Genomic DNA, 111,742 nt, shown 5'->3' with positions numbered 1-111,742 from the left:
CGCTCGACGCTCGAGATGGCATCTTCCAGGGATCGCTTCTGCGTGCTTATGGCTTCGGCGGCCAGCGGCGGCGAATACTCCGCAAGCTTCTTCGCCAGCATGGTACGAACGCTTTCATAGATCCGCGTACGCTTTTCGGGCGTTTCGTCGCCGTGCTTGTCGAGCGCCTTTTTCAGAATAGCAACGAAATCTGCCATGCTTCAGTCGACCTGTATTTTGTTTCCGCGCCGGCCCCGCAAATCGGCCGCGATGCCCGGAAAGGCTTCAGAAAACTAGTCTTGAAACGGATCGGTCACAAGTATCGTGTCGTCCCGTTCCGGGCTGGTGGAAAGGAGCGCGACGGGTGCCCCGATCAGCTCCTCGATGTAACGGACATATTTGACGGCCTGCGCCGGAAGGTCGTTCCAGCTGCGCGCGCCGGCTGTGGTGCCTTTCCAGCCTTCGAGCGTCTCGTAGACCGGCTCGACACGCGCCTGCGCGCCCTGGCTGGCCGGCAGATAGTCGATCGTTTCGCCGTCGAGACGGTAGCCGGTGCAGACCTTGATCTCATCCAGCCCGTCGAGCACGTCGAGTTTGGTCAGGGCGATGCCCTTGATACCGTTGACGGCGACGGCCTGGCGCACCAGCACGGCGTCGAACCAGCCGCAACGGCGTTTGCGCCCGGTGACGACGCCGAATTCGTGGCCACGCGTACCGAGAAATTCGCCGATCTCGTTCTTCTGCTCGGTCGGGAACGGGCCTTCGCCGACACGCGTCGTATAGGCCTTGGTGATGCCCAGGACATAGCCGATGGCGCCGGGGCCCACCCCCGAGCCGGCGGCTGCCTGGCCGGCAACGGTGTTGGACGAGGTGACGAACGGATAGGTGCCGTGGTCGATGTCGAGCAGCGTGCCTTGCGCGCCCTCGAACAGGATGCGTTCGCCGGCGCGGCGCTTGTCGTCGAGGATTTTCCAGACGCGGTCCATATAGGGCAGGATCTCATCGGCGACCGAGGTCAGCTCGGTCATGATCGCCTCATGCGTGACTTCGCCATGGCCAAGCCCGCGACGCAGCGCATTGTGATGCGTCAGCAGCCTGTCGACCTTGAGAGGCAGCGTTTCCAAATCCGCCAGATCCATCACCCGAACCGCGCGCCGGCCCACCTTGTCTTCATAGGCTGGGCCGATGCCACGACGCGTCGTGCCAATTTTCGTCCCGGAATTGGAGGCGGCGTCCTCGCGGAATCCGTCCAGCTCCCGGTGCAGCGACAGGATAAGCGCCGTGTTTTCGGCTATTTTCAGGCGGTCCGGCGTGACCTCGACGCCTTGCGCCTTGAGTTTTGCCACTTCCGCGACAAAGGCGTGCGGGTCGAAGACGACGCCATTGCCGATGATCGACAGCTTGCCTTGCCGCACCACGCCCGACGGCAGCAGCGACAGTTTGTAGACCTTGCCGTCGACGACCAGCGTATGGCCGGCATTGTGGCCGCCCTGGAAGCGCACGACCACGTCGGCGCGCTCCGACAACCAGTCGACGATCTTGCCCTTGCCTTCGTCGCCCCATTGCGAGCCGACGACCACCACATTGGCCATGTTTCTTTTCCCTTGAGATGCCGCCCTGGCGGCCTGGATATGGTTCGAAACGACAGGCCTCTATAGCGTCAAGACCTCGCAAGCGCGACCTTTCTTTGCCGCCGAAAATGCCCTGAGGCACAACAATTTTCGGCTTTGACATCGTTTACTTGCGTCGGCGGGGGCAATAGGCCGGCAAACACAACTCCCCAAGCGGCCGGAATCCCGCAATGCATCGACGCGCCTACCTGTTCCTGCTGCTGACCACCTTGTTGTGGGGCGGCAATTCCGTCGCCGGCAAGCTGGCGGTCGATCACGTCTCGCCGATGACGCTGGTCTTCCTGCGCTGGGTGCTGGCCGTCGCGATCCTGCTGCCGATCGGCTGGCGCACGATCAGGGAGGACTGGCCGGTGGTGCGCAAACACTGGTTCGTCCTGGCTGCACTTGGCGCCAGCGGCTTCACTCTGTTCAACACCATTTTCTACACCGCGCTCAACTACACGACGGCGATCAATGTCTCGATCGAACAGGCGGCGATGCCGGTCTTAATCATCATTGCCAATTTCTTCTTCTTCCGCCTGCGCGTGAGCTGGGCTCAGATTGCGGGCGTGGTGCTGACCATCTTCGGCGTCATCTTGACTGCCTGCCACGGCGATCCGCGCCGGCTGCTCACATTGGAACTCAATTTCGGCGACGCCATCATGCTGGTCGCGGTCGTCCTCTACAGCGGTTATTCGGTCGGGCTGCGGCTGAAGCCGGTGATGCGCTGGCAGAGCCTGATGTTGTCCCTGGCGATCGCTGCCCTCGTCACCTCGCTGCCGTTCTTCCTGTGGGAGGTCGCCGCCGGCAAGGTTATCGTCCCCGATATCAGCGGCTGGGTGGTCATCGTCTATACCGCGATCGGCGCTTCGGTCATTTCGCAGATCACTTACATCAGGGGCAACGAACTGATCGGCGCCAACCGTGCCGGGCTGTTCATCAATCTGGTGCCGATCTTCGGCACGCTGCTGTCAGTGCTGATCGTCGGCGAGACATTCCAGCTCTACCAGGCGCTGGCGCTCGTCCTGGTGCTGGGCGGCATTTCGCTCGCCGAATACAGCGGGCGCAAGATGGCGGCACCGAACCGCCGCGGATAACATTTGGCTGCTGCCGCGCTGCGCCGCCGTCGCGATAACTGCTGCCGCGCGCCGACCTGGAACATTTTACCTCTGGCGGAGTTTGCTTGCGTGGGAGGCAACAAGATGAGCCATAACCCTCGCAGCACGGCAAGCATTGCCGGTCACCCCATTCATCCAATGCTGATTCCGTTTCCGATCGCCTTCTTTGTCGGCACCTTCGTTTGCGATCTGATTTTCTGGCAAACAGCCGATCCCGGGTGGGTCACCGGATCGCTTTGGCTTCTCGGCGCCGGCCTGATCATGGGCGCCTTGGCCGCTCTTACCGGCCTGACGGACGTTCTCGGCGATGTTCAGATCCGCAATCTCACGACGGCATGGCTCCATGCCGGCGGCAACGTCCTCGTCGTGCTGATCGAGCTTTATAACTGGTACTCGCGTTATGTCGGTGGAGCGGCGGCTGTGATCCCGACCGGCTTTATCTTATCGCTGATCGTGGTTCTGGTCCTGCTGTTTACAGGCTGGAAGGGCTGGGAACTGGTCTATCGGCATCGCGTGGGCGTCTCCGACGGCTCAGACGAATTGACCTGAACCGGCCTCTGCGACGGCCGCCCCAACGATGGGGGGAGGACCGCCGCATCCGCCACGCCGTCAACTACATTGCGTTGATGTCGAACTGCAGCCGCTTGGCCGAGTCGATGGACTTGTGCGCCTTGACCTGTTCCAGCACTTTCTCCGGGAACGGCGCGTCGAGATAGAGCAGCGCGATCGCGTCGCCGCCCGGCCGGTTGCGGCCGAGCTGGAAGTTGGCGATGTTGACGCCGTTCTCGCCGCACACCGTGCCGAGCAGGCCGATAATGCCGGGCGCATCGGCATTGGTTGTGTAGAGCATGTGCTGGCCGACCTCGGCGTCGAGATTGATGCCCTTGATCTGGATGAAGCGCGGCTTGCCGTCGGAGAAGCAGGTGCCGGCGATCGAGCGCGTCATGTGCTCGGTCTTCACCGTCAGCTTGATGTAGCCGTCGAACACGCCCGACTTGTCGCGCTTGACCTCGGCGACGATGATGCCGCGCTCCTTCACCATGATCGGCGCCGACACCATATTGACGTCGGCGACCTGCGGCCGGATCAGTCCGGCAAGCGCGGCACTGATCAGGGCACGCGTGTTCATCGTCGCGGTCGAGCCGTCGAACAGGATCTCGACCTCGTTGATCGGGTCCTCGGTGACTTGGCCGACAAAGGCGCCGAGCACTTCGGCGAGCTTGACGAACGGCTTCAGCCGCGGTGCTTCCTCGGCCGTGATCGAGGGCATGTTGATGGCATTCGAAACCGCGCCCTTGATCAGATAGTCGGCCATCTGCTCGGCCACCTGGAGCGCGACATTTTCCTGCGCTTCCGCTGTCGAGGCGCCCAGATGCGGCGTTGCCACCACATTCTCCATGCCGAACAGCGCGTTGTTCTCCGCCGGTTCGACCTCGAACACATCGACGCCGGCGCCCGCCACCTTGCCGCTCTTCAGCGCCGCGACCAGGTCGGCTTCGACGATGAGCCCGCCACGCGCGCAATTGATGATGCGCACGCCGTTCTTCATTTTGGCGATCGCCGCCGCGTCGATGATGTTGCGCGTCTTGTCGGTCAGCGGCGTGTGCAGCGTGATGAAATCGGCGCGGGCGAAAAGCTCGTCCAGCTCGACCTTGTCGACGCCGAGTTCCTCGGCGCGCTTGTCCGACAGGAACGGATCGAAGGCAACGACATGCATCTTCAGGCCGACGCCGCGCGTGGCAACGATCGAGCCGATATTGCCGCAGCCGATGACGCCCAGCGTCTTGCCGGTGATCTCGACGCCCATGAAGCGGTTCTTTTCCCATTTGCCGGCATGGGTCGAGGCATTGGCCTCCGGGATCTGCCGGGCGAGTGCAAAGATCATCGCCACCGCATGTTCGGCCGTGGTGATCGAATTGCCGAAGGGCGTGTTCATCACGATGATGCCCTTGCGGCTCGCCGCGGGGATGTCGACATTGTCGACACCGATGCCGGCGCGGCCGACGACCTTGAGTCTTGTCGCTGCGTTGATCAGTTTTTCCGTGACCTTGGTCGCCGAGCGGATGGCAAGACCATCATACTGGTCGATGACTTCGAGCAGCTTTTCCTTGTCCTTGCCGAGATCGGGCAAATAGTCGACCTCGATGCCGCGGTCCTTGAATATCTGGACGGCGGTGGTGGAGAGTTTGTCAGAGACGAGAACGCGGGGCGCCATGGCGGCCTCCTTGAACTGGATTGTCGGGAAATGGCGGCCCGCAGGCCGCCACGAATTCTCAGGCTGCTGCCTTCACCGAAGCCTTCTGCGTGGCGAAGGCCCAGTCGAGCCAGGGCAGCAGCGCTTCGAGATCGGAGGTCTCGACGGTGGCGCCGCACCAGATGCGCAGACCGGGAGGTGCGTCACGATAGGAGCCGATGTCGTAGGCGACGCCTTCCTTGTCGAGCACAGAGACGATCGCCTTGGCGAAAGCCGCCTGCCCGTCGGCGTCGAGCGCCGCGACATCGGCGTCGGTGAAGGACAGACATACGGACGTGTTGGACCGTGTCGCCGCATCGACTGCGAGATGGCCGAGCCAGGACGACTTGTCGACAAACCCATCTAGCACGGCGGCATTGGCATCGGCTCTGGCAATCAACGCATCGAGACCGCCGATCGACTTCGCCCAATGAAGCGCATCGAGATAGTCCTCGACGCACAGCATCGACGGCGTGTTGATGGTCTCGCCCTTGAAGACGCCTTCGATCAGCTTGCCGCCCGAGGTCAGGCGGAAGATTTTCGGCAGCGGCCACGCCGGCTTGTAGGTTTCCAGTCGCTCGACGGCGCGAGGCGACAGGATCAGCATGCCGTGTGCGCCCTCGCCGCCCAGCACTTTCTGCCAGGAAAAGGTGACGACATCGAGCTTCTGGAAATCGAGCCTCTGCGCGAATGCGGCCGAGGTCGCGTCGCAGATGGTCAGGCCTTTGCGGTCGGCTGGAATGAAATCGCCATTCGGCACGCGCACGCCTGAGGTCGTGCCGTTCCAGGTGAAGACCACATCGCGGTCGAAATCGATCTTGGTGAGATCCGGCAGCTCGCCATAGCCTGCCTCGATCCTTCTGATATCGGCGAGCTTCAGCTGCTTGACCACATCGGTCACCCAGCCGGAGCCAAAGCTTTCCCATGCCACCATGTCGACACCGCGTTCACCGAGCAGCGACCACAGCGCCATCTCGACAGCACCCGTGTCCGACGCCGGCACGATGCCGATACGGTAATCCGCCGGAACCTGGAGAATTTCGCGCGTCAGCTCGATCGCCTGTTCGAGCTTGGTCTTGCCGATCTTGGCGCGGTGGGAACGGCCGAGCGCAGCATTCTTCAGTGCCTCGACCGACCAGCCGGGGCGTTTTGCGCAGGGACCTGAGGAGAAATTGGGGTTTGCCGGACGGAGTCCGGGCTTCGTATGCGTCGTCATCGTGGTCTATCCTTCCAGATAGTGGCCCCTCGTTGGGGAGGGGTGGCCCACGGACGGCGATATGCGTTCAACCCTCAGGCGTCAAGAGGAAAGTTTTTGTCGCTGACAAGATAGAAGCAGTCCGGGATCAGGATGTCGTGAGCCCAAACGCAAACGGCGGATCGAAGAGATCCGCCGTCGGGTTTCGTATCTGCAGCCAGCCTACCAGAGGTCGTAGCGCAGCCCGAGCTTGACCGTCTGATAATTGATGCCCTTGTGGATGTTGAAGGCGCCGCTGTCATAAGCGACGTATTTGGCGCCCGGCACCGAGAAATATTCGTAGCCAAGGTCAACCGACACGTTCTTGGCCACCTGATAGGAAAGACCGCCCCCGATCGAATAGGCAAGGTTGAATTTGCCCTCCTTATCCGTTGCACCCTCGTAACCGGCCGGATCATCACAAGAGAACCCGCCCGTGCCGGACGAATTGGGGGCCACTTCCACGCAATCCTTCGCCCCAATGCTCCTGTAATATTTATTGTATGCGACACCGACCCCTCCGCCAAGGTATGGAGTGATTCCAACATAGGTGCCGAGATCCACATAGCCATTGGCCATGACGCTGTAGCCTTTGTTGGAAGCATTGTCGGAAAGATCGCATGCCTGCGTAGCCGCGACGGAATTGATGGTGCCAAAACCGTCGTCCACAAGCGTATGGCCGTCGCAAGTGGCTGCCAACTTGGCGTGTTCCCCGAATTTGTCGGTCGGAAGAATCCCGCCGTTCAGTTCGACCCGAAGATAGTCGTTGACATGATACCCCATACCGAAACTGCCTGTGAAAAGGCTGCTCTCATCGGTAAAGCTGTTAAGCGGGCCGGTTGTCGCTTCCTCATGCTCGAAGGGATGGCTGAACGCGTAGCCGACATCCCCCCGCAGATACCAGCCCGAGCCGACCTCGACCGGTTGATAGTCCGGCGCCTGATCGACATAGATCGGCGGGTCGTAGTCCGCGGCTTGCGCCGGCGTCAGCAGCGCTAGCGCGAGTGCGGCAAGTGCCGGCGCTGTCAGCAATTTGAAATTCATGGGTCCCCGGCTCCTGAAATTGGCGCTCTTCATTTTGATCGCAAGCGCCGTTTCAGTGGGCATTGTTAACCATAGTGGTTAAGTGCGGGTTAAGGATAACGCGACGTTACCGATTTGATTTCGATAGGCTTTCTCCTCCGCACGCCGCGGCCTGGAAGTGCACCGCAATCGGCAAACAAAAACCGCCCGGCATGGCCGGGCGGTTCGCAAATTCCTGGATTTCGAAGCGACTACTTGGTGTAGACCGGCTCCGGTTCGGGAACGTAGGGCTCCGGCGGCGGGGCGCAGTCCGACCGGCCGAACTGGTAGCGCAGGCCGCCGCGCACTTCGTGCACGTTGATGCCGCGATCGAAGCCCGGGCCGACATCGCTGTCGGAGGCGTAGTTGAACATCTTGCCACCATTGATGTGGCTGTAGCGATAGCCGAGATCGAGCTTGACCCGGTCGGTCAGGCAGTAGGAGGCGCCGGCCATGAGGGCATAGGCAAAGCGCCAGCCCTTGCCGCCGCTGTGCTCGAAGGAGCCATCGAGATCGGTATTGTGCAGCGTATCCCACTTGACCCAGGCACCACCGATGCCGGCGCCGACATAGGGCGTCACGCCGCGCCAGGTGCCGATATCGACATAGGCATTGGCCAGGAGCAGCATCGCCGAATAGGACGATGTGTCGACGGAGGTACAAGCTATGCCGCCGCCGCAGAAACCATTGGTCGAGCCGCGGAAATTGGACTTGCCCATCCAGTCGAAGGTCAGATCGGTGCGGAAGTACCGGTTGACCTGGTAACCGACACCGGCGCCGGCCGAAAAGGAACTCTTCAACTTGCCGGAGGCGAACGAACCGGGGAGTTGGGGCGGTGCCGGGCTGTAGGTGGTGTAGTCACCACCGCGGAACTTCGACCAGTGATAGTCAATGTCGCCACGGATGTACCAGCCGCCGAAATCGGCCGGCTGCTCGTAGGCGATCGGCGCCGGCGCCTCTTCGACCACTGGCGGCTCCGCCAGATCGGCGGCGAATACTGGCCCGGCCACGCCTGCGAACAGCGCGGCAAGGAAAGCCATTTTTGCTGCATTGAACATGTTTGTCACCCCTGAGAACCCGTCGGAACTTTGAATCCGCTCGAATGTGTTTGACCTCAGTTGTGGATAATGAATTGCAAAAGTTAAAAGGCGTTTAACCCTGTCGATTAACCACGAATTCTCGACATTTTAGCAAACGGCCTCCGCCGGCATGACGCTGGGACCAACCCTGGCCGAAACAAAAAGCCCGCCTGCAGGCGGGCTTGAAGTCTTGAGCCGGCAGTTCGCCCCTGCCGTTGGAGGCAGCGCAATCAGGCGGCGCTGCGCGTTTCCGAAATGATGTCGACGATGTCGTTGACCACGGCCTCGACCAGCTGTGGGTCGTCGCCCTCGGCCATGACGCGGATCAGCGGCTCGGTGCCGGAGGGCCGTATGACCAGGCGGCCGGCCTTGCCAAGACGGTTGCGCGCATCTTCGATCGCCGCCTTGACCAAGGCTTCTTCAAGCGGCTTGCCGCCGGCGATGCGGACATTCTTCAACAGCTGCGGCACCGGCTCGAATTTCTTCGACAATTCGCTGACCGGCCGGTTCTGCCGCTTGATGCAGGCCAGCACCTGCAGCGCCGAGACCAGCCCGTCGCCAGTGGTCGAGAAATCGGACAGCACAATGTGGCCCGACTGCTCGCCGCCGACATTCAACCCATGCGCGCGCATATGCTCAACGACATAGCGGTCGCCGACCTTGGTGCGATGCAGCTGCAACTTCATGTCGCCAAGGAAGCGTTCGAGGCCGAGATTGGACATCACCGTCGAGACGACGCCGCCGCCGGCCAGTCGCCCGCTCTGGTGCCAGGACTCGGCGATCAGCGCCATGATCTGGTCACCGTCGACCATGGTGCCGTTCTCGTCGACGATGACGACACGGTCGGCATCACCGTCGAGTGCGATGCCGATATCGGCGCGCACTTCATGCACCTTCTTCTGCAGGCCGGCCGGATGGGTCGAGCCGCATTCCTTGTTGATGTTAAAACCGTTCGGATCGACATTGATGGCAATGACCTCGGCGCCCAGTTCCCAAAGTGCGGCAGGCGCCACCTTGTAGGCTGCGCCATTGGCGCAATCGACGACGATCCTGAGACCCGACAGCGACATCGAGCGCGGCAGCGTGCGCTTGGCGAATTCGATGTAGCGGTCATGCACGCCGTCGACGCGCTTGGCGCGGCCGAGCCCGTCGGAATCGGCGAGCGCCAGTTCGATATCCTTGTCGAGCATGCTCTCGATGCGCTCCTCGATCTCGTCGGAGAGCTTGTAGCCATCGGGACCGAACAGCTTGATGCCGTTGTCGTAATAAGGGTTGTGCGAGGCCGAGATCATGACGCCGATATCGGCGCGCAGCGAGCGCACCAGCATGGCGACCGCCGGTGTCGGGATCGGGCCGAGCAGGAACACATCCATGCCGGCCGCGCACAGGCCGGACACCATGGCGTTTTCGATCATGTAGCCGGACAGCCTGGTGTCCTTGCCGAGCACGACGCGGTGGCGATGGCTGCCGCGCTGGAACGACAGGCCGGCGGCCATGCCGACCCGCATCGCGATCTCAGCCGTCATCGGAAACTTGTTGGCGCGCCCGCGAATGCCGTCGGTGCCAAAATAACGTCCTGCCATGCTTGCCAGAATCCCCGTCGGTTTTCAGCCGGCTCGTAGTGCCACAATTGGTCCGAGCCCGACTATCACATTGTGTGATTGTATATTACCAATTCTTAGAAAATCATTGTAGCAGGCTGTTCGGAGCGTTGGCAGCGTATCATGACACGGTGTTGCCGCAATATAGCATTCACACTGGGCCACTGCGCAGATTGGGCCGGTAAGCCGGACTGTTGGAGGGGCAGATCGCAAGGGTCCATCACCTTATCGGGAGAACGCCGTTTAGCATCTGGCGCAGCCTAGCGTTGAGAGCTATTGATTGACACAGGTACAACCTATGGGCGCAGCAACGGGAGAACGCCATGCTCATCCACCGACTTGCAACTTTGACGGGTCTTGCCGTCGCAACCTTGTTCATGGCGGCGCCCGCCAGCGCGCTGACCATGGCCCAGTGTAGTACCAAGTATAATGCCGCCAAGGACGCCGGCACGCTGAACGGGCAGACCTGGAATCAGTATCGGAAGGCCGAGTGCGGCACCGACGCGGCGGCCACCACCGAGACCGCAAAGCCGGCGGCCAAGAAGGCCGCTGCGGCCAAGACGGACACGACCAAGGCCGCCGCTGCTGATGATGGCGCCAAGGGTCTGACGGCCAAGGAATGCAGCGCTAAGTACCAGGCTGCCAAGGCCGCCGGTACGCTCAATGGCGCAAAGTGGAACGACTTCCGCAAGACCGAATGCGCCGCCGGCGCATCCGCCGCGGCAGAACCGGCCACGACCAAGGCCGCAGCCACAACCGACGATGGCGCCAAGGGCCTGACGGCCAAGGAATGCAGCACCAAATACCAGGCGGCAAAGGCCGCCGGCACGCTGAACAGCGTGAAGTGGAACGACTTCCGCAAGGCCGAATGCGCCGCCGGGGCCTCGGCCGCGTCAGCACCCGCCAAGGCAACCACCAAGGCAGCTGCCGACAGCAGCGGCAAGGGCCTGAGCATGGCCGATTGCAGCGCCAAGTACCAGGCTGCCAAGTCTGCCAATACTCTGGGCGGCAAGAAGTGGAACGACTTCCGCAAGGCCGAATGCGGCGCAGGCGCAGATGACGACGACACCGTGCCCGCTCAGAGCGAGGCGACCTATACCAGCGAGCCCGAGAAGCCCTCGGTCACCGCTCCCAAGGGCGTGAAGTTCCCGGCCGCGATCTCGAAGAAATACGCCGGCGAGACGCCGGCCAAGGGCCGCATGCACACCTGCCTCGAGCTCTACTACGCCAATAAGGATGCCAACACGCTGAATGGCCTGCGCTGGATCCAGAAGGGCGGCGGCTTCTACAGCCTCTGCAATGCCAAGCTGAAGAGCTGATCGCGTAGCCATATTCTCCAGACAGAGGCCCGCGCATCGCAGCATGCGCGGGCCTTTTTATTGCGCTCGAACACACCCGGCGTTGATCGACGTCTACATATCGCGGAAGCTGTCGGCATCATCTATTCGCCCACACTGCCCACCCCAGACATATCGGTGGTTCGCAAAGATTCCAATTGAACATATGCAGAACAAATGGTACACAAAAAGACATCGAACTTTTGTCAACCAGGAGGGTCTTATGTCCAGATTGAAATTGGCGGCATTGGCTGTGACGGCATGGATTGCGTGGAGCGTCACCCCTGCAAGCGCACTGACAATGAAGGAATGCGGCGAGGCCTATCGCACAGCCAAGGAAGGCGGCACTGTGAACGGCATGGATTGGACCGCTTTCCGCACCGAGAAGTGTGCGACGTCAGCTGCGGAGAGTGCCAATGCGGATGCGGTCAAAACCGAGCCGCAGCCGCAGAAGGAAACCAGCGCGGCGGTCGCCCCCGCTGTAGCGCCGACGGGCGTGACATTCCCGACCACCCTCGCCGCCGAATTCAAGGCCGAGAAGCCCTCGAAGGCGCGGATGAAGACCTGCCTGCAGGGCTACCACGGCAACAAGGACGCGGGTACGTTGAACGGCCTTCGCTGGATCCAGAAGGGCGGCGGCTATTACAGCCTCTGCAACGCCAAGCTGAAGAGCTGATCGACCAGCAGCGTTTGAAGATCGAAGGCCCTCAACCGCAAGGTTGGCGGGCCTTCTCTTGGGTCTTGCCCCGTCAAGCGCCTTGTTACGAGAGCAGTGCGACCAGGCTTGTAAGATCGGCATTGGCCTGGCCGGCAGCCACCCCGCGCTTCATCAGGCTTTGCATCGGCAAGACGAGTTCGGTGCTGACATCAGCCGACCTGCTGGCATCGATGACATTGACGTAGGCATCAGCCTGCATGCCCAGGTTGGAAACGACATTGCTGGTGTGATCGCCACTGTCGATCTGTTCCGCCCATTTCGGCAGCAGGCCTTGCATCGACTGAAGCCAGGAGGCCAGCAGCGGCATGAACTCGCCGGCCGGGATCCCTGCTGCGCCCGTCAATGCCAACGCCTGCAGAACGCCCGCGAACATGCCGTACATGCCGGTCAGAAGCGAGATATCATAGAGCGGCGCGAGGCCTGGATCCTCACCGAGGAATTTGCTGGTGCCGAGCGCTCCGAGCTGCCCCGAACAGGCATCGAACGCCTGGCGCGAACCGCTGTAGAGAATCAAGGCGTGCGGCCCGCCGATCATCGGCGGCACCGCCATGATGCCGCCGTCGATATAGCTGGCGCCCTGGCTCACCGCCCAGCCCGACATCGCCCGCGCCTGCTCGGGGGTGCCGTTGGTGAGATTGACCAATGTGCGGCCCGACAGCGCGGCTCGGCTTGGGCCGAGCACCTCACCAACGGTGTCATAGACAAGCAGGCACGCCACGATCAGTGGACTCGATCTGACGGCTTCCTCGACACTCTTGGCCACAATGGCGCCCGTGGCTGCCAAAGCCTCAGCCCTTGCCGGAGAACGGTTCCACACCGTCACCGCATGTCCCTGGTTCAGAAAGGCTTCGGCAAGCGCCGTGCCCATGGCGCCGAGACCGATTACTGTTATATCGCTCATTCTGCTTCTCCTCGGTTTGTTGCGCGGTTACGCCGGTGTCGGGCTCAGGTCCTGGCCAAGGCCACCGTCCACGGTCAGCCGCGCGCCCGTGGTGAAGGTCGCGTCGAACGCCAGGAACAGCACTGCGCGCGCCACCTCCTCCATTGTGCCGTGGCGCTTCATCGGCGTGACCGCGTCGCCGATCGCCATGAAGGCGGCCCGCTCCTCGGCCGAGGCGTCGGCCACACCCATCGTCGGCGTATCGATGAAACCAGGGCTGACCACATTCACGCGGATCCGGCGCGGCAGAAGCTCGGCGGCCAGGACCTTGGCGAAGGCGCGCAGTGCCGCCTTCGATCCGGAATAGACGCTCATGCCGCCGGTGCCGGATACGTCGGTGATCGACGAGGTGAAGACTATCGCGCCACCATCCCTGATGAGGGGCAGCAGGCGCTGCGCGGTGAAGAAAGCGCCTTTGGTGTTGATGTCGAAGGTGCGATCGTAACTGTCCTCGGTGACCCGCTCCACGGGTTCGAGATTGGCCACCCCGGCATTGACGTGAAGGAAGTCGATGTGGCCAAGCTTCTGCCCCACTTCGGCACCGAGCGTGACGATATCGGCCATGTCTGAGATATCGGACCGCACGACATGAGCTCGCGAAAGCAGCTTGGCTCGCGCGGCCTCGATGTTGCGCTGGTCGCGGCCGGTGACCAGGACCTCGGCGCCGCTTTCGATCAGGGCTTCGGCAACGGCGAGCCCCATGCCGTGCGTCCCGCCGATGACAACGGCCTTCTTGTTTGCGTATCGTGTCATGATCCATCCCTTTTTGACAAAATCCGGCCGCCGACGGCCTTTGCAGGTCGAAGCGAGGTACCGATATGATGTTGTGGTGTTCGCGGATGCCGGCGAGCTGGTTTGAAGCTATGGACCGGCTTGGTTTTTCTCAAGTACCGACAAAAATGTAAGCTACCCACCGATTGCTCAGAATTGGATGAAACATGGGAAAGAAACAGCCAGATAGTTGCGGATTGGGGCCGGCGCTGGAGGTCATCAGCGGCAAATGGAAGGCGCTACTGCTCTGGCAGATTCACAAGGCGCCGGCACGATTCGGTGAGCTGAAGCGGCTGGTGCCTGACATCAGCGAAAAGATGCTGATCCAACAGCTGCGCGAAATGGAGGCCGACGGCATCGTCCATCGCGAAATCTTTCCCGAGGTGCCGCCGAGGGTCGAATACTCGATTACCGAATTCGGCATCGAGCTGGACAATGCCCTGATCCCGCTGGCCAGATGGGGCAAGCAACATGCTGGCCGGACTGACGGTGTGCGCCCCGGCAAAGCAAATGCATCCGTCCCGCATGCTCTTTGAGAGACCCTGAATAGCAAAACGCCGCGGATTGAGCCGCGGCGTTTTCTTGCATCAAGTGATGTCAGCTCAGCTCGACGGCTGAGGCTCCATGCCGCCTTCGGGCTCGGGACCCTTCTTGCGGCGGCCGGACTTCGGCACAGCCGAGCCGCGGCTTGTGGGGGTGTCATCCCCCAAATCTCGCGCGGGCTTCTGCCCGGCGATCAGCTGCTTGATCTCTTCGCCCGAAAGCGTCTCGTATTCGAGCAGGCCCTGCGCCAGAGCGATCCATTCCTTCTTCTTCTTGGTCAGAATGGACTTGGCCGTGACATAGGCCTCGTCGATCAGCCTGCGCACTTCGGCGTCGATGATCTGCGCGGTCTCTTCCGAGACGTTCTGCGTGCGCGCCACCGAATGGCCGAGGAAAACCTCTTCCTGGTTGTCGCCATAGGCGACATGGCCGAGCTTGTCGGAGAAGCCCCAGCGCGTGACCATGGCGCGCGCCAGTTTGGTCGCCTGCTCGATGTCCGAGGAGGCGCCCGAGGTGATGTTCTCCTTGCCGAACTTGAACTCCTCGGCGACGCGGCCACCCATCATGATGGCGAGCCGTGAGATCATGTATTTGTAGCTCATCGAATAGCGGTCGCCTTCCGGCAGTTGCATGACCATGCCGAGCGCGCGGCCGCGCGGGATGATGGTCGCCTTGTGCAGCGGATCGGCCGACGGCACGTTGAGCGCCAGGATGGCATGGCCGGCCTCGTGATAGGCCGTGAGCTCCTTTTCGGCCTGGGTCATGGCCGACGAGCGGCGCTCGGCGCCCATCATGATCTTGTCCTTGGCGTCCTCGAACTCGGCCATGGTGACAAGGCGCTTGTTGCGGCGCGCCGCCATCAGAGCGGATTCATTGACCAGGTTCATCAGGTCGGCGCCCGAGAAGCCCGGCGTGCCGCGTGCGATCACCTTGAGGTCGACATTCGGCGCCAGCGGCACGTTGCGCACATGCACCTTGAGGATCTTCTCACGACCGACGATGTCGGGGTTCGGCACCACCACCTGGCGGTCGAAACGGCCCGGACGCAGCAGCGCCGGGTCGAGCACGTCGGGCCGGTTGGTGGCGGCGATCAGAATGATGCTCTCGTTGGACTCGAAGCCGTCCATCTCGACCAGCAGCTGGTTCAGCGTCTGTTCGCGCTCGTCATTGCCACCGCCGAGGCCGGCGCCGCGATGGCGGCCGACAGCGTCGATTTCGTCGATGAAGATGATGCAGGGAGCATTCTTCTTGGCCTGGTCGAACATGTCGCGGACACGGCTTGCGCCGACGCCGACGAACATCTCGACGAAGTCGGAACCCGAAATGGTGAAGAACGGCACATTCGCTTCGCCGGCGACGGAGCGGGCGAGCAGCGTCTTGCCGGTGCCGGGAGGTCCGACCAGAAGCACGCCGCGCGGGATCTTGCCGCCGAGGCGCTGGAACTTCTGCGGATCGCGCAGGAACTCGACGATCTCCTCCAGATCTTCCTTGGCCTCGTCGACGCCGGCGACATCCTGGAAGGTAACGCGGCCATGCGCCTCTGTGAGAAGCTTGGCCTTCGACTTGCCGAAACCCATGGCGCGGCCAGAGCCGGACTGCATCTGGCGCATGAAGAATATCCACACGCCAAGGATCAGGATCATCGGCAGCCACGAGAGGAGCATGCTGATCAACCCGCCCGAGCCGTCGTTCTCAGCGCGCGCATTGATGGTGACGTTCTTGTCCTGCAGCCGCGAGACCAGCTGCGGATCGCCAGGCGAATACGTCTGGAAGCCGTTGGCGTTGTCGCTATAGGTGCCCGTGATGCGGGGTCCAGTGATGACCACCGTCTTGACCCGGCCCGCCGCGACCTCCTGCAGGAACTGCGAGTAGGGAACGTCGGTGGAGGCCCCACGCGTCTGTGGCGTCTGGAACAGATTGAAGAGAGCAATGAGCAGGACCGCTATGATCGCCCAGAGCGCGAGATTGCGATAATTCGGATTCATCAATTGTCCCGTTGGTGCCCGCTGGGACACGCGTCATGAGAGGAAACTTGCGCCTAACATAGGGAGAGCGCCCCCCCTTGCCAAGCATAACAGCACGTCTGGGTTAAGCTTTCGCGCCATGATCAACCGGCACTGTGGCGGCCAAAGGGCAAGCCGGGACAGGCGGTGCGCCGATCAACTCGGCGACGGCCTGCGCCAACACCAGATCGAAGCACGGCAGGAAACGGGCAAAGGGCGCAACGACCGGGCTGACGGCGATTGCCGGCGCCGCCGCTACGTCCCCTGCAAAACCACGGCATTCGCCGCCGCGCCACAGCGCCGGTTCCGCAGCCAGGGCGGCGCGCACAAGGCTTGGCGGCGCGCCATCCCCGGCAATCGGCGTTTTGGCGGCGGCAGCGGCGCCAAGCGGCGCGATCAACCATGCACCCGGACTGTCATCCAATGTGATCGCCCCGGCTTCGATGTCTGGCGTGATCCGCCGGCGACCGTCCCAGAGCAGAGTGCCAACTGCCGGCGCGGGACGCGGCAGGTCGCGCGATTCACGGCGCAGGAAGATGCCGTTTCGCCTGATATCGACGACCGCCCGCGACAATGTGGCGCAAAGCCGACCGGCCCGCATCTGCTCGAACAGCGCTTCGCCGCGCGCCTGGTCCGGCAACGAGGCGGTGCCGCCCGTCGCCGCCAGCAGGACACGCAGCGCATAGACCGCGGCTCGCGTGTCGTCAGCTTCGGCAAGACCGGGATCGAGACGGATGACACCCCTCGCCGGCCGGCTGGCAAATTCACCGATCAGGGCGGCGGCGCGGCGACCGAGTTGTTCGCGCTCGCCGGCGGCCCGCCTGGCCAGGCCGATCGCTTCGGCAAAACGCTGCCCGCTCCGGTCTTCGCCGAGCACGGCGCGGATGCGCGGGCGTTCGAAATTCGTGTCGATGTTGGTCGGATCCTCGACCCAGCCGACATGTTCGCGCTGCAGGAAGGCGTGCAACGCCGCGCGCCGAGCGCCGAGCAGCGGCCGCGCGATCCAGATCCGCCAGTCATAGAGGGTGGCAGGCGCCATGCCGGCGAGACCTCGGCCTGCAAGCTCTCGCCCGTCATTCCGCGCGGCTCGCATCAGGACGGTCTCGGCCTGGTCGTCGGCGGTGTGGCCGGTCACGATCACACCAATGCCTTGCGCCTGCGCTGCCTCGGCCAGCAGCCGGTAGCGCGCCTCGCGCGCCGCCGCGGGCAGGCCGGCCGACGGCTTGGCGCCGGACCAGTTGAGCGTCCGGTGCGCGATGCCGCGCTCGGCGCAAAGCTTTGCCACGCTGCGCGCTTCGGCTGCTGCTTCCGGACGCAGGCCGTGGTCGATCGTCACCGCCAGCAGCCGGGCTGTCGGGGCGCTGCGGTCGAGGTGAGCCTTGAGGAGAAGAAGGAGGGCGGTCGAGTCGCTGCCGCCGGACACGGCCGCAAGCGCGCCGTTGGTAAAGTCGATCTGCGAAAAATTCGAAAGGTCAGGCTCGGTATCGAGCATCAATGCATGTCGCGCAAAAGTGGCCCCGGTTCTGGGACAACACGGCAAATACTAGCACGCCGCCAGCGCCCTCTCCTGCTTGACGCGTTCCTTGAGCGCGGCCGAAATATCGGGATAGCGCTTGCCGATCTCGCCGAAGGTGGCGCAGGCAACATCCTTCTGCTTGAGGCCGACCAGCGACACGCCAAGCTTCAGGAGCATGTCAGGCGCCTTCTTGGCCTTCGGATAGTCCTTGCTGGCGGAGAGGAAAACCTCGGCAGCGTCATGATACTTCTGCTGGCCAAGCAGCGATTCGCCAAGCCAGTAATGCGCGTCCGCCGCCTTGGCGTCCTTCGGGAAGCGGGCGATGTGGTCGCGAAAACCCTGCTCGGCGGTGCTGTAGTCGCCCGACAGGATGAACTGGTAGGAGTTGCGGTAGATCTCTTCCGGGTTGTTGGTGGCAGGCAGCGCCGCCACCACCGTGCCGTCCGACTTGCCGGTCTTAGCCCCGGCAGCCGGCGCCTCGGCGGCGGGAGCCGCACCTTCCGCCGGCGCCGCTGCCTGCGTGTTGCCGCCGGCGTCGATTACATTGCCGTTCTTGTCGACGGTGATGGTGCCGAAGGTCTTGGGCGGCGTGCCGTTGATCACCTTGCCGGGATCGCCGGTCTGCGATTCGACGATGACCTCGCCGACGCTCTGGCCGCCATCCGGCTGCGCGCCGGCATCGGCCGGCGCCTGGTCTGCCGGGGCCTCGGCGACGCCGGTGCCCGCGCCACCGTCCTGCGGCGCGGCCTCCGATTTCTTCTGGGCCGGCGGCTGCCCGCTGGAGCCGCCTTCCAACTGCTGGAAGCGGAACTCGTTGTCTTCCTGCTGCTTGCGCATCTGCTCCTGCATCTGCAGGATCTGGAAGTTGAGTTCCTCGAGCTTGCCGTTCATCTGCCGGAGCTGATCTTCCAGCCCCGCGGCGGCGGTGCCGTCCTGCTGCTGCGCGATCTGTTGCTGCTCCGGCTTCTCCTTCTTGCCGAAAATGCCGAGCGTCGGCAGATGGAAGGAAAAGCCGCTATCCGCGGGTTGTCCGGTGCCGCTCGCAGAAGCCGCGAAGCCTGATACGAGCAGCAGCGCAAGCGTGCCGCTCAAGACCGATCTGAAATGCATGTGCCTCTCGCCGTGAATCGTGAGCCTGTTCGCGCCTTCCGATCACAGTGGGACCGGCACGACGCCCTCGGCTCATAGCAGGAGGCGAGACTTCGGCCAAATTTTGTTTCCGGCTTTGTTTCCGGGACCGAAACTGAAAAAGGCGGCCACAAGGCCGCCTTTCGCATGGAGGTGTTGCAATTATGCGACTAAGGCGCCGCCGTCTTGCGTATCAGGAGCCGGCGCCGGAGAGCGTGGTGACCGCGCGGCGGTTCTGCGACCAGCAGGAGATGTCGTCGCAGACCGCGACCGGACGTTCCTTGCCGTAGGAAATGGTCTTCAGGCGGCTCGCCGAAACGCCCCTGGCGACCAGGAAGTCGCGAGTGGCGGCGGCGCGGCGGGCGCCGAGAGCCAGATTGTATTCACGTGTGCCGCGTTCGTCAGCATGGCCTTCGACGACGATGGCGTACTGCTTGTACTGGTTGAGCCACTGTGCCTGCCGCGACAGCGTCGTCTGCGCATCGGCGCGGATCGCGGTCGAGTCCGTGTCGAAGAAGATGCGGTCGCCAATGTTGACGGTGAAGTCCTGCGCCGAGCCCGGCGTTGCCGCACCCGCGCCATTGAGACCGAGATCGGCAGCGTTGTTCGGGGTTTTCTTCGAGGCGCAACCGGTGATGGCGAGCATCGCGATCAGGGCGATCATCGCCGGGTTTCTGGTAAGTGCTGCGATACGGCCCATGCCGCCTCTCCTTCGTATTCGAGTGACTTCGTTGATCACCCAGTAACCACGTTTGGGTTAACCGGCATTCAAGAAACACGGTTAAAATTTGGTTTCAGCCGCCGTCCCCAGCCAAAATGACCTGATGCCACAATGGTCGCGGACCGTAGGCGGAAATGCGGCCAAAACGCGACTTTGGCGTGGAAAAAGCCCCAAAACGGGGCTTTTAAGGTAGTGTTGCCGAGTTGCAACGAAGCGAGCGGACCAGGCCGAAAGTTGGTTACTCCAGCAGCGGCGACCAAGCGGGGTCCGACGCGAAATTCGCGGTCGGGATCGACTGTTCGTTGCGGCCGGTGAGATCGACGGAGACCAGTTTTGGGCCGCCGGCGGAGTCGCGGAAGAACATCAGCACGCGGCCGTTGGGCGCCCAGGTCGGTCCCTCCTGCTGGAAGCCCGAGGAGAGGATGCGCTCGCCCGAACCGTCGGTCTTCATGACGCCGATCTGGAATTCGCCGCCGGTCTGCTTGGTGAAGGCCACGAGGTCGCCGCGCGGCGACCACACCGGCGTCGAATAGACGCCGTCGCCGAACGAAATGCGGGTCTGGCCCGAGCCGTCGGCGCCCATCACATAAATCTGCGCACGGCCGCCACGATCGGAAGTGAATACCACCTTGCTGCCGTCGGGCGAATAAGAGGGCGAGGTGTCGATGGCGGTCGAGTTGGTCAGCCGGGTGGTCGAGCGGCTTCGCAGGTCCATGGCGAAGATGTTGGAATTGCCGTCATCGCGCAGCAGGCTCATGATCACCTTCTGGCCGTCGGGCGAGAAGCGCGGCGCAAAGGTCATGCCGGGAAAGTTGCCGACCAGTTCGCGCTGTCCGGTCTCGATCTGCAGCAGATAGACCCGCGGCTGGCCACTTTCATACGACATGTAAGTGATTTCCTGCCGATTCGGCGAGAAACGCGGCGTCAGCACGATCGAGCGGCCATCGGAGAGATAGCGCACATTGGCGCCGTCCTGGTCCATGATGGCGAGCCGCTTCTTACGCGCATTCTTGGCGCCGGATTCGTCGATGAAGACGACGCGTGTGTCGAAATAGCCCTTCTCGCCGGTGAGCTTCTCATAGATCGCATCGGCGATGATGTGGGCGACACGGCGTTGATTTGCGTCGTTGGCGAAAAACTGCTCCCCGGCTATCTGCTGGTTGCCAAAAATATCCCATAGTCGGTACTGGGCGCGGATTCGGCCGTCCGCCTCCTTGCTCACGCTGCCGGTGACCAGCGCCTGCGCATTGATCACCTTCCAGTCGTCGAAACGGGGCTGCGCATCCGGATTGGCGATCTTCTCGATGAAGGCGTTCTTGTCTATCGGTGCGAAGAGACCGGAGCGCTTCAGGTCGGCGGTGACGATCTCGGAAATCTGCGCGCCGAGCCCTCCCTGGAAATCTGGGATGGCGATCGGCATCGGTTCGACATTGCCTTTGTTGACGTTGAGCTCGAGGGTTGCTCGAGCAGGCAAGGTGACGACGGCGTTCATGCCCATCGCCATCGCGGCGACCATCAGGAGCGGCTTGAGGATGGATTTCATGTCTTCTCGCTTCTCTTGCTGATTTCTGGGTGCTCAGGCTACAGGCCAAGCATCGCTCTGGGATCGAAGTTGACGCGAACGTCGGACCAAATGTCATGCTTTCCGGCGGGCACCTGCAGGCCGGCGACATCGCATTTCTGCACAGCGCGAACCGCGCTGCTGTCGAATTGGGGGTTGCCGCTGGACTTCTCGACGGTCGGACGGCCCTCCAGCTTGCCGGAGGCATCCAGGCTGAAACGGATCACCACGGTGAAATCCTCAGAACCCTCAAGCCCAACCGGGAGGGTCCAGCAGCCACCGAGTTGTTCTTCCAATGCCCCTTGCTCGGACTTCGACAGCTTCTGGCCTTGATCCTTGTCGCCGCCTAGCGATGCCTGTTGGGTCGAGCGCTTGGCGCCGCCGCCGGATGGCTTCTGCTTGTCGAGCAAAGCCTTGATGTCAGCCTCATTGAACTGCTTGTCATCCGACTTCGGCTTCGACGAGGCTTCCTTGACCGGCTTGTCGGTGTCCTTGCGGTCCGGAGCCTTCGCGCTTTCGGCCTGCGCCGGCTGCGGCTTCGGCCGTGCTTCGGGAGCAGGAGCGGAAGTCGGAAGCTGCGCTTCTTCCAGAGGCTGCTGATCCGATATGGCTTCGGCGACCGCATCGGGCTTCACGCGTGGCTTCGGCTCTATGGCGGCGGTCGTGTCCGGCTGCGGTGTTGGTGCAGGCTCCTTCACCGGGGTCGGCTTCGGTTCAACCTGCTTCACCGGCTCGGGCTTGACCTCTTCCTTCGGCTGCGGCTCCGGCGCCACCTCCGTCGCAGGTGTCGGCTTCGGCGCTTCCTTCGGCTTCGGCGTGTCCTCGGTCTTCGGCTTTTCGGTCGGGGTCGGCGCCGGAGCAGCCGTCGCTGTTTTCTCCACCGGCTTCGGCTTGGGCTCGTCCGTCACCGGCTTGTCGGTATCAACGCTGTTCTCGCCGATTTTCTGTGCATCTGGCACGATGTCGGGACGCTTGGTCGGCATCGGCGCCGGCTTTTCGTGCATCACCGCCTTCTTGTCGCCCTGCAGCGTCTGCGCAATGGCTTCCATGGGAACGATGTCGACCGCTATCGACTCCACATCCGTGGACGGCAGCGCGGCCGGCGCCGACAGGGTGAACAGGCCGAAAGCCAGTGCCACCGTATGCAGTATCACCGATGTGGTGAGGCCGGTCTTCATCGTGCGTCTACTGATCCTGTTGCTGCAGTGAAATCAGGCCGATATTCTTGTAGCCGGCGGCCTGGATGAGGGCCATGACCTCCATCGCGGCGCCATAGTTGGTCGCCTTGTCGCCGCGGATGAAGATGCGCTCTTCGTAGCCGGTCTTGGAAATCGCCTGCAGTTTGGCGACCAGCTCTTCCCTTGGGATTTCGGTCTCCTGCAGGAAAATCTTGCCAGCCGCGTCGATCGAAACGGTGATCGGCTGGGTGTCGGCGTTCATAGCCTTGGCCTTCGTCTCCGGCAGGTCGACCGGCACTCCGACCGTCAACATAGGTGCGGCGACCATGAAGATGATCAAGAGCACCAGCATCACGTCGACCATCGGCGTGACGTTGATTTCCGACATTAATGCATGGTGGCGGCCGCGCCGCCTGTGTCCGCGCCCGCCGCGTCCTGCCATGCCAACCGACATACCCATCTTCTTACCTCAGCCCTTAGGCGCTACTTACCTCAGCCCTTAGGCGCTACTTTTTCATCGATTTGGCGCGAGAGTATGGCGGAGAACTCATCCGAGAACCCTTCCATCCGCACCGCGATCTTGTTCGCGTCGGATGACAGCTTGTTGTAGGCGATAACCGCCGGTATGGCGGCGAGAAGACCGATGGCCGTCGCCAGCAGCGCTTCGGCAATGCCGGGTGCAACAACCGCGAGACTGGTGTTCTTCGAACCGGCAATCGCCTGGAACGAGGTCATGATGCCGATGACGGTGCCGAACAGGCCGATGAAGGGTGCAGCCGAACCGGTGGTGGCGAGAAAGCCGAGACGGCCCTCCAGCTTCTCCATCTCGCGCGTCAACGCCAGGTCCATCGCCTTGTCGATGCGGGTCTGCAGGCCGAGCGGCGATTTGGCCCCCTTCTCGAAGCTCTTCTTCCATTCGCGCATGGCGGCGACGAAGATCGCACCCATGCCCGTGGTCTTCCGGTCGGCAAGCGTGCGATAGAGCTCTTCCAGCGACTGCCCCGACCAGAACACCTGTTCGAAGCGATTGAGCGACAGACGCATGCGGGCATAGCTGACCAGCTTGTCGACGATGATCGCCCAGGTCCAGACCGAGGCGCAGAGCAGACCGATCATGACCAGCTTGACCACCCAGCTGGCCTGTGTGAACAGCGCCCAAATCGACAATTGCGCTGCCGGATCGGCGAGTGCGGTAGTTTCCATGCTTCAGTCCTTAAGATTTTCCGGGCATCGCTGGCGGCTGGCCCATGGGCATCCCTTGTGGTCCGTTCGCGCTTGGCTTCCGGATTAACCCCAAAATGCACCGTTGGCGGCCTTTTCAGGGCAAATATTGGTGAAAGGAAGGCGCGCGGATTCTTCCAATCTTCACCGATCTCTTCATGAACCGTTATGGTTAAGGATGGGTTAGGAAATATGGCGCGGCGCATTGCCGCGCCCAGCGACGCCGCAGGCCGTCCATCCACAATCGAATGCGCTGCCGATTGGCCGCTCGTTGCCGGCCGCCAGACCTTGATATCAGCTTGCTCTCGGTAGAAAGGCCGCGATCCATTCTTTCGGAAAGCGTTTCGGCCTGCCGTTCTCGCCGATGATCGCTGCCTCGACCTTTGCCTCGACCAGCACCTCTGTCCCGCGTTTCAATTGCTGCGCCATGACGATGCGGGCGCCGGAAATATCCTGCGTTGATGTGTCGATGGTCAGGATATCGTCCATGCGGGCAGGTGCACGGAAGTCGATCTCCATGCGCCGCACCACCCAGACGATCCTCTCGCCGTGCTTACCTTGGTGAAGTTCGGTGTGGTGGACGCCGGCCAGCCTGAGATAGTCCGAGCGGCCGCGCTCGAAGAATTCCAGATAGCGGGCGTGATAGACCACGCCGGAGAAATCGGTGTCGGCATAATAGACCCGCGCCATCAGCCGATGGCCGAATTCCATCAGCGCGCCCGAAAGCCCGGCAGCGAGTGCCGCCGATTCACCATGATCGTCCATCGCGCTTTCCTTTTTGCCCCCGGCGGGGCACCTGTCTTGCCAAAATCACCAGCGCAGCAAACCGGATGGCACTGTTGACGGCGATGATCAAGACCGTGATGGCAGCGCTGCTGGTGCTGGCGGCGTCTGCGCTGCCCGGCCATGCCGCGAGCTTTTCGATCAAGCGCGGCCTCAACCTCGACCAGTGGACGACCTGGGTCGGGGAAGACAAATGGAACGACCGACAAGCCATCCTGCCCTATCCGGAATGGCGCAAGTTTCTCCACGAGGATGACCTCAAGGCGCTGAAGGCCGCCGGTTTCGACTTCCTGCGCATGCCAGTCGATCCCTCGCCGTTCATGTCGGACCAGACGCTGGCGCTGCGCGACGATCTTTACGCCAGCGTGCGGGACTCGGCCCGCATGATCAACCGCGCCGGTCTGAAAGTGATCGTCGACATGCACCTGATCCCCGCCGGCGGCGGCCGCGAGATCGGCATGGGCCAGGTCATGGACGATCCCGCCACCTTCGACGCCTATGTCGAGGTCATCCGCAAAATTGCGCGCACGCTGGCCTCCGAGGACCCGGCGCAGGTCGCCTTCGAGCCGATGAACGAGCCGATCGTCGACTGCGACAGCGATGGCACCAGCCTCTGGCCGGAGCGTCAGCAGAAGCTGTTCGCGGCCGCGCGCGCCTCGGCTACCAGGCTGACGCTGATCCTGACCGGCGCCTGCTATTCCAACGCGGCCTCGCTGGTCAGGATCGATCCGAAGACCATCCCCGACGACAACATCATCTGGACCTTCCACTCCTACGACCCGTTCGTGCTGACCCATCAGGGCGCGACCTGGGCCGGCGATTTCATTCCCTATGTCACCGGCCTGCCCTATCCGCTGACCGCGGTGCCGCGCGCCGAGCTCGATGCGACGCTGGATGCGATCCGCGCCAAGATAAAAGCCGAGGCGCCGTGGACCAGACGGAACGGCCTGCTCGCCTATCTCGATGAACAAGTCGCCAGCATGGACACGGGCGAAAAGCTGCTCGGCGTCATGGATGCGCCGTTCGAAAAGGTCGAGGCCTGGGCGAAGGCCAACGCCATCAAGCCGGAAAACATCACACTTGGCGAGTTCGGCATGGTCCGCCAGGAGTATGGCAATGCCTATGTGATGCCGCCCAAATACCGCGCCGCCTATGTCAAGGACATGATCGCGCGCGCCGAGGCGCATGGTTTCTCATGGTCGGTGTGGAGTTTTGGCGGCGCCTTCGGCATCGTCGACGCTTTCAACGGCGAAAAGGCCGAACCCGCCGTGATGGATGCGATCCGCTCGCTCCATTAGCCCTAGGGCATGTCGAGATTCAGGTCAGGCCGAGTCGAAAATGAGGGGTCCGAAAACCGGAACGGAGCGGACTTTGGTCCGTGACTACCGGAAGCGCAGGAACACCTCATTTGCAGGCCGGCATCACCTGAATACCGGCATGCTCTAACCGAGGTCGATCTGTAGTATTTCCGGCCGCATGCCGAAGCGCACCGGTGCGATGCTGAAGCCGAGCCCGCCTGACACGATCAAATTGCGGTCATTCTCGACGACATGGCCATAGGCGAAACGGTTGCCGAAGCGGGACGGAACCACCGGTGAATAGCCGAACAGCCTGACCTGCCCGCCATGTGTGTGGCCCGACAGCGTCAGCGAAACCCGCCCCGGCACTTTCGGGAAAATATCCGGCTCATGCGCGAGCAGGATGACGGGCGCCTGGTCGATGATCTTGGCCAGCGTGCCGTCGAGATCGTCCAGGCCTTCAAATCTGTCGCGGCCTGCGGCCTTGTTCGGTAACAGGGCCAGCTGGTCGGCGAGTCCGGCGATCCAGAAGCCGTATCCATTCTTTTCCAGACGCACAGCGTCGTTCTCCAGAACCGAGATGCCGGCCCTTGCGCGCCACAGTCGGCCCCGCTCCGGCCTGCTGCGCGAAAGGATCGTGCCACCAATCGTGATTGCCGAGGATCGACAGGACACCAAGCGGCGCCTTCAGTCCTGACAAGGCCGTCGCCCATTCATGGGCTTCCATCCGGTGCATCAGCAGGGACATGCCTGAGATATAGTCGCCGAGCAGTACGATCAGATCGGGCTGCAGCACGTTCGCACCCTCGACGAGCGAAGCGATCCGCTCAGGCGTCATCCAGGGGCGGCAGGCGTGAATATCGGCAAGTGCTACAACGCGCAGCTTCAAGCCCGCCGGCCAATGCGGCGGCGTCAGCTGGTAGCGCTTCACATGCGTCAACAGCATCGGCTCTATGCCGACCGCATAGGCACTGAGCGACGCCAGCGAGAGGAACGAACCCCCGACGAATTTCAGGAACCCGCGTCTGGTGATCACTTTTCTGGCTCCGACCTTGATCGGAGCAGTTCGCGCCGACATTGCGACGCCCGATACAATCGAGGAATGCGCCTTCACGCTGGCAGGTTTGAGGAGATTCTGCACAGAAATCCGTTCCGAAGAACAAATGTCCGTTACTCTTCCTGGAACAGGTTGATCTGCTGCTGTGCCAGATCCTTTGGCGCGTCGAGGCCGAGATGGCGCCAGGCATTGGCGGTCAGCACGCGGCCGCGTGGCGTGCGTTGGATGAAACCCTGCTGGATCAGATAGGGCTCGATAATGTCCTCGATGGCGTCGCGCGGCTCGGACAGGCCGGCGGCGATGGTTTCGATGCCGACCGGCCCACCACCGAAATTGCGCGCGATCATCGAGAGATAGCGGCGGTCGAGCGCGTCGAGGCCGAGCGCGTCGACCTCCAGCCGCGTCAGGGCTTCGTCGGCAACCTGCTTGTCGACGTGACCGTCGCCGGCAACGGAGGCAAAGTCGCGCACCCGGCGCAGCAGCCGGCCGGCGATGCGCGGCGTGCCGCGGGCGCGACGTGCGATCTCCAGCGCGCCATCGTCGCCAAGCGGCATTTGCAGGATGCGGGCGCCGCGCCGCACGATCTGCTCCAGTTCCTCGACAGAATAGAAATTGAGCCGCACCGGAATGCCGAAACGGTCGCGCAGCGGGTTGGTCAAAAGGCCGAGCCTGGTGGTGGCGGCGACGAGCGTGAAGCGGGCAAGATCGATCTTGACCGAGCGTGCCGCCGGACCTTCGCCGATGATCAGGTCGAGCTGGAAATCCTCCATCGCCGGATAGAGGATTTCCTCGACTGCCGGATTGAGCCGGTGGATCTCGTCGATGAACAGTACATCGCGGTCTTCCAGATTGGTGAGAAGTGCGGCGAGATCGCCGGCCTTGGCGATCACCGGACCGGAGGTCGAGCGGAAATTGACGCCGAGCTCGCGCGCCATGATCTGCGCCAGCGTTGTCTTGCCAAGCCCCGGCGGCCCGACGAACAGCACATGGTCAAGCGCCTCGCTGCGGCCCTTGGCGGCCTCGATGAAGATTTTGAGGTTGGCCCGCACCGCGGCTTGGCCGACGAAATCGGCGAGCGTCTGCGGCCGCAAGGTCTGCTCAGCATCCTCGCCGCGCTTTTCCGGGGCAATGAGGCGGGGTGAAAGGCTCATGCGGCCTTCCTCGCACAGGGCAAAGGACCGGACAAGCAATCACTCACCGCGCCAGTTCCTTCAGCCCGAAACGAATGAGCTTCGAGGCATCGGCGTCCTCGCCGGCCGTCTTCAGCGCCGCCGCGACAGCATTGGCTGCTGTGTCGCGCGAATAGCCGAGATTGACCAGCGCCGAGACGGCGTCGGTAATGGGCGCCGGCGCCACGCCTTCGCCGAGCTCCTGCTTAAGGCCGATGGTGCCGGAGGCGGTTCCGGCATAGGCCGGCGCCTTGTTCTTCAACTCGGTGACGATGCGCTCGGCCACCTTCTTGCCGACGCCGGGCGCGCGGCTGACCATGGCGATGTCGCGCAGCGCGATCGCATTGGCGAGGTCTGCCGGCGCCAGCGTCGACAGGATGGCCAGCGCCACCTTGGCGCCGACGCCTTGCACATTGCTCATCAACAGCCGGAACCATTCGCGCTCAAGCACCGACTGGAAACCGTAGAGCCGGATCATGTCCTCGCGCACATAGGTCTCGATGAACAGCACCACCGCCTCGCCGGGCGAAGGCAGCGCGGCCAGCGTGCGCGCCGAGCAATAGGCGACATAGCCGACGCCGTGCACATCGACGAGGCAGAAATCCTCCTCGATCTCGTCCAGCGTGCCTTTCAATTTGCCGATCATGCGTGATCCCTCATGCCAGCGCCATCCTGTAGGCGACGCTTTGCCGGTGATGCGCGTGGCAGATGGCGATAGCCAACGCGTCTGCGGCATGTTCGGTGTCGAAAACGGCTTTCGGCAACAGCACCTTTACCATCATGTGGATCTGCTTCTTGTCGCCATGGCCAACGCCGATCACCGCCTTTTTGACGGCATTGGGGGCATATTCGGCCACAACAAGGCCGGCGCGCGCCGGCACCAGCATGGCTATGCCGCGCGCCTGGCCGAGCTTCAGTGTCGCCACCGCATCCTTGTTGACGAAGGTTTGCTCGACGGCCGCTTCCTGGGGCATGGCCGCATGCAGGATCTCGGCCAGCCCGTCATGCAATTGGCAGAGCCGTGTCGCCAGCGCCGCCTTGTCGTCGGAGCGTACAGTGCCGGAGCTGATAAAGCGCAGCGAGTTGCCGAGGCTCTCGACGATGCCCCAGCCGGTGCGCCTCAGCCCCGGATCGATACCGATAATGCGAATCGCTTCCCTCATGCGCGAAGTCTACCTCCGGCGCACAGCGATGTCAGGGAAATGTGAACAAACCGGAAACGGAGGCGTTTAACCTCGAGCGAAAGCCGTGTTCAGCAGCGTGATCTGGTCGGAAACCGGATTGGCGCGGCGGGCGGCGGCAGGCGTCTCGGCAAACGCGCCGCCATAGATCTCTTCGTCCATGCGGCGCACCAGCGCCTGCAGGCGCAGCGAGCGGGTGACGAGGTCGAGGAAATCCTTCGGCAGTTCGCCCCAGCCGACCGCTTCGTCATGCGCCGAGGCGGTGTCGAGACGCACCTTGGATTTTTCCGAAGCGACCTGGTCGCGGGTCATCTCGCCGGAATTTGCCGCCCGCTGCAAAAGCAGCCAGGAGGCGACTTGCATCAACCTTGTGGTCAGCCGCATCGATTCGGCCGCATAGAGCGTCGCCGCCAGCCTGGACAGCTTCTTGGCCTCGGCCCGGCCCTTGCCGTCAAGATACTCGGCTGCCTGTTCGACCAGGCCCATGCCTTCCTGGTAGAGCGGTTTGAAGGATTGGGAGAAAACCCGGCGTTCCGCCAGCTTGATGGTTTTCGCGATGCCCTTCGAAGGCTCGTTCATCGATACGCCCCTGCACTGCCCCGTCGGCTGATTCGGCTTCTCGCCGTCACGCCGGCACCCTAGATGACTGAAGCTTGAAAATGCGCTTCGCCGCCGGCGAAGGCAAGCACATGTTTAACAAACGGTTAACGCCTGCGCAGGGGCGCCAAGCGGACCAAAAGCAGACAAAAAAAGAGCCGCGGATAAGGCGGCTCTCAGGAGTTTAACAGGGAGGCGTCAAACGAAGTGGCTCCAACCACTCGGTAAGAATCCAGATCACTGGATGGACATAGTAAACACCTGTAAAGCTTAATGAACCCTTAACGGCGCGGATATTTCTTGATCGACCGCTGCCCTTCTGTGCCGTATCAGCACAACGGTGCCCTAAGCCTGATCGTCGGCTTGTTCATGCCTTCTTCCACACAGCCGGCAAGGAAATGAAGGCGAACAGCAGCATTGCCGCATAAAACCCCATCGAGGAGGAAGCCAGCACCGGCTCGATCTCCGGATGGCCGGCAAGTTCAAAGTAAAGCCCAATCATCAGTGCGATGCCGCAGATTGCCGTCAGCCAGAAATGCACGACGGCAATCGTCTTTTGCCCGACCGCTGGAAACAGGTGGTAGAAGAAGGCAAACACCGCCGACATCAGCCAGCCCGCCACCATGGTGTGCGCGTGGGTCGGCATCTGCCCATGGTCATTGGAGATCGCCATATGCAGGCCGAGCGCCATGCCGCACAGGGAATAGATGACGGCCAGGGTGAAGAAATTTCGTGCTACGCCTTGCATGGGATACCCTCGTTGGTTGTTGCAGACTTGGTCCGACCGCGCGCGGCCAAAATGGAGCGTCGGTCGCGAGCGGCTTAGTCCCCGCAGGTTTCAGGATCATGCCGCGAAACCAGCCAATGCCGACACGGCGTCTATCCGGCAAATGCCGGGTATTGTGCGGGCTGGCGGTAAAATCCGGCGACGGCGCCACCGCAACAAGCCGGCACCCACGCGGCATCTTCTGGATACATGTACGGAGATAATCCGCCCTCCTTCGGAAGCAGACGCGCGATAGCAGCGTTTACCCCCGGAACGATGCACAAGGAGCGGCAATGGACTGGTATTCTCTCTTCAAATTCCTGCATGTCATGGCAGCGATCCTCTGGCTCGGCGGCGGTTTCGCCATGCTGCTGGTTTCGATACTCGCCGATCGCGACGGCGACGACGAGACGCTGATGGTCATGCTGAGAACGACGGACAAACTCGGCTTGCGTCTGTTCGTGCCGGCGTCTATCGCGACCCTGGCTTCTGGTCTGGTGCTGACTTCGCTATGGACCGGCTTCTCCGACCTTTGGGTCGTCATCGGCCTTTGCGGCTACGCCGCCGCGTTTCTGACCGGTATCCTCGTGCTGAAGCCTTCGTTCGAAAAGCTTGCCACAATGCTTGCCGCGGACGGCATGACCCCGGCTGCCATAGCGTTTGGGCGCCGCATGATACGGATCGTCAAGTTCGATTTCGTCATCATGATCGTCGTCGTCGCCGACATGGTGCTGAAGCCGACCGCGCACGACATCGCCACTCTCGGCGCCATGGCGGTCGTGGTCGTTGGTGGTGCATCGCTGACCTTTGCGAGCGCCCCGCGAACCAAACCGGCAGCCGCCTGAGCGGGATTTAGAGCAGGCCGGCGATCCCGTCCCAAAGCAGCTTGACCGCGACCACGGCCACGGTCGCGTAGGTGAAGGGATAAAAAATCTCCGGCCGCATGCGCCGCACCAGCCAGGCGCCGGCGATGGTGGCCAGCGGCGCCAGCGGCATCAGCACGGCCGACGCCGTCAGGTTGGCGGTGTCGAACTGGCCAAGCGCGAAGTAGGGGATCAGCTTCAGCGCGTTGGTGGCGGCAAAGAAGATCGCCGATGTCCCCGACAGCACCTTCGGATCGAGCCGGATCGGCAGCGCATAGACCTGGAAGGGGGGCCCGCCGACATGGGCGACGAAGCTGGTGAAGCCGGCGACGGTGCCCCAGAAGGCGGCGGCGATGCGGTTGGGCGCCGCCGCATGGTCGGAACCGTGGCGGAACTGGAGATAGAGCCAGCGCAGCACGAAGATCAGCGCGACAGCGCCGACGATCAGCCGCACCATCTCTTCGGTTACGAGCGCTGCCGTCAGCCAGCCGAGCCCAATGCCGATCACCGCGCCCGGCATCATGTCGACCAGCATCTTTCTGTCGTAGACGCCCCACCACGTCCACACCGAAACGATGTCCATCAGGCACAGGATCGGCAGCAGGATGGCCGCCGCCTGCACCGGCGGCATGGCCAGCGCCATCAAAGGCACGCCAACGAAGCCTACAGCGCCGCCGAAGCCGCCTTTCGACAGCCCGACAAGTATCACCGCCGGAATGGCGGCGGCATAAAACCACGGATCGGCGAGCAGACCTGACATGAGCTGAAAATGGCTGGAGGGAAGACGGTTGCCCTGCAATAGCCCAGAATCCCTTGCGCCGCGACCGGGAAAATGCCGGGCCGGGTCGATCAACTGTGCGTAAAGCGACGGTTCCGGATTTGCGGCAAGATCGCCGCCGATGCATAAGGGCGCCGTCCCCGCTGCATCAGGTTTTGGCCCCAGGTTTTTGACCCCCAGGTTTTTGACAATGAGCGAACCCCACATCCGCCGCGCCGAAGCGGCCGACCTGTCTGCCATCGTAGTCATGCTCGCCGACGATCCGCTTGGCCGCAGCCGCGAGGATGCCACCGAACCACTCGCCAAGGCCTATCGCGACGCCTTTGCCGCCATCGACGCCGACCCCAACCAGTTTCTTGCCGTGATGACGGATAGCGGCCGCGTCATCGGCACGTTGCAGATCAGCTATCTCGCCGGGCTGTCGCTGCAGGGCGCCTTGCGCGGCCAGATCGAGGCTGTGCGCGTCGTCGCAGACCGCCGCGGCGAACGGCTGGGACAGCGTCTGCTGGAATGGGCGATCGAACAGTGCCATGAACGCGGCTGCAAGATTGTCCAGCTGACCACCAACAAGAGCCGCCAGGACGCGCATCGCTTCTATGACCGGCTCGGCTTCAAGGCCAGCCACATCGGCTACAAGCTGGAGCTTAATTCAGTGGCGGCGGACGGCGCCGGATCGGCTGCGCCTTGATGATGGCGGTGCTAGTCTCCGCCTTGTCGGCGATGCGGTCGAGAAGCTTGTCGAGCTCGCCGATGGAGCGCACGTAGAGCCGGGCCACGAAACAGTCGTCGCCGGTGACCTTGTCGCATTCGCCGAATTCCGGGATCTCCTCGATCAGCTTCTGGACGATATGCAGCTTGCCCGGCAGTGGCCGCACCCGCACGATCGCCTGCAACGGAAACCCCAGCGCTTCCGGGTCGATCTCGATGGTGAAGGCGCGGATGACGCCGCGTTCCTCGAGCCGCCGCAGCCGTTCCGAGACGCTCGGCGACGACAGCCCGACCTGCTGCGCCAGATCCTTCAACGAAGTCCGCGAATCCAGGATCAGGATGTCGAGAAGCTTTCTGTCCAACTCGTCCAGCATTTTCATCTCCTCGCAAAAGGGCAGCGCGCGCCTTATTAAATAAGGTGTTGTCCCCTTATCACCTTTCATAAGGCATATAAACCCTCAAGACGGCATGAGATTATGGCCTCAACAGATAGAGGTATTGTCATGGACAACACGGTACGCGGCACGATCGAGATGACGGCGGCGATGACGATCGTCGGCACGATCGGCTGGTTTGTCGTCATGTCGGGCCAGCCCGTCATGGACGTGGTGTTCTGGCGCTGCGCTTTCGGAGCGGTGGCGCTGCTGATCACCTGCGCGGCACTCGGACTGCTGCGCGGCAGTCTGACGCTGCGCATTGTTGCCATCGCCGCTCTTGGCGGCGCGGCCATTGTCATCAACTGGCTGTTGCTGTTCAGCGCCTTCTCCCGCGCCTCGATCTCGATTGCCACGGCGGTCTACAACACGCAGCCCTTCATGCTGGTCGGCTTCGGCGCGCTGTTCTTCGGCGAGCGGCTGACCCTGGCCAAGCTGACCTGGCTCGGCATCGCCTTCGCCGGCATGCTGCTGATCGTGCAGACAGGGCCCGATGCGGGTGTCGGTTCCGGCATAACCGGCACAGATTATGTCATCGGCATCGTCATGGCGCTCGGAGCGGCCTTCTTCTGGGCTGTCGCGGCAATCGTCGCCAAGAAGCTCAAGGGCACCCCGCCGCATCTGATCGCGCTGATCCAGGTCTGCGTCGGCGTCGTCATGCTGGCGCCCTTCGCCAACCTCTCGCATTTGCCCGCCGATGCCTGGAGCTGGGCCATGCTGGCCACGCTTGGCGTCGTTCACACCGGCCTGGTGTACGTATTGATGTACGCCGCCATCCAAAAACTGCCGACGCATCTCCAGGGGTCACTGTCCTTCATCTATCCTGTCGTTGCGATCCTGGTCGATGTGATGGCCTTCGGCCACCGGCTGCATCCGGCCCAGCTCGTCGGCGCAGCCGCGATCCTGATCGCCGCCGCCGGCATGAATCTCGGCTGGACTTTGTGGAGGGCCAAATCGCCGGCCGAAAGCCCGCAAGCCGTCAAATGAGCCGCAGAGCGTCGGCTCGCCGGCGATCGTAAACCAAAGCCAGCGCATCGTTCCCCGCCCGCCTGTTCAAGGCGGGCGCTTTGTTCTATGCCGCAATGCAACCATCTTCGCCCGGCATAGGCGAAACCCGGGATCGAAAGCCATGAACGACGCAACACCCCCCAACCGCTGCCGCATCGTGCTGATCGCACCCAAGGACGCTCCGGCGCAGCGCATTGCGGCTGCCTTCGACGGCGGTGATATCGCTTCGCTGATCCTGCCTGAGAGCGGCATGGACGAGGCTGCCTTCCAGGCCTTTGCAGAACAGATCGTACCGGCCGCGCAAGCGGCCGGCATCGCCGTCATCATCGCCGGCGATACCCGCATTGCCGGCCGTGTCCAGGCCGACGGCATTCATGTCGAGGTTTCCAAGGACGCGCTCGCCGAGACCATCGAACACTTCCAGGGCAAGATGATGGTCGGCGCCGGTGGCGCCAAGACGCGCGACGACGCGCTGGAACTCGGCGAAACCAGACCCGACTACATCTTCTTCGGCCGCTTCGGCTACGACAACAAGCCGGAACCGCATCCGCGCAACCTGTCGCTCGGGCAATGGTGGGCGGACGTGATTGAGATCCCTTGCATTGTCATGGCCGGTTCCGCCATCGCCTCGGTAGAAGCGGTGGCCGCCACTGGCGCCGAGTTCGTGGCGCTGTCCAGCGCCGTCTTTGCCGAAGGCGCCGATCCGAAGGCGGCGATTGCCGCCGCCAATGCGCTGCTCGACCAAACCGCGCCGCGCTTCGAGGGCTGACGTGCGCCGACATGGACTTCCTCTCGCGGTTCTCGTTGCGGCCTTGATGAGCGGGGCAGCGATCGCGGCGGAGACCGTTCCGCTGCCGCAGCCGAGGCCGGACACCAGCGCGCCCGCCCTCAGCGTGCCGGATGCGATCGCTCCCGATGCGGGTGCTCCAAAAGCCGGTGCCACGGATTCCGGCGTCCATATCGACAAGCCGATCGACACCCCGCTGCCGCAGCCGGCGACAACCGCGCCGCTGCCGTCGGCCGACGCGATCAACCCCGAACGTTTCGGCGCCAAGCCGGCGGACCCCGCCTATGGCGCTTTCCAGCGCGGCCTTTACAAGACGGCCTACAATCTGGCGTTGGTGCGGGCTCAGAATGGCGACCCGGCGGCGCAAACGCTGGTGGCCGAGATCCTGTCGCGCGGGTTGGGCGTGCCGCTCAACCCAGCGGAAGCCGCCAAATGGTATGCGCAGGCCGCCGAGCAGGGGATTCCTGAATCGCAGTTCCAGTATGCGCTGATGCTGCTCGACGGCCGCTACGTCAAGAAGGACGAGAAGGGAGCTTATGCGCTGATGCAGGCCGCCGCCGAGGCCGGCAACCGGCTGGCGCAGTTCAACTTCGCGCAATTGCTCGTGCAGCAGGATCCGGGCGATGCCGGCATCGCCAGGGCTGTGCCTTATTATGAGCGTGCCGCGGCGACAGGGCTTGCCGACGCCCAGTATGCGATGGCGCAGGTCTATGCCAATGGCGTCGGCGGCAAGACCCGCGACGATGGAAAGGCCCGCAGCTTGCTGGCACAGGCTGCCAGGCAGAACTACGACACCGCGCAGATCGATCTTGCCGCCTGGATGATCGAGGGCCGGGGCGGTGTTCGCGACCTGAAATCCGGCTTCAACTGGATGAAGCAGGCAGCTGAAGGCGGCAATGTCGCTGCCCAGAACCGGTTGGCAAAGCTCTATATGGGCGGCATCGGAACCGACCCCGACCTGATCCTGGCCGGGGCCTGGTATGTGGTCGCCCGCCGCGCCGGCCTTATCGATCCGGAGATGGACGATTTCCTGCAAGGGCTGACCGACGATCAGACAAAGCAAGCCTTGCAGAAGGCCAACCGCCTGCCCTGACACGCAACGTCACTGTGTATGATCCAGCACGACCTTGCCGAAGGGAGAGCCGTGTTCGAGATGGCGAAAGGCCTGCGCTGCCTCTGCCCATGGGAAGACCCGGTCGATCACCGGCCGCAGCCGATTGACGGCGAGCGCCCGGTTCATCGCTTCGAAGGACTCGCGCGAGCCGACCGGTATGCCGCGTGCTTTCACCTGGCGTCGGAAGATGTCGAGCGGATTGATCACCCCTTCGCTGCCGCCGAGATAACCGATGACGTTGATCTGGGCGCCGCGCGCCGACGCCTTGAGCGACTGCGCGAAACTTTGGGGACCACCGACTTCGATGATGTGATCCGCGCCGCGGCCATCGGTCAGCGCCAGCACGGCCGACGACCAATCCGGATCGTCGCGGTAGTTGACGCCATCATGCGCGCCAAGCCTCTTCGCCCGGGCAAGCTTCTCATCGCTGCTCGACGTAACAATGACGCGCGCGCCGGCCGCCCTTGCCAACTGCACGGCAAACAGCGACACGCCGCCGGTGCCGAGGCTGAGCACGGTTTCGCCTGGCTTGAGCTTGCCCTCGGTGAACAACGCATGCCAGGCAGTGACGGCGGCGCAAGGCAATGTCGCCGCCTCTACGTCGCTGAGATGCGCCGGCGCGATGACAGCCGCCTGTTCGTCCAGCCGGGCGAATTCGCTCAGCAAACCGTCGATCGGGCCGCCGCGCTGGTAGGAAGGTTCGGCCATGGCGAAGCTGCCGCCGACCCATCGCTGCCAGAACGTGCCGCAGACCCGGTCGCCAACCTTGAAGCGGCTGACCTCGGGGCCAAGCGCGACGACCTCGCCGACGCCGTCGGAAAGCGGCACCAGCGGCAAGGGGAATGTCGTGTGATAGCTGCCGCGCGCGATCTCGACATCGCGGTAGTTGAGCGCCGTCGCCCTGACGCTGACGATCATCTCCTGACGGCCGGGTTCCGGCATTGGCCGTTCGACCATCTCGAGATTGTCGATGCCGCCCGGCTTCTGCAGTTCGATTGCCTTCATTGTCGTCGTCCTTTCGTTTGAAAGGAAAATTGCTTGCCAGGCGATGGATTTCAAATTCATAATGTTTACAATGATTATGCCTACGAGACATGGTTCTGGCTATGCTTGAGGAATTGCGCACGCTCGCCCTGTTTGCCGAGGAGGGCTCGATCCAGAAGGTCGCCCGGCGCCTGCCGCTGACCCAGCCCGCTGTGACCCGGCAGATCCAGCGGCTGGAGGACATGCTTGGCACGACGCTGCTCGACCGCCGGCAAAAGCCGCCGCGACTGACGCCGACGGGGCTGGAAGTGCTGGCGCGCGGCCGCGATATCATCGCTTCCGTAGAAGCGCTGAAATCCTTCGCCGGAAAGACCGAGCCGGAAGGACTGTTCCGCCTGGGTCTCGCCCATGGCCTCTCGGACCGCGACATCGCCGGGGCCATCGCCAACGCCGCGGCGGCGTTCCCGAAAGTGTCGCTACGGCTCAAGACCGGCTGGAGCGCCGAACTGATCGATCAGTTCGAACGCGGCGAGCTCGATGTGACGATTGTTCTGCGATCGTCGGATAAGCCAGGCCCGGAAGCGCTTGGCACTGAACGTCTTGGCGTCATAGCTGCGTCCACCGTCCCCGATCCGGAAGACGGTGGCCGGACACCCATGCCGTGGGTGCTTAGTCCGGCCCCTTGCGACGCGCGCCAGAAACTCATGTCGGTTCTGGTCGGCGGAAGGCGTTGTTTCGAGATCGCGGCGGAGATACAGGATCCGGCCTTGCAGATGGAATGGGTCCGTCGGGGGCACGGCCTTGGGCTAATGCCGTTGCGTCTTGCAAGGCGCCGACTTCCCGACGGCCTCATGCTCGTCAACACGGAAGATGTCGACCTTTCCTTACAGGTCGCCGCACTTCGCTCGCCTCATCTCAACCGGCTGACTGAGGCTGCGGATGCCATCGTCGAGGCCGTCGGCAAAGTCATTGCAGCCCAAGTTTGAGGCTACCAGCCGCTGTCGGGCGATCTGGCATCCCTTGCCTCTCCTGCCGATTTGTGGTCTTGGGGGCCCGAAATCGCTTGTCCAGCGACCATCCCCATACCAACGGCCAAGCCGTTGGTAGCATCCCGGATCAATCTCATCATGGCCAAGATCAATGGCAACGAAATCCGTCCCGGCTATGTCATCGAACACGATGGCGGCCTTTGGGTGGCGGTCAGGACCAACACCGTCAAGCCCGGCAAGGGCGGCGCGTACAACCAGGTCGAACTGAAGAACCTGATCAACGGCACCAAGCTCAACGAGCGCTTCCGCTCGGCGGAGACCGTCGAGCAGATCCGGCTCGATCTGAAGGATTTTTCCTTCCTCTACGCCCAGGACGACGCGCTGGTGTTCATGGACACGCAGAGCTACGAGCAACTCGAGCTGGCGAAGGATTTCGTCGGCGACCGCGCCGCCTTCCTGCAGGACGGCATGATGGTGACGGTCCAGCTCTATGAGGACAGGCCGATCGGCATTTCGCTGCCCGACCAGGTGACGCTGACCATCACCGAGGCCGACCCGGTGGTGAAGGGCCAGACGGCCGCGTCCTCGTACAAGCCGGCGGTGCTGGAAAACGGCATCCGCGTGCTGGTGCCGCCATTCATCGGCGCCGGCGAACGCATCGTCGTCGACACCAACGAACTCACCTACATGCGCCGCGCAGACTGACGCGTAGGCAGGAACAGATACGATGGCACGCTCCGCACTTCTCAATGTCATGGTCCAGGCCGCCATGAAGGCCGGCCGCTCGCTGTCGCGCGACTTCGGCGAGGTGCAGAACCTGCAGGTGTCGATGAAGGGACCGGGCGACTATGTCAGCCAAGCCGACCGCAAGGCCGAGGACATTCTGTTTGCCGAACTGTCGAAGGCACGGCCGGGCTATGCCTTCCTGATGGAAGAGCGCGGCATGATCGCAGGGGACGACGACCAGCACCGTTGGATCGTCGACCCGCTCGACGGCACCACCAATTTCCTGCACGGCATTCCGATCTTTTCCATCTCGATCGCGCTGGAGCGACAGGGCCAGTTGGTCGCCGCTGTCATCTACAATCCGGCAATGGATGAGCTCTACACCGCCGAGCGCGGCGGCGGCGCCTTCATGAACGATCGCCGGCTGCGCGTTGCCGGCCGCAGCAAGCTCACCGACTGCGTCATCGGCTGCGGCGTGCCGCATCTCGGCCGCGGCCAGCACGGCAATTTCCTCGTCGAGTTGCGCAATGTGATGGCCGAGGTCTCGGGCGTGCGCCGCCTGGGTTCCGCCGCGCTCGATCTCGCTTATGTCGCCGCCGGCCGCATGGACGGCTTTTGGGAAACCGGCCTGTCGGCCTGGGACATTGCCGCCGGCCTGCTGCTGATCCGCGAGGCCGGTGGCTTCGTCTCCGACATGGATGGCGGCCAGGATATGCTCGAGGCGGGTTCGCTCGTCGCCGGCAACGAGGTCATACAGCGCGCGCTGCTCAAGGCGGTGAAGAAGCCGCTTTCGGCGCGCTGATCACTTGGCATGCCGGCGCGGCGTGCTGAAGCGCCGCAGTCGCAAAACCGCAATCAAAGCTTGAAATACTGCCCGGCGGCCGCCCAGATAAGGGTGACGCAGGATTTTTTATGACGAGCATACCTTCACTATCCTCGCGAGAAGCGCAGCCAGACCAGCCAGTTGAAATCCCTTATGTCGGGCGTTGGCACTACTCGCGTGCGGAGATGATCGCCGATGGCATCGTCCATGCGGTCGGCATCGTGCTGGCGATAGCCGCCGGCTCGGCGTTGCTGGCGCTGGCCGCCTTCCATGCCGGTCCCGGCGAATACATCGCCGCCGCCTTCTTCGTGGTGTCGCTGCTGACTGTGCTGTCGATTTCGCTGACCTACAATCTGTGGCCGGTGACGTCGCCGGCGAAGTGGATCTTGCGGCGCTTCGATCATGCGGCGATCTATCTCCTGATCGCCGCGACCTACACGCCCTTTCTGGCCCAGCTCGACGGCTCGCCGCTGGCGCTGCCGATGATTGTCCTTGTCTGGACCGCTGCTTTGACCGGCATTGCCATGAAAGTGTTCCTGCCCGGCCGCTTCGATCGTCTGGCCATTGTCTTCTATCTCGCCATCGGCTGGAGCGGCGTCGTCCTGGTCAAGCCGCTGGTGGCGACGTTGCCGACGACCTCGATCGCGCTGATTGTCGCCGGCGGCATCGTGTACTCCTGCGGCGTCATCTTCTTCGCCTGGAAACGCCTGCGCTTCCACAATGCCCTCTGGCACGGCTTTGTCGTCACCGGCGCCGGGCTGCATCTTGCCGCCATGGTCGACTGCCTGGTCGTCAACCGCCTCTGAACGGCGTGGTGCGGCCCGACAGTCGGGCAATATTGCCAAGCGCCATTCAATTTGGTCACAATTCCGTTTAGAGTCGCGAATTACGTGATCGGCGGCACTGGAGCGGTTCCAGGGAAGTATGAGCGGCTTCCCGTTCGGAATTGCGTCAAGGCAAATAGAGCATCGGAAACGGGGCACGGATGGCTTTTCTCAGATCCTTCGGCGTGGGCAGGCGTTCTGATGTCCTGATGTACGATCCGCACAAACTGTCGAGCCCGCAGGTCTTCCTCCTGACCATGGTCATCTTCCTGGTCATCGTCGCCTTCATCGCCGCCATCCTCACCCGCCAGATCTCGACCGCTTTCGGGAGCAATCCCGGCCTCAACGGCCTCATCGTCGGCGTCCTTGTGGTCGGCATCCTGCTCGCCTTCGCCCAGGTCGGACGACTGTTTCGCGAAGTGCGCTGGGTCAATTCCTTCCGCGCCGGTTCCGAAACCACCGAGCCGGTGCTGCTGGCGCCGATGAAGGCGATGATCGGCCGTTCCTCGACGGTCGCCTTCTCGACGTCTTCGATGCGCACCATGCTGGATTCGATCGCCACCCGCCTCGACGAAAGCCGCGACACCTCGCGCTATCTCGTCGGGTTGCTGGTGTTCCTCGGTCTGCTCGGCACCTTCTGGGGCCTGCTCAACACCATCGGCTCGATCCGCGAAACCATCGAATCGCTCGATCCCGGCACCGGCGACGCCGCCGCCGTGCTCGATTCGCTGAAGCAGGGGCTGTCGGCGCCGCTGGCCGGTATGGGTACGGCCTTTTCGTCCTCGCTGTTCGGCCTTTCCGGGTCGCTGGTGCTAGGCTTCCTCGACCTGCAGGCCGGCCGCGCGCAGACCCGCTTCTATACCGAGCTTGAAAACTGGCTGTCCTCGGTCACCGATCTCTCCTCCGACATCGCCGTCGCCGACCCGGCCAAGACTGAATCCTCCGACGAGATCCGGGTCCTGTCGGAACGGCTGCGCAGCATGCAGGAAAGCGGCGGCGGCTCCAATCCGCGCGTCGCCACCGCCATGGCCAATCTCGCCGACGGCATTTCCGGACTGGTCAAGAACATGCGCTCCGAGCAGCAGATCATGCGCGACTGGGTCGAGGCCCAGTCGGACGAGCAGAAGGCGATGCGCAACACGCTGGAAAAGATCGCCGACGCGCTGAAGAAACCCGGGGTCCACTAGCATGGCTCTCGCCAGGGGCCGGCGCACCGATCGCCGGATCGACTATTGGCCGGGCTTCGTCGACGCGCTGTCGACGCTGCTGCTGGCCATCATGTTCCTGCTCACCGTTTTCGTGCTGGCGCAGTTCCTGCTCGGACGCGAACTCTCCGGCAAGGATACGGCGCTCACGCGCCTCAACTCGCAGATCAACGAACTGACGCAGTTGCTGGCGCTGGAGCGCTCGAGCGCGCAGGACAAGGACGATTCGCTGGCCAATCTGCAGGCGTCGCTGTCGGCGGCGGAAGCTGAGAAGAGCCGGCTCGAGCAGTTGCTGGCGCAAGGCGCCGGCGCCGGCGACGCCGCCAACCAGCGCGCCGCGGAGCTCGGCGGCGAACTCGACAGCCAGCGCCAGATCAGCCAGCAGGCGCTGAGCCAGGTCGAGATCCTGAACCAGCAGATCGCGGCACTGCGCAAGCAGATCGGCGCGCTCGAGGACGCCCTCAATGTGTCCGAAACGCGCGACCGCGATTCCAACACCAAGATCGCCGATCTCGGCCGTCGGCTCAATGTCGCGCTGGCGCAGCGCGTGCAGGAACTGAACCGCTACCGCTCCGACTTCTTCGGCCGCCTGCGCGAAATCCTCGCCGACCGCGAGAACATCCGCATCGTCGGCGACCGCTTCGTCTTCCAGTCGGAAGTTCTGTTCCCGACCGGGTCGGAAGTGATCAACGATGCCGGCAAGGTCGAGATGAAGAAGCTCGCCGATGCCATCATCGAGTTGCAAAAGGAAATCCCGCCCGAGATCAACTGGGTGCTGCGCGTCGACGGCCACACCGACAACAAGCCGCTGTCCGGCGCCGGCCGCTATCGCGACAATTGGGAATTGTCGACGGCGCGTTCGACCTCGGTGGTCAAATACCTGATCGAGAACGGCGTGCCCGCCAACCGGCTGGTTGCGGCCGGCTTCGGCGAATTCCAGCCGCTCGACCCCGCCGACACCGAAGACGCCCGCAACAAGAACCGACGCATTGAACTGAAGCTCACCGAACGGTGATTTTCAGTCACGCGAAATTGTTTGCCGGCTCAACTCTAGGGCGCAACGCCAAGCCGGCAAGGCCTGAAAACATTATCTTTCTTTAACTACACTTCGCGTTTCCGGGCTCCTACTTTGACGCGCAGGGCCGAGAACCGCCGGCGATGCCTCCCATCGCGACGCGACGGAACCGGACGGCCCGCTTCCGGAAGGTGGAGCGAAAGCGCTTGCCCCTTCCACAGCAGGAGGAGACGCACATCATGCGCTCTTTGAAGACTCTCAGGACCGCAACCCTCACGACACTTCTGATCACTGTTCCACTCGCCGGCGCCCATGCCGCCGGACATCACAAGGGCGCCCTCGACGCCAGCGACCCGACCGACATGACCGGTCCGCGCGTGACCGACCTGATCGAGCAGGTGCGGGGCGTCGAACAGGGCATCGCGGATGCGCGCGAAACGAAGGGCATCTCGACCTCGGAAGCGCGGTGGCTGCATCTGCGTGCGGCGCATATCGGCCAGGCCGCCGAACGGGTCGCCGCTTCGGACCATGGCCGGATCCCGGCCGCGCAATATCACGATCTGCTGCGCCGCCTCGACAATGTCGATCAGAGGCTGATGTCCGACACCGGCAGCGGCTTCATGATCGGTGATGGCTCCGACGGTGGGAATTATCCGAACGGCTGAGGTCCGCTCTGATATCTCCAGGAATGAGGAAGGGACTGTCTGACGCCCGCGGGATCTGGTTCCGAGGGCGTCTTTTTTGTCACCAACCCAGCCACAGCGCAGCGAGGGCCAGCACCGCCGGCACGGTCTGAACATACAGGATCTTCCGGCTGGCAGTCGCCGCGCCATAGAGCCCGGCGACGGCGATGCAAAGCAGGAAGAACACCTTGATCTGGAATCCCGCCGCGCCGAGATAGAGGCCCCAGATCAGCCCGGCGGCAAGGAAGCCGTTGTAGAGCCCCTGATTGGCGGCGAGCACCTTCGATGCGCTGGCGAAGTCCGGCTTGAGGTTGAACGCCCTGTGCCCGCGCGGTGTGTCCCACGCCACCATCTCCAGATAGACGATAAAGAGGTGGATCAGGGCCACCAGCCCGACCAGGATATTGCCGATCATCTTAGTCTCCCCTCCATGGCGGTGTTCCACCGTCAGCCAGCATTCCACGCACCAGCTCACCGGCGCAAGCTGCATAGCCACCTTTGAGGGTTGCCAATCCTGGCGCGTTGGTATCTTTTCCCGCGGTCCAAAACGCGGAACCTGTCATGTCTTTTCAGAAGCTCGATGATCTCGGCCACAAGCTCGAAGCGCTGGAACATGCGCTCGCTATCCTCGGCGCCGACGAGGCGACTCACATGGCTGTCGGCGGCGGCGAGAAGCGCGCCGAAGCCATGTCGTCCCTGGCCGGGATGCTGCATATCAGGGCAACGGCGCCGGAGATCGCCGACTGGCTCGCCGCCGCCGAACAGGAGGCGCTCAACGAGGAGCAGCAGGCGGCGGTCCGCGAACTGCGCCGGCAATACACCAACCTGACCTGCCTGCCGGTCGAATTCGTCGAGCGCCAGACGGTAGCGCGCATGCGCTCGGAGCAACTCTGGCGCGACCTGCGCGCCAAGAACGACTGGGCCGGATTCCTGCCGGCGCTCGAAGGTGTCATCGCGCTGGTGCGCGAGGAAGCCGCCCTGCGCGCCGACGCGCTCGGCCTCGATCCCTACGACGCGCTGATGGAGCAATACGATCCTGGCAACCGCGCCGCCGACATCACGCCGGTCTTCACCGAGCTGAAGACATTCCTGAAGGGCTTCGTGCCGGAAGCCCTGGCCGCGCAGGAAGCGCGCCTGGCCAGGCATCCCGTGAAGCCGCTCTCCGGCAGCTATGCGATCGACAAACAGCGCGAGCTTGGTCTCGCCATGATGGCTTCGGTCGGCTTCGACCTCACCCACGGTTCTCTGTCCGTATCGCACCATCCCTTCTGCGGCGGCGTGCCGAGCGACGTGCGCATCACCACCCGCTACAAAACGTCCGATTTCCTGTCGGCTTTGATGGGCGTGCTGCACGAGACCGGCCATGCGCTCTACGAGCAGAACCTACCGAAGGCCTGGGCGCACTGGCCGCTCGGCAAGGCGCGCGGCATGGCGGTGCATGAAAGCCAGAGCCTGTTCGTCGAGAAACAGGTCGGCCGCAACCCCGAATTCTGGCGCTGGGCGCTGCCCGTGGTCGAAAAGCATCTCGGCGAAGCCTGGTCGCTGGACGACATCCTGCCGCATGTGCACCGGGTAGAGCGCGGGCTGATCCGCGTCGACGCCGACGAGGTCACCTACCCGCTGCATGTCATCCTGCGCTACGAGTTGGAGCAGGAGCTGGTCTCGGGGCGGCTGCAGGCGGCCGACCTGCCCGAAGCCTGGGACGCCAAGATGCGGGAGTATCTTGGCCTTTCGACCATCGACAACCCAGCCGACGGACCGATGCAGGACGTGCATTGGCCGGGCGCCGCCTTCGGCTATTTCCCGTCCTATACGCTGGGCGCCATGATGGCGGCGCAGCAATGGGCTGCGCTGACGCGCGACCATCCTTCAGCCGACAGCGAGCTTGCCAACGGCAATTTCGCCCCCATCAATGACTGGCGCCGCGACAAGATCTGGTCGCAGGGTTCGCGCTGGTCGACGCCCGAACTGCTTGAGCGCGCCACCGGCGAAAAGCTCAACGCCGGGTATTTCACCGAGCATCTCCGCAAGCGGTATGGTCCCGCCTGATTGCGGGTTGCTACTCCGCGGCACCCCTGAAGGCGCTTGCTCCGGTTTCGAACTGCAGCTTGGCCAGCCTTGCATAGATGCCGCCCTTGGCGACCAGGCTCTGGTGCGTGCCTTCCTCGACGATGCGGCCGCCATCCATGACCAGGATGCGGTCGGCCTTCAGCACGGTCGCCAGCCGGTGGGCGATGACGATGGTGGTGCGGCCCTGCATCAGCCGTTCCAGCGCCGTCTGCACCAGCGTTTCGCTTTCGGCGTCGAGCGCCGACGTGGCTTCGTCGAGCAGCAGGATCGGCGCGTCGCGCAGGATGGCGCGGGCGATCGCCACGCGCTGACGTTGGCCGCCGGACAAGGTGACGCCGCGCTCGCCGACTTGGCTATCGTAGCCCTTGTCGAGCCTGAGGATGAACTCGTCGGCCAGCGCGTCCCCGGCGGCGGCCTCGATCTCGGCATTCGTCGCGCCCGGCCGGCCAAAGCCGATATTGTCGCGCGCGCTTGCCGCAAAGATGGTGACATCCTGCGGCACGATCGCAATGCGCTCCCGCACTTCAGCCGGATCGGCTTCGCGCACGTCGACGCCGTCAATGGCGATGCGGCCGGTTTCGGGATCGTAGAAGCGCAGAATCAGCGAAAAGACGGTGCTCTTTCCGGCGCCCGACGGGCCGACGATCGCCACCGTCTCGCCCGGCTTGACCTGAAAACTCAAGCCGTGGACGGCGGCACGGTCCGGCCTTGCCGGGTAGGAGAAGGAGACGTCGTCGAAGCTGATCGCGCCTGTCGCCTTGGCGGGCAGCGGCAGCGGATTGGCCGGCGGTTGAATCGCCGGCGTCTCGTCGAGTATCTCGGTCAGCCTTTCGGCCGCACCCGCCGCCTGGGCAAGCTCGCCCCAGACTTCCGACAGTGCGCCCAGCGCGCCTGCGGCAAACACGGAGTAAAGCAGGAACTGGCCGAGCGTACCGGGCGACATCGTGCCGGCAAGCACGTCACGCGAGCCGAACCACAACACCGCCACGACCGAGGAAAAGATCATGAAGATGGCAAAGAAGGTGAGCAGCGAGCGGGAGAAGATCGACGAGCGCGCCGCTTGGAAGGCGGCTTCCACCGCGGCCGAGAACCGCCCGGTGACCAGCGTCTCGTTGGTGAACGCCTGCAGCGTGCGCACCGCGCCGATCTGCTCGCTGGCATAGGCGGTCGCTTGCGCCAGCGTATCCTGCGCCTGCCGTGACCGGCGCCTCACCGAACGGCCGAACGCGACCAGCGGCAGCACGATGAGCGGAATGGCCGCGATCACCAGGCCCGATAGTTTCGGGCTGGTGATAACCATCATCGCCACCGCGCCGAGCCCGAGGATGACGTTGCGCAGCGCCACCGAGGCAGTGGCGCCGACGGCGGATTTCACCTGCGTGGTGTCGGCGGCAAGCCGCGAGACGATCTCGCCCGACTGGGCGGTGTCGAAGAAGGACGGCGAAAGCGTCGTGACATGCGAAAACACGTCGCTGCGGATGTCGGCAACGACCCGCTCGCCGAGCGTGATGACGAAGTAGTAGCGTCCGGCCGATGCCGCCGCCAGAATGGCTGCCATCGCCACCAAAGCGGCGAAATATTCGGCGATGAAGACGGTGCCGGAAGCGCTGAAACCGTGGTCGATCATGCGCCGCACGGCCAGCGGCAGCGCCAGCGTCGTCGCTGCGGCGATGGCGAGCGAAATGAGGGCGCCTATGACCAGTTTGCGGTAGCGGAATATGTAGGGATATAGGCGCCTGAGCGGCCCGAGCGAGCGCCTGCGCCCGTCTTGCTCGCCGCTGATGTCCGCCATGACCGTTTCCTCTGGCCGCTCCAGGTGGGCGCGTTCAATATGCGCCTGCCGTGGCCTTGTGATTCAATTCCGGCTGATGTATAGGCTCGCCGACCGTTTTAGAAGCCGTGGCTTTTCAATAGCTGCGGCTTCGAGTTTTAAAAAGGAGCGCATCGACGCAGGCCGCGGGCCCGTCTGTAGCGCCGCAAGCCAGGAAGCACGACAATGAAGGCCGATATCCATCCCGACTACCACACCATCAAGGTCGTCATGACCGATGGCACCGAATACTCGACCCGTTCGACCTGGGGCAAGGAAGGCGATACGATGAACCTCGATATCGATCCGACCACGCACCCGGCCTGGACCGGCGGCCAGCAGACCCTGCTCGACCGCGGCGGCCGCCTGTCGAAGTTCAAGAAGCGCTTCGAAGGTTTCGGCCTCTAAAGTTTACCTGTATCGCTGAATAAAGAACCCGCCTTTGTGGCGGGTTTTTTGTTGCCGTCAAAGTCAGTCGCTTCAAGCTAACGCGCCGATACCTCCCGCTTGTGGGGAGGTCGGCCCAAGGGTCGGGTGCGGTCCGACGCCTCCACCCTGCTGCTTCGAAGCGACCCTTCCCAGAGTGGTGCGAGCCTACCCGTCCACCAATTCCCGCAGCGCCATGCGCTTGTAGGCGGCGACCAGCCTGTCGCCCTCCTGCCGGTCGACCGAGATCGCCAGCCGCACGGCAGCCTCGCCCATCTGCCAGACGAGGAAGGCCGTCGTCTCCAGCGCCACCGGATCGGCGCCGGGATGCAGCCGCTTCAGCACCGTGGTCAGGAATTCGGCATTCGCTCGACTGTCGGCGAGCTCGAGCTGGCGCAGCGCCTTGTCGGCCTGCGTGCCCGACCAGATGTCGCGCATCACCGGCTCGGCCAGGAACAGCCGGTAGTAGATATCGACCAGCTCCGAAAACGCCTGCCGCAGCCCTTCGGCGTCGACGACGTCCTTGAGCGCCGAAGAGATGCAGGCCTGGCTTTCGGCGGTGTAGCGCTCGGCCAGCGCCCAGACGATCGCCCGCTTGTCGGGAAAGAACTGGTAGAGCGAGCCGATCGACACCGCGGCCCGTTCCGCCACCTCGCCCATGCGCATGGCGTCGCTGCCTTGCTCGGCAATCAGCGCGGAGGCTGCGCCCAGCATGCGCTCGACCCGCTCGCGGCTGCGCTGCTGGGTGGGCGCCCGCCGCGGCGATGCTACCTGCTCCTGGGCAGATGCGGGCGCTGCTGTGTCTTCCATGACTGCCTCCGGTTCCGACAAAATTGCCAACAAACGGCTTGACTCGCAAAATACGAGGGTTTATCACGTTTTGCAAATGTGAGGATTACTCATATTTTCAAGCAAAGGAGAACCACAATGACTGACACCAAACCAATCCTGATCCTCGGCGGCACTGGCAAGACCGGCCGTCGCCTCGCAGAGCGGCTGACCGCACAGGGCGTTCCCGTGCGCATCGGCTCGCGCTCCGGCAGCCCCCGCTTCGACTGGGAGGTTCCGGCGACCTGGGAGCCTGCCATGCAAGGCGTGAGTGCCGTCTACATCAGCTACTATCCCGACATCGCCGTGCCGCGCGCCGCCGAGACAGTCGGCGCCTTCGCCAGGCTTGCGGTGGCAAATGGCGTCACCCGCCTGGTGCTGCTCTCCGGCCGCGGCGAGACCGAGGCCCAGCGCGCCGAAGAGATGGTCAAAGCCTCGGGCGCCGACTGGACGATCCTGCGCTGCGCCTGGTTTTCGCAGAATTTCAGCGAAGGTTTTCTCGTCGAGTCCCTGCTGCAAGGCGAAGTGGCCTTGCCTGTCGGCCCTGTTGGCGAGCCCTTCGTCGATGTCGACGACATCGCCGATGCTGCCTTCGTCGCGCTGACCGAGCCGGGCCATGTCGGCCAGCTCTATGAGCTGACCGGGCCGCGGCTGCTGAGCTTCGCCGACGCGGTCGCCGAGATCGCCAAGGCGACCGGCCGCGACATCCGCTATATCAAGATCTCGCATGACGAATTCACCGCCGCGACGGCGGCACACGAACTGCCGCCCGAAATCGCCTGGCTGCTCAACGAGCTGTTCACCGAAGTGCTTGACGGCCGCAACGAGACGCTGACCGACGGTGTCCAGCGTGTGCTCGGCCGCGCGCCGAAAGACTTTTCCGCCTACGCAAATGAACCCGCCGCAACCGGCATCTGGAGCAACTGAGATGATCAAGCTTCTTCCCACCCTCACCATCATCGCCGCAATCGGCTCGGGCGTCGTCGGCGGCGTGTTTTTCGCCTTTTCCAATTTCGTCATGGCAGCACTTGCCCGGCTGCCGGTCCCCCAAGGCATCTCGGCGATGAATTCGATCAACATCACGGTAATCACGCCCACCTTCATGACGGCGCTGTTCGGCACCGGCCTGCTCTGTCTGGTGCTTATCGCCGCCGCCATCATGGGCTGGAGCCAGTCCGGCTCGCACTGGTTGCTTGCCGGTGCCGTGATCTATTTGATCGGCAACCCGATCGTGACCATGGTCTTCAATGTGCCGCTCAACGATGCGCTCGCCGCCGTCGACCCGGCCAGCGCCAATGGCGCAGCCGTCTGGGCGAACCATCTGAACCAGTGGGTGATGTGGAACCACGTCCGCACCATCACCGCCATCGTGTCGATGGCCTGCTTCATCTTCGCATTGCTGTGAAAGTCGTCAAGCAAGGTAAGCTGTGTTGAGATTCAGGTCAGGTCGAGTCGAAAATGGTGGCTTCCGAGAACCGGAGCGGAGCGTACTCAAGTACGTGTGCACCGGAAGCGCAGGAAGCCGTCATTTGCAGGCCGGCCTCACCTGAATCTCGACGCAGATTAGGCCTTGCGGTCGGAATGGCCGAGATCCCGGTCCGGATCAATGACGTCGCGCACCAGCTGCTTGAGCTTGGCTGCATCGGGAAAGCCGCCGTCGCGCTTGCGGTCCCAGACCAGCACATCGTTGCAGGAAACGGTGAAGATGCCGCCTGTGCCCGGCACCAGCGTCACTTCGCCAAGATCCGTGCCGAAGGTGGAGAGCAGTTCCTGCGCCATCCAGCCGGCCCGCAACAGCCACAGGCACTGCGTGCAATAGGTGATGATCACGCGGGGCCTCTCCGACACGCTCATGTCTGGGTCTCCTGTATGCGCACCGTGGTCTTTGCAAATCGATCGTGTATCGGATCGTCGCCCAGAGCTATGGATATCGCGATCCAGACCGGCCAGATCAACACCGAAACGAGGGCGGCGGACGCAACCACTATTTCCAGGCTGGAGTAGTCCTGCACGCCACCGGCAGGGGTGCCCCAGGTCTGAAAAGCATACCAGGCCCCCGTCAGAACGATCGGCAATGCGCCGAGAAACTTCATAAATTGCCGTCGAACAGCCTTCCTCGCCGGCAGGCCGACCCTGTGTCTGTCGTCCTCATCGTGGACAATGAGGTCAGCGAACCGCTTGCCGATAGGTCGACCGGACTTCAACTCCATAATGAGAAGGTACGATGCGAGAGCGATCAGCTCGAGGAAACCCAGGTTCAGCGCCGCAGGCCTGAAATTCCCCTGCATATCCAGATCGATCGACATGGAGGATGTTTCTCCAGGTTTCGAGCCAGCTGCCGTTCCCACGGCCCATTTGGCGACAGGCAAACCGAGTACTGATGTCCTGCATACCTGCCAGTCATAACGGGCAAGCGTCGGGTCACCGTGAACCGTACCCTCCTGGCATAGTTTCCAGTTCAGCCAAAAGCTGCCCTTTACGCCACCATCGGTCAGCAGAAACAGAGCCCCGACAAGCAAATAGAGAGCGATCAGGACAACAAGATAATCGATGAGTGCCGCCAGAAGCCTGCGCCATAAGCCGGGCCGGCGAGGCCAGGCCATCGCATCGGCAAAACTTGCCTCTTTATAGTCGGTCATCGGCCCCCCCGTGATAACTGACTAACCTATAGGCAGGCCGCCCTCAGACAGCAATATTCGCATGCGACTGTATTGCACTGGCCTATGCCGCGCTGAGCTTGGCCATGGTCTCGTCGTCAACCTCGAAATTGGCGTAGACGCTCTGCACGTCGTCATCGTCCTCGAGCGTTGCCACCAGTTTCATCAGCGATTGCGCCCGCTCTTCGTCGACCGGGACATTGTTCTGCGGCTGCCAGATCGGCTTCACCGATTCGGCCTCGCCAAGCGAGGCTTCCAGCGCCTTCGACACTTCGCCCATACTCTCGAAGGCACAGTAGATGGTGTGGCCTTCTTCGTCGGACTCGACGTCATCGGCGCCGGCCTCGATCGCCGCGTCCATCACCTTGTCGGCGCTGCCGGCGGAGGCCGGATAGTAAATCTCGCCGGCACGGTTCCACATGAACGACACCGAGCCGGTTTCACCAAGCGCACCGCCGGCTTTGGTGAAGGCGGCGCGCACATTCGAGGCCGAGCGGTTGCGGTTGTCGGTCAGCGCCTCGACGATCAGCGCCACGCCGCCCGGGCCGTAACCCTCATAGCGCACCGCTTCGTAGCTTTCGGCATCGCCCATCGAAGCCTTGTTGATGGCGCGCTGGATGTTGTCCTTCGGCATAGACACCGCCTTGGCGTTCTGGATGGCCAGGCGCAGGCGCGGGTTCATCGATGGGTCGGGCGTCCCGCTCTTGGCGGCGACGGTGATTTCGCGCGCCAGCTTGGAAAACATTTTCGACCGCACCGCGTCCTGGCGGCCCTTGCGGTGCATGATGTTCTTGAACTGTGAATGGCCAGCCATGGCACCCCTGTCGTCTTCGGCTAGAGCATCCCGAAGCGAGGTGGTCTCACCTCGTCTCCCGGATACTCGAATTCAAATTTTCAGAGCCGTCCAAGGTGCAACGCAATGGATGCACGGCGTTCTCTGTCGGAATGGCCGGCTTATAGATAAATCGGCTCAATTCGTCCAGCCGCGCCGGTTCAGCCCTCGAGATCGGATTTCAGCCGGTCGATGATGCTGAGCGCATGTCCGGCATACTGGCTGATCCAGCGGTCATGGATGTGCTTGATCGGCAGCGTGTTGAGATGGTTCCAGCGCTCGCGCCCTTTGCGCTTCGCCACCACCAGTTCGGCCTCTTCCAGCACCTTGAGATGCAGCATGACGGTGCAGCGGTCGATGTCGGGAAAGGCCTCGCACAACATGCCGGTCGTCTGCGGCGCGTCCTTCAGCCGATCCAGCAATTCGCGCCGGCGCGAATGCGCCAACGCCTTGAAAACATGGTCGTCCGCGGTTTGGCTTGACATGTTATGTTTATATAACATATCGTCGAGCCAATCAAGGAAGGAGCTGTGGATATGTCTCTTGGATTCAGCGTTTCCGGCCGCATCGGCAAACCGGTCGCCGAAGTCTTCGACGCCGTCGTCAATCCGAACAAGCTGAGCGGCTATTTCACCACCATCGGCGGCGCCAGTGCGCCGCTGGAAGCCGGCGTCGGTGTCGTCTGGTGGGACAAGGTGCCGGTCGAGGTCGATGACGTGGTCAAGGACAGCCGCATCGTGCTGCGCTGGGATGCCACAGATGCCGACGGCAGGCCCGCCTACAAGACCCGCATCGAGATGAATTTCGAGCAACTCGACGATGGCGGTACCCTCGTGACCATTGCTGAATCCGGCTGGCCGGAAGGCGCGGTCGGGCTGAAGAAATCCTACCTCAATTGCGAAGGCTGGTCGCAGATGCTGGCCTGCATGAAGGCCTATGTCGAATACGGCATCAACCTGCGTGACGGCTACTACCGCGGCGAGATGAGGGGCGAGCCGGCCGACGAGACAAACAGATGAACAACACAACGGAGCCCACAATGACCGCGAAGATCGCCGGCGGCATCAACATCGCCATGAAGGTGCCGCCGCACCAGTATGAGGCGACGATCGCCTTCTACCGCGACGTCGTCGGCCTGAAGCCGTTCACCGCCAAGGCGCCGGCCATTGGCTTCGAGCTTGGCCCCAACCGGCTATGGATCGACGAGGCGCCGATGCTGAGCCATGCCGAAATCTGGCTTGAGCTTTTCACCGACGATTTTGCAGCCGTTGCGGATCATCTGGCTGGGGCCGGCGTCGTCCGTTGCGATGCGGTCGAGCCGCTGGGCGAAGGCTTCCGCGGCTTCTGGATCGCCAACCCGGCCAGCATTGTCCACATGGTGCGCGAACCCGACGCTTGGTGAGCGCAAAAACCTGAAAGGAGCATTGGGATGGAGACCCACAAAACGCCGACCGCCGAAGCCGGCATGCTGATCAGGCGGCCGGTCGCCGAGGTCTTCGAGGCGATCGTCGACCCGGCCATCACCACGAAATTCTGGTTTACCCACAGTAGCGGCCGGCTGGATAGCCGCAAAGAGGTTCGCTGGGAGTGGCGCATGTACGGGGCCTCGGCGATGGTCAATGTCAGCGAGATCGTCGAGAACAAGAAGATCGTCATGCAATGGAGCGATCCGCCGACCACTGTGGTCTGGACATTCACGGAGATGCCCGGCGCCGAAACGCCTGACGGTGCGACCTTTCTTGAGGTCAGCAATTTCGGCTTCGCCGGCACCGCCGACGAGCAGGTCAAGCAGGCGGTCGGCTCGACCGACGGCTTCGCACTCGTTCTTGCCGGCGCAAAGGCATGGCTGGAACAGGGCCTGTCGCTTGGCCTGATCGGCGACCGTTATCCGAAGGGCGTGCCGGGGCGCTAGGATCGCCCCGATCGCCCAGCTTCAATGCCCACCGCTGGATTTCTTCCTTCGCCGCGCCAGCATGTTGAGGCCCTCGACCAGGGCGGAAAAGCCCATCGCGGCGTAGATGTAGCCCTTCGGCACATGATAGCCCATGCCGTCGGCGATCAGCGTCATGCCGATCATCAGCAGGAAGCCCAGCGCCAGCATGACGATGCTCGGGTTCTTGGCGATGAAATTGGCCAGCGGCCCGGCCGCCAGCATCATCACGCTCACCGCCACGATCACGGCGATGTACATGATGGCAATCTCGTCGGTCATGCCGACGGCGGTGATGATCGAATCGATCGAAAAGACGAGATCGAGCAGCAGGATCTGGAAGATGGCGCCGGCAAGCGAGATCTGCAGCGTCTCGCCCATCATCGTATCCTTGTGGTCGTCGGGATCGACGGTGTGGTGGATTTCCTTGGTCGCCTTCCAGACCAGGAACAGGCCGCCGGCAATCAGGATCAGGTCGCGCCAGGAAAAGCCATGGCCGAACGCTGTGAACACCGGCGTCGTCAGCTGCACGATGATGGAGATGGTTGCGAGCAGCACCAGCCGCATGATCAGCGCCGCCGAGATGCCGAGACGGCGGGCGCGGGCGCGCTGCGCCTCAGGCAATTTGTTGGTCAGGATCGAGATGAAGATCAGATTGTCGATGCCGAGCACGACCTCGAGGACGATCAGCGTCAGCAACGCGACCCACGCGGTTGGATCGGAAACAAATTGAAAATGCGGCGCAAAGAACTCGATCAGCTGCATGGAGGTCGTCCCCTCTTTAACGATCTAGAGCAGTTTCGTCGCCAGTTAGGTACTTTACTCGACTATATCAATGTCAAGACCAGAAGGATGGCGCGGTTTCTTCGAGCCGCGGCCCGCGACGAAAAGGCGCGATCTTCTCGGTCAGGCCGGTGCGGTCGGAAATAGTGACGCCGACGCCGCACAATGTCGCCGGTCCGGTCGCCGCCTCGAAGCGGCCTTTCGGCACTTTCGACAGGAAGCGGTTGAGCGGCTCTTCCTTGTCCATGCCGAGCGAGGAATCATAGTCGCCGCACATGCCGGCATCGGACATGTAGCCGGTGCCGCCGTTGAGGATCTGGTGGTCGGCCGTCGGCTGGTGCGTATGGGTGCCGATGACGAGGCTGGCGCGGCCGTCGACGAAATGCGCGAAGCACATTTTCTCCGAGGTCGCTTCGGCATGGAAGTCGATGACCACGGCATCGGCCTGCTCGCCCAGCGGACAGGCGGCCAGCTCGCGCTCGCCGGCCTGGAACGGATCGTCGAGCTCGGGATGCATGAACACCCGGCCCATGATGTTGGCGACCAGCACGCGCGCGCCGTTTTTGGCGATATAGACGCCGGAACCGCGCCCCGGCGTGCCCTTGGGGAAGTTGGACGGGCGCAAGAAGCGCTCCTCGCGCGGCGCGAAGACCAGTGCGTCGCGCTGGTCCCAGACATGGTTGCCGGTGGTGACGACATCCGCACCGGCGGCGATGGTGTCGCGAAAAATGTCTTCGGTGATGCCGAAGCCGCCGGCGGCGTTCTCGCCATTGACGATGACGAAGTCGAGTTTGAAATCCGAGATCAGGCCGGGCAGTTGTTCCCACACCGCCGTACGTCCCGATTTGCCCACCATGTCGCCGAGGAAGAGAAGTCTCATGCCCACTTCTATCCAGAGGCACGGACGCTAGGCAAGCGCTACCCGGGCGATTGGCGCTAACGCCGGCCGAAAGTACCACGCTGCTGTTGAGGCGGCTTGGCGCTCGCGCCCGCAACGCGAACTGCCGAAGGCATCATCGGTGACGCCGGCGGTGCGGTGCGTCCGCGCAGCCAGAAGAACCACACGTAAAAAACAGTGAACCCACCAGTAGCGGCCAGGAGCAACAGCCCGCCGCGCCAGCCCTTCATCGCCGCGGTATCGAGGATCGATGGATTGGCAGGGTTGTAATACAACTTCACCGCGTCGCCTTTGGACGCCGTGTAGAGGCCGATGTCCTTTCCCTTGCCGGACCACGTCATCGGTGCATCGTTCGCGACATAGGTGACAGCGACGTTGATGCCTTTCGCGGTGAGGCCATTACCCTGGGCTTCGCTGTAGGAACTGACATCCGTCACTGTGGCAACCGTCTGATGCCAGGCGAACTGGTGGTGCAGGGCCGTTCCGGAAATGTGCAATGCCATCGCGAACAGCGTTACCGCGATGAGGACGAACGGCATCAGCAGGAAGCGTGCGAAGACAAACATGATGGCCGCCATCGGCTCGGACTGTGTTGCCGGAATACTATCCGGCACGTCTTGGAAACGCGTTAAGCGGGATCGCGGTCTTTTAAGCGATGTCGAAGCGGCGCAAACCGCTCTCGGTGAGTATTTCCGGGATGATGACGTCGTGCGCCTCATCCGGCACCAGACCCACCTCCTGGCAATCGAAGGCGATGCCGATCAGTCGTGGCGGCTGGCCCTTGTCGATCAGCCTGGCGATGGCGCGGTCGTAATAGCCGGCGCCATACCCGATGCGATGACCGCGACTGTCGAAGGCCGCGAGCGGCACCAGCATCACCGCGGGATCGAGAACCTCGGCCTCCGCATGCGGACCGACCGTGCCAAAACCCATCTCGACCATCGGCGCGCCGCGCACCAGTTCGCGAAAGACGATGGTGGTCTTGTCGAGGATGGCCGGCAGGCAAAGCCTGGCCCCCTTCTCGCGCAAGGCGAACATCAGCGGCCTGACGTCGACTTCCGATCGCATCGGCCAGAAAGCTGAAACGATCTGACCCGGCTCGATGGCGAGGTGGTCGCGCGCCGTCTCGGCCATTTCAAGCGCGATCTCCACCCGCCACAGCGGATCGAGCGCATCGCGACGGCCGAGTGCCTCGAGGCGCAACTGCTTTTTCAGGTCTTTGGGAGATGTCATGCGCGGACGATAGAAAAGGTCGGATCTGGGTGACGTTTCATGAGCGACGTTTTCTACCACATCATCCGCCAAACTGGGCGGATACAGGTAAGTGACGATCCACACAACCGGTGGAGAGAGCGATCCCGGGAACCTACAAAGTAGGTGGGCGCCGTATGAGAAAACCCACGGGTCTTCCCAGGGACAGCTCCCTAAGGATCGTTAAGGCCCCGGGGAAAATGTTCTCCTGCCGGGAAGCGCAGACCGCCAAGCCCAATATAGGCGGCTGGTCGGTCAAGCGCTAGTGACATGAGCCGATGTTTCCATTTCGATCTCACACGCTTTGGTCGCAGCCGGCTCGCCCTTGCACAGGTCAAGCAGCGTCCTTACGGTCGCGCTCACCAACCGAGGAGCAAGTATGCGTTTCGAAGGCACGGCGGCCTATGTCGCCGACAAGGATCTGATGGTGGCGGTGAACGCCGCGATCGCGCTGGAGCGGCCATTGCTGGTCAAGGGCGAGCCGGGCACCGGCAAGACCGAGCTTGCCCGCCAGGTGGCATCGGCGCTCGGCCTCGACCTGATCGAATGGCACGTCAAGTCGACCACCCGTGCGCAGCAGGGACTTTATGAGTACGACGCCGTCTCGCGGCTGCGCGACAGCCAGCTTGGGGATGCCAGATTCAACGACATCAAAAACTACATCAAGCGCGGCAAGCTCTGGGACGCCTTCGCGGCCGGCAAGAAGGTCGTGCTGTTGATCGACGAGATCGACAAGGCCGATATCGAATTCCCCAACGACCTGCTGCAGGAACTCGATCGAATGGAGTTCTTCGTCTACGAAACCGGCGAAACGATCCGCGCCGCTGTGCGCCCCATCGTCATCATCACTTCCAACAACGAGAAGGAACTGCCCGACGCCTTCCTGCGCCGGTGCTTCTTCCACTACATCCGCTTTCCCGATGTCGACACGCTGCACAAAATCGTCGACGTGCACTATCCCGGCATAAAGCAGAATTTGGTGCGTGCTGCCCTGACCCAGTTCTACGAAATCCGCGACGTGCAGGGGTTGAAGAAGAAGCCGTCGACCTCCGAGGCGCTCGACTGGATCCGCCTGCTGGTCGCCGACGACATCGCACCCGAGGATCTGCGCGCCGACCCCAGGAACGCGCTGCCGAAACTGCACGGCGCGCTGCTGAAGAACGAGCAGGACGTGCATCTGTTTGAGCGCCTTGCTTTCATGGCCAGGCGGAAGGGATAAGGATCGGCGGGCGGGCTGAGCGCTATGAGCGAGCTTCGGCCGATCACTCGGCCGCCGCAAGCCCTGTCTCCTGCGGCGCGACGCGCTTCGGCCCGAAGATCACGAAACCGATGACCGACAGGGCGAGAACGCCGATCCCGCAATAGAGCATGACCCAGCCGAAACCATTGACCAGCGCGGCATGCACGATGGCGCCGGATGGGTCGAGGGCTGCGAGCTTCGGCGTCCCCTGCGCAAGGCCCTCCAGATTGCCGGTGGCGACCCTTTCCGCCAGTGCCCGCAACTCATCCGGCTCCAAAGCCGCGCCGAGTGTGGCCCGCAGGTGGGAAACGATACCTTGCGTCAGCAGCAGGCCGAGCACCGCGATGTTGATAGCGAGCGTGATCAGGCGTGCGCTGATGTCGATGCCGGACGCCATGCCGGCACGATCCGGCAATACCGCGCCGGTCGTGGTATTGGTGGTCGGCGAATTGGTGAGACCGATGCCGATGCCGGCAATCAGCGTGCCGGGCAGCATGGTCAGCCAAGTGGCGCCCTCGAGCCTGGAGCCGATCCACATGGCGATGAAACCGATCCCTAGCGTCAGCAGACCGAGCGGGATGGCAATTCGTGCCTGGTAGCGCGTGCGAATGCGCTCGGCGATCGGCGGCATCACCATGAAGGGCAGCGTGTAGACGAGCAATAGCAGGCCGGTCGTCGTGCTGTCGTAGCCGAGAACGCCGGAATAATAGATCGGCAGATAGATGATGAACGGCCAGTAGCTGAAATTCATGCCGATGGCGCCCATGATCGCGCCGGAAAACTGGCGGATGCGGAACACGGAGAAATCGAACATCGGATAGGGATTGACCCTCTCGGCGACAAGGAAAGCGATGAACGCAGCCACGGAGGCTGATATCACGCCGATGCGGGCGCTGGTCCCGAGATCCGCACCCTGCGTGATCAGATAGGAGAAGCCGAACACAGAAGCCGACAGCGTCAGCATGCCGGCCCAGTCAAGCTTCTGGGCGTTGTGATCGCGCGATTGCGTGACACCGGCGCCGATAAAGGCGAGCGCCAGGAGCGCCAGCGGCACGTGGATGAGGAACACCCACTGCCAGTTCGACAGCGCCACGATCAGGCCGCCAATGGCGGGACCGAAACCAAGCCCGATGCCTGAGACGACGCTCCAGGCAACAAAAGCCTTGCCGCGTTCACGGCCATCCTGGAACTGATGCGACAGCACGGCGACGCTGCAGGTCAGCATCGCGCCGCCGGCGAGACCTTGCAGGAAGCGGGCGGCGATCAGCAGCGCCGCACTCGGCGCCAGGCCGCACAGCAGCGAGGCGAGGCCGAAGGCGACGGTGGTGATCACCATCACGCTCTTGCGGCCGAAACGGTCGGCCAATGTCCCTGTCGCCATCAGCACCGTGGTGCAGGCAATGGTGTAGGCGTTCATGATCCATTGCAGGTCTTTGAAATCGGCGGCGAGCACGCTTTCCAGTTTCGGCAGGATCACCGGCACGCTGGAGATTTCGAGCCCGAACAGCAGCGACGCCAGGCACACGCCGGTGAGCGCTATGGTGTTTCGTTGAATTGGCATATCGATCTCTTTTCATCCGAGCATGAGGCGCTCTTCAAACCGCGACCGGTTTGAGATAGAGGAGACTCGACCATGAAAAAAGGCTATGCTCGGCTATATCAGAAATGACAAAACGGAATGATTGGCCCAATGGAGTGCTGCGATGACCAGTCTTGATGTGGACGCCGTACGAACCTTTGTGATGGTGGCCGATCTGCAGAGCTTCACCCAGGCGGCCACGGCGCTGGGCAGCACCCAGGCGACAATCAGCGTCAAGCTGCGCCGTCTTGAGGAAAAGCTCGCCGCGCGATTGATTGAAAGAACGCCGCGCCGCGTCAGCCTGTCGGCACGAGGCGCCGTCTTCCTCCCCGCCGCGCGCGACTTCCTTGCCGCGCACGAGCGCGCCATGGCGGAGTTTGCGTCAGCACCGTGCCGGCTTGCGCTCGGCTTTGTCGATCATGCCGCCGGTCCGGCGCTGTCCATTCTGATTGCCCAGCTCCATGCGCACGATCCATCGCTGACGCTCAGTTTGAGGATCGATACCAGCACGGTGCTCAAGGAAGCTTTCGATCACGGCGAGCTCGATGCAGTCATCGTGCACCGCGAAGGCGACAGCCGTCCTGGCCGGACCTTGTCGCGCAACCACTATGGCTGGTTCGCAGCACCTTCCTTCGAGTGGCAGCGCGGAACGCCGTTGCGCCTCGCGCTCTTAAGCACCGTGTGCAACTGTCCGGATCGTGTGCGGGCGGTCGAGGCGCTGGACAAAGCAGGCATCGCCTGGGAGGAGGCCTTCGTCGGCGGCGGCGGCGCGGCCGTCAACATTGCGATATCGGCGGGCTTTGCCGTTTCGGCGCTGGCTCACTGCGTCGCTCCGCCCGGCCTGATCGAGGTTGGCCGCAAACTTGGTCTTCCATCGCTTGACCCTTCCGAAGTGGTGCTGCATTCGCACAATCTGGCGCCGCGCGCGCGTGACGCGCTGCAGATGCTGGCGACCGCATTTCGCGAGTACAATTCGCCGGTGGATTAGGCGATGGTGTTTCCGATCTGATTCCGCCGGAATCCGATAAGGCTTTGGAGGAACCGAAATGACCGAGATCACCGTCCGCCCGCTGGCGCTGGCCGACCATGCCGACTGGCGGCGGCTGTGGACTGCCTACCTCACCTTCTACGAGACCAAGCTGCCGGACGAGGTCTACGACATCACCTGGGAACGACTGTTCACGGAAGGTGAATTCGAACCGAAGGGGTTTATCGCCACGCTCGACGGCAAGGCGGTCGGCCTGACCCATTATCTCTATCACCGCTCCGGCTGGTCGGAGAAAAACAACTGCTACCTGCAGGACCTGTTCGCCGACCCTGATGTGCGCGGCAAGGGCATCGGTGCGGCCCTCATTGAAGCGGTCAAGCAGGAAGCCGGCAAGATCGGCGTCAAGAACGTCTATTGGATGACCCACGAAACCAACGCCACAGCGCGCAAGCTCTACGACCATGTCGCGCGGCGGACAGGGTTTATCGAGTATGATCTGCTATGATGCGAGCGCGATCGAAATAACGCGGAAGGAGCCGAATGATCCGCTATGTCGGAATCCTGGATGGCAGTGACGGCGTTTGGGGAGTGCGGATGCCCGATCTCGCCGGCTGCCACGGGGCCGGCGCAAACCCGGCTGAAGCGATAGCCGATGCCGCGTCGGCTATGGCGAATGGGCGGAAGCCCGCATCGCAAAGCACTTGCCCATGCCCAACCCACGTACTGTGGCAAATCTTCTGCAATCCGGCGAAATCGACAGTGCCCGTGGCGACTCCGCCGTGACCGTTCGGCATAGATAACGGCCAACCATGTTCCTCCCCTTCTTCCTCGAACTGAAGGTCGCGCGGATTCCCGTTTCGCTGCGGGAGTATCTGTCGCTGCTGGAAGGTCTGGAAGCCGGGCTGGTCGACTATGACGTCGAGGGTTTTTACTACCTCGCCCGCGCCGCGCTTGTGAAGGACGAGCGCCATATCGACCGCTTCGACCAGGTGTTTGCGCATGTCTTCAAGGGGATCGAGGCGCTCACCGGCCCCGATGCCGTCGGTGTCGCCAACATCCCTGAGGAATGGCTGCGCCGGCTCGCCGAAAAGCACCTGACCGAGGAAGAGAAGAAACTGATCGAGGCGCTCGGCGGTTTCGACAAGCTGATGGAGAAACTGAAGCAGCGGCTGGAGGAGCAGAAAGGCCGCCACCAGGGCGGCTCGAAATGGATCGGCACCGGCGGCACTTCGCCTTTCGGCGCCTATGGCTACAATCCCGAAGGCGTGCGCATCGGCCAGCATGAAAGCCGAAATCGCCGTGCGGTGAAAGTCTGGGACAAGCGCGAGTTCAAAAATTTCGACGACGCCGTCGAGCTCGGCACCCGCAACATCAAGGTGGCGCTGAAGCGCCTGCGCCGCTGGGTGCGCGAGGGTGCGGAGGAAGAGTTCGACCTGCCCGGCACCATCCATGCCACCGCCGAGCACGGCTATCTCGATGTGCAGACGCGCCCCGAACGGCGCAACGCCGTGAAGCTCTTGATGTTCTTCGATGTCGGCGGCTCGATGGACGACCACATCAAAAGCGTCGAGGAGCTGTTTTCGGCCGCCCGCGCCGAATTCCGCCAGCTCGAATATTTTTACTTCCACAACTGCCTTTACGAGGGCGTCTGGAAGGACAACCGGCGCAGGCATGCCGAGACCATCCCGACCTTCGATCTGCTTCACAAATACGGCCCCGACTACAAGGTGATCGTCGTCGGCGATGCCTCGATGAGCCCTTACGAGATCGCGCATCCCGGCGGTTCGGTCGAGCATTGGAATCCGGAAGCCGGCAGTGTCTGGCTTGGCCGCCTCATCCAGCAATGGCCGAATGCGGTCTGGCTGAACCCCGAAAACCAGAAAAACTGGGGCTTCACCCATTCGATCGCGATGATCCGCGATCTCTTCGGCGGCCGCATGTTCCCACTGACGCTGGCCGGGTTGGAAGCCGCGACGAAGCAGCTCTCACGCAAGCATTGATATGAGAGGAAAACCGATGACCTGCTTTCTTTGCCCGCAATGCGGCGTCCAGTTCGCGGCAACGCAGACCCCTCCAGAAAATTGCCCGATCTGCGAGGACGAGCGGCAATATGTGCGCTGGGAAGGCCAGGCCTGGATCACTGGGGAAGAACTCTCTGCCGGGCATAGGCTTGTGATGAAGGACGATGCCGGCGTTCTCGCTTTCGGCATCGAGCCGCGCTTTGCTATCGGCCAGCGGGCGCTGCTGGCGCAGACGCCGCACGGCAATGTGCTGTGGGATTGCATCTCGATGGTGAGCGACGAGGCGGTAGCCGAAATCAACCGTTGCGGCGGCCTGGCCGCGATCGCCATTTCGCACTGCCACTATTATTCGGTGATGGTCGAGTGGAGCGAGGCGTTTGGCGGCGTGCCGATCTATCTCCATGCCGACGACAGCCAGTGGATCATGCGGCCGCACAACGCCATCGTCAGCTGGGCGGGCGAGACGCTGGCCATAAACCCGTCGCTGACACTCGTGCGTTGCGGTGGCCATTTTGCCGGCGGCCAGGTGCTGCATTGGAAACGCGATGACGGTAACGCCCTGCTGTCCGGCGACATATTGCAGGTGACGCCGACGCGTCGCCATGTCAGCTTCATGTACAGCTATCCGAACTACATTCCGCTCAATGCGCCGGCCGTGCGACGCATCGCGGCGGCACTTGAGCCTTTCGAATTCGACGACATCTACGGCGCGTGGTGGCAGCAGAACATCATCGGCGGCGCAAGAACGGCATTTCATGCGTCGATCGCCCGCTATCTTCAGGCGATTGGGTAGGAGCTCGGCTGAAAATGCGAGCAAAACACGTAACAAACGCCTATCTCTAAGCGAATATAGCTTGCAACCAACAACAAGCCGCCAAGGCTGAGGAGATCAAATGGACACCCACACCTACCCTGTCACCCGCACCGACGCCGAATGGCGCGCCCGCCTGACGCCCGAGCAATATGCGGTCATGCGCGGCCATGGCACCGAACGGCCCGGAAGCTGCGCGCTGCTCTACGAAAAGCGCGCCGGCACCTTTTCCTGCGTCGGCTGCGACCAGCCGCTGTTCGAATCCAAGCTCAAGTTCGAGAGCGGCACCGGCTGGCCGAGCTTCAATGATCCGGTGCCCGGTTCGGTCGAAAACACCGTCGACCGCAGCTACGGCATGGTCCGCACCGAATGCCACTGCGCCCGCTGCGGCAGCCATCTCGGCCATGTCTTCGAGGACGGCCCGCCGCCGACCGGCCTGCGCTATTGCATCAACGGCGTGGCGCTGAAATTCGAGCCGGCGGCTTAAGCCGCAGCTTGACCACCATCTTCAAAGGGCGGCTTCGGCCGCCCTTTTTCGTGTCAATCTTCTCAGACAACCACCACCAGGATCAGCCAAAGCGTAGCCCCGAGCGTCATCAACGAAGCCTTGGCGCCACTGGATTTTTCCGTGGTTCGCCAGACGGCAAAGGTCAGAAAGATGTTGTAGGGCACGGGCGCGAAATGCACCGCCAGGACGACGGCGAGCGGCAGCTTCAAGCCGAGCAGAATGAGCGCGGCCACCGACGAGGCGATGTTGATCGCCGTGCCGACAAGGACTAGATCGCGCCAGAACAACCGCTCGACCGGCACCGCGCCTCGCCAGCGCGAGCCGAAGAAGGAACCGATGCTTTGCGCCAACACCTGGTAGCTATCCCTCGCCCAACACCTCGGTGACGGCGCGCTCGAAGCGCGAGCATTCCGTCACCAGCCAGTCGGCCATGGCCGGCCAGTTGTCCTCGGCATAGCAGTTTACCCGCCACATCGAATTGATGCCGAGGCCCTCGCAGCTCTGCTCCGGCCTGAGCTTCAGCCGGTCTTCGATTGCCGGCTGGAACGGCTTCAGCCGCGACCAGGCCTCGGTCGCGCCGAACTTCTCGTTACGGCCGAAAAAGACGCCAACTTGGCTTTGCGCCGGCGCGACATACATGGACAGGACCAGAGCGAAGTCAGGCAGCCCGCGCTGCCAGAACCAGGGTCCGCGCCGCGCCATGGAAGCGCGTTCCTCCGGATGCCGTTCGGCGAACAGCGCCCAGAAGCTGCGTTGGCGGAATTCAGAGGCGCGGCGGGCGCCGAAGTCGAATTCGCTCATGGTTCGATGCCCGTTCCAGCATCATTCCTTGGCCCGAGACTGTTTCGAAATTCGCTCCGGCGATATCAGCCGGAGTAGAATTTCCAGACAGCCTTACACCATGCCGAGCGCGGCCTTGTAGAGATCGAGGATGGTTTCCTCTTCCTGGCGCTCGGCCTGGTCCTTCTTGCGCAGCCGGATGATCGACCGCATCGCCTTGGTGTCGAAGCCGGTGCCCTTGGCCTCGGCGAACACTTCCTTGATGTCGTCGGCGATGGTCTTCTTTTCTTCTTCGAGCCGCTCGATGCGCTCGATGAAGGCGCGCAACTGGCCGGCGGCAACAGTCTGGCTGGTATCTGTGATGTCGTCGGCCATGTTTTTTCTCCGCTACTTTTTAAGCACCGCGATTCTGGCGCGGTAAATTGGGAGCGGGTTCGATGCCCGAGCAGGCGCGGCGGGTCAAGCCATTATCGGCGCTTCGTGAACGGCTGCTGCCAGCCGTCCCCAGTGTGATGGATCCGCGCGTCAGCCAAACGCGATCAACAGATCCTTCGCATCGATCTGATCGCCGGCCTTGACCAGCACTTCGGCCACTGTGCCGTCGCGCTCGGCATGCAGGGCCGTCTCCATCTTCATGGCTTCGATCGACAACAGCACGTCGCCGGCCTTGACCGCTTGGCCGGCGGCAACCGAAAGGGCGGAGACCACGCCCGGCATCGGCGCGCCGACATGCGCCTCGTTGCCGGGCTCGGCCTTGCGCCGAGCCTTGGCCGCCGAGGCGCCATGCGCCCTGTCCGGCACCCGGACACGGCGCGGCTGGCCGTTGAGCTCGAAGAACACGGTGACCATGCCCTTCTCATCGACGTCGCCGATCGCAAGGCAGCGCACTACAAGCGTCTTGCCTTTTTCGATGTCCAGGAAGATCTCGTCTTCGGACTTCATGCCGTAGAAATAGGTAGGCGTCGGCAGCACACTGACCGGCCCGTAGGTTTCCTGCGCGGCGGCGAAGTCGGTGAACACCTTCGGATACATCAACCAGGAGGCGAATTCGTACTCCGAGAGCTTGCGCTCCAGCTTCTGCTCGATCTCCTTGCGGCTGGCCTTGAGGTCGGCTGGCTTGAGCAGCGAGCCCGGGCGCTCGGTGATCGGCTTGCTTTCCTTCAGTGCCTTCTTCTGCAGCTTCGCAGGCCAGCCGCCGGGCGACTGGCCGAGATCGCCGCGCAGCATCGAGACGGCCGAGTCCGGGAAGGCGATGTCCTTGGCTGGGTTTTCGACGTCGGCAACGGTCAGATCCTGGCTCACCATCATCAACGCCATGTCGCCGACCACCTTGGACGACGGCGTCACCTTGACGATGTCACCGAACATCAAATTGACGTCGTGATAGGCTTGTGCCACCTCGTGCCAACGCGTTTCCAGCCCCAGCGAACGCGCCTGTTCCTTGAGGTTGGTGAACTGGCCGCCCGGCATTTCGTGCAGATAGACTTCCGAGGCTGGCCCCTTGAGGTCGCTTTCGAAGGCGGCATACTGGTTGCGCACCGCTTCCCAGTAGAAGGAGATTTTGCGGATCCATTGCGGATCGAGGCCGGGATCGCGCTCGGTTCCCTTCAGCGCCTCGACGATCGAGCCCAGGCAAGGCTGCGAGGTGTTGCCGGAGAAGGAATCCATCGCCGCGTCGATGGCGTCGACGCCGCTTTCCACGCCGGCCAGCACCGTCGCCGCCGACAGGCCTGACGTGTCGTGGGTGTGGAAATGGATCGGCAGGTCGGTCGCGTCGCGCAGCGCCTTGAACAGCACGCGGGCGGCAGCCGGCTTCAAAAGCCCGGCCATGTCCTTGACGGCGATGATATGGGCGCCGGCGGCCTGCAATTCCTTCGCCAGCCCGACATAGTATTTAAGGTCGTATTTGGCGCGCGCCGGATCGAGGATGTCGCCGGTGTAGCAGATCGCCGCTTCGACCAGCTTGCCCTCGGCGCCCACCGCGTCCATGGCGACGCGCATATTCTCGACCCAGTTCAGGCAGTCGAATACGCGAAACAGGTCGACGCCGCCGGCCGCCGCATGGCTGACGAAATGTTGCACCACATTGTCGGGATAGTTGGTGTAGCCGACGCCGTTGGCGCCGCGCAGAAGCATCTGCAGCAAAAGGTTGGGGGCGGCTTCGCGCACTTTGCTCAGCCGCTCCCACGGATCCTCGGTGAGGAAGCGCATGGCGACATCGAAAGTGGCGCCGCCCCAGCATTCCAGCGACAGCAGCCGCGGCAGCGCCCGCGCATAGGTGCCGGCAATGCCGGCAATGTCATGCGTGCGCATGCGGGTGGCGAGCAGCGACTGGTGACCGTCGCGCATCGTCGTGTCGGTGACAAGCACCTCTTTTTGCTCACGCATCCAGGCAGCGAATTTCTCCGGCCCCAACGCGTCTAGCTTCTGCTTGCTGCCATCAGGCACATTGCCGTTGAGATAGGGCACGACAGGCGCTGCCGCATCGGTCTTGGGCATCGGTCGGCCGCGGGTTTCGGGATGGCCGTTGACGCTGACGTCGGCCAGATAGTTGAGCAGCTTGGTGGCGCGGTCCTGCCGCTTCACCTGCGCGAACAGCTCCGGCGTCGTGTCGATGAACCTGGTCGTGTAGGAATTGTCGGCGAAGCGCGGGTGGTTGATGATTGCCTCGAGGAAGGTGAGGTTGGTGGCCACGCCGCGGATGCGGAACTCGCGCAGGGCCCGATTCATGCGGGCGATCGCCTCGGCCGGTGTCGGGGCCCAGGCAGTCACCTTCTCCAGCAGCGGATCGTAGAAGCGGGTGATGACCGCGCCCGAATACGCGGTGCCGCCGTCGAGGCGGATGCCGAAACCGGCGGCTTCGCGATAAGCCGTGATGCGGCCGTAGTCCGGAATGAAACTATGCTCCGGATCCTCGGTCGTGATGCGGCACTGCAGCGCGTGACCGTTCAGCCTGATGTCGGCCTGCGCCGGCACGCCCGACTCTTTCGTGCCGATGGCAAAGCCGTCCAGTATGTGGATCTGCGCCTTGACGATGTCGATGCCGGTCACCTGCTCGGTCACGGTGTGCTCGACCTGGATGCGCGGATTGACCTCGATGAAGTAGAACTTGCCGGTGTCGGCGTCCTGCAGGAATTCCACCGTGCCGGCGCCGATATAGCTGGTCTCCCGCGCGATCTTGAGCGCATAGCCGCAAAGCTCCTGGCGCAATGCCTCGCTGAGGTAGGGCGCCGGCGCCCGTTCGACGACCTTCTGGTTGCGGCGCTGGATCGAGCAGTCGCGCTCGAACAGATGCACCGCGTTGCCATGCGGGTCGCCGAGCACCTGGACCTCGACATGGCGGGCGCGCTCTATCAGCTTTTCGAGATAGACCTCGTCCTTGCCGAAGGCGGCCTTGGCCTCGCGCTTGCCCTCCATCACCTCGCGGGCGAGGTCGGCTTCCGCGCGGATGGCGCGCATGCCGCGCCCGCCCCCGCCCCATGATGCCTTGAGCATCACCGGATAGCCGACTGTCTTGGCGAGCTGCTTGACTGCTTCCATGTCGTCCGGCAGCGGTTCGGTTGCCGGCACCACCGGCACGCCGACCTCGATGGCCAGATTGCGTGCGGCGACCTTGTTGCCGAGCCGGCGCATCGTGTCGGGCTTCGGTCCTATGAAGGTGATGCCGGCCTCGGCGCAGGCATCTGCGAATTCAGGGCTTTCCGACAGAAGGCCATAGCCCGGATGGATGGCGTCGGCGCCGGACAGCTTGGCGACGCGGATCACTTCCTCGATCGACAGATAGCTTTCGATCGGCCCCATGTCCCTGGCCAGATGCGGCCCGCGCCCGACTTGGTAGCTTTCATCGGCCTTGAACCGATGAAGTGAATATTTGTCCTCCTCGGCCCAGATCGCCACGGTTTTGAGGCCGAGCTCGTTTGCCGCGCGAAAGACGCGGATGGCAATTTCGGACCTGTTGGCGACGAGGATCTTCGTGATGGCCAAGGAAGGAGGCTCCGGACAGGGAGGGATGGGGCAGAGGCATGATTAACGCGAAAATGCTGCAGTGCAACCAAAATCGGGGAGAGCTTAAACCGATTTAAGTGGGATTCTAGCACCTCTGCTCGAAAAGCTGCGTGCGATTGGCGTCGCGAGGTGACGCTAATTGTCGTGCCCGCACAAATTCGACCCCGGCTAGCGGCTTATCCAGCCACCCTCGCTACGCCCTGTCACCAAAGAAAAATGCCCGGCGCGAGCGCCGGGCATTCCATAGAGCTGTGTCCCGAATTACGACTTCGGGAACCAGGAGATCTTGCCGTCCGGACCCTTCTTCCATTCGTACATGATGTAGCCCGGGAGCTTCGGATCGCCCTTCGCGTCATAGGCGAGATCGCCCAGAACGGTCTTGAACGGACCCTTCTCGTGCAGCGCCTTGGCCACTTCCACGGGGTCGTTCGACTTGGCCACGGCAGCGGCCTCGGCGATCACCTGCATGGCGGCGTAGGAGTAGAGAGTGTAGGCTTCCGGCTCGAAGCCCTGGGCGCGGAACTTCTCGACCAGTGCCTTGTTCTCGGGGATCAGGCGCGGATCGGGACCGAAGGTGTTGAGCGTGCCGATAACCGCATCGCCGGCGATCGCAGCCAGCTCGTCGGTGACGATGCCGTCGCCCGACATCAGGGTAGCCTTGAGGCCCTGGTCCGCCGACTGGCGGATGATCAGGCCGGCTTCGGTATGCAGGCCGCCCCAATAGATCAGGGTAACACCGGCGTCCTTCATCTTGGCAATCAGCGCCGAGAAGTCCTTGTCGCCGACATTGACGCCTTCGTACATGACTTCGGTCAGGCCGGCTGCGTTCATCGCCTTCTTGGTCTCGTCGGCAAGGCCCTGACCATAGGGGGTCTTGTCGTGGATGACGGCAACTTTGGCGTCCTTGAAGTTGGTCGCGATATAGCCGCCGGCGATGCCGCCCTGCTGGTCATCGCGTCCGCAGGTGCGGAACACGTTCCACAGGCCGCGCTCGGTGAATTTCGGGTTGGTCGCCGCAGGCGTCACTTCGACGATGTTGTTGTCGACGTAGACTTCCTGCGAAACCGGGATCGAGACGCCCGAGTTGAAGTGGCCGATCACGAACTTCACGCCGTCGCCGACGAACTTGTTGCCGACCGAAATGCCCTGCTTCGGATCCGAGACGTCGTCGCCGACTTCGAGCTTGATCTGCTCGCCGTTCATGCCGCCTGCTGCGTTGATGTCGGCAACGGCCGCTTCCGCACCCTTCTGCAGCTGCGCACCGAAGGCCGCATTCGGACCGGTGATCGGACCTGCGACGCCGACGATAACGTCAGCCCATGCATTGCCACCGAACGCGACAAGCGCGGTCAGGGCAACGGCGGACAAAAGTGATTTCTTCATTTAAACGCTCCCATTTACGAGGTGGGCGTGGATGAAACTTTCATGCGATGCCCACCCTTATCGCAGAAAGCGTACTTTGCCGATTTTCAGGCCCTTGTCACGCCGATTCATCCCCGGAACGGCGTTAATGATGAACGTCAACCTTTCGGTTTCCAGCTTAAGATCGAAGCCCGTTCGTAAAGCCAATTATACTGCGTCACCATCTGGTTCGTACGCGTGTATTGATAGCCGACAAACCCCAATATCATGAGCACGATTGTGTCCACGACATAGTATTGCAGCGAAAACATCGTGCCGCCGAACAAGGCATGATGGATGAACCTGATGCCGATGCCGAGACCCAGCAGATAGGCGAACAGCGCCGGCAGGCTGCGCCATGTCTGGGCGCTGGCCTTGCCGGTCATCCATGCCGCCCAGCCGCCGAGCAGACAGGTGACGAAGAAGAACTGCCAGATGGAAGGTTCCTCGTGAAGAATGCCTTGCATGATGAAGACTCCCTAGCATGATCCCGAAAAGTTGCAGACTTTTCGGACAAAGGTCATGCGACAAACAAACAAGTTGGAGCGGAATACCGTATGCATACATTCCGCTCCAAAATCAGTGATGGCCGCCTTCGAGATAGGCCGCCCGCACTTCCGGATTGGCGAGCAATTCCTTGCCTGTGCCGCTCATGGTCACGTTGCCGTTGACCATGACATAGCCGCGCGTGGCGAGCTTGAGCGCGCCGAAGGCGTTCTGCTCGACCAGGAACACAGTCAGCCCTTGCGTGCGGTTCAGCTCGCGGATGGCATCGAAGATCTGCTTGACGATCAGCGGCGCCAGACCCAGCGACGGCTCGTCGAGCAACAGCAGCTTAGGCCGCGCCATCAGCGCACGTCCGATCGACAGCATCTGCTGCTCACCGCCCGACAGCGTGCCGCCGCGCTGGGCAATGCGCTCCTTGAGGCGCGGGAACAGCGCGAACACCTTCTCGGCATCCTCGTCATAGTGCTTGAGATTGTCGAGACCGGCGCCCATCTGCAGGTTTTCCATCACCGTCATGCGCGGGAAAATGCGCCTGCCTTCCGGCGACTGCGCGATACGCATGCGGGCGATCTCGTGCGTCGGCATCTGGGTGATGTCGGTGCCGGCGAAAGTGATTGAGCCGGCACGAGCGCGCGGCGCACCGAAGATGGTCATCATCAGCGTCGACTTGCCGGCACCGTTGGCACCGATCAGCGCGACGATCTCGCCCTGGTTGACGTGGACATCGACGCCGTTCAGCGCCTTGATGTTGCCGTAGTAGGTCTCGACGCCCTTGATGTCGAGGAGCGTTGTCTCGGCCATCACTTACGCCCTCCGCGCGGCTTGCCTGTCGGGGATTTGGTGGCCGCCGGCTTGGACTTGGCCGTTAGACGCTCGGACGGTGCTCTTGGCGCGGAGTTGGCTCTTGTATCGTATTGGGTGGCTTTTGAAGCTCCCTTCGACACTGTGACCCGCTCGCCCTGGCTGTGGCCGATCGTGTCGCTTACCGGGCCGGCGAGATAGGAAGACGATGTGCCTGGTCCGTGAGCCGAATCCGGCCCGATGTCCAGCTGCTCGATGACGTCTTCATCGCCAACCTCGGTCAGCACCGTCTCGACCTCCTCGTCGTCGACGCCGAGATAGGCGGCGATGACGCGCGGGTCGGTACGCACCGATTGCGGGCTGCCGTCGGAAATCTTGCGGCCATATTCAAGCACCACGACATGGTCGGAAATCTGCATGACCACCGACATGTCATGTTCGATCAGCAGGATCGAGGTACTGCTCTTGATGTCCATCAGCAGCGAATTCAGCGCAGCCGACTCCTTCGGATTGAGACCGGCCGCAGGCTCGTCGAGGCACAGAAGTTCGGGCCCTGTGCACATGGCGCGCGCAATCTCGAGGCGCCGCTGCGCGCCATAGGGCAGGTCGCCGGCCGGATCGTCGGCGCGATCGACAAGATCGGCCTTCTCCAGCCAGTGCTTGGCAAGCTCCACCGATTCAGCCGAGGCTCTGCGGTAGCCGCCGATCCCGAACAGGCCCAGGATCGTATAGCCGGATGCCTTCATCAGCTTGTTGTGCTGGGCAACCAGCAGATTCTCCAGCAGCGTCATGCCCGAGAACAGGCGGATGTTCTGGAAGGTGCGCGCCACCTTGGCGCGCGCCGGGATCTCATGATTGGGCAGCCGTTCGAGCAGGAAGCTCGAGCCGTCGGCCCGGTTGAGCGTAATCATGCCTTCCGACGGCTTGTAGAAGCCGGTGATGCAATTGAAGACGGTGGTCTTGCCGGCGCCATTGGGTCCGATCAGAGCGGTGATCTCGCCGCGCTTGGCCTGGAACGACAGATCGCCGATGGCGATCAGGCCGCCGAACTTCATCGAAAGATGCTCGACCTGGAGGATGGCGTCTTTCATACCCGGATTGGTCTTCTGAATGGAGGTCGCGCTCATCAGCCGTGCCCTTCCTTGGTGAAGGAGGAGGAGACCGCTTTTCGTTCACTGAGGAAGGCCGTCGGTTCACGGCTGCCGACAAAGCCGCGCGGCTTCCACAGCATTACGATGACCATCGCCATGCCGAACAAAAGCATGCGGTAAAGCTCCGGCGTGAAATCTTTTCCGAAGACACTTTTCAGGAAATCGAGTTCGCGCAGTGCCTCGGTGCCGCCGATCATCACCAGCGCGGCGACCGCGATGCCGACCAGCGAGCCCATGCCGCCGAGCACCACGATGGCCAGGATGATCGCCGATTCCAGGAAGACGAAGGATTCAGGGCTGACGAAGCCTTGCCGTGCGGCGAAGAAGGCGCCGGCAAAACCGCCGAACATGGCGCCGGTGGCAAAGGCGGTGAGCTTGGTGGTGGTGGTGTTGATGCCAAGCGAGCGGCAGGCAATCTCGTCCTCGCGCAGCGCCTCCCAGGCGCGACCGACAGGCATGCGCCTGAGCCTGATGGTGACGAAGGCGGTCAGCAGCGCCAGCCCGAGAATGAGATAGTAGAGGAAGATCTTGTAGTAGGCGCTTGACTGGGCGATGTGCAGCACCTTGCCGATATAGTTCGGGTCGGTCGAATTAAACGTCATCAGGCCGAAGAAGGTGACCTTCGGGATGCCGGAGATGCCGGCCGAGCCGTTGGTGACTTCACGCCAGTTGATCAGCACCAGGCGGATGATCTCGCCGAAGGCCAGCGTCACGATCGCCAGGTAATCGCCACGAAGCCTGAGCACCGGAAAGCCGAGCATAACGCCCCAGAAGGCGGCCATGGCGCCGGCGGCGGGCAGCAGGATCCAGAACGACAGGCCGTATTGCGAACCGAGCAACGCATAGGCATAGGCACCGACCGCGTAAAAGGCGACGTAGCCGAGATCGAGCAGGCCGGCGAGGCCGACGACGATGTTCAGCCCCCAGGCCAGCATCACATAGATCAGGATCTGGATGCCGAAATTGTCGACCCACTTCAACGAGCCCTGCAGGCCGCCGGTTATCGACCACGCGTAGATCGACAGCACCACGACGACGAGGATCGGGTATAGCACCAGCGCCGCAATCCCGAGCTTGGTGAAATTGGCGTGGATGAAGGAGCGGAAATAGAAGATCACGCAAGCGAGCGCGTAAATGACGGCCAATGCGCGCAGGAACTGAAGGTAGCCGGCCAGATCGGGTCCCACCAACACCGGCAGGGCGCTGCCGAACGCAACCAGGACAACCGCCAGCACAACGGCGACGATGAAGGCCGGAAGCAGGAAGAAGCGCGACGCGACGCTCGCCGGCAACAGGCCGGTGGCGACATTGGTGATCTTCTGATTGGCCATGAACGGCTGGCCATATGCAATGTAGAAGAAGCGGCCAAGCATGGTCAGCACGACCACGGTGATGAGCAGCAACCAGCGCTGCACCAGGATCAGCTGGTTGCTTATGTTCTGGTCGGTCTTCAGGCCGATGAAGAGAATGAACAACCCCAGCGAGATGGCGCCGGCATAGAACGCTTCGCGCAATGCACGCTGCACGGGGGAGGCGACGGTGTCGCGCTCCGAGGATACGGAAACCGCCATTGTCTCAGACCTTTTCGACTTCTGGCCGGCCCAAAATGCCGGAAGGCAGGAAGATCAGCACGATCGCCAGGATCGAGAACGCCGCGACGTCCTTGTAGTCGATCGAGAAATACGCCGACCACATGCTCTCGATGAAGCCGATCAAAAGCCCGCCAAGCACCGCGCCCGGCAGAGACCCGATGCCGCCGAGAACGGCCGCGGTGAAGGCCTTGACCCCCGGCACAAAGCCGTCGGAAAAGGCGATGACGCCGTAATACATCAGGAACAACGTGCCCGCGACGGCCGCAAGCGCTGCACCCATGATAAAGGTGATCGAGATCGTACGGTCGACATCGACACCGAGCAGCGCCGCCATCTTGCGGTCCTGCTCGCACGCCCTTTGCGCCCGGCCGAGGGAAGTCCTGTTGACCAGGTACCAGAACAGCGCCAGCAGCAGGGCGGTGACGACGACGATGATGATCTGCTTCAGCGACACGCTGATGCCGTTGATGTTGTAGACTTGGCTGACCATCGGCGGGATCGGCTTGTTGCGCGGACCTTGCGTCACCTGGATGAAGTTCGACAGCGCGATCGACATGCCGATGGCGGTGATCAGCGGCGCCAGCCGGAACGAACCGCGCAGCGGCCGGTAGGCCACCTTCTCGATCGTCCAGTTGTAGAGGCTGGTGAGCAGCATCGCCACGATCATCATGATCAGCAGCGCCAGGACGACCGGGACCGAATAGAACAAGGAGCCGAGGATGAGGAAGACAACGAGGGCGGCGAATGCCCCGACCATGAAAATGTCGCCGTGGGCGAAGTTGATCATGCCGATGATGCCGTAGACCATCGTGTAGCCGATTGCGATCAGCCCATAGATCGATCCCAGCGTCAGCCCATTGATAAGCTGCTGGACAAAGTACTGCATGTGTACATGGCTCCCCTGGAATGTCGCCCATGCAGACGCATTCCTTTTCGTATTTCCCCTAGTCGTAAAGTTTCGAGCCCGGATTGCAACGTGATTTTTCAAACGTCGAGCGTGTTTTGCCGGCACGCCTTCCGATTGCCCGTTTTTTTGCTCCCGACCCCTGGACTATCGCGGACCCTATCATTGGCATAACGCAATGTCTTTGACGATTCAGCCGGACCAGCGACCTCATTTCGAAGAAATCCCGGTCAAAATTAGGTGATGAGACGAATCTTTGCGTTGTTGGCGGGTTTCGTTTTTTAGCCACATTCCGTACTGACCAGCTGCAACATGGGTTACTTCCGACTATGGCGGTGGATGCCTCGCCCAACGCGCTAACCTTTCGCTGACTGGTTTCGCCAAGAGGTCCCGCTCTGGGTCCAAGTCTTCGTCTCGGTGGATGATCGGCAGCCTACCGTATCACTTAACCACAAAACCGTGCGCGAACGGATCGCGGTCGTCGATGAATATGGTGTTCAGGCCGGTCATCCGCGCCCAGCCGCCGATCGAGGGAATGATGGCCGGCTTGCCGGCAACAGTGACGTCCTTCTCGACCTTGCCCTTGAACAGCGAGCCGATGATCGATTCGTGGACAAAACTGTCGCCGGCCTTGAGCTTGCCCTTGGCATGGAGCTGCGCCATGCGCGCCGAGGTGCCGGTGCCGCAAGGTGAGCGGTCGATCGCCTTGTCGCCATAGAAGACGGCGTTGCGCGCATCCGCGCCCGCCACTGTCGGCTCGCCCGTCCACAGCATGTGGGACAGCCGGTTGATGCCGGGGTTTTCCGGATGCACGAACGAGTACTTCTCGTTGAGCCGCTGCCGCACCACAGGGCTCCAGGCGATGAAATCGCCGGCGGAATAATCAGCCATGTCGCGAAAATTCGCCTGCGGCTCGACGATTGCGTAGAAATTGCCGCCATAGGCGACATCGACAGTGATCTCGCCAAGCTGTGGGCAGTCGACCGTCAGTCCCTCGGCATAAAGGAAGGACGGTACATTGGTGATGCGCACCTCCTCGACATAGTCGCCGACTTGCTTGTATTCGGCGATGACCAGCCCGGCCGGTGTGTCGAGCCGGAGCACGCCGGGTGTCTTCGGCTTAATCAGCCCATGTTCGATGGCCATCGTCACCGTGCCGATCGTGCCGTGGCCGCACATCGGCAGGCAGCCCGACGTCTCGATGAACAGGATGGCTATGTCGCAATCCTCGCGCGTCGGCGGATAGAGGATCGAGCCCGACATGACATCGTGGCCGCGCGGCTCGAACATCAGCCCGGTGCGGATCCAGTCATACTCCGCCAGGAAATGCGCCCGCCGCTCCATCATCGTCGGCCCCTGAAGCAAAGGGCCGCCGCCGGCGACCAGCCGCACCGGATTGCCGCAGGTATGGCCGTCGATGCAAAAGAAGGATTTTTTGGCCATGATTTCCTCGGACTCAAAACCGTTGCGGGCTGAAGGGGGCAAGATCGATCGGCGAAGTTTGCCCGAGAACAAGATCGCGGATCAAGCGGCCGCTGGCCGCCGCCTGGGTCAGGCCGAGATGGCCATGGCCAAAGGCGTAGACGACGTTGGACGCGGTGCGCGCCGTGCCGATGACGGGCAACGAATCCGGCAGCGACGGGCGACACCCCATCCACTCGCGGCCACCTGACGCGTCCAGCCCCGGAAGGAATTGTCTGGCTTTTTCCAGCATGGCCTTCGAACGCGCAAAATTCGGCGGCCGGTCGAGACCGCCCAACTCGACGGCGCCGCCGACGCGCAAGCCCGTCTCGAGTGGCGTGATGACGAAGCCATGGCCGGAAAAGATCAGCATCCGCTGCACGTCGAAAGCGGTCTTCGGCAGTGTCGTGTTGTAGCCGCGCTCGGTTTCGAGCGGGATGGTGTCGCCAAGCGCCTTCGTCAGCAGATGCGACCATGCCCCGGCGGCCACGACAAGATGTCTTGCCTGCCTGGTCGTGCCGTCGGTCAGCGCCAGCGTCGCGCCATCAGGATTGGCGGCGACGCGCTCTATGCGCGCCTTTTCGAAACGCGCGCCCAACCCTTCGGCATAGGCCCACACCCCCTTGCCGAGCAGTTTCGGATCGGCGACGGTCTTCCAGCCCGGCACGAAGGTGCCCTTGATGAAGCGCGGCGACAGTCCCGGCTGCAGCCGCGCCAGTTCGTCGCCTTCGACATGGCGAAAGCCGATGCCGAAGCGCTCGCGCGCCGCCCAGCCCGGCAGCCCGGCCTGAAATTCGGCCTCGCTTTCATAAAGCTCCAGCGAGCCGTCCTCGCGCAGCATCAGCCGCGTGCCGGAACGGTCGAGCAGGCCCATCCATTCAGCCTCGGCGAGCTTCATCATGCCTGCCTGAGCAGCAAGGCTCGCCTCATATTTTTCTGGTGCGCCAGCGCGCCAGAAGCGCAACAGCCAAGGCAACAGCTTCGGCAAGTAGGCCGGCGGGATGCTGAGTGGCCCGAGCGGATCGGCAAGCCATTTCGGCAAGTGCCGCATCATGCCCTTATGCGCCAGCGGCAGCACGTCGGAGAAGGCGAAGGCGGCGGCATTGCCGGAGCTCGTCTCCTCGCAGATGCCGGTGCGGTCGAAGACCGTGACGCTGCGCCCGGCCTCGGCCAGCATGGCCGCCGCGCAGATGCCGACAATGCCGCCACCGACAATGGCGATATCTACCCCTTCTCCCCGTTCACGGGGGTGAGGAGTGGTCCGCGAAGCGGTGGAAAAGCCGACTGCTTGGCTTTCCGAACGACGAACGCCCGGAGCGCCAGCGAAGGGCTGCGGGGCCCGAAGGGCGGATGAGGGGCAGCGGCCCTCCTCTGTGTCCCTGGAATTTCCTTGCACGTCGGCGCTGCCCCTCATCTGGCTGCCGCCATCTTCTCCCCGTGCACGTGCACGGGGAGAAGAAAGCCTTCAGAACTGCGGCAGCTTCGGCCGTACCGCCAGCGCGTCCTTGACGATCTTCTCGACCGCTTTGCGGCGCTCGCCCGACAGCGGCTGGCGCGGCATGCGCACGCGGTCATTTGTGTCGATCGCGAGCACTTCGGCAAGCTTGATGTTTTGGACCAGATAGGTCGAGACATCGAGATCGAGCAGCGGGCGGAACCAGCGGTAGATCGAAAGCGCCTCCTCGCGGCGGCCCTGCTTCATCAGCTGGTAGATGGCGACGGTCTCGCGCGGGAAGGCGACGACCAGACCCGCCACCCAGCCGATGGCGCCCACCGACAGCGCCTCGAAGGCGAGATTGTCGACGCCGGTGAACAGATCGTAGCGGTCGCCGAAGCGGTTGATGATCTCGGTCGAGCGGCGGATGTCGTCGGAGGACTCCTTGATAGCGACGAAGCGCTTGTCCGCAGCCAGATCCTCCATCTGGTCGACAGTGACATCGACACGGTAGGCCAGCCGGTTGGAGTAGATCATCACCGGCAGGTCGCCGGCCTGAGCGACGGCGCGCAAGGCGGCGACCGTCTCTTCCGGGTTGGTGTGATAGATCGGGCTCGGTACCACCATCAGCCCGTTGGCGCCTTCCCGGCTCGCGCGCTTTGCGATGTTCGCCGCCTCGCGGGTGCCTGCCTCGTTGACGGTCAGCAGAACCGGCTTGCTGCCGGCAACTTTCTGGGCAGTCTTCAGCACCTCGATTTTTTCGTCATGCGACAGCATCGGGCCTTCGCCGAGCGAGCCACAGACGATGATGCCGTCGCAACCGGCATCCATCTGCAACGCAAAGCAGCGCTCCATCTCGGCATGGTCGAGGCGGTCGTCTTCGGTGAATTTGGTCGTGACGGCGGGGAAAACTCCGGTCCACATGATCGTCTCTCCATCTGATATATCAGCCATATATCTGTTGCCAAACCGGCTGTCAATGCGGAATCTGTTATGATATATGGAAGATATATCAGGAGCCCACCTGTGATATCGACTGAGACAGCATCCCCCGAGCCGGCCGCCGCCAAGGCCTATCATGTGCTCGAGCATATGATCGTGACGTTGGAACTGGCGCCCGCGAGCTTTGTCACCGAAGGCGCGCTGATCGAAAAGCTGGCGCTAGGACGCACGCCGGTGCGCGAAGCGATCCAGCGCCTCGCCTGGGAAGGACTGCTCGACGTCAGGCCACGCGCCGGCATCGCCATTGCCCCGCTGCATCCCGGCGACTGGCTGCGCGTGCTGGATGCCAGGCGCGGCGTCGAGGTGGTGCTGGCGCGCTCGGCCGCCCGCTTCGTCACCCGCGAGGCCGCCGATCTGTTTCATGAGGCAGCCCTTGCCATGCAGAAGGCCGTCATCTCGGGCAATGTGCTGGCCTTCATCCAGGCCGACAAGGCGCTCGACGAGGCCTTGGCGATGGCCGCCGACAACCCGTTTGCGGCCCGTCTGGCCGCGCCCCTGCAGGCCCACAGCCGCCGCTTCTGGTTTCGCTACAAGGCCGACACAGGACTGGCCGAATCGGCTGAGCACCACGTCGCGCTAATCCGCTCGATCCTGGCCGGTGACGAAGAGGCTGCCGCCAAGGACGCCAAACGCCTTATGGCACTGCTGCGCGGCCATGCCGAAGTGGCCGCCACACGCTGAACTCCGTCTCTGCTCCAGACTTCCGACCGGTCTTTTATCAGGTGCCCGGCAAGACTGCTGCCATAGCCGCCCCGTCCCAGCCTTCGCCAGCCGTGATGATGCAGCTTTGGCCGTGTGTGTCGGTGGCCAGGATGGTCCAAGTGCCCTGGTCGGAGACGAATATCTCCAGCACCACATTTGGGTTCACCAGGCCACGTGCGGCTTGGCTTTCGTGGAACTTCTCGCCGAGCGCCTTGACCAGGTCGGTCCGCGCCGCGCATTGATCGGCTTTGGCCTGGGCGATGCCGGACATCGCGAACACCGCAAAGAACATCGCCGCCACAAGACGTCGTGTCATCTGACACCTCCTTGCGCCAGACGAGAACCCCGGCTGCTACCGGCGCTATTTTGATGGCCTGCACCACGGCAGGAATGCAATTTAAGGCAGATGACAGGCTCTTGGTTCCATCGCTTAAACGTGATGGCCAATGTCGGTTTCGTACAAAGAAAGGCCCGGGCTTCGAACCCGGGCCTTCTTGCCTATCTTCGAAATCGTCCGGTCAGTTCATCGTCGGGATGACGAACTCGGCACCGTCCTTGACGCCGGAGGGCCAGCGCGAGGTCACCGTCTTGGTCTTGGTGTAGAAGCGGAACGCGTCCGGGCCGTGCTGGTTGAGGTCGCCGAAGGACGACGCCTTCCAGCCGCCGAACGTGTAGTAAGCGATCGGAACCGGGATCGGCACGTTGATGCCGACCATGCCGACCTGGACGCGCGAAGCAAAATCACGAGCAGCATCACCGTCACGGGTGAAGATGGCGACGCCATTGCCCATCTCATGATCGTTGGCGAGCTTGATGGCGCTCTCATAGGTCGGCGCACGCACCACTGACAGCACCGGGCCAAAAATCTCTTCCTTGTAGATGCGCATGTCGGCGGTCACATTGTCGAACAGGCAGCCGCCCATATAGTAGCCATCCTCGTAGCCCTGCATGGAGAAGCCGCGGCCATCGACGACCAGCTTGGCGCCTTCCTTGACGCCGGTGTCGACATAACCCTTGACGCGTTCCAATGCCTGCGCCGTGACCAGCGGGCCGAAATCGGCGGACGAATCCGTCGACGGGCCGACTTTGAGGCTTTCGACACGCGGGATCAGCTTTTCCATCAGCCGGTTGGCGGTGTCGTTGCCGACGGGAACGGCAACCGAGATCGCCATGCAGCGCTCGCCGGCCGAGCCGTAGCCCGCGCCGATCAGCGCATCGACGGTCTGGTCCATGTCGGCATCGGGCATGATGATCATGTGGTTCTTGGCGCCGCCGAAGCACTGCACGCGTTTTCCCGCGGCCGTGCCGCGCGAGTAGATGTAATGCGCGATCGGCGTCGAGCCGACAAAGCCGATAGCCTTGATATCAGGATCGTCGAGGATGGCGTCGACGACATCCTTGTCGCCATTGACGACGTTGAGAACGCCAGCCGGCAGGCCAGCCTCGAGGAACAGTTCGGCGATGCGCATCGGCACGCCAGGGTCACGCTCGGAAGGCTTCAGGATAAAGGCGTTGCCGCAGGCCAGCGCCGGGGCAATCTTCCACAGCGGGATCATCGCCGGGAAATTGAACGGGGTGATGCCGGCAACGACGCCAAGCGGCTGGCGCATCGAATAGACATCGATGCCGGGGCCGGCGCCGTCGGTGAACTCGCCCTTCATCATGTGCGGCGCACCGATGCAGACTTCGACCACTTCGAGGCCGCGCTGGATGTCGCCCTTGGCGTCGGCGATGGTCTTGCCGTGCTCGCGGGCCAGAAGATCGGCCAGTTCGTCATAGTCGCGGGCAACCAGTTCAAGAAACTTCATCAGCACGCGCACACGCCGCTGCGGGTTGGTCGCAGCCCATTTGATCTGTGCTTCCTTGGCATTCAGGACAGCCGCACGCAGTTCCTCCGGCGAAGCCAGCGCCACCGCGCCGCGCACCGAGCCGTCCATGGGCTGCATCACGTCCTGCTTGCGCCCGCTGGTCCCGGCGACATGCTTGCCGCCGATGAAATGACCGTATTCGATCATGGTTTCTCTCCCTGAGTTTGTGATGGCGCATTCAACCCCTTTGCAGGCGCGAAGGCAACGCGAGGGGAAACGCAACCGTTGTGCAAGAAATAGACAACGAAGGACGAGTGTGCATTAATTGCCGCAAATTACAGATTGCTGAAAGGCCCGAAGGTTGCGCTCCGTCACACCCCCCTCTGTCCTGCCGGACATCTCCCCCGCAAGGGGGGAGATCAGATGTGGCCGCCGCCTTCGCAAATCTTCAACGCACCAAAAGAGACGCAGGTGGCGGAGCTGCCAATCTCCCTCCTTGCGGGGGAGATGGCCGGCAGGCCAGAGGGGGGTGGGCGGGAACGCCGCGTTCGCCGCTAGCCCGGACCACCCCCATGAACTGGGATGACGTCCGCATCTTCCTCGCCGTGGCCCGCGCCGGGCAGATCCTTGGCGCCGCCAAGCGGCTGGAACTCAATCACGCCACCGTCTCGCGCCGCATCGCAGCGCTTGAGGATGCGTTACGGACAAAACTGTTTCGCCGGCTTACCACCGGCAGCGAGCTGACGCCGGCCGGCCAGCGCTTTCTCGACATTGCCGAGCGCATGGAAGCCGACATGATCGCCGCGCGCTCCGCCGTGTCGGGCGAAGGCGACGATATCTCAGGCACGGTGCGCATCGGCGCGCCCGACGGGTTTGGCGTTGCATTCCTCGCCACGCGTCTTGGCGCGCTGACCGCGCTGCACCGCGAACTCACCATCCAGCTGGTGCCGGTGCCGCGTTCCTTCTCGCTGTCGCGGCGCGAGGCCGACATCGCCATCACCGTCGAGCGGCCGAGCGAAGGCAGGCTGGTGGCGGGAAAGCTGGTCGACTACACCCTCGGCCTGTTTGCCTCGCGCGACTATGCGCAGGCGCACGGCTTACCCGAGACCGCTGCCGAACTCGGCCAGCATACGCTGATCGGCTATGTCCCAGACCTGATCGTCAGCCCGTCGCTCGACTATGCGGCGGAGTTCAGCCCGGACTGGCGCACCAGCTTCGCCATCTCCTCAGCGCTGGGCCAGGCCGAAGCGGTGCGCTCGGGCGCTGGCATCGGCATCTTGCACACCTTTGTCGCCCGCTCGATGCCGGAGCTGATCCCGCTCGACATCGTGACGCCTATCCGCCGCGCCTACTGGCTGGTCTATCATGAATCGGTCCGGCCGCTGCGCCGCGTGCAGAGCGTCGCCAACTTCATCACCAAGGCGGTCGAGAGAGAGCGCGGGCTGTTTGTCTGATGGCCGCGCCGCCTTGCCCTCGCCACAAAATCGGCCAGTGTGGCAACAAGCGCGATGTCGCCTATCATTAAGGATTGGCTGCGCCGGGTGGGACACTTTTTTGCAAAGCTGGTGCGGATCAAAATGCGAGCGGTACTCGCCATCTTGCCATTTGTCGCGCTTTCCGCCTGCGCCAATCCATGGACCGAAGTTCCGGAAGCCGAATTGCCCAAGCCGGTCCGCATCGCAATGGCCCGCCCGTCGCCTTTCGTCTTCGGCAATTACTGCGGTCCCGGCACCCGCACCGGCGACCTCTCGCCTCGCCCTGTCAATCGCCTCGACAGCGCCTGCCAAATCCATGACGCCTGCTACATCGCGCGCCATAATCATTGCGACTGCGACGGCGCGCTCGTCGCCTCGGCAAAGGCGATCCGTGATGACAAGACAGCGCCGAAAAAGGAGCGCGGCGAGGCCGAGCTATTGATCGCCACTTTCGCACTTCCCGTCTGCAAGGTCTTTCCGCAAGGCTTTATGCCGCCGCGCGACCCGGCTGAGCTGAAGACGATGAACGGGGCCACGGGATGAACCGCGCCATCTGCCTGGCTCTGGCCGGGCTGGGGCTGGCGGCCCTTGCCGCTTGCGCCGCCCCAATCCGGCACAGCTGCGATTTCTTCCCCGATGCGAAGGATTGCGGCCGGCCGTCGGTATCGGCCGGCACGCCTGGACCGCAGACTGCAGCAGCAGCGTTTTTCGGCGATGCCGGTGCCAGCGACTATGAAAGGCAGTTTCTGGCGCTGCTCGCCCACAACCAGATCGGGGCCATCGACAGGGCGAACGGCACCGGTCCGTTCGGACATGACCGCCACGCCATCGCCAACCGCGATTTCCAGGCCACCTACCGGACGCTGGAACGGCTGGCGAAGCCGGTTACCGCCGAACAGATGCCGGCAGCGAGCGGCACAGCCGGCGAAGGCCATTTCAACGGCCGTTGGCGCGTGTCGCGGCAGACGCTCTATGTCAACGCCGCCGCGCGGCCCTCCGCGCCAAAGACGTTCAGCTTTTCCGGCCTGCAGGCGCGCTCGATCGAGATCGTGATGCGCCAGGCGGGAAAGCAGCCGGTTGAGATATCGGGCGCCTGCGACGGGGCGCTGGCGATTCGCGCCGGCGGTGGCTCGCGCAGCGTGGCGAGCGGTGCCGCCTTCCGCCTCCGCCTGTCGGCCGGGCAAACCGCCAGCCTGTTCCCCAGCGATGGTTTGAACCGCTGCAGTCTCAAGCTCAGCTCCAGTCTGGCGCCGGCAGGCGCCCCGCTCACCATCCTGCGCGAAGAGGTTGCCTATCCGGCGATAGCCGCGCTCGACAGCCGCTACGAGCGTTGTCCAGTGCCCGGTCCATCCGGCCTGGATGAACTCGCCCGCGTCTTCTACGCCGGCCGCTGGCTGTCGCAGAGCTGTTCGCTGCCGCTCGGGTCACCGCGCCTGTTACGCAAGTCGCGCGACGGCTTCAACGCCAAGGTCGAAGCGCTGCTCGGCGCGCCTTTACCCGACAGCGCCTTTGACAAGGCCGACCCCGAACTGCCGCTCGATTTCTCGCGCGCGCCGAAACTCAAGCTGGTCTATCTGTCGTCGCTGGAGTTCAAGGCCGATTTTTCCGGCCGCGTCATCGAGCGGCTGATCCGCCATCACGCAGCCCTCGGCACCAAAGTGCGCATCATGGTCACAGACGTGCTGGAGCGCGACAAGGACGATGCCCTGCTGCACCGGCTGGCGGCCGATTATCCCAATGTCGAGTTGCAGGAATATCGTTGGCGGGCCGACCACGGCGCGCCGGTCGACGAGCAACTGTCACAGCTGCACAAGACCCATCACGTCAAGATGCTGGCGACACTTGCCGAGGATCCAGCCCGCTCGCGCGTCATCATCGGCGGCCGCAACATTCATGACGGCTTCCTGTTCCACAAGCCGATCGACCTGTCGCGCTATCCGAACCTCGAGCAATACGGCAAGACCGACGGCCTCTCGCTCAACTACTATTCGAACTGGAGCGATTTCGACATCGAGTTTGCCGACCCGGCCACGGTCGAGACGCTGGCCGCGCATCTCTCGACATTGTGGCTGCGCGACGCCGACACCAACATCGCAAGACCCTTCTCCATTCCGGTGCGCTCCGACAGCCGGCGCCCGCCGGGCACGGTGCGCCATTTCATTTCCGTGCCCTACGAGGACAACCATGCGCTCGAGACCTATTTCGTCGAGCTGATCGACACTGCCCGGCACCATATCGAGATCGTCAATCCCTACCTTAATCTGACGCCGAAGCTCAGCCTGGCCATCGAGCGGGCGCTGGCGCGCGGCGTCAGGATCGACATTGTCGGCCGCATCGACCTCAAGGGCGATATTGGCGGCAAGCTGCTGACCGCGCTCAACAAGCTGTTCGTCGAGAAATATGGCGACCGCATCAACATCCGCGAATTCAAGGCGCCCGATGTCGTGCTGCACTCCAAGATCATGATGATCGACGAAAGGCTGGTGACGATCTCGTCGGTCAATCTCAACAACCGCAGTTTCTTCCACGATCTGGAGAACGGCATGACGGTGCTCGACCCTGCCTTCTACGCCAGGATGCAGCCGGTCTATGACGACTATGTCGCCCATTCGAACCCGGTATCGACCAAGGTGACGATACCGTGGGCCTACCGATGGCTGTTCTCGAAGGGTTGGGTGAAGGAGGCGTTTTGAGGGGCTGGCGACGCTGAAGGAATGCCGTTCTGTAGCGATCCTTTACACCCCTCTGTCCGGTAGGACAGAGGGGGTGCTGGCCCGCGAGCTTTAAAAAGCACCCCTACCTCAAATACCGCTCCGGCCCCAGCTCCCGTACATCGATATCAGGCACCTTGCTGGAGATGATGTCGGACAGCACCTTGGCCGAGCCGCAGGCCATGGTCCAGCCAAGCGTGCCGTGCCCGGTGTTGAGATAGAGGTTGGAGAACTCGGTGCGGCCGACCAGCGGCGGCCCGTCCGGCGTCATCGGCCGCAGCCCGCACCAGAAGGACGCCGCCTTGAGGTCGCCGCCATCCGGGAACAGATCGCCGACCGAATGTTCGAGGGTGCGCCGGCGCGATTCATGCAGCCTGAGATCGAAGCCGGAAATCTCCGCCGTGCCGCCGACGCGGATGCGGTCGCCGAGCCTGGTGATCGCCACCTTGTAGGTTTCGTCCATCACCGTCGACACCGGGGCGGCGACCGCGTCCTTGATAGGAACGGTGATCGAATAGCCCTTGACCGGATAGACCGGGATCGGGCGCCTGAGCAGGCGCATGAAGCGCGCCGAATAGCTGCCCAGCGCCAGCACATAAGCGTCGGCCGCGCGCGAGCGCTGGTCGGTGCCGACGCTGACGATGCGATTGCGGTTCTTGGAGAAGCGCCGGATCTGCGTGCCGTACTCGAACGTGACGCCGCGCGCCACGCAGAGCTCGGCCAGCCGATCGGTGAACATCTTGCAGTCGCCAGTTTCGTCGCCGGGCAATCGCAGCCCGCCGACAAACTTTTCCCGCACGCCGGCCAGCGCCGGCTCGGCCCCAATGCAGCCTTCGGGATCGAGCAACTCGTAGGGAACGCCATATTTCTTCAGCACCTCGACATCGCCGCCGGTGCCGTCGAGCTGCTTTTGCGTGCGAAACAGCTGCAGCGTGCCCTTGGTCCGCTCATCATAAGCGATGCCGGTCGCCTCGCGCAGCGCCTTCAGCGTGTCGCGGCTGTATTCGGCGAGCGGCACCATGCGCGCCTTGTTGATGGCGTAGCGATCCGCGGTGCAATTGCGCAGCATCTTGATGAGCCATGTCCACATATACGGATCGAAGGCCGGCCGCACCACCAGCGGGCCGTGCTTCATCAACAGCCACTTGATTGCCTTCAGCGGGATGCCGGGACCGGCCCAGGGCGAGGCATAGCCCGGCGAGATCTCGCCGGCATTGGCGAAGCTGGTTTCCAGCGCCGGCCCTTTCTGGCGGTCGAACACCGTCACCTCGTGGCCGGCCTCAGCGAGATAATAGGCAGTGGTGACCCCGATAACGCCGCCGCCCAACACGAAGATCTTCATCGCATCACTCTCCACGACGACTTCCGTCAGAGGGCCGCCGCCTCCTGTCTGCCGGATTCTGCGGCGTCCGCCAAGGGGCGGCGTGTCGCGGCTCTATTCGTTGATATAGCGGCGGTGGAAGCGGGGGCCGAGACTGGTCAGGATTTCATAACCGATCGTGCCGGCATGACCGGCGGCGTCATCGACGCTCTGCGAGGGGCCTAGGAGTTCGACAAGGTCGCCCTCGCGCAGCCGGCCGGCCGGCAGGGCCGAGATGTCGAGGATGATCGAATCCATCGACACCCGCCCGACAAAGGGCAGTCGCACGCCGTCGAGCCAGGCAGCCGAAGCCGCGCGCCGGTGCCAGCCATCGGCATAGCCGAGCGAGATCGTGGCCGCGCGCAAGGGACCGCTGGCCAGAAACGCATGTCCGTAGCCGACGCCCGCGCCCTTATCGATGCCGCGTGTCTGGATGATCTTTGCCTCGAGCCGCACCACCGGCAGCATCGGGTTCGCCTCATCAGGCGTCGGATTGATGCCGTAGAGCGCAGCGCCCGGACGCGCGAGGTCGTACTGATAGCGCGGCCCAAGAAAGATGCCGGAGGAATTGTCCAGCGACGCCGGCGCCTTGGGCAGCATTTTGCGCAGCCGTTCGAACTCCCTGAGTTGCGCGTCATTGGCCGCATTGGTCGGTTCGTCCGCACGGGCCAGATGGCTCATGACGAGAACGACATCGACGCCGGCGAAAGCATCGGCCGTAAGCGCCTCGACCTCTGCCGGCGCCATGCCCAGCCGCGACATGCCGCTGTCGACCTGGATGGCGGCCTTGAGCTTGCGGCCGGCCTTCTGGCCGGCTTTGCTCCACGCCTTCAATTGTCCGCCACTGTTGATGACGGGAACAAGGTCGGCAGCCACCGCTTCGGGTTCCGAGCCCGGCGGCAGCCCGTTCAGCACATGGATTTCCAGCTTCGGTCCGAGTGCGTCGCGCAGCGCGACACCCTCGGTGAGATGCGCGACAAAGAAGCTGTCGCAGCCTTCGGCAACCAGTGCCGCCGCCACTTGCCGCGCGCCGAGCCCGTAACCGTCGGCCTTGACGACGCCGGCGCAACGCACGCCGCCGAGCTTTGCCTTGAGCCGCCGGTAATTCTCTCGGATAGCGCCGAGATCGATGGTGAGAATGGCGCCGGCCGCCGCTTCGCTGATCGTATCTTTGGCTTTATGCATCGCAGACCCGCTGAAGTCGGCGCTGCCCCTCATTGTCCTGCCGGATATTTCTCCCCGGCCCTATACGGGGAGTTGAGGAGCGGTCGGCGTAAAGCGGACGAAAAGCCAACTGCTTGGCTTTTCGAGTGACGAAAGCCGGCAGGCGGGTGAGGGGCAGCCCAGACGCTGCGCTAAGAGGCCATTGCCCGGCGTCGTTCATATGGGTCTCGTGGCTGCGGGTGTCCCGATCAATAAAGCACGAATCAGGTGCCGTGCGAACCGTCACATCCAGCTAGGCAAGATGACGGAACGCCGCCACCACATCCTCATAGACCTTGCGTTTGAACGGCACTATCAGATCGGGCAGGTCCTGCATCGGCCGCCATGCCCATTCATCGAATTCGGCGGTGTGGCCGCCCGGCGGCGGATTGATCTGGATCTCTCTGGTCTCGCCGTGAAAGCGGTAGGCGAACCATTTCTGCGTCTGGCCGCGATAGCGGCCCTTGAGGGCGATGCCGACCAGATCGGGCGGCAGGTCGTAGTTGATCCAATGCGGCGCCTCGGCCAGCAGCGTGACCGAGCGCATGCCGGTCTCTTCATAGAGCTCGCGCCCGGCCGCCTGCAGCGGCTCCTCGCCCTCGTCGATGCCGCCTTGCGGCATCTGCCAGAGCTGCGTGGTCCCGGCAAATTCGCTGTCCGGTTCGGCGATGCGGTGCCCAACCCAGACCAGCCCGTCGCCATTGAGGATCATCAGCCCGACACAGGGGCGGTATGGCAGCGTCTCGGGATCGATCTTTTTAGCCATCGGAGTTTAAAGCCGTTCTGAGATTCGCTCCGGCGAGGCAGTGGCGAATGATTTCGAGAACCGGAGCGGAGCGTACTCAAAGTAGGCTTGCCCCGGAAGCGGAAAACGTGGGTTCGTTCCAGTCACTGCCACCCGGCCCCGTTGCCGCCGTTGCGGTCGAATGGCAGAGTAATTCCATGAAAAATATTCAAATCATCGACGGCGCCTTGAACGCAACCTTCAGCGTGTTCGAGGCAACAGAGGAGGAGTACGCCGCCATCTTCCCGGATGGAAGAGACATGGAACTGGCCGAAGATTTATTTGAGCGGCTTGGTGAAGACGAGGCAGGTCGCGTGCTGGCGCCGCTTTGGGGTCGTCCCATCCTGAAACGCGATGTGCTCGGAATCCACGGCACCCTGTTCTACAACAACGAATATCGGCGGAGACACATCCCGCAATCAAAGCGCGAGGTCGACTGGGATGATGGTTCAATCAATCAGGCCCAGAGAGAGCTCTTTTCTCGGCATCGTTGAAAATCGCCACAAGCGCCGGTCAGCCCTTTTCCGGGTCGATGGCCACCGCCGAGATCGGCACGATCTCGATGCCGCGCTTTTTCGCTTCGACCGCCCAGAACGCCACGGTGTCGACGGTGAGGTCGAAAGCCGAGCCGATGCCGACGGCGGAGCCTTTCGCACGCGCGGTCGCTTCCAGCGCGTCGAGCTTTTTCAGGATGGCGCCGCGGTCCTGCACGGCGTCGATTGCCGTATCGCCGGCGACGAACGGCACACCGTCCTTCAAGGCGAGATCGGACGCCAAGCTCCGTGCGGACGAGCCGTCATCGATATAGGCAAGGCCGCGCTTGCCAAGCTCGGCCATGAACGGCCCCATCGCTGTCGCGTCGGCCGAAAAGCGCGCCCCCATATAGTTCATGACGCCGGTATAGTTGGTGGTCCGCGACAGCGCCCAGCGCAGATTCTTCAGATTGTCGTCCTGGCTTGCCGCCACTGTCAGCGTGTTGCGGCCGGGATTGACATTGGGATAGTCGAACGGTTCGAGCGGCACCTGCATGACCACCTCATGCCCGCTCTGCCGTGCCGCCTGCATCCACCGGCCAATGCTGTTGCCTTGCGGCGCAAAAGCCAGCGTCACTTCGGCCGGCAGCTTGGCGATCGCCGCCTGCGTGCCGGTCTGCGACACGGCAAGCCCGCCGATGACGATTGCCACGCGAGCGCCGCGCGAACCCGACCACGGCCGCGCATAGACATCGAACGGCCGCCGGCCGTCAGCGGCGCGAACCGGGAGTGGGCCGGTGTCGCTGGCCTCGATCAGCGCCCTGTCGGGGACATGCGCGATCTTCAGGTTCTGGCCGATCGTCGACGGGTCGTGGATGACAATGGCTGCATTGGGCGGGCCGTCACCCTCCTGGGTTTGCACATGGATGATCTGCGGACCGCTGGCCTTGGGCGTTTCCGCCTTCGGCGCTGCCGCCGTCGCTTGAGCAGTGGGCGCTGCGGCCGCGGGCTCGGCCGCCGCCGTCACCTTTGGCGTCGAGACCGCGATTGCTTCCGGTTTGCGGAACGGCTTCTCGCGCAGCGCGATCGCGCCGGAGATGCCGACCGCGGCCAGCACGACCAGCGTCGCCGCGACGGCGCCAGCGCTGATCCCGCGCGACGCAGCACGCGGTCGGACGGTCTGTCCGAGCGGGCGTTCGATGTCCTTGCCGACGTCAGCCAAGCCGCATCCCCGGGCGCGTGATCAGCGAAATCTTTTCGCCATGCGCAGATCCAAAACTGAAGGCGCGTCCCCTGCGCCTTTTGAGGCGCAGCGCCCAGCTGCCCCCGAATCAAACTGCCGGAACCTCACGGTCCCGGCAGCATTGCATCGCTTCGATTGGGCAGCCAGAGCTACCAGTCGATTTTACTGGTTGAGCACTGCCTTTTCCGGATTCGGCGGGAATGCCGGATCGGTCTTCTGGCCGCGCAGCAGCTGTTCGGCATAGATCAGCTGCAGATCGTCCTTCGGATCCGGCGGCACATAGGCAGCCGAGCCCGAGCCGGTATCGCTCTCGTCGGCGCCCTTGATATGGCCCTTGAGGTCCGATTCGCCGCGCGTCAGGTCCCTGCCCTGCAGTTCGGGCGGCAGCGGCTGGTCGACCTTGATATCGGGTGTGATACCCTTGCCCTGGATCGACTTGCCGGACGGCGTGTAATAGAGCGCCGTCGTCAGGCGCAGCGCGCCGTTCTCGCCAAGCGGGATGATGGTCTGCACCGAGCCCTTGCCGAACGACTGCGTGCCGACCACTGTGGCGCGGCGCAGGTCCTGCAGCGCGCCGGCGACGATCTCGGAGGCGCTGGCCGAACCGCCATTGACGAGCACGATCAGCGGCTTGGCGCCGATGTCGTCGCCTGCCTTGGCGTCGAAGCGTGTGACGTCCTTCGGGTCGCGGCCGCGGGTCGAGACGATCTCGCCACGGTCGAGGAAGGCGTCGGACACGCTCACCGCCTGGTCGAGCAGGCCGCCCGGGTTGAGGCGCAGATCGAGCACATAGCCCTTGAGCTTGTCGTTCGGCACCTGCTTCTTGATGGTGTCGATGGCATTCTCGAGGTCGTCATAGGTCTTTTCGGTGAAGGAGGTGATCTTCATGTAGCCGATGTCGTTCTCGACCCGGAACTTGACCGCCTTGACCTTGATGATATCGCGCACCACCGTCAGCTCGATCGGCTTGTCGGCGCCTTGGCGCAGGATGGTCAGCTTGATCGGCGTGTTGACCAGGCCGCGCATCTTTTCGACTGCATCGTTGAGCGTCAGGCCGCGAACCTCTTGGCCGTCGATCTTGGCGATATAGTCGCCGGCCAGCACGCCTGCCTTGGCAGCCGGGGTGTCGTCGATCGGCGTGATCACCTTGACCAGGTCGTTCTCCATGGTGACCTCGATGCCGAGGCCGCCGAACTCACCCTTGGTCTGCACGCGCATGTCCTGCGCCTGCTCGGCATTCATGTAGGAGGAGTGCGGGTCGAGCGAGGTGAGCATGCCGTTGATGGCGTTTTCGACCAGCGACTTGTCGTCCGGCGGCGTCACATACTGCGCCCGCACGCGCTCGAAGATGTCGCCGAAGATCGCCAGTTGCTTGTAGGTCTCGGAGCCTGCAGCGTTCGCCGTCGAGCCGGGGGCGCCATAGACCAGGCTCATCGCTGACGCGCCCATCAGCGCACCGGCAATAAGAAGCGACAGTTTCCGCATCATTTCACGTCCTTCCAGAGAAGCGGTCCGCCCACCATGGGGTCGGATCGACGGGTTTTCCATCCTTGCGGAACTCGACATAGAGTTCCGGCGTGGCATTTCCATTCTTCGAGGCCGAGGTGCTTGCCACCCGGGCCTCTCCCATCGCGCCGACCGGCTCTCCTGCGAGCACCGACTGGCCAGACGCGACGCTGATTCTGCTCATCCCCGCCAGGACGACATGATAGCCGTCTCCCGCATTGAGGATCAAGAGTTGACCATAGGAGCGAAAAGGCCCCGCATAAAGCACATTTCCGTCCGCCGGTGCCGTGACGATGGCTCCCGATTGTGTCGCAACCATGTCGCCAAGCATCACCGCGCCGTTACCGTCATCGGCCCCGAAACGCAGCTTGATCTTGCCGGTGACCGGCAGCGAGACTTGTCCCTGAAGTGCCGAAAACGGCGCGGCGGCGGTGAGGCGGTTGCCTTCCGGCACGGGCAGCGAAGCCAGCTCCGTCGACGCGGTTGTGCCTGCATCGGCGTTATCGGCGTCCGGCTTATCGCTGTCGGCCGCTTTCTGTTCGCCTGCCTTGACGGCATCCGCCGCCTTGCGGCTCTTGTCGGCTTCAAGCGAAGCGATCAGCTCTTTCAGGCTGCCGGCCTTGGCCGCAAGCGCCTGGGATCGCTGCTTTTCAGCGGCCATCGCCGTCCAGGTGTCAGCCTCGAGCTTCTGCTTGGCTTCGAGCAGCATGGAGAGGCGTTTCTTTTCCGCCGTCTGCTCGCCGACCGCCGCTGTCAGCCGCGTCCGCTCGGCCTCGATCGAGGCCGTCACCCGGGTCTGTTCCCTGAGGTCGGCCAGCAATTTGTCGGTCTGCTGGCGCAGTTCCGGCACCACTGCGCCGAGCAGGATGGCGCTGCGCACCGACGACAGTGCGTCTTCCGGCTTGACCAGGATCGCCGGCGGCGGATTGAGCCCCATGCGCTGCAGCGCCCCCAGCACCTCGGCCAGCACGTCGCGCCGCGCCGCCAGCGAGACACGGATCTTCTGTTCCTCGCCCTTCAGTCCTTCGAGCCTGGCGCCGATATCCTCGATGTCCTGGCCGAGCTTCTGCTCGGTCATCGCCGACTGGATAAGCGCCGCGGTGATCGAGGCATGGTCCTTCTTGACCGAAGCAATGTCGGCGGCGAGCTTGGCCAGCCGTTCGGACGACAGCGTGATCTCGGCCGACACCTTCTCATATTCGGCACGGCTCAGATCGGGGTCGGGCGCCACGTCCAGCGTATTTTCGGCCCGCGCAAGCCCGAGCGACAGCAAAACCACTGCTGCAGCGATGCCGCAGCGCGCGTGCCGGAAGCCCGTTCGTGATTTCCCGTTGTCAGCCATTGAAGCCCGACTCTATGCGTGGCTTCGTTAACGAACCATCAACCATGATCGAACCGAAGCCTAGCACAAAACAGCCGCGCATTGGGGCGGAAATCCGGACGATTGATCCTCGACCCACTGATTTACGAACGGTGGTAGGGATGTCCCGAAAGAATCGTTGCCGCCCGATAGAGCTGCTCGCCCAGCATGACGCGCACCAGTTGGTGCGGCCAGGTCGCCGCGCCGAACGAGACTATCAGCTCAGCCTGATCGCGAATCGACTGGTCGTGCCCGTCGGCGCCGCCAATGGCGATGACCAACGCCTTGCGTCCGCCATCGCGCAGCTGGCCGATACGGCTGGCGAAATCGTCTGAGGACAGGTTTTTGCCGCGTTCGTCGAGCAGGAACAGCGCCGTGCCCGGCTGCAGCTGTGCCTGCAGCTTCTGGCCTTCCTCGCGGCGGCGCTCATTGGCGTTCTGGGCTCGTCCCTCGGCGATCTCGGCGACACCAGAGAATTCGAACCCGATCGCCGGGCCGCTCTTGGCGAAACGCTCGAAATAGCGGTCGGCGAGTTCTCTCTCGGGGCCGGCCTTCATCCGGCCCACGGCATGAACTGCTATCTTCATCCCTGCCTCGGCGAGCTTTCAATCCATGTCGCACCCCGGATGGTTACGACATGAGACGGAGCTCAGTGCAAGGTCTCTTCCTCAAGGTCCGGCGCCTGCCACATCTTTTCAAGATTGTAGAATTCGCGGACTTCTGGGCGGAAGACATGGACGATGATGTCGCCTGAATCGATCAGGACCCAGTCGGCGCCGGACAGCCCCTCGACGCGCGCCGTGCCGAGACCGGCATCCTTGAGCGCCTTGAGCAGGTGGTCGGCGACAGCCGAGACATGACGGTGCGACCGGCCCGACGCGATGACCATATAGTCGCCGAGGCTCGATTTCCGCTGAATGTCGATTGAGACAATATTTTCGGCCTTGGAGTCTTCCAGACTGGCAAGGACTGTCTTGATGGCACGGGACACGGCGTCATCTACGCTGATCCTGGCCGGCGAAGGCATGACGTCAGCCTTCTTCCGCAATGCTGTTCTCAGTGTATTTCCTTTCGCAGCAAGAACAACCAAATCACCCACGAAATCAGGTGACACCCTATAGATAGGCAGAGTTCCCTTGCAGTTTCAAGACGGGAGGCCCTGCCACCGCGAACGCAGTGCACGACTTCCGGTTCCGGAGCCTTGAGAAAAATCGGAACCCATGGCCGCGGCAGGGGTTATCGACACACCCCCCAAACGGATTTTCCTGATGCCAATCGACCCCCAGAACACGCTGCTCACCGTGCAGGCTGGCCTTGCGCAACTCAGCACACTGATCGTTTCCTATTCCTTCTCCGCCATCGGCGCCATCATCCTGCTGGTCGTCGGCTATCTCGTCGCCGGGCTCGCAGAACGATCGATCTCAGCCGGCCTCGGCCATATCCATGGTTTCGACGCGACGCTGCGCCATTTCTTCTCGAAGATCGTGCGCTACGCCATCCTGATCCTGGTGGTCATCATGGTGCTCGGCCAGTTCGGCGTTCAGACGGCCTCGATCATCGCCGCCATCGGCGCCATCGGGCTGGCAATCGGCCTGGCGCTGCAAGGCACGCTGCAGAACATCGCCGCAGGCATCATGCTTCTGGCGCTCAGGCCATTCCGCATCGGCGAATATGTCGAGGTCGGCGCCATTTCCGGCACCGTCGAGGAAATCGGCCTGTTCGCCACCAAGCTCCGCACGACAGACGGCGTCTATGTGCTGGCGCCCAATTCGACGCTGTGGAACCAGCCGGTGCGCAATTTTACTCGCAACGGTGTGCGCCGCGGAGACATCACGCTGAGCATCGGCTCCTGGAACGACATCGACCTGGCGCAGAAAACCATGCTGGGCGTTGCCGGCGGCGAGCGCCGCGTCAAGCGAGAGCCGGCGCCGATCGCCTTCGTCGCCACGGTGGGCGATGCCAGCGTCGCCATCACCTTGCGCTACTGGACCACGGCGGCGGATTTCTTCGCCACCCAGATCGATCTCACCAAACGCGTCAAGCAGGCGTTCGACGCCGAAGCCATTTCGGTTCCCGCACCTCCGCCGGAGGCTCGACAGGAAACTGCCGCTACCAGGCAGTAGGAGCTGTGAAACCGTTCAGCGCTTATCTTCCGGGGCGTAGGCGAGCTCCACCGGCAGCGGCGCCTGCGCCGACATCGGCGCGAAACTGCTGGTCTCCGTAGCGGGGACGGCGCGCGTGGTGGCCACTCGCCACAGCACGAACAGGCAGAAGACAGTGGCGATGACGATGGCCACATAAATGAAGGCCTGCGTGCCATAGACAGCCGACAGGGCCGTCACGATACCCGGCACGATGAACCCCGACAGCGACCAGGCAAACAGCAACGAACTCGACAGCGCCACCATGTCGTCCTTGCCGGCGCGGTCGGCGGCATGCGCGCTGGCCAGCGAATAGATCGATTCCGAGGCGCCGTCCCAGACGATGTAGATCACCACGAGCACCATCAGCGCGCCGCCGTCGAAGCCGATGGCCAGAATACCGGCGACGATGGCCAGTGCCGCAGCGCCGGCCAGCACGTAACGGCGATCGGTACGGTCGGAAATCCAGCCGAGCGGTATCTGCAGGATCAGCGTGCCGACGGGCATCGCCGACAAAAGCAGCGCCACATCGGCCTGGCTATAGCCTTTGGCCGTGGCATGGATCGGTGCGAACCCGGCGATCGCCATCGACAGACCGCCGACGGCCAGCATGCCGGCCACGCCGACCGGCGAGATCCGCCAGGCGCGGCCAAGCGCCACGGAGGCTGCGCGAGGTGGCGGCGGTTGAGCCAACCGCGTCATGCCGACCGGCAGGATCGACACTGCGGTGAAGGCAATGCCGATCAGCGGCGCCTGCGCCGTCGCGATGTCGACCGCCGCCAGCAGGGCATAGCCGACGCCAAGTCCGGCGACATAGGCGACGTAAAACACCGCCATCACCCGGCCGCGAATGGCGTTTGCGACGGCATCGTTGAGCCAGCTCTGGGCGACGATGAACAGGCCGCATATTGCAAAACCGTAAAGCGCGCGTGCCGCGATCCACAGCAGCGGGTAGGTGCCGGCGCCAATGGCAGCATTCGACAGCGCTATCAGCGCCGACAGCACCATGAAGGCGCGGGCGTGCCCGACGCGGCGCACCAGCGGCCCGGTCAGGATACAGCCGGCAAGCCCGCCGGCCGACAGGCCGGTGATGATCAGCCCGGCCCAGGTCGGATCGAAGCGCTCGACGCCAAGCCGGACCGGGATATAGGCGAACATCAACCCGTTGCCGACCGCGATCAGCGCCATCGACACGATTACGCTGGCAATGGCGATCACGGGCGCCGGCGGGGCGCCATGATTGGGGTCGATGTCGGTCTGGTTCACTGAAGTGGCCATATCCAGCGCAGCATCGCCCAGCCAATCGCGAAAGGCCGCCGTAAAAGCGACATCGGCGATCTGGTCTTACGGAGTTACCCCTTGGCTTGCTGGCGAATAGCACTCGATGACAGCGACGAGCGTGGGCCGTGGATGAAGGTCCAGGCCGGCGCCTTCATGCGCGCGAGCCGGGGCGCATCACCCTCGTCGACGCGGGCATAGTCGAACGTCTTGGCCACGACCGAGGACAGGAAGGACAGCGTCGCGCCCGGGCGGTCGATGACCGCGATGGGGAAGGTCATGACGATCTGGCGCCAGCGCTGCCAACGGTGGAAATCGCGAAGTGAGTCGGCGCCCATGATCCAGACGAAGTCGACGCCGGGATTGCGTGCCTTGACCAGCGCCAGCGTGTCGGCGGTGAAGCGAATATGATGCGCCGCCTCGAAGGCGGTGACCTTGATCTTCGGGTTCTTGGCGACCTGCTCCGACTGGAGCAGCCGGTCGCTCAGCGGCGCCAATTCCCTGGTGCTCTTCAGCGGATTGCCAGGCGTCACTATCCACCATAGCTGGTCGAGCGCCAGCCGCCTGAGCGCGATTTCCGCCACCAGCGCATGACCGGCATGCGGCGGGTTGAACGAGCCGCCGAACAGGCCGACGGCAAGGCCCTTTTCGGCATGCGGCATGCGGAGGTAGTGCGAGGAAAGAGGCGCCCCACCCTCCCCCTTGTGGGGAGGGTCGATCCGCGAAGCGGAGCGGGGTGGGGGGATTGCAGAATTCAGCGTCGTACCCCCACCCGGCTCGCTGCGCTCGCCACCCTCCCCACAAGGGGGAGGGTAAGGCCAGCGCTCAAGGCCTCACCTGTCCCGACCCGCGCACGCGGTATTTGAACGAGGTCAGCTGCTCGACACCAACCGGTCCGCGCGCGTGCATCTTGCCGGTGGCGATGCCGATCTCGGCGCCCATGCCGAACTCGCCGCCATCGGCGAACTGGGTGGAGGCATTGTGCAGGAGAATCGCCGAGTCGATCTCGCTGAAGAAGCGCTGCACAGCCTTTGCATCCTCGGCGATGATCGCCTCTGTGTGGTGTGAGGAGAACGTCTCGATATGGTCGATGGCGCCGGCAATCCCGTCGACCAGCTTTACCGCGATGATGGCGTCGAGATATTCGGTCATCCAGTCGGCATCGGTCGCCGGCTTGGCGTCGAAGAACAGCTTCATCACTTCCTGATCGGCATGGATCTCGCAGCCGGCGGCGCGTAGCGCGTCGAGGATCGGCACCAGATGTGTGGAGGCCACCGCGCGGTCGACCAGCAAAGTCTCTGCAGCGCCACAGACACCGGTGCGCCGCATCTTGGCGTTGACGGCGATCCTGACCGCCATGTCGAGATCGGCCGAGCGGTCGATGTAGAGATGGCAGATGCCTTCAAGATGGGCAAAGACCGGCACCCGCGCCTCGCTCTGGACGCGCCCGACCAGGCTCTTGCCGCCCCGCGGAATGATGACGTCGAGATTGCCGCCAAGCCCTTTCAGCATCTCGCCGACGGCGGCGCGGTCGGTGGTCGGCACCAGCTGAATGGCGTCTTCCGGCAGGCCGGCGGCCTTCAGCCCCTCGACCAGGCAGGCATGAATGGCGGCGGACGAATTGAGCGAATCCGAGCCGCCGCGCAGGATCACCGGATTGCCGGCCTTGAGGCAGAGCGCGCCGGCATCCGCCGTCACATTTGGCCGGCTTTCATAAATGACGCCGACAACGCCGAGCGGCGTGCGCACGCGCTCGATCTGCAGGCCGTTGGGGCGATCCCAGGCGGCAATCACATCGCCGACCGGGTCCCTGAGCTCGGCGATTTCACGGATGCCATCCGCCATGGCACGGGTGCCCGCCGGATCGAGCTTCAACCGGTCCATGAAGGAGCCGGACAAGCCCGATTCGTGTCCGTTAGAGACATCGATGGCGTTGGCATCGAGAATCTGCTGCTGGCGCGCGATGATCGCGTCGGCCATGGCGAGAAGTGCGGCATCCTTGGCGGCGGCGGTCGCAATCGCCAACGGTCGGGCGGCCGCGCGGGCGCGGCGGCCGATATCAGCCATCAGCGCGACGGTGTCATCCCCGGATTGTTCATGCAACTTCAGCATGTCTCATCCTCCGCTTACCTCGCCCCCGGCCCATAGCTGGCCGGCAGGCCGTATCTGGTCACCCGGATCGCTCACCACCAGATCGTCCCTGTGGATCATCGCCGAGCGCGCCTCGTAGCCGAGCACGGTTTCGATCTCGGCGGTCTTCAGGCCTGCGATCCTTACGGCATCGGCGGCATCGTAGGCAACAAGCCCGCGCGCGATCTCGCGCCCTTCCGGCGACAGGATGGCCACCGTGTCGCCGCGCGAGAAATTGCCGCTGACCAGCCTGACGCCGGCTGGCAGCAAAGATTTGCCGGACAGCAGCGCACCGATGGCGCCGGCGTCGACGGTGAGCCGCCCGGCCGGTTCGAGCTGGCCGGCGATCCAGGTCTTGTAGCCTTTCACCGGATTGGCGCTCGGCCTGAAGAAGGTGGCGCGCTCGCCACGTTCGATCGCCATCAGTGGCGACAGCCTGGTGCCCGAGGTGATGATCATGGCGGTGCCGGCGGCGGTGGCGATCTTGCCGGCATCGAGCTTGGTGCGCATGCCGCCGCGCGACAGTTCGGATGCGGCCGCCCCGGCCATAGCCTCGATATCGGGCGTGATGCGGTCGACCACCGGAATGAATTTTGCATCGGGATCGCGCGCCGGCGGCGCCGTATAGAGCCCGTCAATGTCGGAGAGCAGCACAAGCAGGTCGGCGCCCATCATCGTCGCCACCCGGGCCGCCAGCCGGTCATTGTCGCCATAGCGGATTTCGGAGGTCGCCACCGTGTCGTTCTCATTGATGACCGGCACCGCCTTCATCTTGAGCAGCGTCGAGATCGTCGCGCGGGCATTCAGATAGCGGCGGCGCTCTTCGGTGTCGCCCAGCGTCAGCAGGATCTGGCCCGATTTCAGCGAACCCTTGCCCAGCGCATCCGACCACGCGCCGGCCAGCGCGATCTGGCCGACGGCCGCAGCCGCCTGGCTTTCTTCCAGCTTCAGCGCCCGTTTGCCGAGACCGAGAATGGTGCGGCCGAGCGCAATGGCGCCGGACGATACGACCAGGATCTCGGCGCCGCCATTGGCGAGCACCGCAATATCCTCGGCAAGCGAGGCAAGCCAGTCGCGCTTCAGGCCGCTGGTGCGGTCGACCAGCAAGGCCGAACCGATCTTGACTGTGATGCGCCGGTATTTTGTCAGCGATTGCGCCGTCATCGCTATTGGTCCCAGCGGGTCTCGACGGGAGCGGCAGCCCTGTCGCGCGCTTCGCCGACAACCGCCATCAGCGCCCGCAGCACCGCTTCGACGCCCTCGCCGGTGGCCGCCGACAGCAGCATCGGCGCGCGGCCGGCAGCGCGTTTGAGCGACGCAACCTTCTTCTTGCGCTCATCGGCGTCGAGGATATCGACCTGGCTCAGCGCCACGATCTCGACCTTCTCGATCAGCCCATTGCCATAGGCATCCAGCTCGGCGCGCACGGTCTTGTAGGCCTTTCCAGGATTTTCCTCCTGCGCCGAGACCAGGTGCAAAAGCACACGCGTGCGCTCGACATGGCCGAGGAACCGGTCGCCGATGCCGACACCCTCATGCGCGCCCTCGATGAGGCCCGGAATGTCGGCGATGACGAATTCGCGCGCATCGATGCGGGCAACGCCGAGACCTGGATGCAGCGTGGTGAAGGGGTAGTCGGCGATCTTTGGCTTGGCCGCGGTGACGGTTGCCAGAAAAGTCGACTTGCCGGCATTTGGCAGCCCGACCAGGCCGGCGTCGGCAATCAGCTTCAGCCGCAGCCAGACATTCATCTCTTCGCCGGGCTGGCCGGGATTGGCGCGGCGAGGCGCCTGGTTGGTCGAGGTCTTGAAATGCTGGTTGCCGAAACCGCCATTGCCGCCCTTGGCCAGCAGGAAGCGCTGGCCGACCACGGTCAGGTCGCAGATCAGCGTCTCATTGTCCTCGGCAAACACCTGGGTTCCGGCCGGCACCTTGAGCGTCACATCGGCGCCCTTGGCGCCGGTCATGTTGCGGCCCATGCCGTGGACACCAGTCTTGGCCTTGAAATGCTGCTGATAGCGATAGTCGATCAGCGTGTTGAGACCGTTGACCGCTTCCAGCCAGACATCGCCGCCGCGGCCGCCGTCGCCGCCATCCGGGCCGCCGAACTCGATGAATTTTTCGCGCCGGAACGACACAGAGCCGGCGCCACCGTCGCCGGAGCGGATATAAACCTTGGCTTGATCGAGAAATTTCATTGGACTACGCAGTTTCTGTTGGCCTTGCGGCTTTGCTCTAGATCTTGCGCCTTGCTCTAAACCAAGGCGCGGCCAAGGGCGAGGCCGTTTTGCGACTAAAGCGCCGGATGCCCTTTTGTCGGGGACGCGGTAGCAGTGTTCGCGGACGGAGCTTGAGGGGCGCGGGAATGAAGGTTGTGAGCTACAACATCCAGTACGGTATCGGTCTGGATGGCCGCTACGATCTCGGCCGCATCACCGAGGCGGTTCGCGGCGCCGACGTGATCGCGCTGCAGGAAGTGACCCGCAACAATCCGAGGAACGGCAACCGCGACATGGTCGCCGAGATCGGTGAGGCGCTGCCCGAATATTTTGCCGCCTACGGCAGCAATTTCGAGGTCAATGTCGGCTCGCGCCTGGAGGCCGGCCGCGCCATCACCACCACTTTCCAGCTCGGCAACATGGTGCTGTCGAAGACGCCGATCCATCTGTCGCGCAATCTGCTTTTGCCGCGCAGCCGCAGCCTTGAGGCGATGAACTTCCAGCGCGGCGCACTCGAGGCGCTGGTCGAGACCCCGCTCGGCTTCATCCGCTTCTATTCCACGCATCTCGACCATCGCAGTCCGGTTGAGCGCGCCAGCCAGATCCGTTTCCTGCGCCAGCGCCTGTTGAACTATGCCTTCGAGGGCGGCGGTCTCTCCGGCATTCCCGAGATCGGCCTGCCGGACCTGCCCTATCCCGAAGCCTTCATCGTCATGGGCGACTTCAACATGCTGCCCGGCTCGCCCGAATATGTCGAACTCGTCGGCCGCCCGGACCATGAATTCGGCATGCCCTTGACCGCCGATCTCGCCGTCGACGTCGCCCAGCGCCTGAACACACCAGACGTCGTCACCTGGGTCGATCCCACGCGACCCGAAGACACAAGCCGCCACAAGCGCATCGACTACATCTTTACCTCGGCCTCGCTCGCCGGATCGCTGAAGCGCCTGTGGGTCGACCCGCAAGCGGTCGGTTCGGACCATCTCCCGATTTGGGTCGAGATGGGCTGAGTTGAGCCCGATCCACAACCAACGTTTCCAAACCTGTCGTTTGGAGGCACGCGCCTAGGTGTTGAGATTCAGGTCAGGCCGAGCCGAAAACACTGGTTTTCGAGAACCGGAGCGGAGTGTACTTAAGTACGTGCACCGGAAGCGCATAAGACCCGCGTTTGCAGGCCGGCCTCACCTGAATATCAAAACACCTAGAAATGCACCCAGTTTCGAAGACTGATCCAGGTCTTTCTGTCCAGCCGGTACCGCTCGACCGGCACCTGGCCGGCGACGATCGAGTTCAGCATGCCCTGGCCGGCATACTGGAAGCCGCATTTGTGGATGACCCGGCGCGAGGCCGGATTGATCACCCGCGTCGAAGCCTGCAGCACGTGGATCGACGTCCGTTGGAAGGCAAGGTCGACCAACGCGTGCGCGGCCTCCGTCGCATAGCCGCGCTTCCAATAGGGCTCGCCGATCCAGTAGCCGAGTTCCAGCCCTCGATCGGTCATGTTGAGGCCGGCGCAGCCGACGAAAATGTCGGTGCCGGCGAGCGTCAGGGCGTAGGCGATGCCGGCCCGGCGCGACCGGGTCATAGCCAGGAAGGCGCGTGCCTCGGCCTCGCCATAGGGGTGCGGCATGCGGGCCAGCATCTCGGCGACGTGACGGTTGTCGGCAAGCTCGACCAGTTGCGCGATGTCGGCTTCACACGGGGCGCGCATCACCAGCCGCTCCGTGGCCAGCACCGGGCAATCTATCGCGTAACTTTCGTCTTCGGTGTCTTCCGCTTCGGCAACCATTCGACGTCCTCCAGGCAAGAAAAAAGGGGAGATGGAAAACCCATCTCCCCTGATCCTTTTCCTGGCTCCATTCACTGGTTTGGCCAGACACCGGTTCCCGAGATGGGCGCCGGTTTTATAGTGCGGAACCGGCTACTCCGCGGCTTTGGTAATCGGGTTGACCGATACGTAGGTTCGGCCGTTGGCTTTTTTGTTAAAGGTGACTGCGCCGGTCTCGAGCGCAAAAAGGGTGTGGTCCGTGCCCATGCCGACATTGACGCCGGGATGCCAGGTGGTGCCGCGTTGACGGATGATGATGTTGCCCGGGATGACGGCTTCGCCGCCGAACTTCTTCACGCCCAGACGCTTGGAATGCGAGTCGCGACCGTTGCGCGACGAGCCGCCAGCTTTCTTGTGTGCCATCTAACTAACTCCGATGCGCCCTGGGGCGCTTGAATGGTCTTATGAACGCGTTCGCGTTCCGTTTCAAGTCCGATCCGGCGACCTTGTCGCCGGTTCGTTTTACTTCTTCGCCAGTTCCTTGGCCTGCTCGCGCCAGTCGTTGATCTGGTCGGTGCTGAAGGGCATGTGCGCGTCGATCTTGGCCACGTCCTTGTCCGACAGCTTGGCAAGCTGGGCGAAGGTGGTGATGCCCTGCTCGTGCAGCTGGCCGGCGGCAACCGGGCCGATGCCCTTGATCACGGCCAAATCGTCCGGCTCGCCCTTCGGCGCCTTGAACAGCGGCGCGGCGACGGCGGCCTCCGTCTTGGCTTCATCCTTCGGAGCAACCTCGGCTTTGGCTTCCTTCTTCGCCTTGGCTTCCTTCGTCGCGGCCTCGGCCTTCGCCTCGGGCGCTACGTCAGCCTTGACTTCCTTGGCTTCCACCTTGGCTGCGGCCTTCTTGGAAGGCTTGGCGCCACCCAGCAGGATCTCGGCGATCCGCACGGTGGTCAGAAGCTGGCGGTGGCCGATCTTGCGGCGCGAATTCTGCCGGCGGCGCTTCTTGAAAGCGATGACGGTGCGGTTCTTGCCCTGCTCGACGACTTCCGCCGTGACCAGAGCGCCATCGACGAACGGGGCGCCGAAGGTGACATTTTCGCCTTCGCCATGGGCGAGGACGCTGCCGATTTCGACGATATCGCCGACATTGGCTTCGAGCTTCTCGATCTTCAGGAGATCGTTGGCGGCAACGCGATACTGCTTACCGCCCGTTTTAATGACTGCGAACATTTTTTGCCTTTCGCTGTTCGGTCGGCCTCGATGAGCCGCGTCACGCGGTTCGGCCGTCTTTTTGTCAGTCTGCGGGTTCGAAAAACAAGCGGCGTGGAAGAACCCTCCACGCCGATTGCGCGCTTCCCCTAACCGAAGGTTCGGTACGAGTCAAGGCAAACGGGCGGAATCCTTGGCCACGCCGCCTCCTTGCCGCCCCCGATCTCTCCGGTCGAGGACCGGTTGGCCCCATCTGCCGACGTGGCCGCAACGCAGCCCTCCAGACAGAGCCCGCACAGGAAGCTGAATTCCCCCTCGGATTTGGCCTTGTAACCTGCCCGCCCAGCCGTTATCTAGTGCGCCGCGCCGGCAACGGCCGACCATGACCGCGGAGAGGTGGCAGAGTGGTCGAATGCACCGCACTCGAAATGCGGCATGGGTGCAAGCCCATCGGGGGTTCGAATCCCTCCCTCTCCGCCACCCTACGCCCTGCGGGCTTCGGGTGGCAGGCCACCCGGAACCGCATCTGGGCGTAGGAGTGTCGCCCGAAGCTACGAAGTAGCGTAGGGGGACCGGAATGAAGCAGGATGCCCTCCGAAGCTTCAGCGTAGAGGCTCCCGCTAGGCAACGAGGCCTTGCCTGATCTGGTTTACCTCTTCGATCGGCACGGGATGCCCGGTGAGGAAGCCCTGCATCAAATTTACCCCCAGGCGCTGCAGCAATATGTACTGCTCCTCCGTTTCGACGCCCTCGGCGAGCACGACATGGCCGAGATTGCGAAGCAGCCCGACCATGTCCCGCAACAGGCTCAAGCCACGAGACGTCTGGCAATCGTGGAGGAAGCTGCGATCAATCTTGACCACGTCGAATTTGAAGCGGCGGAGCCATGTCAAGCCGGCAAATCCCGTTCCGAAGTCGTCCAGCCAGATCTGAACGCCGAGTTTTCGCAACCGCTCCACGTTTCTTACCGCTTGCGCCTCCAGAAAGATGTCACTGCCTTCAGTGATTTCGATGGCCAGTTTCTGGGGCGCAAGGCCGTGCCTGCCAAGAATCTCGGTGATCCGGAGTGAAAAGTTAGGAGCCTTGAGCTGAAGAACGGAGACGTTCACCGTCACGACCGAGCCCAATCCGTATTCCGCCATGTCACCGCAGGCTCGATCGATCAGCCACGTACCCAGTTCCACGATCGCTCCGGTCTGCTCGGCAACGGGTATGAATACGGACGGACTGATCATGGTGCCGTCGAAGTCGCATACCCGCATCAGACTCTCGTGGCCCAGCACGCGTCCCGACGCCAGCTCGCGAATTGGCTGGTAGGCGACAGAAACGAGCTGGTTGGAAACTGCCACCTTCAGCAGTTCTGAAAGATTTTCGCCGGAGCGATCCTGGCTGGTGGCATGCGGGTCGTAAATCGTGAACGTAGCCCGACCGGCAAACTTGGACGCGTAGAGCGCGCGGTCAGCTTCCTGCAGCAGGATTCTAAGCTCTATGCTCTGATCGGCGCGCGTCAACGACGCCCCGGCACTGATCGTTACGATGTTGAGCTTGTCGCCCCGATCAGGGTGGTAGATATCCAAATCCTCTACAGCGCGACAGAATTTCTTCGTTATCTCATGAAGGTGAGCCCGCCCGGTGACCTTGCAGAGAATGACGAATTCTTCTCCGCCATAGCGGGCCGCGATGGCGTTGTTGGCAGCCGCCATCTCGGAGAGGACATGGGCGAGTTTGATCAGGCAATCGTCGCCGGCCTGATGACCAAGTCCGTCATTGAACCTTTTGAAGTAGTCGACGTCGATCAGAATGAGCCCTATCTCGTCGTCGTCCGCGGCCCAGTCTTCGCGCAGCTCCGAGAATTCTCGAATGATCGCCCTGCGGTTCTTCATTCCCGTGAGCGGATCGGTGTCGGCGATTTCGGTTAGCTTTTGCCCCTTCTTGATAGCAGCCTGCTCCTGGAATTGTGCCCGAAGCGCGTGCAGGAAGGTCTGGTAACGCTCCAGGCTCAGCCGCCACGAAAGATAAAGCGACAAGACGAGGCAGTTCACGAAATAGGCCGACAACACGACCCGACCGGCGATGTCGGCCTGAAGGGAGAACATCGCGGCGTACACAAAGCTTGCGGCGACCGTCGCGGAGGCAAGGGCTGAAAGCCAAAAACGGAAGTTGAAGAACAGATTCGCACCCAGGATGAACACGGTGCCAAAAACCATGAAATGGGAGAGGGCATCCTGATGCTCTGTTCCAACAGCGGAGACGAGCCACCCAAGGGCACCGGAGACAATCGCCAGCGCTGCTACAAGGTGCAAGGTGGCAAGGCCAAAGCCCCGTCGGGCGACAAATTCGACAAGCGCCAGGGAAGTGATCCCTAGCGTAACGCGCGTCAAAACAAGCCGGCCGGCGACATCCGGAAAGAGAAACCAATCGAAAAGGCCATAGGCCACATAGCTGAATACAGCAGCCGCAATACCCCATCGCACAAGGCTGCGATTCTGATCGGCATCCTTCTGCAGGAACAGTGTCAGGAGTTCCGGATCGGCGGAATGCCACCGCGGACGTCCAATCGCTGCCGCCACCTTCTGGGCAACGTCCTCGCTCAGTTGCATCGCAACGCTCCTCCGCGATCTGCAGTAGCGAATGCAACAGCCGACGTCGCCTGCGGTCGGGGAATGAAGACGTCCCTGTCCGCAAGAAAACTCAGATGTCGCTAACCGAGGGTAAACGGGCGGTTCGGATTTAGCCAGTTTGCAGGATTGATGGCCGTTCCGTTGATAAAATTTTACTAAAATTTTATTAAAATTATTAGCATTGGTTGGCGGCGCACCTATGCTGCTGGCCGGGGACCGGGGCGGTAAACCGGAGAGTAAACGGCATGCCTATCAAGCCAAAACTGCAGCTCGACCAATACAGCCTGGTCACCACCAGGCTGATGAAGAAACATGTTGCGACCTCCGAAGAGGCAGCTGACTCCGACGAGTTGAGGGACAGCACGGCCCAGCTCGCCCTGATACTGGACCTTGCTCATCAAGCCTTTGCGCGACACAAACCGGCCGCCCCCGTCGTCCATCGTTTGGCGGGGCGACTCCACAAGCTCCGCCGGCAGGTTGCTACCGCGGTTTGGCAGAAACTCGTTCCTTTGGCTCAGCAGCATCGGGTCGCGGAATATTTGCTCCAGGACCCGTTCACGCGGTGGTCGGTCGAAAAACCGCGCGGGTATTCGGGCGATGCAGGCCTGCTGGATATTTACTACAAGCATCCGATCGCCGACGAGATCGTGGCCTCGTCGACCTTACTTGGTCGGCAAATCTATGCCTACACCAGTGAAGCTGCCAGTTCGGTGGCGGGGCGCGAGCGGCGGGATATTCTGGCCAGGACCGTGGACGAGACGGCCAGCAGTGTGGAAAAGGCTGAGGTGCTGGCGATTGCCTGCGGCCACCTCAGGGAAGCCGAACGCTCCGACGCGTTGGCCAGGCATAAACTGCAACGTTGGATCGGCCTGGATCAGGACCCCGTCAGCGTAGCCACGGTGAACCACGACTTTGCCGGCACGGCAGTCGAGGCAGTCCAGGGTTCCGTACGCGGCATCCTGCGCCGCGCCTACGCCCTTGGCACATTCGATCTAGTCTACGCATCGGGGCTTTACGATTACCTGCCGCGTGCCATCGGCGTCCGCCTGCTTCAAAGAGCCATGGAACTCGTCAAGCCCGGTGGCGAATTCCTGTTTGCCAATTTCAGCGACGAGATAACGACGGATGGTTACATGGAGACTTTCATGGATTGGCCGCTCATCCTACGTTCGGCCGACGATATGTGGGACATCATCAATGCCGCCCTCGGCGGGAGTCCTTTCGACGCGAAAGTCTACTATGGCTCGAACCGGAATATCGTTTACGGCAAGGTGAGGAAGGGCGATCTCTAACTAGGCGCGGGAATCGCGCGCGCATCCCCGTAACAAGGTAGGTCTGCCATGACGAGGCCATGCCTTCGCCGGCTTTCCGGCGACGGGCGAGCAGGTCGTCCGGGCTGCGGGCGGCCTACGCCGTGTTCGTTCTGCTTGCCGCCATACAGATGTGGCGGCGGTTCCAGCAGCACGACGGTGCTGCCCGCTCGGCGGGCTGCGTCTGGCCGTGTTGCTGGCACTGCCGCTGATCGCCAGGCTGTCGGTCGTGCAATGCAACGCGACTGGCCGGCCTGATCAGGCCTCGAAATAGCGGGCAGGATCGAGATCGGCGATGAGCCCCGGCCCGGTCGGCTGCCATCCCAGCGCAGTGCGGGTCTGCTCACTTGACGCCGACAAGTCCCTGCCGATGAAATGCCCGAGAAAGCCGAAATGCGCAGCCGCGTCCTCGGGGCCTATGGAAACGACCGGCAGGCCGAGCCGGCGGCCGATGATCTCGGCGATCTCTTTGCTCGCCACGCCCTGTTCGGCAACCGCATGATAGCTGACGCCGCCCGCCCCCTTCTCCAGCGCCAGCCTGTACAGGGTGGCGGCGTCGAACCGGTGCACCGCCGCCCAGCGATTTGCGCCGTCGCCGACATAGGCCGAGACGCCCTTTTCACGCGCAATGGCAATCAGCATCGGCACGAAACCGTGATCGCCCTCGCCATGGACGGTCGGCGCCAGCCGCACCGTCGATGCGCGCACCCCGCGCGCTGCGAGCGCCACGGCCGTTGCTTCCGAAGCGCGCGGCATGGCGGCCGATGGAGGCGCGGGTTTGTCGTCTTCGGTTGCCGGCCTTCCCTGCGCAAAACCGGCGAGGCCGGAGGTGACAAGCAGCGGCCGCTCGGAACCCTCGAGCGCCGCGCCGAGCGTTTCGATGGCGCGCTGGTCAACTGCGCAACTGGCGGCGAATCTCGAAAAGTCGTGGTTGAAGGCCGTGTGGATGACGCCATCCGATTGGGCAGCGCCGCTGCGCAGGCTGTCAAAATCCTCGATATCGCCGCGATGCGCCTCGGCACCCGCGGCCACGATCGACTCCGCACCTGCTTCCGACCGCGCGAGGCCAAGCACCTGATGGCCCGCCCCGAGCAATTCCCGCACAACAGCCGAACCGACAAAACCGGTAGCCCCGGTAACGAACACACGCATGATGATTTCTCCTTGGTTTTTGTCGAGGGCCGTACAGGCAGCCCGTTGCGAAGGAGATAGAAGTTTGAGATCATACGATCTATACTGTAAAATCCGAGATATCTTCGCAATCGTCCGAGAACGCTCATGGATCCGCTGTCAGACGTGCTGTCGCTACTGAAGCCGCGCAATTACCTGTCGGCTGGGCTGGAAACCGGTGGCGACTGGGCGATCCAGTTTCCTGACCAGCAGGCCGCCATCAAATGCGGCGCCGTGGTGTCCGGCCGATGCTGGCTGTCGGTCGAGGGCGTCCCTGACGCGGTGCGGCTGGACGTGGGCGACTGCTTCCTGTTGCCGCGCGGCCGGCCTTTCCGCCTTGCCAGCGATCTCGGCCTGCCGACGGTCGATGCGCGAACGATCTTTTCACCGGCGCGGACCGGCGGCATCACCGTCCATAATGGCGGCGGCGATTTCCTCCTGGTCAGCAGTCGCTTCACGCTGTCCGGCGACCATGCCGGCATCCTCTTGCGGATGCTGCCGCCCATCGTCCACATCCGCGGCGAGAGCGACCATTCGGCGCTTCGCTGGCCGGTGGAGCGGATGATGCAGGAATTGCGCCAGCGGCGTCCCGGCGGCTTTCTCATCGTCGAGCACCTCGCCCACATGATCCTGATCGAGGCCTTGCGCCTGCATATGACCGCGCAAGGCAATGTCGGCTGGCTGTTCGCACTGACCGACAGGCAGATCGGCGCGGCGATCGGCGCCATGCACGAGGACCCGGCGCATGGCTGGACATTGCAGCAACTGGCGGAGCGCGCCGGCATGTCGCGATCGACTTTTGCGCTCAGATTCAAGCAGACGGTCGGGGCCTCACCCCTGGATTATCTGACGCGCTGGCGCATGATGCTGGCCGGCGACAGGCTGATGCATTCCGGCGATCCGGTTTCCGTCATCGCGCTGGCGCTCGGCTACGAATCCGAAAGCGCCTTCAGCACGGCATTCAAGCGCGTCATGGGCTGTTCGCCGCGGCAGTACAGCCGCCGGGAGCCGGACCTGACTGCGCAGGCCGAACGCGAAGCCGCCTGAGGCGGCGATCCGAGCGCCTTGATTACCTTGCCCTTAGAGGCTGTAGCGCGAACGAAACTCGGTGAACGACATCGCCAGATTGTTCTCGTCCACATGGCCGGTGATTCCGTCCACACTGCGCGAGTCGAGTTGTAGCGGGCGAGCCAGAGCGGACAATTGCCGAAGCCGCTCGGATTTCCCAGCGCGCTTCGACCGCTGCGGCCCTTCTGCTCAAATCGATCCCTTGCTTGCTCCATGGCATGCGCTTGACAATCGACTGATTCGCAACCCTTCGGGGATATAAGTATTCCAGTAACTTAGGGATAATCGGCAGCAGGAACTAGATTTCAGACGCTCAATTGGCACGAGCAAAATCGCGTTTTTCATGCTTTCAGAATGACTTGCTCGCGTGCTGGCGGTTAACCGGCACCAACTTCTCCGATTTCCTTGCCTCTACGGCTGGGTAGCGCAATAGGGTTAATTGCGCGATTGCTAATATGCCTATATCTTAGGCGGCGCGGGGGGCCTCATATCTTCCCGCAGTGGCCGGTGCGGTGAAGCCCCACAAGCATGCCCAACCTGCACCGGCCATTCCCTATGGCTGGGTATGGTGTTCCCGCTCGGCAATCTTTTCCAAGAGCTTCCGTGAAGCCTCTAGGACGCGTCGCGTTTCGGCGATGGTCGATTGCAGGGAGTCCAGTTGGCTCTCCGCTCGGAGCTGGCTACGGCGGGCGCTTTCAATGAACTGGTGGTCAGGTTCCCACCGGTCTTTCATCGGGCTTAGCCTCTCTACAGACGAACGAACTTGTCGAGAAGCAGGCGTATCCGCTGGCCCTCAGCATAGGACAGCGCAAACGGTTCAATCACGAATGATCGGGTAATTTCCTGGTCTTCCTTGGCCACAGGAACGGACCATTCGCCGCCGGCTTCGACCACTTCCACGCAAGGCAATGCTTTGCGGATTGGACCCACGTTTCCACCACAGCCTCTATACGAAAAGCAATGGTAACCTCGAGTTTTATACTCCCTTCGAAAGCGGGTTTTCAACAACAAAGATGGTCTGAATCATACCATTCGGGTCAGGGATAGCGGCTGCCGACGTAGCGTCTCCAAGGCCGAGAAAACCGGTAGTGTGCTGAGAGTTCTGCAAATTCGCTGAGAGGGGGCGGTCATGGCAGGCTGGTGATTGTTCACGTCACCTGATTCCCGCGAAGGAACGCCACCATGAC

111 protein-coding genes, 1 tRNA gene, 1 other RNA gene and 2 pseudogenes (1 of these 115 cut by a window edge) are annotated in these 111,742 nt (G+C 63.0%); 41 read left to right on the top strand and 74 right to left on the bottom strand.

The features are described from left to right. Together NKH54_RS07445 and NKH54_RS07440 are read right to left on the bottom strand one after the other, a co-directional pair. Positions 1-197, bottom strand: the 5' end (the start) of a protein-coding gene (locus NKH54_RS07445) for a hypothetical protein (protein ID WP_353027954.1). Its footprint begins 1,462 nt before the window's first position; the window shows 197 of its 1,659 coding nt (coding positions 1-197); its start codon is at positions 195-197; its stop codon lies off the left edge, out of view. Positions 198-272: 75 nt separating this feature from the next. Beyond that, a complete protein-coding gene (locus tag NKH54_RS07440) occupies positions 273-1,571 on the bottom strand; it encodes an adenylosuccinate synthase (RefSeq protein ID WP_023684197.1) in 1,299 nt (432 codons plus the stop codon). A gap of 209 nt (positions 1,572-1,780) precedes the next feature. Here NKH54_RS07440 and NKH54_RS07435 point away from each other — a divergent pair, with 209 nt between their 5' ends. Further along, positions 1,781-2,686, top strand: a complete 906-nt coding sequence (locus NKH54_RS07435; RefSeq protein WP_353027953.1) for a DMT family transporter — start codon at positions 1,781-1,783, stop codon at positions 2,684-2,686. A gap of 105 nt (positions 2,687-2,791) precedes the next feature. Beyond that, on the top strand, positions 2,792-3,256 hold the full coding sequence (locus tag NKH54_RS07430) for a DUF2231 domain-containing protein (protein WP_023684195.1): 465 nt from the start codon (positions 2,792-2,794) through the stop codon (positions 3,254-3,256). A gap of 64 nt (positions 3,257-3,320) precedes the next feature. On the opposite strand, the gene serA is transcribed toward NKH54_RS07430, so the two are convergent. The 5 genes from serA to glmM form a co-directional block, all read right to left on the bottom strand. Next, positions 3,321-4,922, bottom strand: coding sequence for a phosphoglycerate dehydrogenase (gene serA, locus NKH54_RS07425; protein WP_353027952.1), 1,602 nt, complete (start codon positions 4,920-4,922; stop codon positions 3,321-3,323). 58 nt (positions 4,923-4,980) lie between these two features. Then, on the bottom strand, positions 4,981-6,156 hold the full coding sequence (locus NKH54_RS07420) for a phosphoserine transaminase (RefSeq protein ID WP_353027951.1): 1,176 nt from the start codon (positions 6,154-6,156) through the stop codon (positions 4,981-4,983). Between the two features lie 201 nt (positions 6,157-6,357). Further along, positions 6,358-7,218 carry an outer membrane protein gene (locus NKH54_RS07415; protein WP_353027950.1) on the bottom strand — a complete coding sequence of 287 codons (861 nt, stop codon included), beginning with the start codon at positions 7,216-7,218 and terminating at the stop codon, positions 6,358-6,360. Positions 7,219-7,448: 230 nt separating this feature from the next. Continuing rightward, positions 7,449-8,294: an outer membrane protein gene (locus NKH54_RS07410; protein WP_353027949.1), complete on the bottom strand. Its 846-nt coding sequence runs from the start codon at positions 8,292-8,294 to the stop codon at positions 7,449-7,451. A 251-nt stretch (positions 8,295-8,545) separates the two neighbouring features. After that, entirely contained in the window at positions 8,546-9,898 is a 1,353-nt protein-coding gene (gene glmM, locus NKH54_RS07405) for a phosphoglucosamine mutase (protein WP_353027948.1), read from the bottom strand. 341 nt (positions 9,899-10,239) lie between these two features. Between glmM and NKH54_RS07400 the strand changes: the two genes are divergently transcribed. Both NKH54_RS07400 and NKH54_RS07395 read left to right on the top strand, forming a co-directional pair. After that, complete coding sequence (locus NKH54_RS07400) at positions 10,240-11,235, top strand: hypothetical protein (RefSeq protein WP_353027947.1); 996 nt, start codon at positions 10,240-10,242, stop codon at positions 11,233-11,235. A gap of 241 nt (positions 11,236-11,476) precedes the next feature. Further along, the gene (locus tag NKH54_RS07395) at positions 11,477-11,929 is read left to right on the top strand and encodes a hypothetical protein (RefSeq protein ID WP_353027946.1); all 453 of its coding nucleotides are present in this window, start codon (positions 11,477-11,479) and stop codon (positions 11,927-11,929) included. Positions 11,930-12,014: 85 nt separating this feature from the next. Here the strand turns inward: NKH54_RS07395 and NKH54_RS07390 are convergent, their stop codons facing one another. After that, complete coding sequence (locus NKH54_RS07390) at positions 12,015-12,872, bottom strand: NAD(P)-dependent oxidoreductase (RefSeq protein ID WP_353027945.1); 858 nt, start codon at positions 12,870-12,872, stop codon at positions 12,015-12,017. Between the two features lie 27 nt (positions 12,873-12,899). Next, entirely contained in the window at positions 12,900-13,664 is a 765-nt protein-coding gene (locus tag NKH54_RS07385) for an SDR family oxidoreductase (RefSeq protein ID WP_353027944.1), read from the bottom strand. 215 nt (positions 13,665-13,879) lie between these two features. Between NKH54_RS07385 and NKH54_RS07380 the strand changes: the two genes are divergently transcribed. After that, positions 13,880-14,218, top strand: coding sequence for a winged helix-turn-helix transcriptional regulator (locus NKH54_RS07380; protein ID WP_023673597.1), 339 nt, complete (start codon positions 13,880-13,882; stop codon positions 14,216-14,218). Between the two features lie 66 nt (positions 14,219-14,284). Here NKH54_RS07380 and ftsH read toward each other — a convergent pair whose 3' ends face one another. The 9 genes from ftsH to ybgC all read right to left on the bottom strand — a co-directional run bounded on the left by ftsH (position 14,285) and on the right by ybgC (position 24,318). Next, a complete protein-coding gene (ftsH, locus tag NKH54_RS07375; RefSeq protein ID WP_023684183.1) occupies positions 14,285-16,210 on the bottom strand; it encodes an ATP-dependent zinc metalloprotease FtsH in 1,926 nt (641 codons plus the stop codon). A gap of 103 nt (positions 16,211-16,313) precedes the next feature. Beyond that, entirely contained in the window at positions 16,314-17,720 is a 1,407-nt protein-coding gene (tilS, locus tag NKH54_RS07370; protein WP_353027943.1) for a tRNA lysidine(34) synthetase TilS, read from the bottom strand. A gap of 51 nt (positions 17,721-17,771) precedes the next feature. Continuing rightward, on the bottom strand, positions 17,772-18,854 hold the full coding sequence (gene ybgF, locus NKH54_RS07365; protein ID WP_023694601.1) for a tol-pal system protein YbgF: 1,083 nt from the start codon (positions 18,852-18,854) through the stop codon (positions 17,772-17,774). A gap of 211 nt (positions 18,855-19,065) precedes the next feature. Then, complete coding sequence (pal, locus tag NKH54_RS07360; RefSeq protein ID WP_023684182.1) at positions 19,066-19,572, bottom strand: peptidoglycan-associated lipoprotein Pal; 507 nt, start codon at positions 19,570-19,572, stop codon at positions 19,066-19,068. A 259-nt stretch (positions 19,573-19,831) separates the two neighbouring features. Then, positions 19,832-21,136 (bottom strand): Tol-Pal system beta propeller repeat protein TolB, encoded by a 1,305-nt coding sequence (gene tolB, locus NKH54_RS07355; RefSeq protein WP_023673841.1) that lies wholly within the window; start codon positions 21,134-21,136, stop codon positions 19,832-19,834. Positions 21,137-21,174: 38 nt separating this feature from the next. After that, complete coding sequence (tolA, locus tag NKH54_RS07350) at positions 21,175-22,332, bottom strand: cell envelope integrity protein TolA (RefSeq protein ID WP_023673842.1); 1,158 nt, start codon at positions 22,330-22,332, stop codon at positions 21,175-21,177. A 7-nt stretch (positions 22,333-22,339) separates the two neighbouring features. Next, positions 22,340-22,792 carry a protein TolR gene (tolR, locus tag NKH54_RS07345; RefSeq protein ID WP_023673843.1) on the bottom strand — a complete coding sequence of 151 codons (453 nt, stop codon included), beginning with the start codon at positions 22,790-22,792 and terminating at the stop codon, positions 22,340-22,342. Between the two features lie 32 nt (positions 22,793-22,824). Further along, entirely contained in the window at positions 22,825-23,535 is a 711-nt protein-coding gene (gene tolQ / locus NKH54_RS07340) for a protein TolQ (protein WP_023673844.1), read from the bottom strand. A gap of 312 nt (positions 23,536-23,847) precedes the next feature. Further along, a complete protein-coding gene (gene ybgC / locus NKH54_RS07335) occupies positions 23,848-24,318 on the bottom strand; it encodes a tol-pal system-associated acyl-CoA thioesterase (RefSeq protein WP_023711978.1) in 471 nt (156 codons plus the stop codon). 65 nt (positions 24,319-24,383) lie between these two features. On the opposite strand from ybgC, the gene NKH54_RS07330 reads away from it, so the two are divergent. Then, complete coding sequence (locus NKH54_RS07330; RefSeq protein WP_023711979.1) at positions 24,384-25,634, top strand: glycoside hydrolase family 5 protein; 1,251 nt, start codon at positions 24,384-24,386, stop codon at positions 25,632-25,634. A 144-nt stretch (positions 25,635-25,778) separates the two neighbouring features. On the opposite strand, the pseudogene NKH54_RS07325 reads toward NKH54_RS07330, so the two are convergent. From NKH54_RS07325 to NKH54_RS07300, 6 genes and pseudogenes are all read right to left on the bottom strand, one after another. Beyond that, positions 25,779-26,670, bottom strand: a pseudogene (locus tag NKH54_RS07325) (metallophosphoesterase). 134 nt (positions 26,671-26,804) lie between these two features. Continuing rightward, positions 26,805-27,842 carry a Holliday junction branch migration DNA helicase RuvB gene (gene ruvB, locus NKH54_RS07320; protein ID WP_352911242.1) on the bottom strand — a complete coding sequence of 346 codons (1,038 nt, stop codon included), beginning with the start codon at positions 27,840-27,842 and terminating at the stop codon, positions 26,805-26,807. Positions 27,843-27,885: 43 nt separating this feature from the next. Continuing rightward, positions 27,886-28,506, bottom strand: a complete 621-nt coding sequence (gene ruvA / locus NKH54_RS07315) for a Holliday junction branch migration protein RuvA (protein ID WP_023668770.1) — start codon at positions 28,504-28,506, stop codon at positions 27,886-27,888. A gap of 10 nt (positions 28,507-28,516) precedes the next feature. Continuing rightward, positions 28,517-29,023: a crossover junction endodeoxyribonuclease RuvC gene (gene ruvC / locus NKH54_RS07310; RefSeq protein WP_023668769.1), complete on the bottom strand. Its 507-nt coding sequence runs from the start codon at positions 29,021-29,023 to the stop codon at positions 28,517-28,519. Between the two features lie 66 nt (positions 29,024-29,089). Further along, positions 29,090-29,620 (bottom strand): protease adaptor protein RcdA, encoded by a 531-nt coding sequence (gene rcdA / locus NKH54_RS07305; protein WP_023668768.1) that lies wholly within the window; start codon positions 29,618-29,620, stop codon positions 29,090-29,092. Positions 29,621-30,005: 385 nt separating this feature from the next. Next, positions 30,006-30,386: a hypothetical protein gene (locus tag NKH54_RS07300; protein ID WP_023668767.1), complete on the bottom strand. Its 381-nt coding sequence runs from the start codon at positions 30,384-30,386 to the stop codon at positions 30,006-30,008. Between the two features lie 311 nt (positions 30,387-30,697). Between NKH54_RS07300 and NKH54_RS07295 the strand changes: the two genes are divergently transcribed. After that, the gene (locus NKH54_RS07295; RefSeq protein ID WP_023694595.1) at positions 30,698-31,249 is read left to right on the top strand and encodes a DUF2269 family protein; all 552 of its coding nucleotides are present in this window, start codon (positions 30,698-30,700) and stop codon (positions 31,247-31,249) included. A gap of 7 nt (positions 31,250-31,256) precedes the next feature. Here NKH54_RS07295 and NKH54_RS07290 read toward each other — a convergent pair whose 3' ends face one another. Further along, complete coding sequence (locus tag NKH54_RS07290; protein WP_023668765.1) at positions 31,257-32,027, bottom strand: sulfite exporter TauE/SafE family protein; 771 nt, start codon at positions 32,025-32,027, stop codon at positions 31,257-31,259. Positions 32,028-32,235: 208 nt separating this feature from the next. On the opposite strand from NKH54_RS07290, the gene NKH54_RS07285 reads away from it, so the two are divergent. Next, complete coding sequence (locus NKH54_RS07285) at positions 32,236-32,733, top strand: GNAT family N-acetyltransferase (protein ID WP_352911244.1); 498 nt, start codon at positions 32,236-32,238, stop codon at positions 32,731-32,733. On the opposite strand, the gene NKH54_RS07280 is transcribed toward NKH54_RS07285, so the two are convergent. Further along, complete coding sequence (locus NKH54_RS07280) at positions 32,690-33,127, bottom strand: Lrp/AsnC family transcriptional regulator (protein WP_023704892.1); 438 nt, start codon at positions 33,125-33,127, stop codon at positions 32,690-32,692. The two genes, NKH54_RS07285 and NKH54_RS07280, sit on opposite strands and share 44 nt — an antisense overlap. A 129-nt stretch (positions 33,128-33,256) precedes the next feature. Here NKH54_RS07280 and NKH54_RS07275 point away from each other — a divergent pair, with 129 nt between their 5' ends. The 3 genes from NKH54_RS07275 to NKH54_RS07265 all read left to right on the top strand — a co-directional run bounded on the left by NKH54_RS07275 (position 33,257) and on the right by NKH54_RS07265 (position 36,075). Beyond that, positions 33,257-34,174 carry a DMT family transporter gene (locus tag NKH54_RS07275; protein ID WP_352911247.1) on the top strand — a complete coding sequence of 306 codons (918 nt, stop codon included), beginning with the start codon at positions 33,257-33,259 and terminating at the stop codon, positions 34,172-34,174. 142 nt (positions 34,175-34,316) lie between these two features. Next, a complete protein-coding gene (locus NKH54_RS07270; RefSeq protein ID WP_352741537.1) occupies positions 34,317-34,964 on the top strand; it encodes a thiamine phosphate synthase in 648 nt (215 codons plus the stop codon). 46 nt (positions 34,965-35,010) lie between these two features. Next, entirely contained in the window at positions 35,011-36,075 is a 1,065-nt protein-coding gene (locus NKH54_RS07265) for a tetratricopeptide repeat protein (RefSeq protein ID WP_352765346.1), read from the top strand. 9 nt (positions 36,076-36,084) lie between these two features. Here the strand turns inward: NKH54_RS07265 and NKH54_RS07260 are convergent, their stop codons facing one another. Beyond that, positions 36,085-37,101 carry a zinc-dependent alcohol dehydrogenase family protein gene (locus NKH54_RS07260; RefSeq protein ID WP_352911251.1) on the bottom strand — a complete coding sequence of 339 codons (1,017 nt, stop codon included), beginning with the start codon at positions 37,099-37,101 and terminating at the stop codon, positions 36,085-36,087. Between the two features lie 89 nt (positions 37,102-37,190). Here NKH54_RS07260 and NKH54_RS07255 point away from each other — a divergent pair, with 89 nt between their 5' ends. From NKH54_RS07255 to NKH54_RS07225, 7 genes are all read left to right on the top strand, one after another. Continuing rightward, positions 37,191-38,066 (top strand): LysR family transcriptional regulator, encoded by an 876-nt coding sequence (locus NKH54_RS07255; RefSeq protein ID WP_023700278.1) that lies wholly within the window; start codon positions 37,191-37,193, stop codon positions 38,064-38,066. A gap of 141 nt (positions 38,067-38,207) precedes the next feature. Next, positions 38,208-38,774, top strand: a complete 567-nt coding sequence (gene efp / locus NKH54_RS07250) for an elongation factor P (protein WP_023668757.1) — start codon at positions 38,208-38,210, stop codon at positions 38,772-38,774. Positions 38,775-38,796: 22 nt separating this feature from the next. Beyond that, complete coding sequence (locus NKH54_RS07245; protein WP_023684166.1) at positions 38,797-39,597, top strand: inositol monophosphatase family protein; 801 nt, start codon at positions 38,797-38,799, stop codon at positions 39,595-39,597. 110 nt (positions 39,598-39,707) lie between these two features. Continuing rightward, positions 39,708-40,424: a PAQR family membrane homeostasis protein TrhA gene (gene trhA / locus NKH54_RS07240; protein WP_023688947.1), complete on the top strand. Its 717-nt coding sequence runs from the start codon at positions 39,708-39,710 to the stop codon at positions 40,422-40,424. Between the two features lie 179 nt (positions 40,425-40,603). Then, positions 40,604-41,629 (top strand): MotA/TolQ/ExbB proton channel family protein, encoded by a 1,026-nt coding sequence (locus NKH54_RS07235; RefSeq protein ID WP_023668754.1) that lies wholly within the window; start codon positions 40,604-40,606, stop codon positions 41,627-41,629. A gap of 1 nt (position 41,630) precedes the next feature. Continuing rightward, positions 41,631-42,662: a peptidoglycan -binding protein gene (locus NKH54_RS07230; RefSeq protein WP_023698439.1), complete on the top strand. Its 1,032-nt coding sequence runs from the start codon at positions 41,631-41,633 to the stop codon at positions 42,660-42,662. A 239-nt stretch (positions 42,663-42,901) separates the two neighbouring features. Continuing rightward, positions 42,902-43,327, top strand: a complete 426-nt coding sequence (locus tag NKH54_RS07225; protein ID WP_352596693.1) for a hypothetical protein — start codon at positions 42,902-42,904, stop codon at positions 43,325-43,327. Between the two features lie 79 nt (positions 43,328-43,406). On the opposite strand, the gene NKH54_RS07220 is transcribed toward NKH54_RS07225, so the two are convergent. Beyond that, complete coding sequence (locus tag NKH54_RS07220) at positions 43,407-43,760, bottom strand: DUF1304 domain-containing protein (protein ID WP_353027942.1); 354 nt, start codon at positions 43,758-43,760, stop codon at positions 43,407-43,409. A 146-nt stretch (positions 43,761-43,906) separates the two neighbouring features. Here NKH54_RS07220 and NKH54_RS07215 point away from each other — a divergent pair, with 146 nt between their 5' ends. Then, entirely contained in the window at positions 43,907-45,394 is a 1,488-nt protein-coding gene (locus tag NKH54_RS07215; protein WP_353027941.1) for a carboxypeptidase M32, read from the top strand. 10 nt (positions 45,395-45,404) lie between these two features. Here the strand turns inward: NKH54_RS07215 and NKH54_RS07210 are convergent, their stop codons facing one another. Continuing rightward, complete coding sequence (locus NKH54_RS07210) at positions 45,405-47,207, bottom strand: ABC transporter transmembrane domain-containing protein (protein WP_353027940.1); 1,803 nt, start codon at positions 47,205-47,207, stop codon at positions 45,405-45,407. Between the two features lie 204 nt (positions 47,208-47,411). Here NKH54_RS07210 and rpmE point away from each other — a divergent pair, with 204 nt between their 5' ends. Beyond that, positions 47,412-47,633, top strand: coding sequence for a 50S ribosomal protein L31 (gene rpmE, locus NKH54_RS07205; RefSeq protein ID WP_023668748.1), 222 nt, complete (start codon positions 47,412-47,414; stop codon positions 47,631-47,633). Positions 47,634-47,819: 186 nt separating this feature from the next. Here the strand turns inward: rpmE and NKH54_RS07200 are convergent, their stop codons facing one another. After that, the gene (locus NKH54_RS07200; RefSeq protein ID WP_353027939.1) at positions 47,820-48,461 is read right to left on the bottom strand and encodes a TetR/AcrR family transcriptional regulator; all 642 of its coding nucleotides are present in this window, start codon (positions 48,459-48,461) and stop codon (positions 47,820-47,822) included. A gap of 117 nt (positions 48,462-48,578) precedes the next feature. On the opposite strand from NKH54_RS07200, the gene NKH54_RS07195 reads away from it, so the two are divergent. Further along, on the top strand, positions 48,579-49,406 hold the full coding sequence (locus NKH54_RS07195; protein WP_353027938.1) for an NAD(P)H-binding protein: 828 nt from the start codon (positions 48,579-48,581) through the stop codon (positions 49,404-49,406). Between the two features lies 1 nt (position 49,407). Continuing rightward, complete coding sequence (locus NKH54_RS07190) at positions 49,408-49,884, top strand: anthrone oxygenase family protein (RefSeq protein WP_023733001.1); 477 nt, start codon at positions 49,408-49,410, stop codon at positions 49,882-49,884. A 158-nt stretch (positions 49,885-50,042) separates the two neighbouring features. Here the strand turns inward: NKH54_RS07190 and NKH54_RS07185 are convergent, their stop codons facing one another. From NKH54_RS07185 to NKH54_RS07170, 4 genes are all read right to left on the bottom strand, one after another. Then, positions 50,043-50,333: an Rdx family protein gene (locus NKH54_RS07185; RefSeq protein WP_023744978.1), complete on the bottom strand. Its 291-nt coding sequence runs from the start codon at positions 50,331-50,333 to the stop codon at positions 50,043-50,045. Beyond that, positions 50,330-51,118, bottom strand: a complete 789-nt coding sequence (locus tag NKH54_RS07180; protein ID WP_353027937.1) for an RDD family protein — start codon at positions 51,116-51,118, stop codon at positions 50,330-50,332. The genes NKH54_RS07185 and NKH54_RS07180 overlap by 4 nt, the downstream gene beginning before the upstream one ends. 82 nt (positions 51,119-51,200) lie before the next feature. After that, positions 51,201-51,950 carry a YebC/PmpR family DNA-binding transcriptional regulator gene (locus tag NKH54_RS07175; protein ID WP_023728639.1) on the bottom strand — a complete coding sequence of 250 codons (750 nt, stop codon included), beginning with the start codon at positions 51,948-51,950 and terminating at the stop codon, positions 51,201-51,203. Between the two features lie 179 nt (positions 51,951-52,129). Further along, positions 52,130-52,453 (bottom strand): ArsR/SmtB family transcription factor, encoded by a 324-nt coding sequence (locus tag NKH54_RS07170; RefSeq protein ID WP_023728640.1) that lies wholly within the window; start codon positions 52,451-52,453, stop codon positions 52,130-52,132. Between the two features lie 51 nt (positions 52,454-52,504). On the opposite strand from NKH54_RS07170, the gene NKH54_RS07165 reads away from it, so the two are divergent. The 3 genes from NKH54_RS07165 to NKH54_RS07155 are packed head-to-tail and all read left to right on the top strand — an operon-like array spanning position 52,505 to position 53,880. Further along, on the top strand, positions 52,505-52,987 hold the full coding sequence (locus tag NKH54_RS07165) for an SRPBCC domain-containing protein (RefSeq protein WP_023755549.1): 483 nt from the start codon (positions 52,505-52,507) through the stop codon (positions 52,985-52,987). A 20-nt stretch (positions 52,988-53,007) separates the two neighbouring features. After that, entirely contained in the window at positions 53,008-53,370 is a 363-nt protein-coding gene (locus NKH54_RS07160; RefSeq protein WP_023755548.1) for a VOC family protein, read from the top strand. A 27-nt stretch (positions 53,371-53,397) separates the two neighbouring features. Next, a complete protein-coding gene (locus NKH54_RS07155) occupies positions 53,398-53,880 on the top strand; it encodes an SRPBCC family protein (protein WP_023755547.1) in 483 nt (160 codons plus the stop codon). A gap of 21 nt (positions 53,881-53,901) precedes the next feature. Here the strand turns inward: NKH54_RS07155 and NKH54_RS07150 are convergent, their stop codons facing one another. From NKH54_RS07150 to ssrS, 5 genes are all read right to left on the bottom strand, one after another. After that, positions 53,902-54,663, bottom strand: a complete 762-nt coding sequence (locus tag NKH54_RS07150; protein WP_023694576.1) for a TerC family protein — start codon at positions 54,661-54,663, stop codon at positions 53,902-53,904. Positions 54,664-54,736: 73 nt separating this feature from the next. Then, the gene (locus tag NKH54_RS07145) at positions 54,737-55,561 is read right to left on the bottom strand and encodes a TIGR00282 family metallophosphoesterase (RefSeq protein ID WP_023668734.1); all 825 of its coding nucleotides are present in this window, start codon (positions 55,559-55,561) and stop codon (positions 54,737-54,739) included. A 56-nt stretch (positions 55,562-55,617) separates the two neighbouring features. After that, positions 55,618-56,145, bottom strand: a complete 528-nt coding sequence (locus NKH54_RS07140; RefSeq protein ID WP_196813862.1) for a DUF3592 domain-containing protein — start codon at positions 56,143-56,145, stop codon at positions 55,618-55,620. An 82-nt stretch (positions 56,146-56,227) separates the two neighbouring features. Continuing rightward, positions 56,228-56,812, bottom strand: a complete 585-nt coding sequence (locus tag NKH54_RS07135; protein WP_023668732.1) for a 5-formyltetrahydrofolate cyclo-ligase — start codon at positions 56,810-56,812, stop codon at positions 56,228-56,230. 92 nt (positions 56,813-56,904) lie between these two features. Continuing rightward, positions 56,905-57,060, bottom strand: a non-coding RNA gene (gene ssrS, locus NKH54_RS07130) — 6S RNA. Positions 57,061-57,209: 149 nt separating this feature from the next. Between ssrS and NKH54_RS07125 the strand changes: the two genes are divergently transcribed. Beyond that, positions 57,210-58,049 (top strand): AAA family ATPase, encoded by an 840-nt coding sequence (locus NKH54_RS07125; protein ID WP_023716052.1) that lies wholly within the window; start codon positions 57,210-57,212, stop codon positions 58,047-58,049. Positions 58,050-58,092: 43 nt separating this feature from the next. Here the strand turns inward: NKH54_RS07125 and NKH54_RS07120 are convergent, their stop codons facing one another. Beyond that, a complete protein-coding gene (locus NKH54_RS07120; RefSeq protein WP_023755546.1) occupies positions 58,093-59,631 on the bottom strand; it encodes an MFS transporter in 1,539 nt (512 codons plus the stop codon). 142 nt (positions 59,632-59,773) lie between these two features. On the opposite strand from NKH54_RS07120, the gene NKH54_RS07115 reads away from it, so the two are divergent. From NKH54_RS07115 to msrB, 5 genes are all read left to right on the top strand, one after another. Then, positions 59,774-60,637 (top strand): LysR family transcriptional regulator, encoded by an 864-nt coding sequence (locus NKH54_RS07115; protein WP_353027936.1) that lies wholly within the window; start codon positions 59,774-59,776, stop codon positions 60,635-60,637. A 58-nt stretch (positions 60,638-60,695) separates the two neighbouring features. Then, positions 60,696-61,142, top strand: a complete 447-nt coding sequence (locus tag NKH54_RS07110; protein WP_023726162.1) for a GNAT family N-acetyltransferase — start codon at positions 60,696-60,698, stop codon at positions 61,140-61,142. A gap of 304 nt (positions 61,143-61,446) precedes the next feature. Further along, on the top strand, positions 61,447-62,637 hold the full coding sequence (locus NKH54_RS07105; RefSeq protein ID WP_023755545.1) for a vWA domain-containing protein: 1,191 nt from the start codon (positions 61,447-61,449) through the stop codon (positions 62,635-62,637). A gap of 16 nt (positions 62,638-62,653) precedes the next feature. Continuing rightward, positions 62,654-63,451 carry an MBL fold metallo-hydrolase gene (locus NKH54_RS07100; RefSeq protein ID WP_353027935.1) on the top strand — a complete coding sequence of 266 codons (798 nt, stop codon included), beginning with the start codon at positions 62,654-62,656 and terminating at the stop codon, positions 63,449-63,451. A 100-nt stretch (positions 63,452-63,551) separates the two neighbouring features. After that, positions 63,552-63,956 carry a peptide-methionine (R)-S-oxide reductase MsrB gene (gene msrB, locus NKH54_RS07095; RefSeq protein ID WP_013529102.1) on the top strand — a complete coding sequence of 135 codons (405 nt, stop codon included), beginning with the start codon at positions 63,552-63,554 and terminating at the stop codon, positions 63,954-63,956. A gap of 62 nt (positions 63,957-64,018) precedes the next feature. Here the strand turns inward: msrB and NKH54_RS07090 are convergent, their stop codons facing one another. From NKH54_RS07090 to NKH54_RS07030, 13 genes and pseudogenes are all read right to left on the bottom strand, one after another. Continuing rightward, positions 64,019-64,330 carry a hypothetical protein gene (locus NKH54_RS07090; RefSeq protein WP_353027934.1) on the bottom strand — a complete coding sequence of 104 codons (312 nt, stop codon included), beginning with the start codon at positions 64,328-64,330 and terminating at the stop codon, positions 64,019-64,021. A 7-nt stretch (positions 64,331-64,337) separates the two neighbouring features. Further along, entirely contained in the window at positions 64,338-64,778 is a 441-nt protein-coding gene (locus NKH54_RS07085; protein ID WP_353027933.1) for a hypothetical protein, read from the bottom strand. A gap of 93 nt (positions 64,779-64,871) precedes the next feature. After that, positions 64,872-65,132, bottom strand: a complete 261-nt coding sequence (locus NKH54_RS07080) for a DUF2312 domain-containing protein (protein WP_023668722.1) — start codon at positions 65,130-65,132, stop codon at positions 64,872-64,874. A gap of 150 nt (positions 65,133-65,282) precedes the next feature. Then, positions 65,283-68,741 carry a pyruvate carboxylase gene (gene pyc / locus NKH54_RS07075; RefSeq protein WP_353027932.1) on the bottom strand — a complete coding sequence of 1,153 codons (3,459 nt, stop codon included), beginning with the start codon at positions 68,739-68,741 and terminating at the stop codon, positions 65,283-65,285. Between the two features lie 282 nt (positions 68,742-69,023). Continuing rightward, positions 69,024-70,145, bottom strand: a complete 1,122-nt coding sequence (locus NKH54_RS07070) for a branched-chain amino acid ABC transporter substrate-binding protein (RefSeq protein ID WP_023668720.1) — start codon at positions 70,143-70,145, stop codon at positions 69,024-69,026. A gap of 137 nt (positions 70,146-70,282) precedes the next feature. Beyond that, positions 70,283-70,630 (bottom strand): DUF6867 family protein, encoded by a 348-nt coding sequence (locus NKH54_RS07065; RefSeq protein ID WP_023668719.1) that lies wholly within the window; start codon positions 70,628-70,630, stop codon positions 70,283-70,285. Positions 70,631-70,742: 112 nt separating this feature from the next. Then, the gene (locus NKH54_RS07060; RefSeq protein WP_023668718.1) at positions 70,743-71,471 is read right to left on the bottom strand and encodes an ABC transporter ATP-binding protein; all 729 of its coding nucleotides are present in this window, start codon (positions 71,469-71,471) and stop codon (positions 70,743-70,745) included. Positions 71,472-71,491: 20 nt separating this feature from the next. Continuing rightward, a pseudogene (locus NKH54_RS07055) lies at positions 71,492-72,598 on the bottom strand (ABC transporter ATP-binding protein); the annotation flags it as partial. Next, positions 72,598-74,193, bottom strand: a complete 1,596-nt coding sequence (livM, locus tag NKH54_RS07050; RefSeq protein WP_023668716.1) for a high-affinity branched-chain amino acid ABC transporter permease LivM — start codon at positions 74,191-74,193, stop codon at positions 72,598-72,600. The pseudogene NKH54_RS07055 and the gene livM, both read right to left, overlap by 1 nt. Before the next feature lie 4 nt (positions 74,194-74,197). Next, positions 74,198-75,100 carry a branched-chain amino acid ABC transporter permease gene (locus NKH54_RS07045; protein ID WP_023668715.1) on the bottom strand — a complete coding sequence of 301 codons (903 nt, stop codon included), beginning with the start codon at positions 75,098-75,100 and terminating at the stop codon, positions 74,198-74,200. A gap of 459 nt (positions 75,101-75,559) precedes the next feature. After that, entirely contained in the window at positions 75,560-76,561 is a 1,002-nt protein-coding gene (locus NKH54_RS07040; RefSeq protein WP_023744963.1) for a 4-hydroxyproline epimerase, read from the bottom strand. 13 nt (positions 76,562-76,574) lie between these two features. After that, positions 76,575-77,993, bottom strand: coding sequence for an NAD(P)/FAD-dependent oxidoreductase (locus NKH54_RS07035; RefSeq protein WP_353027931.1), 1,419 nt, complete (start codon positions 77,991-77,993; stop codon positions 76,575-76,577). 51 nt (positions 77,994-78,044) lie between these two features. Continuing rightward, positions 78,045-78,938 carry a dihydrodipicolinate synthase family protein gene (locus NKH54_RS07030; protein WP_352537837.1) on the bottom strand — a complete coding sequence of 298 codons (894 nt, stop codon included), beginning with the start codon at positions 78,936-78,938 and terminating at the stop codon, positions 78,045-78,047. 69 nt (positions 78,939-79,007) lie between these two features. Here NKH54_RS07030 and NKH54_RS07025 point away from each other — a divergent pair, with 69 nt between their 5' ends. Further along, entirely contained in the window at positions 79,008-79,697 is a 690-nt protein-coding gene (locus NKH54_RS07025) for a GntR family transcriptional regulator (RefSeq protein ID WP_352596711.1), read from the top strand. 37 nt (positions 79,698-79,734) lie between these two features. Here NKH54_RS07025 and NKH54_RS07020 read toward each other — a convergent pair whose 3' ends face one another. Next, on the bottom strand, positions 79,735-80,034 hold the full coding sequence (locus NKH54_RS07020; RefSeq protein WP_352459899.1) for a hypothetical protein: 300 nt from the start codon (positions 80,032-80,034) through the stop codon (positions 79,735-79,737). A gap of 202 nt (positions 80,035-80,236) precedes the next feature. Next, positions 80,237-81,733 carry a CoA-acylating methylmalonate-semialdehyde dehydrogenase gene (locus tag NKH54_RS07015; protein WP_353027930.1) on the bottom strand — a complete coding sequence of 499 codons (1,497 nt, stop codon included), beginning with the start codon at positions 81,731-81,733 and terminating at the stop codon, positions 80,237-80,239. Between the two features lie 365 nt (positions 81,734-82,098). On the opposite strand from NKH54_RS07015, the gene NKH54_RS07010 reads away from it, so the two are divergent. The 3 genes from NKH54_RS07010 (at position 82,099) to NKH54_RS07000 (ending at position 85,694) form a co-directional block, all read left to right on the top strand. Then, on the top strand, positions 82,099-82,980 hold the full coding sequence (locus NKH54_RS07010) for a LysR family transcriptional regulator (RefSeq protein ID WP_353027929.1): 882 nt from the start codon (positions 82,099-82,101) through the stop codon (positions 82,978-82,980). A 123-nt stretch (positions 82,981-83,103) separates the two neighbouring features. After that, a complete protein-coding gene (locus tag NKH54_RS07005) occupies positions 83,104-83,544 on the top strand; it encodes a phospholipase A2 family protein (protein WP_353027928.1) in 441 nt (146 codons plus the stop codon). Further along, a complete protein-coding gene (locus NKH54_RS07000) occupies positions 83,541-85,694 on the top strand; it encodes a phospholipase D-like domain-containing protein (RefSeq protein ID WP_353027927.1) in 2,154 nt (717 codons plus the stop codon). The genes NKH54_RS07005 and NKH54_RS07000 overlap by 4 nt, the downstream gene beginning before the upstream one ends. A gap of 103 nt (positions 85,695-85,797) precedes the next feature. On the opposite strand, the gene NKH54_RS06995 is transcribed toward NKH54_RS07000, so the two are convergent. The 3 genes from NKH54_RS06995 to NKH54_RS06985 all read right to left on the bottom strand — a co-directional run bounded on the left by NKH54_RS06995 (position 85,798) and on the right by NKH54_RS06985 (position 89,041). Beyond that, the gene (locus tag NKH54_RS06995; RefSeq protein WP_023668705.1) at positions 85,798-87,054 is read right to left on the bottom strand and encodes a D-amino acid dehydrogenase; all 1,257 of its coding nucleotides are present in this window, start codon (positions 87,052-87,054) and stop codon (positions 85,798-85,800) included. Between the two features lie 93 nt (positions 87,055-87,147). Next, entirely contained in the window at positions 87,148-88,257 is a 1,110-nt protein-coding gene (alr, locus tag NKH54_RS06990) for an alanine racemase (RefSeq protein ID WP_031197166.1), read from the bottom strand. A gap of 271 nt (positions 88,258-88,528) precedes the next feature. Next, complete coding sequence (locus NKH54_RS06985) at positions 88,529-89,041, bottom strand: RNA pyrophosphohydrolase (RefSeq protein ID WP_023693158.1); 513 nt, start codon at positions 89,039-89,041, stop codon at positions 88,529-88,531. Positions 89,042-89,088: 47 nt separating this feature from the next. Between NKH54_RS06985 and NKH54_RS06980 the strand changes: the two genes are divergently transcribed. Continuing rightward, positions 89,089-89,553, top strand: a complete 465-nt coding sequence (locus NKH54_RS06980; RefSeq protein ID WP_245261401.1) for a DUF8220 family protein — start codon at positions 89,089-89,091, stop codon at positions 89,551-89,553. Between the two features lie 19 nt (positions 89,554-89,572). Here NKH54_RS06980 and NKH54_RS06975 read toward each other — a convergent pair whose 3' ends face one another. From NKH54_RS06975 to rsfS, 5 genes are all read right to left on the bottom strand, one after another. Beyond that, on the bottom strand, positions 89,573-90,754 hold the full coding sequence (locus tag NKH54_RS06975) for a divergent polysaccharide deacetylase family protein (protein WP_023815252.1): 1,182 nt from the start codon (positions 90,752-90,754) through the stop codon (positions 89,573-89,575). Between the two features lie 183 nt (positions 90,755-90,937). After that, positions 90,938-92,263, bottom strand: coding sequence for a S41 family peptidase (locus NKH54_RS06970; protein WP_023668701.1), 1,326 nt, complete (start codon positions 92,261-92,263; stop codon positions 90,938-90,940). A gap of 1 nt (position 92,264) precedes the next feature. Next, on the bottom strand, positions 92,265-93,623 hold the full coding sequence (locus NKH54_RS06965; RefSeq protein WP_023668700.1) for a murein hydrolase activator EnvC family protein: 1,359 nt from the start codon (positions 93,621-93,623) through the stop codon (positions 92,265-92,267). Positions 93,624-93,745: 122 nt separating this feature from the next. Continuing rightward, entirely contained in the window at positions 93,746-94,228 is a 483-nt protein-coding gene (rlmH, locus tag NKH54_RS06960; RefSeq protein ID WP_023684125.1) for a 23S rRNA (pseudouridine(1915)-N(3))-methyltransferase RlmH, read from the bottom strand. Positions 94,229-94,290: 62 nt separating this feature from the next. Further along, positions 94,291-94,668, bottom strand: a complete 378-nt coding sequence (gene rsfS, locus NKH54_RS06955) for a ribosome silencing factor (protein ID WP_023668698.1) — start codon at positions 94,666-94,668, stop codon at positions 94,291-94,293. Positions 94,669-94,909: 241 nt separating this feature from the next. Between rsfS and NKH54_RS06950 the strand changes: the two genes are divergently transcribed. Next, positions 94,910-95,764: a mechanosensitive ion channel family protein gene (locus NKH54_RS06950; protein WP_023736854.1), complete on the top strand. Its 855-nt coding sequence runs from the start codon at positions 94,910-94,912 to the stop codon at positions 95,762-95,764. Positions 95,765-95,779: 15 nt separating this feature from the next. Here NKH54_RS06950 and NKH54_RS06945 read toward each other — a convergent pair whose 3' ends face one another. The 5 genes from NKH54_RS06945 to obgE form a co-directional block, all read right to left on the bottom strand. Then, complete coding sequence (locus tag NKH54_RS06945; protein WP_023818237.1) at positions 95,780-97,060, bottom strand: MFS transporter; 1,281 nt, start codon at positions 97,058-97,060, stop codon at positions 95,780-95,782. 74 nt (positions 97,061-97,134) lie between these two features. Continuing rightward, a complete protein-coding gene (locus tag NKH54_RS06940; RefSeq protein ID WP_023693161.1) occupies positions 97,135-97,722 on the bottom strand; it encodes a nicotinate-nucleotide adenylyltransferase in 588 nt (195 codons plus the stop codon). A 163-nt stretch (positions 97,723-97,885) separates the two neighbouring features. Continuing rightward, positions 97,886-99,172, bottom strand: coding sequence for a glutamate-5-semialdehyde dehydrogenase (locus NKH54_RS06935; RefSeq protein WP_023818238.1), 1,287 nt, complete (start codon positions 99,170-99,172; stop codon positions 97,886-97,888). A gap of 3 nt (positions 99,173-99,175) precedes the next feature. After that, positions 99,176-100,354, bottom strand: coding sequence for a glutamate 5-kinase (gene proB / locus NKH54_RS06930; protein WP_023744952.1), 1,179 nt, complete (start codon positions 100,352-100,354; stop codon positions 99,176-99,178). Between the two features lie 2 nt (positions 100,355-100,356). Beyond that, entirely contained in the window at positions 100,357-101,388 is a 1,032-nt protein-coding gene (gene obgE, locus NKH54_RS06925; RefSeq protein ID WP_023693164.1) for a GTPase ObgE, read from the bottom strand. Positions 101,389-101,555: 167 nt separating this feature from the next. Here obgE and NKH54_RS06920 point away from each other — a divergent pair, with 167 nt between their 5' ends. Beyond that, on the top strand, positions 101,556-102,419 hold the full coding sequence (locus tag NKH54_RS06920; RefSeq protein ID WP_023668690.1) for an endonuclease/exonuclease/phosphatase family protein: 864 nt from the start codon (positions 101,556-101,558) through the stop codon (positions 102,417-102,419). A gap of 191 nt (positions 102,420-102,610) precedes the next feature. On the opposite strand, the gene NKH54_RS06915 is transcribed toward NKH54_RS06920, so the two are convergent. From NKH54_RS06915 to NKH54_RS06905, 3 genes are all read right to left on the bottom strand, one after another. Then, positions 102,611-103,198, bottom strand: a complete 588-nt coding sequence (locus NKH54_RS06915; protein ID WP_023684119.1) for a GNAT family N-acetyltransferase — start codon at positions 103,196-103,198, stop codon at positions 102,611-102,613. A gap of 132 nt (positions 103,199-103,330) precedes the next feature. Next, positions 103,331-103,600: a 50S ribosomal protein L27 gene (gene rpmA, locus NKH54_RS06910; RefSeq protein WP_015315190.1), complete on the bottom strand. Its 270-nt coding sequence runs from the start codon at positions 103,598-103,600 to the stop codon at positions 103,331-103,333. Positions 103,601-103,699: 99 nt separating this feature from the next. Beyond that, complete coding sequence (locus NKH54_RS06905; protein WP_023684118.1) at positions 103,700-104,407, bottom strand: 50S ribosomal protein L21; 708 nt, start codon at positions 104,405-104,407, stop codon at positions 103,700-103,702. Positions 104,408-104,776: 369 nt separating this feature from the next. Between NKH54_RS06905 and NKH54_RS06900 the strand changes: the two genes are divergently transcribed. Then, positions 104,777-104,866, top strand: a tRNA-Ser gene (locus tag NKH54_RS06900). Positions 104,867-105,006: 140 nt separating this feature from the next. Here NKH54_RS06900 and NKH54_RS06895 read toward each other — a convergent pair. Beyond that, positions 105,007-106,986, bottom strand: coding sequence for a putative bifunctional diguanylate cyclase/phosphodiesterase (locus NKH54_RS06895; RefSeq protein ID WP_353027926.1), 1,980 nt, complete (start codon positions 106,984-106,986; stop codon positions 105,007-105,009). 266 nt (positions 106,987-107,252) lie between these two features. On the opposite strand from NKH54_RS06895, the gene NKH54_RS06890 reads away from it, so the two are divergent. Next, entirely contained in the window at positions 107,253-108,299 is a 1,047-nt protein-coding gene (locus NKH54_RS06890; RefSeq protein ID WP_023831772.1) for a class I SAM-dependent methyltransferase, read from the top strand. Positions 108,300-108,575: 276 nt separating this feature from the next. Here the strand turns inward: NKH54_RS06890 and NKH54_RS06885 are convergent, their stop codons facing one another. After that, positions 108,576-109,469, bottom strand: coding sequence for an SDR family oxidoreductase (locus NKH54_RS06885; protein ID WP_023728674.1), 894 nt, complete (start codon positions 109,467-109,469; stop codon positions 108,576-108,578). Positions 109,470-109,595: 126 nt separating this feature from the next. Here NKH54_RS06885 and NKH54_RS06880 point away from each other — a divergent pair, with 126 nt between their 5' ends. After that, complete coding sequence (locus NKH54_RS06880) at positions 109,596-110,534, top strand: AraC family transcriptional regulator (protein ID WP_023693170.1); 939 nt, start codon at positions 109,596-109,598, stop codon at positions 110,532-110,534. 768 nt (positions 110,535-111,302) lie between these two features. On the opposite strand, the gene NKH54_RS06875 is transcribed toward NKH54_RS06880, so the two are convergent. Next, a complete protein-coding gene (locus NKH54_RS06875) occupies positions 111,303-111,455 on the bottom strand; it encodes a hypothetical protein (RefSeq protein WP_023684112.1) in 153 nt (50 codons plus the stop codon). Positions 111,456-111,742: the final 287 nt, after the last annotated feature.

The sequence above is a fragment of the Mesorhizobium sp. M1004 genome, assembly GCF_040318795.1.
Classification (GTDB): domain Bacteria; phylum Pseudomonadota; class Alphaproteobacteria; order Rhizobiales; family Rhizobiaceae; genus Mesorhizobium.
Note: the sequence above shows the minus strand (reverse complement) of the source record. Positions and strands in the feature narration are given on the sequence as shown.

Bases quoted from the DNA above. Each gene is read 5' to 3' on its own strand.
- NKH54_RS07180 (WP_353027937.1), bottom strand. From the start codon at position 51,118: ATGACCGACTATAAAGAGGCAAGTTTTGCCGATGCGATGGCCTGGCCT.
- NKH54_RS06995 (WP_023668705.1), bottom strand. From the start codon at position 87,054: ATGAAGATCTTCGTGTTGGGCGGCGGCGTTATCGGGGTCACCACTGCC.
- ruvC (WP_023668769.1), bottom strand. From the start codon at position 29,023: ATGAGGGAAGCGATTCGCATTATCGGTATCGATCCGGGGCTGAGGCGC.
- NKH54_RS07265 (WP_352765346.1), top strand. From the start codon at position 35,011: ATGAGCGGGGCAGCGATCGCGGCGGAGACCGTTCCGCTGCCGCAGCCG.
- efp (WP_023668757.1), top strand. From the start codon at position 38,208: ATGGCCAAGATCAATGGCAACGAAATCCGTCCCGGCTATGTCATCGAA.
- NKH54_RS06985 (WP_023693158.1), bottom strand. From the start codon at position 89,041: ATGGCTAAAAAGATCGATCCCGAGACGCTGCCATACCGCCCCTGTGTC.
- NKH54_RS07105 (WP_023755545.1), top strand. From the start codon at position 61,447: ATGTTCCTCCCCTTCTTCCTCGAACTGAAGGTCGCGCGGATTCCCGTT.
- NKH54_RS06890 (WP_023831772.1), top strand. From the start codon at position 107,253: ATGCCTATCAAGCCAAAACTGCAGCTCGACCAATACAGCCTGGTCACC.
- NKH54_RS07295 (WP_023694595.1), top strand. From the start codon at position 30,698: ATGGACTGGTATTCTCTCTTCAAATTCCTGCATGTCATGGCAGCGATC.
- obgE (WP_023693164.1), bottom strand. From the start codon at position 101,388: ATGAAATTTCTCGATCAAGCCAAGGTTTATATCCGCTCCGGCGACGGT.
- NKH54_RS07100 (WP_353027935.1), top strand. From the start codon at position 62,654: ATGACCTGCTTTCTTTGCCCGCAATGCGGCGTCCAGTTCGCGGCAACG.
- NKH54_RS06980 (WP_245261401.1), top strand. From the start codon at position 89,089: ATGATTTCGAGAACCGGAGCGGAGCGTACTCAAAGTAGGCTTGCCCCG.
- NKH54_RS07300 (WP_023668767.1), bottom strand. From the start codon at position 30,386: ATGCAAGGCGTAGCACGAAATTTCTTCACCCTGGCCGTCATCTATTCC.
- NKH54_RS06950 (WP_023736854.1), top strand. From the start codon at position 94,910: ATGCCAATCGACCCCCAGAACACGCTGCTCACCGTGCAGGCTGGCCTT.
- NKH54_RS07210 (WP_353027940.1), bottom strand. From the start codon at position 47,207: ATGGCGGACATCAGCGGCGAGCAAGACGGGCGCAGGCGCTCGCTCGGG.
- msrB (WP_013529102.1), top strand. From the start codon at position 63,552: ATGGACACCCACACCTACCCTGTCACCCGCACCGACGCCGAATGGCGC.
- NKH54_RS07155 (WP_023755547.1), top strand. From the start codon at position 53,398: ATGGAGACCCACAAAACGCCGACCGCCGAAGCCGGCATGCTGATCAGG.
- NKH54_RS07220 (WP_353027942.1), bottom strand. From the start codon at position 43,760: ATGATCGGCAATATCCTGGTCGGGCTGGTGGCCCTGATCCACCTCTTT.
- NKH54_RS06905 (WP_023684118.1), bottom strand. From the start codon at position 104,407: ATGTTCGCAGTCATTAAAACGGGCGGTAAGCAGTATCGCGTTGCCGCC.
- livM (WP_023668716.1), bottom strand. From the start codon at position 74,193: ATGGCGGTTTCCGTATCCTCGGAGCGCGACACCGTCGCCTCCCCCGTG.
- tolR (WP_023673843.1), bottom strand. From the start codon at position 22,792: ATGGGTATGTCGGTTGGCATGGCAGGACGCGGCGGGCGCGGACACAGG.
- NKH54_RS07430 (WP_023684195.1), top strand. From the start codon at position 2,792: ATGAGCCATAACCCTCGCAGCACGGCAAGCATTGCCGGTCACCCCATT.
- NKH54_RS07390 (WP_353027945.1), bottom strand. From the start codon at position 12,872: ATGAGCGATATAACAGTAATCGGTCTCGGCGCCATGGGCACGGCGCTT.
- NKH54_RS07085 (WP_353027933.1), bottom strand. From the start codon at position 64,778: ATGAGCGAATTCGACTTCGGCGCCCGCCGCGCCTCTGAATTCCGCCAA.
- NKH54_RS06935 (WP_023818238.1), bottom strand. From the start codon at position 99,172: ATGCTGAAGTTGCATGAACAATCCGGGGATGACACCGTCGCGCTGATG.
- NKH54_RS07060 (WP_023668718.1), bottom strand. From the start codon at position 71,471: ATGGCCGAGACAACGCTCCTCGACATCAAGGGCGTCGAGACCTACTAC.
- NKH54_RS07290 (WP_023668765.1), bottom strand. From the start codon at position 32,027: ATGTCAGGTCTGCTCGCCGATCCGTGGTTTTATGCCGCCGCCATTCCG.
- NKH54_RS07190 (WP_023733001.1), top strand. From the start codon at position 49,408: ATGATCAAGCTTCTTCCCACCCTCACCATCATCGCCGCAATCGGCTCG.
- tolA (WP_023673842.1), bottom strand. From the start codon at position 22,332: ATGAAGACCGGCCTCACCACATCGGTGATACTGCATACGGTGGCACTG.
- NKH54_RS07385 (WP_353027944.1), bottom strand. From the start codon at position 13,664: ATGACACGATACGCAAACAAGAAGGCCGTTGTCATCGGCGGGACGCAC.
- NKH54_RS07065 (WP_023668719.1), bottom strand. From the start codon at position 70,630: ATGCAAGGCATTCTTCACGAGGAACCTTCCATCTGGCAGTTCTTCTTC.
- tolB (WP_023673841.1), bottom strand. From the start codon at position 21,136: ATGAAATCCATCCTCAAGCCGCTCCTGATGGTCGCCGCGATGGCGATG.
- NKH54_RS07080 (WP_023668722.1), bottom strand. From the start codon at position 65,132: ATGGCCGACGACATCACAGATACCAGCCAGACTGTTGCCGCCGGCCAG.
- NKH54_RS07255 (WP_023700278.1), top strand. From the start codon at position 37,191: ATGGTTCTGGCTATGCTTGAGGAATTGCGCACGCTCGCCCTGTTTGCC.
- NKH54_RS07025 (WP_352596711.1), top strand. From the start codon at position 79,008: ATGATATATGGAAGATATATCAGGAGCCCACCTGTGATATCGACTGAG.
- NKH54_RS07435 (WP_353027953.1), top strand. From the start codon at position 1,781: ATGCATCGACGCGCCTACCTGTTCCTGCTGCTGACCACCTTGTTGTGG.
- NKH54_RS07005 (WP_353027928.1), top strand. From the start codon at position 83,104: ATGCGAGCGGTACTCGCCATCTTGCCATTTGTCGCGCTTTCCGCCTGC.
- NKH54_RS07120 (WP_023755546.1), bottom strand. From the start codon at position 59,631: ATGCCAATTCAACGAAACACCATAGCGCTCACCGGCGTGTGCCTGGCG.
- NKH54_RS07125 (WP_023716052.1), top strand. From the start codon at position 57,210: ATGCGTTTCGAAGGCACGGCGGCCTATGTCGCCGACAAGGATCTGATG.
- tilS (WP_353027943.1), bottom strand. From the start codon at position 17,720: ATGCTCGATACCGAGCCTGACCTTTCGAATTTTTCGCAGATCGACTTT.
- NKH54_RS07185 (WP_023744978.1), bottom strand. From the start codon at position 50,333: ATGAGCGTGTCGGAGAGGCCCCGCGTGATCATCACCTATTGCACGCAG.
- NKH54_RS07215 (WP_353027941.1), top strand. From the start codon at position 43,907: ATGTCTTTTCAGAAGCTCGATGATCTCGGCCACAAGCTCGAAGCGCTG.
- NKH54_RS06940 (WP_023693161.1), bottom strand. From the start codon at position 97,722: ATGCCGCATGCCGAAAAGGGCCTTGCCGTCGGCCTGTTCGGCGGCTCG.
- serA (WP_353027952.1), bottom strand. From the start codon at position 4,922: ATGGCGCCCCGCGTTCTCGTCTCTGACAAACTCTCCACCACCGCCGTC.
- NKH54_RS07420 (WP_353027951.1), bottom strand. From the start codon at position 6,156: ATGACGACGCATACGAAGCCCGGACTCCGTCCGGCAAACCCCAATTTC.
- tolQ (WP_023673844.1), bottom strand. From the start codon at position 23,535: ATGGAAACTACCGCACTCGCCGATCCGGCAGCGCAATTGTCGATTTGG.
- rpmA (WP_015315190.1), bottom strand. From the start codon at position 103,600: ATGGCACACAAGAAAGCTGGCGGCTCGTCGCGCAACGGTCGCGACTCG.
- pal (WP_023684182.1), bottom strand. From the start codon at position 19,572: ATGGGCCGTATCGCAGCACTTACCAGAAACCCGGCGATGATCGCCCTG.
- NKH54_RS07260 (WP_352911251.1), bottom strand. From the start codon at position 37,101: ATGAAGGCAATCGAACTGCAGAAGCCGGGCGGCATCGACAATCTCGAG.
- NKH54_RS07280 (WP_023704892.1), bottom strand. From the start codon at position 33,127: ATGCTGGACGAGTTGGACAGAAAGCTTCTCGACATCCTGATCCTGGAT.
- NKH54_RS07410 (WP_353027949.1), bottom strand. From the start codon at position 8,294: ATGTTCAATGCAGCAAAAATGGCTTTCCTTGCCGCGCTGTTCGCAGGC.
- glmM (WP_353027948.1), bottom strand. From the start codon at position 9,898: ATGGCAGGACGTTATTTTGGCACCGACGGCATTCGCGGGCGCGCCAAC.
- proB (WP_023744952.1), bottom strand. From the start codon at position 100,354: ATGACGGCGCAATCGCTGACAAAATACCGGCGCATCACAGTCAAGATC.
- rsfS (WP_023668698.1), bottom strand. From the start codon at position 94,668: ATGCCTTCGCCGGCCAGGATCAGCGTAGATGACGCCGTGTCCCGTGCC.
- NKH54_RS07285 (WP_352911244.1), top strand. From the start codon at position 32,236: ATGAGCGAACCCCACATCCGCCGCGCCGAAGCGGCCGACCTGTCTGCC.
- NKH54_RS07015 (WP_353027930.1), bottom strand. From the start codon at position 81,733: ATGATCGAATACGGTCATTTCATCGGCGGCAAGCATGTCGCCGGGACC.
- NKH54_RS06885 (WP_023728674.1), bottom strand. From the start codon at position 109,469: ATGCGTGTGTTCGTTACCGGGGCTACCGGTTTTGTCGGTTCGGCTGTT.
- NKH54_RS07010 (WP_353027929.1), top strand. From the start codon at position 82,099: ATGAACTGGGATGACGTCCGCATCTTCCTCGCCGTGGCCCGCGCCGGG.
- ybgC (WP_023711978.1), bottom strand. From the start codon at position 24,318: ATGGACGATCATGGTGAATCGGCGGCACTCGCTGCCGGGCTTTCGGGC.
- NKH54_RS07140 (WP_196813862.1), bottom strand. From the start codon at position 56,145: ATGTTTGTCTTCGCACGCTTCCTGCTGATGCCGTTCGTCCTCATCGCG.
- NKH54_RS07000 (WP_353027927.1), top strand. From the start codon at position 83,541: ATGAACCGCGCCATCTGCCTGGCTCTGGCCGGGCTGGGGCTGGCGGCC.
- NKH54_RS06920 (WP_023668690.1), top strand. From the start codon at position 101,556: ATGAAGGTTGTGAGCTACAACATCCAGTACGGTATCGGTCTGGATGGC.
- rcdA (WP_023668768.1), bottom strand. From the start codon at position 29,620: ATGAACGAGCCTTCGAAGGGCATCGCGAAAACCATCAAGCTGGCGGAA.
- NKH54_RS07395 (WP_353027946.1), top strand. From the start codon at position 11,477: ATGTCCAGATTGAAATTGGCGGCATTGGCTGTGACGGCATGGATTGCG.
- trhA (WP_023688947.1), top strand. From the start codon at position 39,708: ATGACGAGCATACCTTCACTATCCTCGCGAGAAGCGCAGCCAGACCAG.
- NKH54_RS07195 (WP_353027938.1), top strand. From the start codon at position 48,579: ATGACTGACACCAAACCAATCCTGATCCTCGGCGGCACTGGCAAGACC.
- NKH54_RS07160 (WP_023755548.1), top strand. From the start codon at position 53,008: ATGACCGCGAAGATCGCCGGCGGCATCAACATCGCCATGAAGGTGCCG.
- NKH54_RS07400 (WP_353027947.1), top strand. From the start codon at position 10,240: ATGCTCATCCACCGACTTGCAACTTTGACGGGTCTTGCCGTCGCAACC.
- NKH54_RS07230 (WP_023698439.1), top strand. From the start codon at position 41,631: ATGGCTCTCGCCAGGGGCCGGCGCACCGATCGCCGGATCGACTATTGG.
- NKH54_RS07045 (WP_023668715.1), bottom strand. From the start codon at position 75,100: ATGCAGTACTTTGTCCAGCAGCTTATCAATGGGCTGACGCTGGGATCG.
- NKH54_RS07135 (WP_023668732.1), bottom strand. From the start codon at position 56,812: ATGACATCTCCCAAAGACCTGAAAAAGCAGTTGCGCCTCGAGGCACTC.
- NKH54_RS07170 (WP_023728640.1), bottom strand. From the start codon at position 52,453: ATGTCAAGCCAAACCGCGGACGACCATGTTTTCAAGGCGTTGGCGCAT.
- NKH54_RS07165 (WP_023755549.1), top strand. From the start codon at position 52,505: ATGTCTCTTGGATTCAGCGTTTCCGGCCGCATCGGCAAACCGGTCGCC.
- NKH54_RS06880 (WP_023693170.1), top strand. From the start codon at position 109,596: ATGGATCCGCTGTCAGACGTGCTGTCGCTACTGAAGCCGCGCAATTAC.
- NKH54_RS07200 (WP_353027939.1), bottom strand. From the start codon at position 48,461: ATGGAAGACACAGCAGCGCCCGCATCTGCCCAGGAGCAGGTAGCATCG.
- ftsH (WP_023684183.1), bottom strand. From the start codon at position 16,210: ATGAATCCGAATTATCGCAATCTCGCGCTCTGGGCGATCATAGCGGTC.
- NKH54_RS07235 (WP_023668754.1), top strand. From the start codon at position 40,604: ATGGCTTTTCTCAGATCCTTCGGCGTGGGCAGGCGTTCTGATGTCCTG.
- NKH54_RS07115 (WP_353027936.1), top strand. From the start codon at position 59,774: ATGACCAGTCTTGATGTGGACGCCGTACGAACCTTTGTGATGGTGGCC.
- NKH54_RS07070 (WP_023668720.1), bottom strand. From the start codon at position 70,145: ATGAAGAAATCACTTTTGTCCGCCGTTGCCCTGACCGCGCTTGTCGCG.
- NKH54_RS07270 (WP_352741537.1), top strand. From the start codon at position 34,317: ATGAACGACGCAACACCCCCCAACCGCTGCCGCATCGTGCTGATCGCA.
- NKH54_RS07440 (WP_023684197.1), bottom strand. From the start codon at position 1,571: ATGGCCAATGTGGTGGTCGTCGGCTCGCAATGGGGCGACGAAGGCAAG.
- NKH54_RS07145 (WP_023668734.1), bottom strand. From the start codon at position 55,561: ATGAGACTTCTCTTCCTCGGCGACATGGTGGGCAAATCGGGACGTACG.
- NKH54_RS07330 (WP_023711979.1), top strand. From the start codon at position 24,384: ATGGCACTGTTGACGGCGATGATCAAGACCGTGATGGCAGCGCTGCTG.
- NKH54_RS07150 (WP_023694576.1), bottom strand. From the start codon at position 54,663: ATGCAGCTGATCGAGTTCTTTGCGCCGCATTTTCAATTTGTTTCCGAT.
- NKH54_RS07030 (WP_352537837.1), bottom strand. From the start codon at position 78,938: ATGTGGACCGGAGTTTTCCCCGCCGTCACGACCAAATTCACCGAAGAC.
- NKH54_RS07245 (WP_023684166.1), top strand. From the start codon at position 38,797: ATGGCACGCTCCGCACTTCTCAATGTCATGGTCCAGGCCGCCATGAAG.
- NKH54_RS06965 (WP_023668700.1), bottom strand. From the start codon at position 93,623: ATGGCTGACAACGGGAAATCACGAACGGGCTTCCGGCACGCGCGCTGC.
- NKH54_RS07040 (WP_023744963.1), bottom strand. From the start codon at position 76,561: ATGGCCAAAAAATCCTTCTTTTGCATCGACGGCCATACCTGCGGCAAT.
- ruvA (WP_023668770.1), bottom strand. From the start codon at position 28,506: ATGATCGGCAAATTGAAAGGCACGCTGGACGAGATCGAGGAGGATTTC.
- NKH54_RS07275 (WP_352911247.1), top strand. From the start codon at position 33,257: ATGGACAACACGGTACGCGGCACGATCGAGATGACGGCGGCGATGACG.
- NKH54_RS06970 (WP_023668701.1), bottom strand. From the start codon at position 92,263: ATGATGCGGAAACTGTCGCTTCTTATTGCCGGTGCGCTGATGGGCGCG.
- NKH54_RS07020 (WP_352459899.1), bottom strand. From the start codon at position 80,034: ATGACACGACGTCTTGTGGCGGCGATGTTCTTTGCGGTGTTCGCGATG.
- NKH54_RS07110 (WP_023726162.1), top strand. From the start codon at position 60,696: ATGACCGAGATCACCGTCCGCCCGCTGGCGCTGGCCGACCATGCCGAC.
- ruvB (WP_352911242.1), bottom strand. From the start codon at position 27,842: ATGAGCCTTTCACCCCGCCTCATTGCCCCGGAAAAGCGCGGCGAGGAT.
- NKH54_RS07225 (WP_352596693.1), top strand. From the start codon at position 42,902: ATGCGCTCTTTGAAGACTCTCAGGACCGCAACCCTCACGACACTTCTG.
- ybgF (WP_023694601.1), bottom strand. From the start codon at position 18,854: ATGCATTTCAGATCGGTCTTGAGCGGCACGCTTGCGCTGCTGCTCGTA.
- alr (WP_031197166.1), bottom strand. From the start codon at position 88,257: ATGCATAAAGCCAAAGATACGATCAGCGAAGCGGCGGCCGGCGCCATT.
- NKH54_RS06945 (WP_023818237.1), bottom strand. From the start codon at position 97,060: ATGGCCACTTCAGTGAACCAGACCGACATCGACCCCAATCATGGCGCC.
- NKH54_RS06895 (WP_353027926.1), bottom strand. From the start codon at position 106,986: ATGCAACTGAGCGAGGACGTTGCCCAGAAGGTGGCGGCAGCGATTGGA.
- NKH54_RS07415 (WP_353027950.1), bottom strand. From the start codon at position 7,218: ATGAATTTCAAATTGCTGACAGCGCCGGCACTTGCCGCACTCGCGCTA.
- rlmH (WP_023684125.1), bottom strand. From the start codon at position 94,228: ATGAAGATAGCAGTTCATGCCGTGGGCCGGATGAAGGCCGGCCCCGAG.
- NKH54_RS06915 (WP_023684119.1), bottom strand. From the start codon at position 103,198: ATGGTTGCCGAAGCGGAAGACACCGAAGACGAAAGTTACGCGATAGAT.
- NKH54_RS07175 (WP_023728639.1), bottom strand. From the start codon at position 51,950: ATGGCTGGCCATTCACAGTTCAAGAACATCATGCACCGCAAGGGCCGC.
- rpmE (WP_023668748.1), top strand. From the start codon at position 47,412: ATGAAGGCCGATATCCATCCCGACTACCACACCATCAAGGTCGTCATG.
- NKH54_RS07035 (WP_353027931.1), bottom strand. From the start codon at position 77,993: ATGAGGGGCAGCGCCGACGTGCAAGGAAATTCCAGGGACACAGAGGAG.